Annotated in this window: 98 protein-coding genes and 1 pseudogene (2 of these 99 only partly in view); 45 read left to right on the forward strand and 54 right to left on the reverse strand. The window is 62.3% G+C overall.

The window, feature by feature from the left end:
- The 4 genes from V6767_RS03555 to V6767_RS03570 form a co-directional block, all read right to left on the reverse strand.
- Window positions 1–131, reverse strand: the 5' end (the start) of a protein-coding gene (locus V6767_RS03555; RefSeq protein ID WP_448472171.1) for a TRAP transporter large permease. The gene continues 1,159 nt to the left of window position 1, outside the view; 131 of the gene's 1,290 nt are visible here — the first part of the coding sequence; it begins with the start codon at window positions 129–131; its stop codon lies off the left edge, out of view.
- A complete protein-coding gene (locus V6767_RS03560) occupies window positions 131–619 on the reverse strand; it encodes a TRAP transporter small permease (RefSeq protein ID WP_448472172.1) in 489 nt (162 codons plus the stop codon). The genes V6767_RS03555 and V6767_RS03560 overlap by 1 nt, the downstream gene beginning before the upstream one ends.
- A 70-nt stretch (window positions 620–689) precedes the next feature.
- A complete protein-coding gene (locus V6767_RS03565; protein WP_448472173.1) occupies window positions 690–1,670 on the reverse strand; it encodes a C4-dicarboxylate TRAP transporter substrate-binding protein in 981 nt (326 codons plus the stop codon).
- 210 nt (window positions 1,671–1,880) lie between these two features.
- Window positions 1,881–2,537, reverse strand: a complete 657-nt coding sequence (locus tag V6767_RS03570; RefSeq protein WP_448472174.1) for a GntR family transcriptional regulator — start codon at window positions 2,535–2,537, stop codon at window positions 1,881–1,883.
- Window positions 2,538–2,658: 121 nt separating this feature from the next.
- Here V6767_RS03570 and V6767_RS03575 point away from each other — a divergent pair, with 121 nt between their 5' ends.
- From V6767_RS03575 to V6767_RS03610, 8 genes are read left to right on the forward strand one after another with little or no spacing between them, the layout of a single operon-like run.
- Window positions 2,659–3,999: an FAD-dependent oxidoreductase gene (locus V6767_RS03575; protein ID WP_448472175.1), complete on the forward strand. Its 1,341-nt coding sequence runs from the start codon at window positions 2,659–2,661 to the stop codon at window positions 3,997–3,999.
- A gap of 3 nt (window positions 4,000–4,002) precedes the next feature.
- Complete coding sequence (locus tag V6767_RS03580; protein WP_448472176.1) at window positions 4,003–4,752, forward strand: enoyl-CoA hydratase/isomerase family protein; 750 nt, start codon at window positions 4,003–4,005, stop codon at window positions 4,750–4,752.
- Between the two features lies 1 nt (window position 4,753).
- Window positions 4,754–6,349, forward strand: coding sequence for an acyl CoA:acetate/3-ketoacid CoA transferase (locus tag V6767_RS03585; protein ID WP_448472177.1), 1,596 nt, complete (start codon window positions 4,754–4,756; stop codon window positions 6,347–6,349).
- On the forward strand, window positions 6,346–7,437 hold the full coding sequence (locus V6767_RS03590) for a dihydrodipicolinate synthase family protein (protein WP_448472178.1): 1,092 nt from the start codon (window positions 6,346–6,348) through the stop codon (window positions 7,435–7,437). Before V6767_RS03585 ends, V6767_RS03590 begins: the two co-directional genes overlap by 4 nt.
- A 22-nt stretch (window positions 7,438–7,459) precedes the next feature.
- Entirely contained in the window at window positions 7,460–8,515 is a 1,056-nt protein-coding gene (locus tag V6767_RS03595) for an NAD-dependent epimerase/dehydratase family protein (RefSeq protein ID WP_448472179.1), read from the forward strand.
- Window positions 8,516–8,523: 8 nt separating this feature from the next.
- Window positions 8,524–9,276 (forward strand): ABC transporter permease, encoded by a 753-nt coding sequence (locus V6767_RS03600; RefSeq protein WP_448472180.1) that lies wholly within the window; start codon window positions 8,524–8,526, stop codon window positions 9,274–9,276.
- Between the two features lie 5 nt (window positions 9,277–9,281).
- Window positions 9,282–10,049, forward strand: coding sequence for an ABC transporter ATP-binding protein (locus V6767_RS03605; RefSeq protein WP_448472372.1), 768 nt, complete (start codon window positions 9,282–9,284; stop codon window positions 10,047–10,049).
- A 23-nt stretch (window positions 10,050–10,072) separates the two neighbouring features.
- Window positions 10,073–11,059 (forward strand): ABC transporter substrate-binding protein, encoded by a 987-nt coding sequence (locus V6767_RS03610; protein WP_448472181.1) that lies wholly within the window; start codon window positions 10,073–10,075, stop codon window positions 11,057–11,059.
- A gap of 188 nt (window positions 11,060–11,247) precedes the next feature.
- Here the strand turns inward: V6767_RS03610 and V6767_RS03615 are convergent.
- The 13 genes and pseudogenes from V6767_RS03615 to V6767_RS03675 all read right to left on the reverse strand — a co-directional run.
- Window positions 11,248–11,443: pseudogene (locus tag V6767_RS03615) on the reverse strand (transposase); the annotation flags it as partial.
- Window positions 11,443–12,480, reverse strand: a complete 1,038-nt coding sequence (locus V6767_RS03620; protein WP_448472182.1) for a zinc-dependent alcohol dehydrogenase family protein — start codon at window positions 12,478–12,480, stop codon at window positions 11,443–11,445. The pseudogene V6767_RS03615 and the gene V6767_RS03620, both read right to left, overlap by 1 nt.
- A gap of 179 nt (window positions 12,481–12,659) precedes the next feature.
- Complete coding sequence (locus V6767_RS03625; protein ID WP_448472183.1) at window positions 12,660–13,163, reverse strand: acetone carboxylase subunit gamma; 504 nt, start codon at window positions 13,161–13,163, stop codon at window positions 12,660–12,662.
- A 68-nt stretch (window positions 13,164–13,231) separates the two neighbouring features.
- Window positions 13,232–15,541 carry a hydantoinase B/oxoprolinase family protein gene (locus tag V6767_RS03630; RefSeq protein ID WP_448472184.1) on the reverse strand — a complete coding sequence of 770 codons (2,310 nt, stop codon included), beginning with the start codon at window positions 15,539–15,541 and terminating at the stop codon, window positions 13,232–13,234.
- Window positions 15,542–15,563: 22 nt separating this feature from the next.
- Window positions 15,564–17,717: a hydantoinase/oxoprolinase family protein gene (locus V6767_RS03635; RefSeq protein WP_448472185.1), complete on the reverse strand. Its 2,154-nt coding sequence runs from the start codon at window positions 17,715–17,717 to the stop codon at window positions 15,564–15,566.
- 127 nt (window positions 17,718–17,844) lie between these two features.
- Window positions 17,845–19,602 (reverse strand): sigma-54-dependent Fis family transcriptional regulator, encoded by a 1,758-nt coding sequence (locus V6767_RS03640; RefSeq protein ID WP_448472186.1) that lies wholly within the window; start codon window positions 19,600–19,602, stop codon window positions 17,845–17,847.
- A 214-nt stretch (window positions 19,603–19,816) separates the two neighbouring features.
- Window positions 19,817–19,939, reverse strand: coding sequence for a hypothetical protein (locus tag V6767_RS03645; RefSeq protein WP_448472373.1), 123 nt, complete (start codon window positions 19,937–19,939; stop codon window positions 19,817–19,819).
- Window positions 19,940–20,103: 164 nt separating this feature from the next.
- Window positions 20,104–21,882 carry a sulfatase gene (locus V6767_RS03650; protein WP_448472187.1) on the reverse strand — a complete coding sequence of 593 codons (1,779 nt, stop codon included), beginning with the start codon at window positions 21,880–21,882 and terminating at the stop codon, window positions 20,104–20,106.
- A 35-nt stretch (window positions 21,883–21,917) separates the two neighbouring features.
- On the reverse strand, window positions 21,918–22,538 hold the full coding sequence (locus V6767_RS03655) for a TetR/AcrR family transcriptional regulator (RefSeq protein WP_448472188.1): 621 nt from the start codon (window positions 22,536–22,538) through the stop codon (window positions 21,918–21,920).
- Window positions 22,535–24,619: a dipeptide ABC transporter ATP-binding protein gene (locus tag V6767_RS03660; protein ID WP_448472189.1), complete on the reverse strand. Its 2,085-nt coding sequence runs from the start codon at window positions 24,617–24,619 to the stop codon at window positions 22,535–22,537. The genes V6767_RS03655 and V6767_RS03660 overlap by 4 nt, the downstream gene beginning before the upstream one ends.
- Window positions 24,620–24,622: 3 nt before the next feature.
- A complete protein-coding gene (locus V6767_RS03665) occupies window positions 24,623–25,510 on the reverse strand; it encodes an ABC transporter permease (RefSeq protein ID WP_448472190.1) in 888 nt (295 codons plus the stop codon).
- Window positions 25,511–25,514: 4 nt separating this feature from the next.
- Window positions 25,515–26,462 (reverse strand): ABC transporter permease, encoded by a 948-nt coding sequence (locus tag V6767_RS03670; protein WP_448472191.1) that lies wholly within the window; start codon window positions 26,460–26,462, stop codon window positions 25,515–25,517.
- A 5-nt stretch (window positions 26,463–26,467) separates the two neighbouring features.
- Window positions 26,468–27,997 carry an ABC transporter substrate-binding protein gene (locus tag V6767_RS03675; RefSeq protein ID WP_448472192.1) on the reverse strand — a complete coding sequence of 510 codons (1,530 nt, stop codon included), beginning with the start codon at window positions 27,995–27,997 and terminating at the stop codon, window positions 26,468–26,470.
- Between the two features lie 412 nt (window positions 27,998–28,409).
- Here V6767_RS03675 and V6767_RS03680 point away from each other — a divergent pair, with 412 nt between their 5' ends.
- Complete coding sequence (locus tag V6767_RS03680) at window positions 28,410–30,095, forward strand: glycoside hydrolase family 3 protein (RefSeq protein WP_448472193.1); 1,686 nt, start codon at window positions 28,410–28,412, stop codon at window positions 30,093–30,095.
- A 75-nt stretch (window positions 30,096–30,170) separates the two neighbouring features.
- Here V6767_RS03680 and V6767_RS03685 read toward each other — a convergent pair whose 3' ends face one another.
- The 4 genes from V6767_RS03685 to V6767_RS03700 all read right to left on the reverse strand — a co-directional run bounded on the left by V6767_RS03685 (window position 30,171) and on the right by V6767_RS03700 (window position 36,018).
- On the reverse strand, window positions 30,171–31,601 hold the full coding sequence (locus V6767_RS03685) for a sulfatase family protein (protein ID WP_448472194.1): 1,431 nt from the start codon (window positions 31,599–31,601) through the stop codon (window positions 30,171–30,173).
- Between the two features lie 10 nt (window positions 31,602–31,611).
- The gene (locus V6767_RS03690; RefSeq protein ID WP_448472195.1) at window positions 31,612–33,387 is read right to left on the reverse strand and encodes a sulfatase-like hydrolase/transferase; all 1,776 of its coding nucleotides are present in this window, start codon (window positions 33,385–33,387) and stop codon (window positions 31,612–31,614) included.
- Window positions 33,388–33,456: 69 nt separating this feature from the next.
- Window positions 33,457–34,944 (reverse strand): ABC transporter substrate-binding protein, encoded by a 1,488-nt coding sequence (locus tag V6767_RS03695; protein ID WP_448472196.1) that lies wholly within the window; start codon window positions 34,942–34,944, stop codon window positions 33,457–33,459.
- Window positions 34,945–35,085: 141 nt separating this feature from the next.
- On the reverse strand, window positions 35,086–36,018 hold the full coding sequence (locus V6767_RS03700) for a LysR family transcriptional regulator (protein ID WP_448472197.1): 933 nt from the start codon (window positions 36,016–36,018) through the stop codon (window positions 35,086–35,088).
- A gap of 391 nt (window positions 36,019–36,409) precedes the next feature.
- On the opposite strand from V6767_RS03700, the gene V6767_RS03705 reads away from it, so the two are divergent.
- The 5 genes from V6767_RS03705 to V6767_RS03725 are packed head-to-tail and all read left to right on the forward strand — an operon-like array spanning window position 36,410 to window position 41,746.
- A complete protein-coding gene (locus tag V6767_RS03705) occupies window positions 36,410–37,558 on the forward strand; it encodes an ROK family transcriptional regulator (protein WP_448472198.1) in 1,149 nt (382 codons plus the stop codon).
- 21 nt (window positions 37,559–37,579) lie between these two features.
- Window positions 37,580–38,386: an ABC transporter permease gene (locus V6767_RS03710; protein WP_448472199.1), complete on the forward strand. Its 807-nt coding sequence runs from the start codon at window positions 37,580–37,582 to the stop codon at window positions 38,384–38,386.
- The gene (locus V6767_RS03715) at window positions 38,379–39,161 is read left to right on the forward strand and encodes an ABC transporter ATP-binding protein (RefSeq protein ID WP_448472200.1); all 783 of its coding nucleotides are present in this window, start codon (window positions 38,379–38,381) and stop codon (window positions 39,159–39,161) included. Before V6767_RS03710 ends, V6767_RS03715 begins: the two co-directional genes overlap by 8 nt.
- Before the next feature lie 19 nt (window positions 39,162–39,180).
- A complete protein-coding gene (locus V6767_RS03720) occupies window positions 39,181–40,137 on the forward strand; it encodes an aliphatic sulfonate ABC transporter substrate-binding protein (protein ID WP_448472201.1) in 957 nt (318 codons plus the stop codon).
- Window positions 40,138–40,195: 58 nt separating this feature from the next.
- A complete protein-coding gene (locus V6767_RS03725) occupies window positions 40,196–41,746 on the forward strand; it encodes a sulfatase family protein (protein ID WP_448472202.1) in 1,551 nt (516 codons plus the stop codon).
- A 101-nt stretch (window positions 41,747–41,847) separates the two neighbouring features.
- On the opposite strand, the gene V6767_RS03730 is transcribed toward V6767_RS03725, so the two are convergent.
- Entirely contained in the window at window positions 41,848–42,060 is a 213-nt protein-coding gene (locus V6767_RS03730) for a hypothetical protein (protein WP_448472203.1), read from the reverse strand.
- A 204-nt stretch (window positions 42,061–42,264) separates the two neighbouring features.
- Window positions 42,265–42,510: a hypothetical protein gene (locus tag V6767_RS03735; protein ID WP_448472379.1), complete on the reverse strand. Its 246-nt coding sequence runs from the start codon at window positions 42,508–42,510 to the stop codon at window positions 42,265–42,267.
- Between V6767_RS03735 and V6767_RS03740 the strand changes: the two genes are divergently transcribed.
- From V6767_RS03740 to choX, 3 genes are read left to right on the forward strand one after another with little or no spacing between them, the layout of a single operon-like run.
- A complete protein-coding gene (locus V6767_RS03740) occupies window positions 42,494–43,081 on the forward strand; it encodes a TetR/AcrR family transcriptional regulator (RefSeq protein ID WP_448472204.1) in 588 nt (195 codons plus the stop codon). The genes V6767_RS03735 and V6767_RS03740 overlap by 17 nt on opposite strands.
- Complete coding sequence (locus tag V6767_RS03745) at window positions 43,059–43,817, forward strand: acetoacetate decarboxylase family protein (RefSeq protein ID WP_448472205.1); 759 nt, start codon at window positions 43,059–43,061, stop codon at window positions 43,815–43,817. The genes V6767_RS03740 and V6767_RS03745 overlap by 23 nt, the downstream gene beginning before the upstream one ends.
- Before the next feature lie 11 nt (window positions 43,818–43,828).
- Window positions 43,829–44,767 carry a choline ABC transporter substrate-binding protein gene (choX, locus tag V6767_RS03750; protein WP_448472206.1) on the forward strand — a complete coding sequence of 313 codons (939 nt, stop codon included), beginning with the start codon at window positions 43,829–43,831 and terminating at the stop codon, window positions 44,765–44,767.
- 382 nt (window positions 44,768–45,149) lie between these two features.
- Here the strand turns inward: choX and V6767_RS03755 are convergent, their stop codons facing one another.
- Both V6767_RS03755 and V6767_RS03760 read right to left on the reverse strand, forming a co-directional pair.
- Entirely contained in the window at window positions 45,150–46,208 is a 1,059-nt protein-coding gene (locus V6767_RS03755; RefSeq protein ID WP_448472207.1) for a LacI family DNA-binding transcriptional regulator, read from the reverse strand.
- A gap of 51 nt (window positions 46,209–46,259) precedes the next feature.
- Window positions 46,260–46,529: a hypothetical protein gene (locus V6767_RS03760; protein ID WP_448472208.1), complete on the reverse strand. Its 270-nt coding sequence runs from the start codon at window positions 46,527–46,529 to the stop codon at window positions 46,260–46,262.
- 38 nt (window positions 46,530–46,567) lie between these two features.
- Between V6767_RS03760 and V6767_RS03765 the strand changes: the two genes are divergently transcribed.
- Genes V6767_RS03765 through V6767_RS03790 form a run of 6 tightly spaced genes read left to right on the forward strand, consistent with a single transcriptional unit; the run spans window position 46,568 to window position 52,633 of the window.
- Window positions 46,568–47,380 (forward strand): sugar phosphate isomerase/epimerase family protein, encoded by an 813-nt coding sequence (locus V6767_RS03765; protein WP_448472209.1) that lies wholly within the window; start codon window positions 46,568–46,570, stop codon window positions 47,378–47,380.
- 29 nt (window positions 47,381–47,409) lie between these two features.
- Window positions 47,410–48,480 carry a Gfo/Idh/MocA family oxidoreductase gene (locus tag V6767_RS03770; RefSeq protein WP_448472210.1) on the forward strand — a complete coding sequence of 357 codons (1,071 nt, stop codon included), beginning with the start codon at window positions 47,410–47,412 and terminating at the stop codon, window positions 48,478–48,480.
- Window positions 48,481–48,530: 50 nt separating this feature from the next.
- A complete protein-coding gene (locus tag V6767_RS03775; RefSeq protein WP_448472211.1) occupies window positions 48,531–49,814 on the forward strand; it encodes an ABC transporter substrate-binding protein in 1,284 nt (427 codons plus the stop codon).
- Window positions 49,815–49,839: 25 nt separating this feature from the next.
- Window positions 49,840–50,733, forward strand: coding sequence for a carbohydrate ABC transporter permease (locus V6767_RS03780; protein ID WP_448472212.1), 894 nt, complete (start codon window positions 49,840–49,842; stop codon window positions 50,731–50,733).
- Window positions 50,730–51,572, forward strand: a complete 843-nt coding sequence (locus tag V6767_RS03785) for a carbohydrate ABC transporter permease (RefSeq protein ID WP_448472213.1) — start codon at window positions 50,730–50,732, stop codon at window positions 51,570–51,572. Before V6767_RS03780 ends, V6767_RS03785 begins: the two co-directional genes overlap by 4 nt.
- 23 nt (window positions 51,573–51,595) lie before the next feature.
- Complete coding sequence (locus tag V6767_RS03790) at window positions 51,596–52,633, forward strand: ABC transporter ATP-binding protein (protein ID WP_448472214.1); 1,038 nt, start codon at window positions 51,596–51,598, stop codon at window positions 52,631–52,633.
- A 414-nt stretch (window positions 52,634–53,047) separates the two neighbouring features.
- Here V6767_RS03790 and V6767_RS03795 read toward each other — a convergent pair whose 3' ends face one another.
- Complete coding sequence (locus V6767_RS03795) at window positions 53,048–54,223, reverse strand: TIGR03032 family protein (protein WP_448472215.1); 1,176 nt, start codon at window positions 54,221–54,223, stop codon at window positions 53,048–53,050.
- Between the two features lie 1,265 nt (window positions 54,224–55,488).
- Here V6767_RS03795 and V6767_RS03800 point away from each other — a divergent pair.
- Window positions 55,489–61,269, forward strand: a complete 5,781-nt coding sequence (locus V6767_RS03800; RefSeq protein ID WP_448472216.1) for an autotransporter outer membrane beta-barrel domain-containing protein — start codon at window positions 55,489–55,491, stop codon at window positions 61,267–61,269.
- 214 nt (window positions 61,270–61,483) lie between these two features.
- On the opposite strand, the gene V6767_RS03805 is transcribed toward V6767_RS03800, so the two are convergent.
- The 11 genes from V6767_RS03805 to V6767_RS03855 form a co-directional block, all read right to left on the reverse strand.
- Window positions 61,484–62,962 carry an inorganic phosphate transporter gene (locus V6767_RS03805; protein ID WP_448472217.1) on the reverse strand — a complete coding sequence of 493 codons (1,479 nt, stop codon included), beginning with the start codon at window positions 62,960–62,962 and terminating at the stop codon, window positions 61,484–61,486.
- 54 nt (window positions 62,963–63,016) lie between these two features.
- Window positions 63,017–63,487, reverse strand: coding sequence for an NUDIX hydrolase (locus V6767_RS03810; RefSeq protein ID WP_448472218.1), 471 nt, complete (start codon window positions 63,485–63,487; stop codon window positions 63,017–63,019).
- Between the two features lie 198 nt (window positions 63,488–63,685).
- Window positions 63,686–64,705 carry an oligopeptide/dipeptide ABC transporter ATP-binding protein gene (locus tag V6767_RS03815; RefSeq protein WP_448472219.1) on the reverse strand — a complete coding sequence of 340 codons (1,020 nt, stop codon included), beginning with the start codon at window positions 64,703–64,705 and terminating at the stop codon, window positions 63,686–63,688.
- Complete coding sequence (locus V6767_RS03820; RefSeq protein ID WP_448472220.1) at window positions 64,702–65,703, reverse strand: oligopeptide/dipeptide ABC transporter ATP-binding protein; 1,002 nt, start codon at window positions 65,701–65,703, stop codon at window positions 64,702–64,704. The genes V6767_RS03815 and V6767_RS03820 overlap by 4 nt, the downstream gene beginning before the upstream one ends.
- A 1-nt stretch (window position 65,704) precedes the next feature.
- Window positions 65,705–66,631, reverse strand: coding sequence for an ABC transporter permease subunit (locus tag V6767_RS03825; RefSeq protein WP_200337496.1), 927 nt, complete (start codon window positions 66,629–66,631; stop codon window positions 65,705–65,707).
- Window positions 66,632–66,634: 3 nt separating this feature from the next.
- Window positions 66,635–67,561, reverse strand: coding sequence for an oligopeptide ABC transporter permease OppB (gene oppB, locus V6767_RS03830; RefSeq protein ID WP_200337497.1), 927 nt, complete (start codon window positions 67,559–67,561; stop codon window positions 66,635–66,637).
- A 137-nt stretch (window positions 67,562–67,698) separates the two neighbouring features.
- Entirely contained in the window at window positions 67,699–69,306 is a 1,608-nt protein-coding gene (locus V6767_RS03835; RefSeq protein WP_448472221.1) for a peptide ABC transporter substrate-binding protein, read from the reverse strand.
- Window positions 69,307–69,624: 318 nt separating this feature from the next.
- Window positions 69,625–70,389: an SDR family NAD(P)-dependent oxidoreductase gene (locus V6767_RS03840; protein ID WP_448472222.1), complete on the reverse strand. Its 765-nt coding sequence runs from the start codon at window positions 70,387–70,389 to the stop codon at window positions 69,625–69,627.
- 10 nt (window positions 70,390–70,399) lie between these two features.
- Entirely contained in the window at window positions 70,400–71,710 is a 1,311-nt protein-coding gene (gene hisD, locus V6767_RS03845) for a histidinol dehydrogenase (protein ID WP_448472223.1), read from the reverse strand.
- A gap of 39 nt (window positions 71,711–71,749) precedes the next feature.
- Window positions 71,750–73,120: an amidase gene (locus V6767_RS03850; RefSeq protein WP_448472224.1), complete on the reverse strand. Its 1,371-nt coding sequence runs from the start codon at window positions 73,118–73,120 to the stop codon at window positions 71,750–71,752.
- Window positions 73,110–73,253, reverse strand: a complete 144-nt coding sequence (locus V6767_RS03855) for a hypothetical protein (protein WP_448472225.1) — start codon at window positions 73,251–73,253, stop codon at window positions 73,110–73,112. Before V6767_RS03855 ends, V6767_RS03850 begins: the two co-directional genes overlap by 11 nt.
- A gap of 197 nt (window positions 73,254–73,450) precedes the next feature.
- Between V6767_RS03855 and V6767_RS03860 the strand changes: the two genes are divergently transcribed.
- The 10 genes from V6767_RS03860 (at window position 73,451) to hisD (V6767_RS03905) (ending at window position 83,818) form a co-directional block, all read left to right on the forward strand.
- Window positions 73,451–74,629 (forward strand): ester cyclase, encoded by a 1,179-nt coding sequence (locus tag V6767_RS03860; protein ID WP_448472226.1) that lies wholly within the window; start codon window positions 73,451–73,453, stop codon window positions 74,627–74,629.
- Window positions 74,630–74,689: 60 nt separating this feature from the next.
- Window positions 74,690–75,925: an ABC transporter substrate-binding protein gene (locus tag V6767_RS03865; protein ID WP_448472227.1), complete on the forward strand. Its 1,236-nt coding sequence runs from the start codon at window positions 74,690–74,692 to the stop codon at window positions 75,923–75,925.
- A 62-nt stretch (window positions 75,926–75,987) separates the two neighbouring features.
- Window positions 75,988–77,022 carry a carbohydrate ABC transporter permease gene (locus tag V6767_RS03870; protein WP_448472228.1) on the forward strand — a complete coding sequence of 345 codons (1,035 nt, stop codon included), beginning with the start codon at window positions 75,988–75,990 and terminating at the stop codon, window positions 77,020–77,022.
- A complete protein-coding gene (locus V6767_RS03875; protein ID WP_448472229.1) occupies window positions 77,019–77,897 on the forward strand; it encodes a carbohydrate ABC transporter permease in 879 nt (292 codons plus the stop codon). Before V6767_RS03870 ends, V6767_RS03875 begins: the two co-directional genes overlap by 4 nt.
- 3 nt (window positions 77,898–77,900) lie before the next feature.
- Window positions 77,901–78,959, forward strand: a complete 1,059-nt coding sequence (locus tag V6767_RS03880) for an ABC transporter ATP-binding protein (protein ID WP_448472230.1) — start codon at window positions 77,901–77,903, stop codon at window positions 78,957–78,959.
- Between the two features lie 52 nt (window positions 78,960–79,011).
- Window positions 79,012–80,010 (forward strand): LacI family DNA-binding transcriptional regulator, encoded by a 999-nt coding sequence (locus V6767_RS03885; protein WP_448472231.1) that lies wholly within the window; start codon window positions 79,012–79,014, stop codon window positions 80,008–80,010.
- A gap of 173 nt (window positions 80,011–80,183) precedes the next feature.
- Window positions 80,184–81,143: a cupin domain-containing protein gene (locus tag V6767_RS03890; RefSeq protein WP_448472232.1), complete on the forward strand. Its 960-nt coding sequence runs from the start codon at window positions 80,184–80,186 to the stop codon at window positions 81,141–81,143.
- Between the two features lie 2 nt (window positions 81,144–81,145).
- Window positions 81,146–81,832, forward strand: coding sequence for an alpha/beta fold hydrolase (locus V6767_RS03895; protein ID WP_448472233.1), 687 nt, complete (start codon window positions 81,146–81,148; stop codon window positions 81,830–81,832).
- A complete protein-coding gene (locus V6767_RS03900; protein ID WP_448472234.1) occupies window positions 81,820–82,521 on the forward strand; it encodes an RraA family protein in 702 nt (233 codons plus the stop codon). The genes V6767_RS03895 and V6767_RS03900 overlap by 13 nt, the downstream gene beginning before the upstream one ends.
- 10 nt (window positions 82,522–82,531) lie before the next feature.
- Window positions 82,532–83,818, forward strand: a complete 1,287-nt coding sequence (gene hisD / locus V6767_RS03905; protein WP_448472235.1) for a histidinol dehydrogenase — start codon at window positions 82,532–82,534, stop codon at window positions 83,816–83,818.
- A 457-nt stretch (window positions 83,819–84,275) separates the two neighbouring features.
- Here the strand turns inward: hisD (V6767_RS03905) and V6767_RS03910 are convergent, their stop codons facing one another.
- From V6767_RS03910 to V6767_RS03950, 9 genes are all read right to left on the reverse strand, one after another.
- Complete coding sequence (locus V6767_RS03910) at window positions 84,276–85,160, reverse strand: MurR/RpiR family transcriptional regulator (protein WP_448472236.1); 885 nt, start codon at window positions 85,158–85,160, stop codon at window positions 84,276–84,278.
- Window positions 85,161–85,173: 13 nt separating this feature from the next.
- Window positions 85,174–86,214, reverse strand: a complete 1,041-nt coding sequence (locus V6767_RS03915; protein ID WP_448472237.1) for an ABC transporter ATP-binding protein — start codon at window positions 86,212–86,214, stop codon at window positions 85,174–85,176.
- Window positions 86,211–86,987 (reverse strand): glycerophosphodiester phosphodiesterase family protein, encoded by a 777-nt coding sequence (locus V6767_RS03920; protein WP_448472238.1) that lies wholly within the window; start codon window positions 86,985–86,987, stop codon window positions 86,211–86,213. Before V6767_RS03920 ends, V6767_RS03915 begins: the two co-directional genes overlap by 4 nt.
- A 2-nt stretch (window positions 86,988–86,989) precedes the next feature.
- Window positions 86,990–87,799, reverse strand: a complete 810-nt coding sequence (locus tag V6767_RS03925) for a carbohydrate ABC transporter permease (RefSeq protein ID WP_448472239.1) — start codon at window positions 87,797–87,799, stop codon at window positions 86,990–86,992.
- Window positions 87,789–88,658: a carbohydrate ABC transporter permease gene (locus V6767_RS03930; protein ID WP_448472240.1), complete on the reverse strand. Its 870-nt coding sequence runs from the start codon at window positions 88,656–88,658 to the stop codon at window positions 87,789–87,791. The genes V6767_RS03925 and V6767_RS03930 overlap by 11 nt, the downstream gene beginning before the upstream one ends.
- A 103-nt stretch (window positions 88,659–88,761) precedes the next feature.
- On the reverse strand, window positions 88,762–90,018 hold the full coding sequence (locus tag V6767_RS03935) for an ABC transporter substrate-binding protein (protein WP_448472241.1): 1,257 nt from the start codon (window positions 90,016–90,018) through the stop codon (window positions 88,762–88,764).
- Window positions 90,019–90,540: 522 nt separating this feature from the next.
- Window positions 90,541–91,296 carry an ABC transporter ATP-binding protein gene (locus V6767_RS03940; protein WP_448472242.1) on the reverse strand — a complete coding sequence of 252 codons (756 nt, stop codon included), beginning with the start codon at window positions 91,294–91,296 and terminating at the stop codon, window positions 90,541–90,543.
- The gene (locus V6767_RS03945) at window positions 91,290–92,357 is read right to left on the reverse strand and encodes a FecCD family ABC transporter permease (RefSeq protein WP_448472243.1); all 1,068 of its coding nucleotides are present in this window, start codon (window positions 92,355–92,357) and stop codon (window positions 91,290–91,292) included. Before V6767_RS03945 ends, V6767_RS03940 begins: the two co-directional genes overlap by 7 nt.
- 9 nt (window positions 92,358–92,366) lie before the next feature.
- Window positions 92,367–93,503 (reverse strand): ABC transporter substrate-binding protein, encoded by a 1,137-nt coding sequence (locus V6767_RS03950; protein WP_448472244.1) that lies wholly within the window; start codon window positions 93,501–93,503, stop codon window positions 92,367–92,369.
- Window positions 93,504–93,617: 114 nt separating this feature from the next.
- Here V6767_RS03950 and V6767_RS03955 point away from each other — a divergent pair, with 114 nt between their 5' ends.
- Entirely contained in the window at window positions 93,618–94,406 is a 789-nt protein-coding gene (locus tag V6767_RS03955; protein WP_448472245.1) for a class I SAM-dependent methyltransferase, read from the forward strand.
- Window positions 94,407–94,643: 237 nt separating this feature from the next.
- On the opposite strand, the gene fabD is transcribed toward V6767_RS03955, so the two are convergent.
- Window positions 94,644–95,510 (reverse strand): ACP S-malonyltransferase, encoded by an 867-nt coding sequence (fabD, locus tag V6767_RS03960; RefSeq protein ID WP_448472246.1) that lies wholly within the window; start codon window positions 95,508–95,510, stop codon window positions 94,644–94,646.
- A 29-nt stretch (window positions 95,511–95,539) separates the two neighbouring features.
- Between fabD and V6767_RS03965 the strand changes: the two genes are divergently transcribed.
- Window positions 95,540–96,310, forward strand: coding sequence for a 4'-phosphopantetheinyl transferase family protein (locus tag V6767_RS03965; RefSeq protein ID WP_448472247.1), 771 nt, complete (start codon window positions 95,540–95,542; stop codon window positions 96,308–96,310).
- 53 nt (window positions 96,311–96,363) lie between these two features.
- Here the strand turns inward: V6767_RS03965 and V6767_RS03970 are convergent, their stop codons facing one another.
- Together V6767_RS03970 and V6767_RS03975 are read right to left on the reverse strand one after the other, a co-directional pair.
- The gene (locus tag V6767_RS03970; protein WP_448472248.1) at window positions 96,364–98,106 is read right to left on the reverse strand and encodes an alpha/beta fold hydrolase; all 1,743 of its coding nucleotides are present in this window, start codon (window positions 98,104–98,106) and stop codon (window positions 96,364–96,366) included.
- A gap of 3 nt (window positions 98,107–98,109) precedes the next feature.
- On the reverse strand, window positions 98,110–100,398 hold the full coding sequence (locus V6767_RS03975) for an AMP-binding protein (RefSeq protein WP_448472249.1): 2,289 nt from the start codon (window positions 100,396–100,398) through the stop codon (window positions 98,110–98,112).
- A gap of 125 nt (window positions 100,399–100,523) precedes the next feature.
- Between V6767_RS03975 and V6767_RS03980 the strand changes: the two genes are divergently transcribed.
- The gene (locus tag V6767_RS03980; RefSeq protein WP_448472250.1) at window positions 100,524–102,038 is read left to right on the forward strand and encodes an FAD/NAD(P)-binding protein; all 1,515 of its coding nucleotides are present in this window, start codon (window positions 100,524–100,526) and stop codon (window positions 102,036–102,038) included.
- 84 nt (window positions 102,039–102,122) lie between these two features.
- On the forward strand, window positions 102,123–102,386 hold the full coding sequence (locus tag V6767_RS03985; protein WP_448472251.1) for a phosphopantetheine-binding protein: 264 nt from the start codon (window positions 102,123–102,125) through the stop codon (window positions 102,384–102,386).
- 145 nt (window positions 102,387–102,531) lie between these two features.
- On the opposite strand, the gene V6767_RS03990 is transcribed toward V6767_RS03985, so the two are convergent.
- Together V6767_RS03990 and V6767_RS03995 are read right to left on the reverse strand one after the other, a co-directional pair.
- Entirely contained in the window at window positions 102,532–103,371 is an 840-nt protein-coding gene (locus tag V6767_RS03990; RefSeq protein WP_448472252.1) for a fumarylacetoacetate hydrolase family protein, read from the reverse strand.
- Window positions 103,372–103,388: 17 nt separating this feature from the next.
- Window positions 103,389–104,135 carry an SDR family NAD(P)-dependent oxidoreductase gene (locus V6767_RS03995; RefSeq protein ID WP_448472253.1) on the reverse strand — a complete coding sequence of 249 codons (747 nt, stop codon included), beginning with the start codon at window positions 104,133–104,135 and terminating at the stop codon, window positions 103,389–103,391.
- A gap of 228 nt (window positions 104,136–104,363) precedes the next feature.
- Here V6767_RS03995 and V6767_RS04000 point away from each other — a divergent pair, with 228 nt between their 5' ends.
- Window positions 104,364–105,329 (forward strand): aldo/keto reductase, encoded by a 966-nt coding sequence (locus V6767_RS04000; protein ID WP_448472374.1) that lies wholly within the window; start codon window positions 104,364–104,366, stop codon window positions 105,327–105,329.
- 17 nt (window positions 105,330–105,346) lie between these two features.
- Here the strand turns inward: V6767_RS04000 and V6767_RS04005 are convergent, their stop codons facing one another.
- The 3 genes from V6767_RS04005 to V6767_RS04015 form a co-directional block, all read right to left on the reverse strand.
- Window positions 105,347–106,858: a UxaA family hydrolase gene (locus tag V6767_RS04005; RefSeq protein WP_448472254.1), complete on the reverse strand. Its 1,512-nt coding sequence runs from the start codon at window positions 106,856–106,858 to the stop codon at window positions 105,347–105,349.
- A gap of 279 nt (window positions 106,859–107,137) precedes the next feature.
- Entirely contained in the window at window positions 107,138–107,467 is a 330-nt protein-coding gene (locus tag V6767_RS04010) for an L-rhamnose mutarotase (RefSeq protein WP_448472255.1), read from the reverse strand.
- A gap of 26 nt (window positions 107,468–107,493) precedes the next feature.
- The gene (locus V6767_RS04015) at window positions 107,494–108,168 is read right to left on the reverse strand and encodes a GntR family transcriptional regulator (protein ID WP_448472256.1); all 675 of its coding nucleotides are present in this window, start codon (window positions 108,166–108,168) and stop codon (window positions 107,494–107,496) included.
- 340 nt (window positions 108,169–108,508) lie between these two features.
- Between V6767_RS04015 and V6767_RS04020 the strand changes: the two genes are divergently transcribed.
- The 6 genes from V6767_RS04020 to V6767_RS04045 all read left to right on the forward strand — a co-directional run.
- Window positions 108,509–110,008 carry a sugar ABC transporter ATP-binding protein gene (locus V6767_RS04020; RefSeq protein WP_448472257.1) on the forward strand — a complete coding sequence of 500 codons (1,500 nt, stop codon included), beginning with the start codon at window positions 108,509–108,511 and terminating at the stop codon, window positions 110,006–110,008.
- The gene (locus V6767_RS04025) at window positions 110,005–110,997 is read left to right on the forward strand and encodes an ABC transporter permease (protein WP_448472258.1); all 993 of its coding nucleotides are present in this window, start codon (window positions 110,005–110,007) and stop codon (window positions 110,995–110,997) included. The genes V6767_RS04020 and V6767_RS04025 overlap by 4 nt, the downstream gene beginning before the upstream one ends.
- Entirely contained in the window at window positions 110,997–111,980 is a 984-nt protein-coding gene (locus V6767_RS04030; RefSeq protein ID WP_448472259.1) for an ABC transporter permease, read from the forward strand. Before V6767_RS04025 ends, V6767_RS04030 begins: the two co-directional genes overlap by 1 nt.
- Window positions 111,977–112,912, forward strand: coding sequence for a sugar ABC transporter substrate-binding protein (locus tag V6767_RS04035; protein ID WP_448472260.1), 936 nt, complete (start codon window positions 111,977–111,979; stop codon window positions 112,910–112,912). The genes V6767_RS04030 and V6767_RS04035 overlap by 4 nt, the downstream gene beginning before the upstream one ends.
- 111 nt (window positions 112,913–113,023) lie before the next feature.
- Window positions 113,024–114,076 carry a MupA/Atu3671 family FMN-dependent luciferase-like monooxygenase gene (locus tag V6767_RS04040; protein ID WP_448472261.1) on the forward strand — a complete coding sequence of 351 codons (1,053 nt, stop codon included), beginning with the start codon at window positions 113,024–113,026 and terminating at the stop codon, window positions 114,074–114,076.
- Between the two features lie 31 nt (window positions 114,077–114,107).
- On the forward strand, window positions 114,108–115,343 hold the 5' portion of the coding sequence (locus tag V6767_RS04045; RefSeq protein ID WP_448472262.1) for a beta-ketoacyl synthase N-terminal-like domain-containing protein. 444 nt of this gene lie beyond the right edge of the window; the window shows 1,236 of its 1,680 coding nt (coding positions 1–1,236); the start codon lies at window positions 114,108–114,110; its stop codon lies off the right edge, out of view.

Below are 115,343 nucleotides of genomic sequence, written 5' to 3' on the forward strand. Positions count from 1 at the left end.
TGGACCGCGATCGACGTCGGAAGATAGTCTCCGGTCAAAAAGGTCGGCGCGCTGGCCATCAGCAGAGCGAAGCTGATCGGCAGGCCGAGCAGTACCGCGACGAGAAAGAGAATGACACCGAGCAGCAGCATCACGATTCGGCCTTGTTTTCGGGGCGGCGGCGCCAGTTTGCGAGTTCGGTCACGATATTGTGGATCGAGGTGATCGCCATCAAAGCACAGGCAACGGGGATGGTTGCCGCGACCCAGGAGAAGCGGATGCCGGTGAGCGGCAGCGGGCGGCGGTTCGCAACCGCGACATAGTCGAGCGAGACCCAGCCGAGCGCCACGAGCAGCGCCAGAAGAACGACCTGTTGCAAGACCTTGAACAGCGGCCGCATAGCCTCGGGCAGGAACCCTTCGAGCACCGAGACGCTGAAATGCCCCGCATTGCGATAGGCGATCGAGGCGGCCAGCAGGCAGGTCCAGGCAAACAGGATCTGCGTCACCTCGAGCACCCAGATATTGGGAATGCCGAGATAGCGCGTCACCGTCGCCCATGCCACCAGCCCCACGACGCCCGTCAGGGCAAGCGCCGCGGCGACAGCTTCGATGCGCGCGAGAAGTTTATAGGGGGACATTGAGCCTCCGCAGACAAGGATGACCGGCCGAGGGCAATCCCGGCCGGTTCGATCCGGCGATGTGCCGGGTTTATTGCGCCTGGACCACAGATTGCACCGTGGCGAGCGCATCGGAAAGGCCGAGCGTCTCGATTTCCGCAGCGGCGGCTTCCTTGAACTCGCTCGTATCGATCTCGGAGATGGTCATGCCTCCGGCTTCCATGGCGGCGTAATCGTCGCCGCTCTGGGCGATGACGATATCGGACATATAGCGTCCCGCTTCGACTGCCGCATCGCGTATGATGTCCTGATACTCTTCGGGAAGCTCATCCCACCAGCTCTCGCCGACGACGATGCCGGTGATGAGCTGGATGTGTTCGGTAAGGGTGAGGTAGTCGGCCACCTCGTAAAGACGCGACCCGATGACGCCGGCGGGCTGGGCTTCGACCGCGTCGATGGCGCCGAGCTGCATCGCCGAATAGATTTCGGCCCAGTCGAGCGGCGTCGGCGTGCCGCCAAGGGCGCGGCCGGCGGCAACCCAGACCGGTGCGCCGGGGGTGCGGATGCGCAGCCCCTCGACATCGGCGCGGCTTTCGATCGGCTTGTTGGTGAGAAGGTTGCGTGGTCCCTGATACCAGTTGAAAGCCAGGGTGACGAAACCGCTTGCGTCCTGCAAATCGTCGGCCCATTGCCAGAATGTATCCGAGGATGTGAAGGCATCGGCCTGCGCATAGTCATCGAACACATAGGGCGCGCCGATGATGCCGAATTTCGGCAGGAAGGCGGCGAGACGGTTGGCGTCGGTAAAGGCGGCCACATTGGCGCCGGCAAGCGCCTGATCCATGAGGTCCTGGGTATTGCCGAGCTGGCCGTTCGGGTAGACCAGAACCTCGACGGCGCCATCGGTCTTGTCCTCGACGATCTCCTTGAGCTTGTTGAAGCCCATGATGATCGGGTCGGTTTCGGCCTGCACCGATCCGATCCGCATGGTGTAGTCCTGCGCGATTGCGGGGCCCGCGGCGGGCGTTAGAGCCAGGGCGACGGCCGCGGCGGCGAAAAATACCTTGTTCATGATTGTCCTCCCTAAGCCGGATATTGCCGGCACTGTTCCAGTCCCAACAACCTAGCCGAGCTTTCGGGGGAGGGCCACGCGGCGCCCTTCGGTGTTATCATATAATGAGACCGCCGCGAAAATGGCTCTCATACCAAGGACAACCAACGCCGAGCGCGGGCGACGCCGCGACTGGAGCATCGGGTGACCCAATTGGCATCGCCCGATGCTTTACCGTTGGTCGATGGCCTGCCGGGTCACGGCTTCCAGCAGGTCGAGAAGGCCGGAATTGTGCTTTGCAGCCATTTCCTGATCGCCATCTGCGATCGCCCGTAGCGTGTCGGCATGGCAGACCGCCGCCCTGGAAAAGGAAGCCGTATCGGAAATGAAGGAATACCAGAACCGGCGCGACAGGTTGTGAATGACGTTGATCTGGCTTTGCAGGAAACGGTTATTGGCCGCTTCGGCCTGCAGCAGGTGAATGGCCTTGTTGATCGCCAGGTAATGCGACCGATCTGCCTCGGTGACGGCGCTTTCCAGACGATCGGCAAGCGAGCGCATCTCCTCGCGCTGGACATCGCTGGCGCGCTTGCAGGCAAGGGTGACGACAAGATTTTCCAGCGGTCGCCGCGTCTCCAGAAGTTCCAGTTGTTTCGATACATCAACTGCGGAAACCAGAATGCCGCGCCGCGGCAGGATCTCGACGAAACCCTCGAATTTCAGCCTTTGCAGCGCTTCGCGCACGGGCGTGCGGCCGCAGTTCAGCTCGCGGGCGATTTCGCTTTCGGACAGAAGCTCGTGCGATTTGAGCGCGCCCGTCACGATCTGATTCTGGATCGTGTCATAAGCGACATCCGTCATGGAGCCGTTTGCCGACGCTTTTTTCACTCTTGTATCCTTTGCAAAGGGCGTTTCGAATTTCAGCGAACATAGCGGTTGACTTCGTTATACGCAACAGATACTCATCAAATCGACATCTGATATATTAGTCGGCAATTGAGGAGGAGCCATGCCCGTTGCGATGGATACGAGGGATCGACAGAGACTTGATTGCGACCTGGTCGTCATCGGCGGCGGCGCTGCCGGCGTGACGGCCGCGACGATTGCCGCCCGCAACAGTCTTTCGGTGATCATCGTCGAGCGCCATGGCTTTTGCGGCGGCGGCGCGGTAGCCGGCCATTCCGGCACGATCTGCGGCCTGTACGAGGCCAGCGACAATCCTGAAAACGGCCCGGTGCAGGCGGTGTTCGGCTTTGCCGGCGAATTCGTTTCGCGCATGGAGAATCGCGGCGGGCTTGGCGCACCCGTGCGCTACGGCAAGACCTTCACCCGCGTCCACGATCCGATCGTCTGGCGCGAGGTTTCGGACGATCTTCTGAGCGAGGCCGGCGTGACGGTCATCTATCACGCCGTTGCGACCGAGGTCCTGATGGAGGGCGATCATATCGAGGGAGTCCATGTCTGGACCAAGGAGGGCCCGCTCGACATCCGCGCGCGGCTCACGATCGACGCCTCGGGCGATGCCGATCTCGTCGCCATGGCGGGCCTTCCCAGTTTCATCGGCGACAATGGCCGCGTCCAGAACCCGACCATGATCTTCCGTCTGCTGGGCGTTGATGTGGATGCGTTCCGCGCCGCCTATGGCGAGGACACGATCATGCCGCCGGAAGTTTCCGAGATGATCATCGCGGCAAACCGCGCCGGGGACTACAATCTCCCGCGCGCCAAAATCTGGCTGTTCCCGACCACGCGGCCCGGCGAGTTGCTGTGCAATTGCACCCGCATCGTCGGGGCCGACGGTCGTGAGCTTAATCCGCTGTTCTGGCGTGACTTTTCCGAGGCGGAGATCGAGGGTCGCAGACAGGCGCGCGATTATGCCCGCTTCTTCCGCGATCGCCTCGTCGGCTGCGAAAACGCCTTCGTCAACGATATGGCCGTTCAGGTCGGCGTGCGTCAGACGCGGCAGGTGGAAGGCGTTGCCAAGCTGATGAACACCGATGTGACCGGGGGCGCGAAATTTGCCGATGGCATTGCCCGCTCGCCATGGCCGATCGAGCTGCACGCCGGCGCGAAACCGAAGGTCGAGTGGCTTCTGAACGACGTTTACGAAATTCCTTTCGGCTGCTTCGTGCCGCGGCGGGGCGAAAACCTGCTTGTCGCGGGGCGCTGCCTTTCGGCAGAGCATGAAGCGGTCGCCTCGGCCCGGGTGACGGCGCAGTGTTTCAGCTACGGCCATGCCATCGGCCACGCGGCGGCGATCTCGGTGAAGGACAAGGTCGCACCGCGCGCCATTTCAGGCACCGATATCCGCGCCATTCTCAATCGCGAAAACGCACAATTGGATGGGTGAGGCATGAGCGCGGAGATCCTGATCGAAAAGCGCGATGGCTTCGCCATCCTGACAATGAACCGCCCGGCGCGTCGCAATGCGCTCGGGGCCGCGAGCATGGCGCAGCTTCTTGCGAGCCTGAAATCACTTGCCGGCGATCCGGAATGCGCCGCCGTGGTGCTCACGGGCGCGCCCCCGGCCTTTTGCGCCGGCTCGGACCTCAAGGAACTTGGTGGGCTTTCGGTGGAGCAGATGTGCGCTCACGAGGCCGAGACGGCACGGATTGCCCGCGCGATCGGACATTTGCCTATCCCGGTGATCGCGGCGGTGGAAGGCTATGCGCTCGGCGGCGGCTTCATCCTGGCGGTGTCCTGCGACATCGTCGTCTCGGCGGCGGGCGCGAAATGGAACATGCCGGAAGTGCGCAATGGCTGGCTTCCGCCCTGGGGGCTGCAGGCGCTTCTTGCCCGTACAAGCGCGGCCAATGCGCGCCTCATCACCTGGGGGATCATGGAGATTGACGGCAATGAAGCCCTCAGGCTCGGCATCGCCGATGCGGTTTGTCCCGATGGCGCCGCGCTTGAGAGGGCCTGCGCCATTGCCGGCGGACTGGCAGCGCTTCCCGACAATGCCGTCGCCACCACCAAACGGTTCTTCGAGCGCGCGGCGAGCGCCGATGCCGAACGCCAGGATGCGGAGGCAAGCCGGCTCTTCGCCCGGGATTGCGAAAGCGCGGCGGCGAAAGCCGTCCTCTCCAGATTTACGGTGAAATGACATGGACAAGATCGTAACGGCCGCAGAAGCCGTCGCAGAAATCGAGAGCGGAGCGACCGTGGCAAGCGCAGGCGTCATCGGCTGGGTCACGCCTGACGCCATCCTGAAGGCGCTCGGTGCGCGCTTCGAAAAATCCGCTGCGCCTGAAAATCTCACCTTCTATTTTCCCTGCGGCACGGGGGATGCCATGGGGATCAAGGGCATGGATCACGTGGCCCGTGAAGGATTGATGAAGCGCATCGTCTCGGGCAGCTTTATCAACCCCGTCGACCCCGCGACCGGAAAACGCCCCGAACTGATGCGTCTGATCCGCGAAAACAGGGTGGAAGCCTATAGCTGGCCTATCGGCGCCTCCATGCACTGGCTGCGCGAGGTCGCGCGCAAATCGCCCGGCTACATCACTCGCGTCGGTCTCGGCACCTATGCCGACCCGCGGCTGGGCGGCGGCAAATTTACAGAAAAGGCGAAAGACGATCTGATCCGGGTGATCGAGATCGACGGCGAGGAACTGCTCTATTATCCCACATGGCCGGTCGATGTTGCGATCCTGAGGGCGTCAAGCGCCGACCGCTTCGGCAATCTGAGCTGGGAAGACGAGCCGTTGACGACCGCCAATATCGCGCTGGCGCTCGCCGCCAAGGCAAGCGGCGGCACGGTTATCGTCCAGGTCCGGCGCATCGTCGACGCCGATAGCCGACCGGCGACCGCAAATCGTCTTCCAGGCGTCTTCGTCGACCGGATCGTGGTCGATCCCGATATGATGATGACAACGGATGTGGCCTATGAGCCGGCCTATTTCGGCGGTCAGCGCCGCGATCTCGCCACGCTTCGGCCGCCGCCCTTTTCGGCCGACAGGATCATCGCCAACCGGATCGCCGCCGAAGTCCGCAAGCACGAACTTGCTATTTACGGTTTCGGCGCGGCGACTGATGTGCCGCTGGTGATGGCCGAGCAGGGCCTTTTTGCCGGCGAGGCGATCCACGACTTCCCTGCGACGACGGAACACGGTGCCTATGGCGGCATTGTCATGCCGGGCTGGCAGTTTTCCGCCAATATCAACCCGGATGCCCTGATCGACGGGCCGACCCAGTTCGATGTCATCGATGGCGGACTGTGCACCTTCACCGCGCTCTCCTTCGCCGAATATGACAGCCATGGCGTCGTCAATGTCTCGAAATTCGGCAAGGCCAATCCCGGCGCCGGCGGCTTCATCGATATTGCGCAGAATGCGCAGCGGCTGATTTTCGCCGGCACTTTCACGACCGGTGGCCTGAAGGCCGATGTCCGCGACGGCAAGCTGGTCATCGTCCAGGAGGGCAAGGTGCGCAAGTTCGTCACCGAGGCGGCCTCCGTCACCTATCGGGTTGCGGATGGCGTAAGAAAGCGCGGCCAGGAGGCACTGATTGTCACCGAGCGCGCCGTCTTCCGCTGTGCCGCGGACGGTCTTGAACTGATCGAGATCGCTCCGGGGATCGATCTTCAAAGCCAGGTGCTCGACCTGATGGATTTCGCGCCCGTCAGAATCCGCGACCCCCTGCCGCTGATGGACGAAAGGCACTTTGCCCGCACATTGAAAGAGGAGCGTGCTGACGCATGAAGTTCACCGACATCCCCGAAGGGTCTCTCGCCCTCCTGAGAAAGGGCACGGTCCTGCCCGCCCATCCGCTTCTGCTCACCGCAGACCGCAAGCTTGACGAGAGGCGCCAGCGCGCGGTCACCCGCTATTACGTCGATGCCGGCGCGGGCGGCATGGCGGTCGGCGTCCACACCACGCAGTTCGCCATCCGTGAAGTCGGACTTTACGAACCGGTTCTTCGCCTTGCAGCCGAGACGGCCTTTGAATGGGCCGAACGGCCGCTTCTGATGATCGCGGGCGTAACCGGAAAGACGGAGCAGGCGCTCAATGAAACCCGCATCGCACGCGGGCTCGGCTATCACGCGGTTCTCCTGAACCTTGCGCGTCTCAAGGGCGAGCCGGAAGCGGAAATCCTCGACCATTGCCGCGCGATCGCCGCCGAAATGCCGGTGATCGGCTTCGCCCTTCTGCCCGAGGTCGGCGGCTTTCATCTCTCCTACGATTTCTGGCGCGCCTTCGCCGAGATCGACAATGTCGTGGCGATCAAGATGGCGCCGTTTGATCGCTATCGCACCATCGAGATCATCCGCGCGGTCTGCGATGCCGGCGCCGAGGAGCGCGTCACGCTTTACACCGGCAATGACGACCACATCATCCTCGATCTGCTTCAGCCCTTCGTCGTGCGATCGGCCGATGGCGGAAGCGAAAACCGGTTGCGCATTCGCGGCGGTCTTCTGGGGCACTGGAGCGTGTGGGCGGAAAAGGCGGTAAAGCAGCTTGCGCGCATCCATGCCATTCCCGATGGCAGCGCCATTCCCGAAGACATGCTGGCGCTCGACAGCATGGTGACCGACTGTAATCTCGCCATTTACGACGCGCTGAACAATCTGGCCGGGTGCATTCCGGGCTGCCTGGAAGTGCTGCGCCGCCAGGGACTGGCTGCCGGAACATGGTGTCTCGACGAGAACGAAGTTTTAAGCCCCGGGCAGAGCGAACAGATCGACCGGGTCTACGCGATGTATCCCGAAATGCATGATGACGCCTTTGTTAAGATGAATTTGACGCGGTGGATGAGCGGCGATGCCGTCGCGCACCCGCTTGAGCGATGAGACTGGTTTGGGAGAAACGGAAATGAACAAGACGATCGAGACCCTTCACCCCGGCATGTTCCCGGATACCTTTCGCGACGTCGAGCATCTCGAGGATTTCATGTCGGTGCCAACGGCCGAAGTCGTCGAGGATCTGAACGCGCTCGACGGCGACATCATGATTCTGGGCGTCGGCGGCAAGATCGGCGTCACCATGGCGCGCATGGCCAAAAAGGCCTGCCCCGACAAGCGGGTCATCGGCGTATCGCGGTTTTCCGAAGCGGGCGTTGAGGAGCGTCTCAATGCCTGGGGCATCGAGACCATTGCCTGCGACCTGCTCGATCGGGAAGCGGTCAACGCGCTGCCGAAGGTCGCCAATGTGATCTACATGGCGGGACTCAAATTTGATTATCGCGGGCGCGAGGACTTTCTCTGGGCGATGAACACGATCGCGCCGCAGATCACGGCGGAAGCCTTTCGCGACAGCCGGCTGGTGACATTTTCAACGATCCATGTCTATCCCTGGTCGAACCCGCTTCATGGCGGCGTGACGGAGCGTGACCTGCCGATGGCGCGCCCCGGCGAATACGCCAATTCGGTCGTCGGGCGTGAGCGCACCTTCGAGCATTTCTCCAAGAAATACGATACGCCCGGCCGCGCCATGCGTTTCGTCTACGCGATCGACCCGCGCTATGGCGTGATGCAGGAAATCGCCAACTGGGTCTTTACCGGCAAGGAGGTTCCGCTCGACACCGGTCACGTCAACATCATGTGGCAGGGCGATGCCAACGCCCAGTTCCTGCGCATGCTCGGCCAGTGCACCGTGCCGGCGAGCCCGATCAATGTCGGTGGCCCGGAAACCATGTCCGTGCGCTATCTCGCGAACCGTTTCGGCGAGGCGTTCGGCATCGAACCGCGCTTTACCGGCTCTGAACAGGACAATTGTCTGCTGGTGAACTGCGACAAGGCCAACGGGATTTTCGGCAATCCGGTCGTGTCGGTCGATCCGATGGTGCGCTGGGTGGCCGACTGGGTAAAAACCGGAAAGCCCGTCCATGGCAAGCCGTCGAAATTCGAAGTCCGCTCCGGTGAGTTTTGAGCAACGCCATGACCCTACGCCACTATACCTATGCCATCGCTTCGCATATCGGCTTCATCCTGCTGTGGCAGGCTGTCGTCGTGCTTGCCGATGTGCCGACCTATATTCTTCCCACGCCCTTGCAGACCATCGCCGAACTTTCGGAAGGGTCCTATCACTGGGGCATGCAGATCTGGGTGACGACGCTCGAAATCTTCGGCGGTTATGCGCTGGCGGTTGTCGTCGGCGTGGCGCTGTCGGTCCTGTTCGTGTGGCTTCCCGCGCTCAACAATTCGCTGATGCCCTTGCTCGTCACGCTCAACATGGTGCCGAAAGTGGCGATGGCGCCGCTGTTCATCATCTGGTTCAGCTACGGCATCGTGCCCAACATGATCATTGCCTTCACGATCTGCTTCTTTCCGATCGTGCTGACGACCTATCGCGGGTTGATCGAGGTCGAGCCCGACCTCATCAATCTGGTCAAGGCGCTGAAGGCCAGCCGCTGGCAGATCTTTGTGAAGATCCAGCTTCCCGGCTCGCTGCCCTATCTGTTCTCCGGCATGAAGGTTGCCGCAATTCTGGCGGTCGCCGGCGCCGTGGTCGGCGAATTCATCGCCTCCGACAAGGGGCTCGGCAACTTTCTGCTGATCCAGCAAAACGCGCTGAACACGCCGGCGATGATGATGGCGCTGCTGCTGATCACGGCGATCGGCATGGCGCTCTACGGCTTCGTGCTGGTGCTTGAATACATCTTCATCACGCGCAAGGAGATTGCGGCATGAGCCGGATGGACCAGAAGCCCTTCATCAAGCTTGACGGCGTCAAGAAGGTGTTCAATGTCGGCGGCAGCGACTTCCTCGCCGTGCAGGACGTCTCGCTCGAAATTCGCGAGGGCGAACTTGTCTCCATCGTCGGCCCGTCCGGCTGCGGCAAGTCGACGGTCCTGTCGATCCTTTCCGATCTTAACAAAGCGACGGAAGGCACGGTCGAGATCGGCAATGAACACTCTCCGTTTACCCCCGGCCGGGATGTCGGCATGGTGTTCCAGAAGGCGCTGCTTTTGAAGTGGCGCACCATTATCGACAATGTGCTGCTGCCTGCCGAAATCCTTGGCCTGCCTCAAAAGGAAAGCCGAGAACGTGCGGCCGACCTTCTGGAGATGGTTGGCCTTGCCAAGTTCAGCGAGGCCTATCCCCAGCAGCTTTCCGGCGGCATGCAGCAACGCGCCTCGATTGCCCGCGCCCTGGTTCACGATCCGCGCCTCATCCTGATGGACGAACCCTTCGGCGCGCTCGATGCCCTCACGCGCGAGCGCATGAATCTCGAACTGCTGCGCATCTGGAAGGAAAGCCGGAAAACGATCCTGTTCGTCACCCACGGCATTCAGGAGGCGGTTTTCCTCGGCTCGCAGGTCGCCGTGATGACCGCAGGGCCGGCCCGCATGGCGGCGCATTTCGATATCGAACTGCCGGAGCCACGCACGCTCGACGTCAAGACGACCGAGAAATTCGGGGCCTATACCCGTGAAATCTACCATCTGCTCGGACTGAACTGAAACTGGTTTTAAGGGAGGAAACCATGCGTAACTACATGACATTAGCAATCGCAGCCGCGCTTTGCGGAGCCGCCGCGGACGGCGCGTTGGCCGAGGATTTGAGCCTGCAGCTGAACTGGAAGGCAGGCGGCGACCACGCCCCGATCTATTACGCGCTTGAGAAGGGCTGGTACGAGGAGGCGGGCGTCGATCTCGATGTACGCCAGGGTTCCGGCTCCGGCGCGTCCGCGAAGGCGTTGGCCGTTGGCCAGGCGGATCTCGCCATCATCGACACGCCGACCGCGCTTCAGTTCATCGGCAATGACACCCCGATCAAGGGCGTGTTCGTCGCCTATAATGACAGCCCCTACGGCATCTACTGGAAGAAGAGTTCCGGGATCGAGACGGTCGCCGATCTCAAGGGCCGCAAGATCGGCGCTCCGGCCTTCGATGCCGCGCGCCAGATGTGGGTCCCGATTGCCAATGCGCTCGACCTCGATCCCGATTCCGTCGAGTGGGTGAACCTTCAGCCGACGGCCAAGGTTGCCGCGCTGCAGTCAGGCGCAATCGACGCGACCACCCATTTCTATTCGGTGCACTTCATCTATGAGGACGTGCTCGGAGACGATCTGGGCTATGCGCTGCTGCGCGACGAGGGGCTGAACCCTTACGGCCTTGCCTATTTCGCCAGCGATGACTCGATTGCCGAAAAGCATGACGCCATCGAGGCCATGGTGCATGTCACCCAGCGCGCCTTCGCCGCCTGTCTTGAAGACCCCGCTCCATGCGCCAAGGCGCTGTCGGAAGCCGTCAGCATGAAGGAAAGCGACGCCGCCCGCGAGCTCGAATATGCCGCGCGCGTCATGCCCGGCCTCGACAATCCGCTGGCGATCGGCGAATGGGATGTCGAGCGTCTCGCCGCTGACTATGACCTCGTGGAAGCGTCCTTCGAGATCACGTCGTTTGACCCGAAGACCGCCGTCACCAATGAGTTCATCGACACTTCGATCAAATATCCGGCGGTGAACTGATCTTTTCTCACACCATGTTTGTCAAAGCCCCCGCGCACCGCACGGGGGCTTTCGCGTGCCGAAAACCGACGGAAACTGCGATTGCAACCCCATTTAGAAGAGGTTCTCCAGGCCCATGTCTGTCTTGCACGCCAAAGCTGGGCGAACGGAAGAGGGAGTGGAGTAAGAAGCGTAGACGACCCGCACTCCGCTCTTCCTGCATCGGCAAGCGTATCGCGCATGAAGTGAACCTTGCGACGCTGCCGGGCGGCGCAAAGCACCTTCGACAAGGCGGCCTTGATGCCCTCATGGCGCAGGAAACAACGCGTTTGACGCCGCGCAGCCCCGCCTTGTCAGCTTGCACAGAAACGCCGTCCAGATCGGCTCGGCTTCTGATGTTCCGATCACGCGTTGAGGATGACCTTCATTGCCTTTTCGCGGGCGGCATTGCCGAAGACCTCATAGGCGTCGATGATCTTGTCGAGCGCGAAGCGGTGGGTCACCAGCCTGCCCGGATCGACCTTGCCGGCGCCCAGCGTCTTGAGCAGCATCGGCGTGGTGTTGGTGCTGACCAAGCCCATCGAGATATTGATGTTCTTGATCCAAAGCTCCTCGATATGCAGCTCCACCGGCGTGCCATGGACGCCGACATTGGCGACATTGCCGCCCGCCGAAACGATCTTCTGGCAGATATCGAAGGTTGCGGGCACGCCCACCGCCTCGATTGCGACATCGACGCCATTTCCGTCAGTCATCGCCATGATCTTCTCGACCGCATCCTCGGAGCCGACCTGAACAGTATCCGTTGCGCCGAACTGTTTCGCCAGTTCGAGGCGGGCCGGATCCATGTCGACCATGATGATCCGCCCCGGCGAATAGAACTGCGCTGTCAGCAGCACCGACATGCCGACGGGACCGGCGCCGACGATGGCGATCGTATCGCCCGGCTTCACGCGGCCATACTGGACGCCGATCTCGAGCCCGGTCGGCATGATGTCGGAGAGCATCACCAGCGCTTCCTCGTCCGCGCCTTTTGGGATCGGGTAGAGCGAGTTGTCACCATGGGGAATGCGCACATATTCGGCCTGGGTGCCATCGATCAGGTGCCCCAGAATCCAGCCGCCATCGGAGCAGTGGGCGTAAAGCTGGCGTTTGCAGTTGGCGCATTTGCCGCAGGAGGTCACGCAGGAAATCAGCACCGGATCGCCGGGCTTGAAATTGACCACGGCATTGCCGACTTCCTCGACAACGCCGACGCCCTCGTGCCCGAGCGTGCGGCCCGGCGTCACCGCCGGCACATCGCCCTTGAGGATGTGAAGATCGGTGCCGCAAATGGTCGTCTTGGTAATCTTGACGATAACATCGGTGGGCTTCTGGATGCCGGGTTTTTCCTTTTCGACCCAGTCCTTCTGTCCAGGTCCGTTATAAACGAGTGCTTTCATCGAAATGCCTCCCTTGTTTTTCTTAAACGGTTGCGAAGCAACCTTCGAACGGGAGTCTACTCTCCGAAAGCGGGCAGGACATGTCTGAATTTCGGACAGTTCCGGATAGTTCAAGCGACAAAACGCCGCGCGGAGACTGGCGCGCGGCGTGCTTGTTTATTGGTTCGCAACCTCGTCGGTCAGGCGGCGCGCTCCGGCACCTCAAGCCCCAGCCACTCGGTGTAGAAGGCATCGATATCCGGCTCGAAGTCATGGATCACCGGATACCAGGGCGTCGGCGCCTCGACATCCAGCAGGTCGCCGGATTTCGGGCAGTAATATTCCCGGATGACCTGCCAGTCGGATGTGGGGGCCATCAGCCGGGGATAGATTTCCTCCATATCCGCCGCTGTCTCGCGCACGCGCATCACGGCATGCAGCTTCCAGTTCTCGCGCCAGTCGCAGAACTCGTGGCCGGCCTGGGATTTGACCACCCATTTCTTGTCTGCGGGGCGCTGCACGATATAGAGCTTCGGGCCCAGCGGCAGGATGATCCTGTCATCCCACGGCACCTGCTCCTGCAGGATTTCGATATATTTGACGAAGCGGTCGGCATCCTTGGGCGTCGAAAGCATCGTCTGCAGCGTATCGCGGTCGATCTTGCCATCGACCAGATCTTTGATCTTTGCCTTGGTGTAAGCCATTGTCTTTCTCCTGAATAAAAAGGGGGCGCCGCGTCGAATGACGGGGTGTTTCGCGGCGCCCGGCGGGATCATTCCTCGACGAACTGAACGGTCTTCACATCCGGCAGATCGGAAAGATCCATCGAATATTCGCGACCATAGGACGGGATCGGCAGATCCGCCTCCTTCAGCTGCCAGTCGTCGGGCAGATCCCAGAACTTGCGGAAACCTTCCTCCCATTTCGGCCCGAGCTTGAAGCTCGCCGCGAACATCTGCTGGACATGAACGCCGGCATCCTTGGCGAGAATGCGCTTGCGCTCCTTCGCCATCCATTCGCGGGTCGGCTCAGCCTTGGCGAGACGATCCTTGCGAATCTTGGCCCGCAAGGCCTCCGAACCCGCCTCATCGGCGGTAAACAGTCCGTCAGCGCCTTTCTTCAGGACGACGCCATAGACCGTTTCGGCGAAGCGTTCGAGCAGGTAGCCGCCATTGACATCGCCTGCCACGGCCTGCGGCTCGCGATCCAGCGGATCGCCGAAGCCGGGCCCGCCGCGCATGTAGTTGAGGTAGAGGTCGTAATCCTTGAACATCTCCTCGGTGGTGATCGCTTGCTTGTCGCGCTTGATGCCGTCGGGATTGACGAGCGCGTCATAGGTCGGATGTTCCGGGTCGGTGTCGCCGCCGAACGGGATCGGGTCGCCATTGGCGATCTTTTCCTTCAGCCCGGTATCATGGGCGGCGAAGCGATAGCCGGACGCCGCCGGATAGCCGCCCATCAGGCCCCAGTCGGAGCTGATATGGCCATTGCCCATGAAGAACATCGTCCAGTCCTTGGCGTTCCAGACCATGCGCAGCGATTCAAAACCGCAGCCGCCGCGATATTTGCCGGCGCCACCCGACGACGCCTTGATCTGGCGGCCGAGATAGACCAGCGGTTCCGCCAGTTCCCAGATCTCCATGTCGCCCATGTCGCCTTCCGGGTTCCAGATGGCGGCGGCATGGCTGATGCCGTCGGCAATGGCCGAGGCGCCGACGCCGTTGGCCGCGCATTCGAACGAGTTCACCGCATGAATTTCGTCATACTGATTGAACCCGCCGCCCTGCAGCCAGTTCGAGGTGTTGGCGTTGCCGGCATTGACCTCTTCCAGATAGCCACGACCGAAATAGGACCGCGACAGGCCGCGCCACAGCGCCGTCCACGAACTGACGAGGAAGTGCCAGCTATAGGCAAAGGCCACGCGCCGGTCGTCCGGGTTCATCCAGGTGCCCTTCGGCAGGCGGAATTCCGTGCCGTAGGCCGCGCCGTCATTGATCATCTCGGTCGGGATCAGCGTCTGGGTCATCATCACCCAGATGCCGGAGGTGAACGACACTGAATGGGCGTTGTAGGTATGCCAGCCCCATCGGCTCGATCCCTCGAAGTCGAGACGCCATGTGCCGTTCGGCCGGATCGTCATTTCCGATGGCGTATGCATGATCGTGTCGACCTTGGCGAAGTCCGACGGCACCCGCACATCCTCATGCGCATAGGGCACGTCGACGAAGCCGACCTGACGGTAGACGCCCGGAATGGTCATCGCCTTGATGCGGTTCTGAAGGCCGACCCGGCCATGTTCGACCGCCTCATAGGCGAATTTCCAATAGGCATCGATGCCTTCCTCGGCGATCACTTCCTCAACCAGCTTGCGGATCATGTGGCAACCGGCGACGCGGGTGCGCTCATCCAGCATCCAGTAGCGCGTGGTGCGCACCGCGCGCTGGCTCTCATGCAGCCAGTCGCGTTTCAGCTCGTCGTTCTCGCCGATCTTGCGGCAGGTGACGGAATAGCCGTCGCCGAAGCGCTGCACCTGACCGGTGGTCATCGAACCAGGGCCGACCGCGCCGGTATCGATCACGTGGGTAACCCCGCCGACCCAGCCGATCAGTTCGCCCTCATGAAAGATCGGGACGATGGTATGGATATCGCAGGGATGCACGTTGCCGATCAGGGAATCATTGTTGCAGAAGATATCCTTGTCCTTGATGCCCGGATTACCTTCCCAGTCGTTCTCGATCATGTATTTGATCGCCGCACCCATGGTGCCGACATGGATGATGATGCCGGTCGAAGTCAGGATGCTGTCGCCGGCGGCATTGTAGAGCGTGAAGCACAGCTCGCCCTCCTGTTCCACAATCGGCGAGGCGGCGATTTTCTTCGCGGTTTCGCGGGCATCGACAACGCCGGCCCGCAGACGCGAGAACAGCTTGTTGTAAAGGATCGGGCTTTCCTTGTGGAGCGCCCGTTCCGTGAGCCCGGCGTAATGGCCGCTCGCCTTGGTCCTGGCCATGATCTCGTCGCGGTGCTGTTTCAGCGTCTGTCCGCCGCGGACGATGCCCTTGACTTTGCTTTGCATATTCATCGTATTTCTCCTCCCTTGGCGGTTACACTTCTTTCAGGTGGAACAGCCTGTGACCGTCGAGCCAGGTCTCGAAGCCGCCCGGCACGACGAAGGTCGTGGCGTCGGATTCGATGATGGCTGGACCGGTGATGCGGTTGCCGGGCGACAGACGCTCCATCTGATAGAGCTGGGCGTCGACCCACTTGCCCTTGCGGTAGAATTTGCGGGTCCCGAGCCTGGCCTCCTCTGCCGGCGTCGGACTGCCTTCTTCCTCTTTGGGAATCCTGGGTTTAGGGATTGGCACGGTGCCCCGCATGATCGCCCCGGTTACGGAATAGCCGAGCTCCGGCGAACGCGCCGAGGCGGCATAAACGCGGCCATAGGTGTCATTGAAGGCGTCGACCAGCCGGTCCCAGTCTTCGGCGGTTTTGGCCGAGCCGATCGGGCTGTCGATCTCCAGATCGTTGAGCTGACCGCGATACTGCATCCGGTAGCCGGGTTGCAGGCGCACCTGGTCACGCGAATAGCCGTTCAGCTCGAATTCCTCGAGCACCCGCTCGGCCAGTTCGCGCCAGGCATCGTTCAGGGTTTTCGCCTCGATCACCTTGGCATCGTCCGATGCCGTCTCCCCGATATTGACGTCGAGCGACTTGTCGTAGCGATATTCGAAATCCGCCGCCGCGCAGCCGAAGGCGGAGAAACCCGCGGCCCAGGCCGGCACGATCACATCTTCGAAGCCCAGCCCCTCGGTGTAGCCGTAGGTGTGGACCGGACCCGCGCCGCCATAGCTGAAGCAGGTGAAAGAGGATGGCGAATAACCCTTGCCGGAAATCATCGAGCGCAGATAGTCGCGCAGGTCGCTGTCCAGCAGTTCGATCACGCCCGCCGCAGCCTCTTCCACGGTCAGACCGAGCGGATCGGCGATCTGTTCCTTCATCGCGTCATAGGCGCGCTGCCGGTCGAGCTTCACCTGACCGCCGAGGAAGTTGTCGGGGTTCAGATAGCCGAGAATGACGTGGCAGTCGGAAATCGTCACCGTGTCGATGCCGGATTCCGCCCAGCAGACGCCGACGCGGTAGCCTGCCGAATCCGGCCCCAGCTTGATCGCCTTGGTATAGGGGTCGAGACGAATGAAGGAGCCAGCGCCGGCGCCAACGGAATCGAGCCCGACCAGCGGCAGCGACAGCACAAGACGCGCCATGTCCGGGTCGTTCTGGATCGTCAGCTCGCCCTGGGTGATCAGAGCCACGTCGAACGACGTTCCGCCGATATCGGAGCAGGCGATGTTCTTGTAGCCCAGCACCTCGCCGAGATATTTGGCGCCGATCACGCCGCCGATCGGGCCGGAAACGATGGTGCGCGCCAGTTCCTTGGCCTTCCAGGAAATCGTGCCGCCATGGGTGGCCATGACGCGGAAATCGAATCTGGAGCCATTATCCTTGAACTCCGTCGAGATTTTCCGAAGCGTCTGGCGCGACGGTTCGGCGGCGAAGGCCTCGAGGATGGTGGTATTGGTGCGGTGGGTTTCCTTGCGCACCGGATAATAGTCGGTCGAGGCGAAGACGGGGATGGTCTTGCCGGCCTTTTCGATCTCCTCGGCCACGATGTCGCGGACTCGGCGCTCATGTGCGGGGTTCTTGTAGCTGTGCAGAAGCGAAATCACGATGCCTTCGACATCCTGCGCAATGAGATCCTGCGCCGCCTGGCGTGCGGTTTCCTCGCGCAGCGGAATGACAACCGTGCCGAACATGTCGACCCGCTCCATCACGCCGCGCGTCAGGTGGCGGGGCACCAGCGGCTCGTCGTAATAGTGGGTGTTGAGATGGATGCGGTCTTCATAGGCCATGCCCAGATAGGCCTGGCAGGCGCGGCCCATGCGGTGGAAATCCTCCATCCCCGCATTGACGATCAGCCCTGTCCTCAGACCTTTGCGCTGGACCACGCGATTGAGCATGGCCGTGCCGGAATAAACCCCGGTCTGGATCGAACCGAGCGCCTCCTCAAGCGACAGGCCCCAGTGCTCCAGCCCCTCACGGCTTGATTCGAGCAGGCCGCGCGCCTCATTGTCCGGCGTCGACTGCGCCTTGCCGACCACAAAATCCCCGTCGGAATCGACGAAGAACGTATCGGTCATCGTTCCGCCCGCATCGATGCCAAGCACCTGCACGGAACGGCTGTTTTTCTCGATGATTGTCACGAAAAACTCCTCCCATTGTTCCGACCATCCCGAGAGGGGACGGCCGCGATAGAGAGGATGCACCTTTTATGAATGCCGGAAATGTCCGGTTTTCATCCGTCCGGACGGACATGTTGCGGACGCGAAATCAGTCCTTTCGCTCGCGCGAAATGCCGTAGCTGTCGAGCTTGAGATAGAGCGTCGAGCGGGCAATGCCGAGGCGTTTTGCCGCGCGGGAGAGATTGCCGTCCTCCGCCTTTACCGCGCCGAGGATTTCGGCGCGTTCGACATCGCGGAGCGTTTCCGTGCGATTGGCGTGGGCGCGCTGATGAAACTCGCGGGGGAGGGTGCGCTCGGAAATCAGCCCGCTTGGCGAGAGTGCATCGAGCGCGGCGATCAGATTGCGCATTTCGATCAGGTTGCCCGGCCAGGCATAGTTTTGCACGGCGGTCATGGCGCCGGATGTAAAACGCAGTTCGCGTCTGCCGGTCTCCGTCGCATGGCACTGGATGAGCCATCGTAGCAGCGGCCCGATTTCTTCCGAGCGTTCGCGAAGCGGGGGGATGTGGAGACGCGCGCCGGCGATTCGGTAGTAGAGGTCGCTGCGGAAATTGTTGGCGCGCATCTCGTCATAAAGCGAGCGGGCCGACAGCGCGATGATCCTGCCACCGCCTTCGGACACCAGTTCCACAAGCGTAAACAGCAGCTTTTGCAGCGATGGCGAAACCGCGCCCGGACTGGAAAGGCACAGAATGCCGCCGCCCTCGGCGTCGCGGGCGGCGGCGATCAATGCGCGCAAGCTTTCCTCGGTCAACTGGGCGCAGTCGATCACCTCGAAGGGGTCTTGCGATTGCCTGCTGGCATTATGGATTGCCTTGGCCAGAGAACTCTTTCCCGTGCCGGTTTCGCCTTCGATCAGGATCGGGATCTGCGTCTCTGCCAATCTCTCGGCCTGCGCGCAGAGCTCGGCGGAAACCTGTCCGGCACGCGCGATCTGCCGTAACTCCATCCCGGTCCAGCTTCGGGCCTGCGGTCGCGAACGGCGCAGAGAGACCATGACGCCGATCGCCTCGCCCTGATTTTCAATCACCTCGAAATCGGCGCCGTTAAGGCATTCGCCCAGAACCTCGCCAATCTGCTTGGCAGGTTGGTCTATCAGCGCGGGCAGGAGCTTCGGCAATTGTCGAAGGGCGTCGTCATCCTCGCAGAACCGGGCGAAGTCCTCGGTGGAGAACACGCTCGCGCCATTGCGATCCATGACCAGCGTTTGATCATTGCCGCGCCTGAGACGGCGAATATGAGAATATTCCAGCAGCCGTTCGCGCTCGCGGCCAAGCATCTGGGTCAGTTCGGTTTCAACCTGCAAGGCGAGCGCGGATGAAAGGGCGACGGCATTAGGCTGCATAATGCCACCGGGCCAGGAAATGTCGAGCACGCCCATGACCCGCCCGGTTCCCGGTTCGATGATCGGCGTCGCCGCGCAGTTCCAGCGCTGGATCGCCTCGCAGAAATGCTCGGCATCGCGAATGAGCGTCGGCACGCCGAGATAAAGCGCGGTGCCGATGGCGTTGGTGCCGATCGCTTCCTCGACCCACTGGCCGCCCGTATAGAGATGATTTTCCTGCGCCTCGGCAAGCGTATGCGGGTCGCCGGCCGCTTCGATAACGACGCCGGAATCATCGCTGAGCAGAAGAATGTCGCGCGTGCCGATCAGCAGGCTTCCGGCTCGGTCTATCGCTTTTTGCGAGGCAAGCTCAAGCCTGCGCGCCCGGGCGCGGCGGCCCTCAAGGCGTTCCTCATCGAGCACCGGCGCGCGCGTGCGCCCGCCAACCGCATGGCGCAGAGAGCGCCGCCAGCTTTCCAGAACATCATGGCGCATGGCCGCGGGCGCTTGTCCCGTGGACATGAAATCTTCCCATTCCTTTTTCCGTGCAATGCGCTCCATCTTCTCCTCCCGAAAAGACAGCCCGCCAGAGAGCTGTAACCATTGAGGCTTACACTCTGATCGCGACCTCCATGAAACCATTAGAGCGAATTCCCGATAATACCAATTGCGCGCGTTCTGTAGTGTATGAATTTCGGACAATCCAAGAGGAGGCCTTCCAGCCTTCTTCCGGCACCTACTGCTCGCTGTTGAGGAACCAGGCCAGAAGCTCGGCGCTGTTGGCGAGGCCGAGCGTGCGGGTGAGCCGCAGCCGGTGGGCCTCGACGGTGCGCGGCGAAAGGCCGATCTCGGCGGCGATCGCGGCATGGGTCGGGCCGGCGGACGATGGCGACTAGCTCGAAGCGTTTAAAGAATGCTTCGTCAAAGATGTCATGGCATGGGCGTCGACCGGCAAGCCGTCGAAACGCGCCACGAATGTATTCTCCAAGCCGAGGAAATCCGGTCTAAAACAGGTTGCCGTTTTCAATTTGACAGTTGTCTTGCGCCTTGGCTGCGTGTCCGTTCAAAGGCCTTCAGTCGTTCCGGAGAGACGCTCGGCAGCATGACCGAGATCTGCCAGAGGGAAAGATAGCCGAAGCGTTCGATAAACGGCCCGGAAGAGGGGAGGCCGAGGGCTGTGGCGGCCTGCTCCAGAAGGGCTTTGTCGAGCGTGTTTAGCGGTTGCCGCAGTTCCGGTGAAAAATCGGTTTCCGGCGCGGACTTCCAGTCCTGTTCGAGAGTTTCGAGCGAGAGCGCCCGCTGTTTTCGGACAAGCAGGTGTTCGGGCCCGACATTGCCGGTCTGCGGCAGGCCGAGGCGTTCATATTGTTCGGGCGGCGCTTCGGCCTCGCGCATCGCCTCCACAAGCCATTGCGCCATCATCCGTTCACGGTCGTCATCGATGAGCGGGTTGCGCTGTTCGGGATCGGTCTCAAGATCGTAGAGCAGGCTGCCGAAGGCATAGGGATTGCCCATTGCCATGCCCCGAACCTTGAGCAGCGGAACCCCCTTGGAAAACCCGAACGGGGCGGAGAGAGAAGCCTCCTTGAGGTCCGTGACGGCAAAGCGATGGTCGATGCGCGTCGGCATCAGCGTGTATTCATGGAGCGGGCTGTTTGACAGGCTCTTCGGCGCGCGCATGTAGACGTAACGGCCGTCGGTGATGCTGACATGGCCGCCGAAAACGCCGAATAGCGCATGCGGTCGTGGCGGCGCGCTGCCGGAAAGAACAGGCGCGATCGGTCGCCCCTGCATGTCGGGCGTGCGCTCAACGCCGAAATATTCGAGCAGGGTCGGGCCGAAATCGACCGTCTGCACCAGCGCATCCGAGCGCGTCCCCGCCGTTTTGGTGCGCGGGTCCCAGATGAACAGCGGCGTGTGGATGTTTTCCTCGAACCAGGGCTGGATGTTCTTGCCGAGCCAGCCGTGTTCGCCGAGCAGGAAACCGTGGTCGGTACATACGATCAACATCGTATCCTTCCACATGTCCTGCGCGTCCATGAGGTCCATTACCCGGCCGAGATTGTCGTCGCACATGGTCAGCAGCGCCGCATAGGACTTGCGCAGGCGGGCTTGCGTTTCCGCGTCCTCGAGGACGGGACGATAGTCCGGCCAGTCGTAATGAAGCCCGGCCTCTTCCGCGCCGACGCGGGCCTTGTGGGCGTCGTCGGCGAAAAACGGCTCATGCGGGTCGAAGCATTCGATCTGCAGGAACCAGTTGTCGTCACCGGCATTGGTGCGCATGAAACCGAGGCCGGCATCGAAGGTCTGCGTCTGCGGAAAGTTGGCGGCGGTCTTCAGGTATTTGCGGTTGATCCAGTCCTGCCGCCAGAGCCGGCCCTTGCGCCAGGTCACGGTTTCCGGGATCACGGGATCCGCCACTTCGCCCTTCCAGGCATCGCCCTCCTGGCCGCGGAAGAATTCGTAGCTGGAATAGCGGTTGTGATAGGTCGCGCCGCCGTCCTCCCAGTAGTGCTGGTGGTCGGTGACGAGATGGGTGTAGATGCCGGCCTGTTTCAGCATTTCCGGCACGCTGTCGTCGAAGGGTTCGATTGGCCCCCAGCCGCGATGCAGGAAATTGTAGCGGCCCGTATGCATCTCGCGCCGCGCCGGCATGCAGGGCATGGAGCCGGCATAGCAGCGGTCGAAGGTCACGCTCCGCTCGGCCAGCCGGCGAAAATTGGGAAGGTCCACGTCGGTGGCGCCATAGGCCGGCAGGAACAGGCGGTTGAGGCTGTCGAACATCACCATGACGGCGCGCATGAATGTCTCCTTGAGAGGATAGGTCGTGAGGGCCGTCAGCCCGGTCTCTTGATGTAGGGGGCGAGGAGGGCGAAGAACTCGTTCATCACCTTCGGCCGTTCGAGCGCTTTCGGGTCGAGCAGCCATTGCAGTCTCAGCCCGTCGGCGGCGGCGATCATCAGCCGGGCGATGCTTTCCACGCTCGTGCCGGGCGGCAGCCTGGTTTCGTCGATCGTCGCCGCAAGCTGGTCGGTCGCCTTGGCGACCACGGCGGCATAACGCTCCTTGAACCAGGGATGGGCCGGATGGTCGGTAAAGATCGCCTCATGCGACAGAATGGCGAAGAGCTGAACCATCACCGGGTTTTTCTCGTTCCGCCGCAACGTCTCGACGAAGGCCTCGGCATAGGCGATGTTCTTGTTGGCGGCATCGGCGTTCTCGTCGATCAGAACGCGTTCCTCGCGCTGGCGCAGCACGGCAAGCAGCAATTCCGCCTTGGAGGGGAAATAATGCAGCAGGCCGGCCTGCGTCAGACCCACGGCCTCGGCGATATCGGCAAGGCTCGCGGTATGGAAGCCGCCATGGGAAAACAGCCTGGTCGCGGCATCGAGAATTTCCTGACGCCTGCTCTCGCCCTTGAGGCTGCGGCGGCGGCGTGGTTCGGCGTTTTGCTTCATCCTTGCTCTGCACCCTCCGGTTCTTGCGCTTGCGCGAGCATAAGGGCATCACGCTCGGCGGCAAAATGGCAGGCAACCTTTGAGCGCCCGTCCCGTTCGGCAAGTGCGGGATCGCGGTCCTTGCAGATCTGACGGTCGGAACGATAAAGCGGCCCGATCGGACAGCGGGTGCGGAAGCGGCAGCCGGAGGGCGGGTTGGCGGACGAGGGCAGCTCGCCGCCGAGATAGATGCGTTCGCGGTCGCGGCGGGCGACATCGGCCTCGGGCGTCGCCGAGAGCAGCGCCTGGGTATAGGGGTGACGGGGATGGTGGTAGACGTCGTCGGTGGTGCCGGTTTCCACCAGCCGGCCCAGATACATCACCGCCACCATGTCCGAAATATGCTTCACCACCGCAAGGTCGTGGGCAATGAACAGGTAGCCAAGTCCGAGTTCGCTCTTCAGGTCATCGAGAAGATTGATGATCTGTGCCTGGATCGAGACATCGAGGGCGGAGACCGGCTCATCGCAGATCAGGAGCTTCGGCTCGACGGCGAGCGCGCGGGCGATGCCGACGCGCTGGCGCTGGCCGCCCGAGATCTCGAACGGATAGCGGCTTAGGAAATGCGGGGCGAGCCCGACAGTGTTCATCAGGTCGGCGGCGCGCGTCCTGGCCGCGCGACCCTTCAGCCCGACCACCGCCAGCGCCTCTTCCAGCGATTGCGAGATCGTGCGACGCGGATTGAGCGAGGCGGAGGGGTCCTGGTAGACATACTGGACGCGGCGGTTGATGAAGTGCCGGTCCTCGGCGGACATGGCGGTCACGTCGCGGCCATCGAGTTCGATCGTGCCGGAGGTCGGCTGGTTGATGCCGACCAGCGAGCGCGACAGGCTCGATTTGCCGCAGCCCGATTCACCGACGAGGCCGAAGGTCTGGCCGAGATAGACATCGAAGGAGATGCCGTCGACGGCATAGACCGGGGTATGCTTGCGAAACATGCCCCCGGAGCCCGCGGCGACATCGGTTTTGAGGTCGGTGACCTTCAGGAAGGGCTTCGCGTTATCGGGCACCGCCGCCCGCGCGGGGAGGGCTGCGGACGGCGGCGGGGCGAGGTCGGTTTTACCCGCCTGCGCCACGTGACAGGCTGAACGATGGCCGGGCTGCAATTGCGCAAGCGGCGGAACCTGTTCCCGACAGGCCTCGATTGCATGCGAACAGCGCGGATGAAATGCGCATCCCGTCGGCAGAAAGGCCGGGATCGGCGGCTGGCCGGGAATGGCCGGCAGCTCGTGGGTGTCGTCCGCGTCAAGCCGGGGCACGGAGCGCAGCAGCGCGGCCGTATAAGGGTGGCGCGGCGCCGTCAGCACATCGCTGACGAGCCCGGTTTCGACCACCCGGCCGCCATACATTACCACGAGATCGTCGCAGAGCTCGGCGACCACGCCCATGTCGTGGGTGATCATGACGATGGAGACGCCGAGTTCGTCACGCAGTTTCACGAGGAGCCGAAGGATCTGCGCCTGGATGGTGACGTCGAGCGCCGTCGTCGGCTCATCGGCGAGCAGCACGCTCGGGTGGTTGGCGAGCGCGATCGAGATGACCACGCGCTGACGCATGCCGCCGGAGAATTCGTGCGGATAATTGTCTATATTGCGCTCGACGTCGGGGATGCCGACCTGGCGCAAGAGTTCCTTGGCCCGCTCGCGGGCGGCCGGGCCCTTGACCCCATGGACCTCCAGCGCCTCGACGATCTGGTCCCCGACTCGCATCACAGGATTGAGCGCGGACTGGGGATCCTGGAACACCATGGCGATGTCCTTGCCCCGGATCTTGCGCATTTCCTCTTCGGGTAGCGTCAGCAGTTCGCGGCCGGCGAGCGTCACCGAGCCTTCGCGGACATGGCCGGGTCGGCGAAGAAGGCGCAGGATTGAGCGTGCGGTGACGGACTTGCCGGACCCGCTCTCGCCGACGATGCCGAGCACGCGACCGCGCCCGACCTCGAACGACACGTTGCGCACGGCGGTGATGCCGGCTTCGCGGCTGCCAAAGGCGGTAGTGAGGTTATCGACCCGGAGCAGGGGATCGGTTGAAATATCGGTCATGATCTATTCCGAGCGGTTGACGGCGGCGTTCAGCGCATCGGCGAGGAGGCTGAAACCGAGCGCGAGCAGGATCAGGATGGCGGTCGGCCCGATCACATAGGTTGGCGCGCGCGAGATGTAGCGCATGCCGACATTAAGCAGCGTGCCGAGCGAAGGCTCGGGCGGCTGCAGGCCAAGGCCGACGATCGAGAGCGCCGCTTCGATGAACACGGCGGCGACGACGAACATCGCGCCCTGGACGATGATCGGCTCGACCGCGTTGGGCAGTACGTGGCGGACCATGATCTGCCATTTGGTGGCGCCGAGCGTGCGCGCGGCGGTGACGTATTCGCGCTGCATCTGCGATAGCATGGTCGCGCGCGCCAGACGGCCGAATGCCGGCAGGCCGAGAATCGTGATGGCGATGACCAGCGCCTGCCAGCCGGCGCTGAAGATGATCACGACGGAAATGCCGAGGATGAGGCCCGGAAAGCCGGCGATCACATCCAGACCGCGCTGGACGAAACTGCCGAGCCGGGCGGAGATCACGCCAAGCAGGCCAAGCAGCGTTCCAATCACCATGGAAAGCGGCACGGCAGTGTAGACTAGGCTGAGGTCGGTCCTGAGCCCGTAGATGCTGCGCACGAAGATATCGCGCCCGAGTTCATCGGTGCCGAAGGGATGGGCCAGGCTGACGCCGAGCAGCGAATCGCGCGATTGCTGGTCGTAGCCGCCCGGAAACAGCACCGGCGCAAGCAGCGCGCCGCCCGTCAGGAGAACGATGATGGCGACGGCGATGATGCCCTTCGGCGTCGTCAGTGCTTCCGCGTAGCGGCGAAGCGCCGGGTGCAGCGTCCATCTGTGTTTGTCGTGACGATCGGTCGCGGTTTCATCGAGGGACGTTTCGGACATGGTTTCAGCCCTCCAGCCGGATGCGCGGGTCAAGCGCGGCGATAAGGATTTCGGACAGGAGCTGGATCAGGACCGCGACGATAACGGCGCCCAGGATCAGCGCTTGCAGAACATAGTAGTCTCGGCTCTGCACGGCATAGATGGCGAGCGCGCCAAGACCGTTTCGGGCGAAGATCGCCTCGATGATGATGGCCCCGGCGAGCAGGTCGCCGATCCTGAGCCCGATGGCGACAATCGCCGGGCCGAGGCTGTTGCGCAGCACATGCTTGCGCACGATCCGGCCGCGCGGCACGCCCTTGGCCTTGGCCAGATCGACGAAATCCTCGCCGCGGGTCGAATTCATCGTGGTCTGCAGCAAACGGGCGATCATGGCCGATTGCGGCAGCGCCAGCGCGATTGCGGGGAGGAGCAGGAACTTGAAGCCCATTACCGGATCCTTGGACAGGTTGACTTCGCCCGATACCGGCAGCAGCTGGAAGGCGATCCCGAAAATGAGGATGAGGATGAGACCCGTCAGGAATGGCGGCGTTGCCAGCAGCACTGTCGTGGCCACGTCGAGCACGGCTCTGGCCCAGCGCGTTCGCTCGGTTCCGGCGAGCACGCCAAGCCCCAAGCCGATGACGATCATGATGATGGTCGCCAGTCCCGCAAGCTCGAGCGTGCTTTCCAGCCGATCGGCGATGACGGTGGAGACCGGCCGGCGCATGACGTAGGACTGGCCGAAATCGCCCTGCAGCGCACCCGTGAGCCAGTGGACATATTGCACGGGCATCGGCTCGTTGAGGCCGAGCTCCTCGCGCACGGCGGCGAGCTGCTCCGGCGTCGCGTCCGAGCCGGCGACCGTGATTGCGGGGTCGCCGGGCGCAAGACGCGGCAGGGTGAAGGCGATGATCGACGACACGAAGGCGACGAGGATCACCGCGGGGAGCTTGCGGAGGAGAAAGCCGAACATCGGATTTACCTGTAGGTGGCGTTCTTGAACAGGATGTAGCCCCGCCGCGAGAACGATACGCCCTCAAGGTCGGCGGAAACGACGCTGGGGGACGGCGCCTGAAGAAGGGCGAGCGTAAAGGCCTCGTCCAGCATGTAGTCGGAGAGCGCCTCGACCGCCTTCGCCTGGTCGTCGGTCGTCGATGCCGCCGAGACGGCGTTGCGCAGCGTCTCATATTCATCGCTCCAGAAATGCGACGGATTGCCCTTGCGCAGCGAGGGCAGCGAGGAGAGCAGCGTCGCGGTCTGGAAGCCGACCTGGCCATGGATCAGGATGAAGGCCTCGCCGAGGTCGCCGGCCACCTGCCGCTGGTCGTATTCGGCGACATCGAGAACCCTGGCCTCCGGCTCGAACCCGACTTCGCGCAGATTGTTCTGCACGATCTCGAAGATCGAGCGGTTGGCGGGGATCGCGGGAATGGTGATCGTGACTTTCGCGCCCTTCGCGCCCGCCTCCTCCAGCATCTTGCTGGCCTTGTCGGGGTCGTAGGAATAGCGGTTCGCCTGTTCCTCGGTATAGCCGGGAGAGGACGGGGACCAGAACAGGTCGGTCGGCGTGCCGGCGCCGTCGAATACCTGGTCGACGATGCGCTGGCGGTCGATGGCATAGCCGACGGCCTGACGGACGGTCTTCTGGTCGAACGGACCTTCCTCGACATTGACGCCGAACGGATAGATCGTGCCGGCGGTGCTGACGATCGTGTACATCGGGTTGCGGTCGAACTCGATGACATCGCGCGGCGTCATGCCGTAGCCGATCTGGGCGCGGCCCGAGCGGACGGCGGCGATCGTCGCTGTCGGGTCGGCGATGATGGCGTAGTCGAGATCGCGGATCTGGGCTGCGTCCTTGTCGCGATAGTCGTCGTAGCGGCTGAGCTGCAGTTCGGCGCCCGGCGTCCAGCTCACGAATTTGTAGGGACCGGTGCCGATCACCTTCGAGCCGCCCTCGCGCTCGGCATAGGTTTCCCTGTCGATGATCGGGGTTTCCTCGAACAGATCCCAGACATTCGATGTCGGCTGCGAGAAGGTGATCACCACCTGCGTGTCGCTCGGCGTGTCGATCGCCTTGAAGCTGCGGGCGATGAAGCCGATCTGCGAGGCCGTCTCCGGCAGCGCTGCGGTCTCGAGGCTGTATTTCACATCCGCCGATGTCATCTTACGGCCGGTATGGAAGGTGACGTCGTCGCGCAGGTTGAGCGTCAGCGTCATGCCGTCGTCGGACAGCGTCCAGTCGGTGGCAAGTTCGGGCTGGGGTTCGAAAGTCTCGGGATCGGTAAAGGTCAGCGTCTCGAAGACGTTCTTGATCCAGGGGAAATTGCCGCCGCGAAAGGCGAGCAGATTGCGCGGCTGGGCATCATAGGCCTGGGCGATGACGGCGCGCGACGTGTCCTGGGCAAGGGCCGGACCAAAATGAAGTGCGGCGATCATCGCCGCAGCCTGCACCGAACCGGTCAGCAAACGACGACGGGTGACCGAAAACAGTTTCGGGATGGGCATTGTAATCCTCCTCCACGGCGCCGCTCCACTCCCGGCGCCTTCTTAAAACAACCTAGCACTTACTAGGTTTAACACAAGTCAATTTCCGCGCTCCGTCGCGTGGGGTAGTAGCCGCAATGCAGGATGCCGAGCCGAGGCGTCGTATCGAGGCATGCCGCTGACAACGGTTTTGGACTCGGCGGAAAGCCAGGTTTCGATCGTGCTCCGGACGTTGAGCCGCAGGCGCTCGAGAACTTGAAGCGGCCGGCAAAAGGGCGGAACTTCAGATGCCGGGGAACCAGCCTGCCTGCCGCTTTCGAACCCGTGGCGGCATAACCGTCGTTTATGGCCGGCCCCAATAAAAACATTGTCGACCATCTTCCCCGAAGGCTATCCAGAGACAGGTGAAAGCGTCTTGCAGGGAGGAACATGCATGACACCGGACGATCTGCCGCTCCATCTTCTGCGGAAGCCGCCCTTCAATCTCTCGGACGAGGACATCGCCTGGGTGGCGCAATCCGCCGGCGCGTTCGACGGCGACGTCGAGAGCATGATCGCCCAACTTTTCGTCATCGGTCTGCACGGTCCGGCCGAGCCATGGGCGGCGGAAATCGAAAGGCTCAGGCCGGGCGGGATCACCCGCTTCTTCTCGCCGGACGGGGCGGCCGAAGTGAGCCTCCTTCAAACCCTGCAGCAACGTTCGAAGGTTCCGCTTCTTGTCTCGGCGGATCTCGAAGGCTCGCGCATGTCCTTCCCCTTCGGCACTCAGGTGCCCAATCCGCTGGCGCTCGCGGCGGCCGATGACGCGGCGCTGACCCGCGACATCTACACGCTGATGGCTGACGAGGCGCGGGCGGTCGGCACCAACTGGTCGTTCACGCCGGTCGTCGACATCAATGCCGCGTTCCGCTCGGCGATCGTGGCCACCCGTGGCTTCGGTTCCGATCCGGCGCTGATCGAGCGTCACGCGATGGTCCAGATCGAGGCGCTGCAGCGCCACGGCATCGCCGCCTGCCTGAAACACTGGCCGGGCGAGGGCTATGACGACCGCGACCAGCATCTGGTAACCACAGTCAATCCGCTGTTCATGGACGAATGGGAGGAAACCTTCGGCCGGCTCTACCGCGCCGGCATCGAAAACAATGTGCTGTCGGTGATGTCCGCCCATATCGCGCTGCCCGCCTTCGTGCGCGCGCTTGATCCCGAGGCCGGGCCGGACGAGCTCTTTCGGCCGGCGTCGCTTTCGCGGCTTCTCAATCAGGAACTGCTTCGCAACCGGCTGGGGTTCAACGGCCTGATCGTCTCGGATGCCTCCGAGATGGCGGGCGCGACATCCTATATGGCGGCCGGCCCGGCGAAGGTCGAAATGCTCCGCGCCGGCTGCGACATGGTGCTGTTCACCGGCGATCTTCCGGGCGATATCGCCCTTGTCCGTGCAGCGCTCGACGATGGCAGCCTACCGGAGGCGCGCGTCACCGAAGCGCTGACGCGGGTTCTGGGCCTGAAGGCAGCGCTCGGCCTTCATCGCCGCGCGGTGGAAGCCGAACCCCTTGCCCGGCTGGCAACGCCTGAGGCGAAGGCGACCGCCGCGGAGGCTTTTGCCCGCGCGCCGACGCTGGTGAAGGACGTGGCCAACCTGTTTCCGCTGTCACCGGAAACCCATCGCCGAGTGCTGGTCATATCCGGCGGCATCGTCTCGCCGATCCATGGCGAACCGATGCCGCTTGCCCTGCCGGAGATGATGCGCGCCCGCGGTTTCGAGGTGACGGTGTTCGCCCCCGGCGATCCGTGGCAGCCGGGGGATTATGACCTCGTGCTCTATCTTCTGGCGGAGGAGACGCTGCTGACACGCAGCCACATCTTCCTCGACTGGGCGGGGCTGATGGGCGATTTCCGGATGGCGATGAAGCGGCCCTGGCACGAGGTGCCGACCGCGCTCGTTTCCTTCGGCTATCCCTATTACCTCTACGACGCCCCGCGCATGCCCGCCGTCATCAATGCCTATGCGACCTCCGACGAGATGCAGGAGGCGGTGCTCGACTGCATGACCGGCGAGAAGCCCTTCACCGGCAAAAGCCCGGTCGACCCCTTCTGCGGGCAGGATCAGGCCCGGTTCTAGGACGCGAACATTCGTCGCCGCCGGCCGCGCCATGGGCGGAACCTTCCGCATTTGCCGGCGGGTCGCCCGCCGGGCTCATGCCCGCGCCATGTCGTCTCGGATCGCGCCGAGCAGACGATCGCGGATCTCGGGATGCGCGGCGGCAATATCGTGGCGTTCCTCCGGGTCCTCATCGAGGTCGAACAGCGCCACCGTATCGAGGCCCGCCGGATCGAACGCGGTGAACTGCATCTTGCCCGGCCGGACCGCCCGCCAGTCGCCCGCAACCAGCTTGAAACGGCCGTCGGTCACTGTCCGCCATGGGCCGAGGCCGGAGAAGACCAGCTTCTCCCCGGGCTCGTCACCGCCTTCGAGCAGGCCCCGCAGGCTGTCGCCTTCCATGCCCGCGCCGGGAGCGCCCGAGAGATCGAGGAAGGTCTTTGCCATGTCGAGGAGGGAGACCGGCGTCCGGACGACGCGGTCTTCCGCCGAAACCCCGGCGCCGGCGACAATCAGCGGAACCCGCACGGAATTCTCGTCGGGCACGGATTTCGCCCAGAGCCTGTGATCGCCGAGCATCTCGCCGTGGTCGGAGGCAAACACCACCAGTGTGTTGTCGCGCTGCCCCGTCTCATCGAGAAAGGCAAGGAACCGGCCGAGCCAGTCGTCGATCACCTCGATCATCGCCGCATAATTCTGCCGGATCATCCGGTGTCGCGGGTCGGGCGAACCGTCGACTGGTTCCGGGAAGGCGACGTCCTTCCAGCGGTCGCGCATGCGCGCGGTCACGTCGAGCGGCTCATGGGGGCCGGCGAAGTTGACGGTCAGGAACCACGGTTTTCCCGTCTCCTTCAGGCCTTCCAGTTCCTTCATCGCCTGGCGGCCGATCCAGTTGTCGCAATAGGCCTCGTCCGGAAGTGGCGACAGGTCGGGATTGGTATAGGCGTCGGGCAGCGGCAAGTCACCGGCGGCGATCTCGTTGACGGTCGCCGGAATATTGGCGCGGTCGCGGCGGCGGAAATCGGCGTCATGGGTGTCGGCGAGCCCGATTTCGGCGAGATAGGTCATATAGGGTTCGCGGGCGCCGCGCTCGCGGCCATAGATCGCGTCATGCTTTCCGGCATTGTCGATGCCGCGGGTGAAGCCGAGATCGGCGAGGCGGCTTTCGCCAGTCTCCGTCATGTGCTTTCCGTCCGCGCCCCAGTCCATGAAGCCCTTCAACAGGTCGAGCTTGCCGACCGTGGATGTTTCGTAGCCGTTGTCCGCCATGCGGCGGTAGATCGTGTCGGCGCCCGCCGGCACATTCTGGTTGTTGTGCTGCACCGGGCTACGGTCGTAGCGGCGGCCGGTCGCGATGCAGGCGCGGGCCGGCGCGCAAATTGGAGACGGCGTCCATGCCTGTTCGAAATTGACGCCGCGCTCGGCAAGCGCCTTGGCGTTGGGCGTCCGGACGGGAACCGTCGCGCGCGGCTCCACCCAGTCGGAGCGCAGTTGGTCCGGGAAAACCAGAAGAATGTTCGGTTGCATGATGAGCTTCCTATGCGGGTAGATGCCGGCCGAGCCGGCCGTCGAGAGCGTGCAGATCCTCGGGCGTGACGCCGGGCGACATGACCGCGAGCGCCCAGAGGCTGTTGCGACCGAAACGCTCGACCATCGCCGGGCCGAGCGCGAAGCCAAACGCCTCGTCGACGAGCGCCTTCAGGGCCGGATCGGCAAAGGCTTCGGCAATGGTGAGGCGGGCGGCTGGGCCGTAGCTTTTCGCCGGAGCCCGTTTCCAGTCGCGCTGGCGGCTGCGCTCGATCTGGGGCCACTGATTTTCGATCAGGAGATGCCGCGCCTCGACCGGACCCGTTTGCGGCAGGCCGAGGCGTTCATACTGCGAGGCCGGCGCGTCGTTCTCGCGCATGGCCTCGACCAGCATGGTTGCCATCCGGGTCTCGAGCGCGGGATCGTTCAACGGGGTCGTTTCGTCCGGATCGGTTTCAAGGTCGAACAGCAGCGTTCCGAAATGATAGGGGTTGCCGAAGGCGCCGCCGCGCGTGACGATGGTCTGCACCCCCTTGGTGAAGGAGAAGGGCGGAGCGACCCGGAAGTCGCTGAGCTCGCCCGGCGAAAACCGCGCCTTCATCCGCGTCGGCATCAGTGTGAATTCCTCGAGCGGCCGGTTCTGCGGGGTGCCGCAGGCGCGCATATAGACATAGCGACCGTCGGTGATGCTGGCGTGGCCGCCGAAAATGCCGAAGAGCGCGGTTTCCCGCACCAGCGCGCCTGTGCGCAGATGCTGAAGGATCGAGCGCGACTGCATGTCGGGTGTCGGCTCAAGCCCGAAGGCATCGAGAAAGGTTGCGGCGAAATCGACGGTCTGGATCAGGCTGTCGTTCCGGCTTCCCGCGCCGCCGGAGACCGGGTCCCAGACGAACAGTGGCGTATGGATGGTTTCCTCGTACCACGGCTGGACGTTCTTGCCGTACCAGTCGCGTTCGCCGATCAGCAGGCCGTGGTCGGTGCACACGATCAGGATCGTGTCCTTCCACATGTCGCCTTCGTCCATGCGGTCGAGAAGCCGGCTAAGGCTGTCGTCGCACATCCTCAAGAGCGCGCCGTAACGCGCCTGAACCTGGTCGACGGTATCTGCGTCCTCCAGCACCGGCCGGTAATCCGGCCAGTCGTAATGGGGCATGTCGTCGCGCACACCCGCAAGGCCGTGATATTCCTCCGGCGTGAAGAAGGGCTCGTGCGGGTCGAAACACTCGATCTGCAGCAGCCAGTTGTCCGCGCCTACATTGGCGTCAATGAATTCCAGTCCGGCATCAAGGGTTTTCGTCTGGAAATGGGTGTCGCGGGTGGCGGTATAGGCCCGGTTGATCCAGTCCTGCCGCCAGCCCTTGCCGCCGCGCCAGTTGAGCGATGGCGGGATCACTGGATCGGCGACATGTCCCTTCCAGGGGTCGCCCTCCTGCCCGCGAATGAACTCGAAGGAGGAGAAGCGCGGATGATAGGTCGCGCCGCCATCCTCCCAGTAGTGGACATGATCGGTCACGAGGTGGGTGTAGACGCCGTGCCTGCCCAGGATTTCATAGCTGCTGTCGTCGAACGGCTCGAGCGGACCCCAGCCGCGATGGAGGAAATTGGGCCGGCCGGTATGCATCTCCCGGCGCGCGGGCATGCAGGGCATGGAGCCCGCATAGCACCGGTCGAAGGTCACGGTCCGGCTTTCAAGCCGTCTGAAATTGGGTAGATCGAACCGGGTTCCGCCATAGGCCGGAAGATAGAGCCGGTTGAGGCTGTCGAACATCAGGACAATGGTACGCACGGTGGCAGGCTCTTGTCATGGAGGGATTAAGGGCAGACCGCCTGGTGACGGTCCGCCCGATGCCGAAACTCAGCCGCCGGAGGCGTGATTGAGAACGAGGTAGCCGGTCGTGGTGTATTCGGCGCCCTGAAGGCTGGTTGCCGAAACCGAAAGCGTCGGCGCCGTCAGGATATTGAGATTGAACGCCTCATCGAGGATATAGTCACCGAGCGCCTTGACCGCTTCGTCAGATGCCTGCTTGGTTGAGGCACTCTGCACGGCATCGCGCAGCTTCACATAGTCATCGTTCCAGAAATGCGATGGATTGCCCTCGCGCAAGGCTGGCGCGGCGCTGAGCAGCGTTGCCGGGCTCAAGCCGTCCATGCCGTGGAGCTGGATGAACACCGGGCCGAGATCGCCGGCGATCTGCTGCTGGCCGTAGGTCGCGGTGTCGAGAATATTGGCCTCGACCTTGAAGCCGACATCGGTGAGGTTGTTCTGCACGATCTCGAAGATCGCCCGCTGCGACGGCAGGGCGTGGAGCGCGACGGTGGCGGTCGCCCCTTCGGCGCCGGCCTCCTTCAGCAGTTCGCGAGCCTTTTCGGGGTTATAGGCATAGTGCTGCGCCTGTTCGTCAGACGTCGGCCAGAAGAGATCGGTCGGATTGCCAAGGCCGTCGAAGACCTGCTGGTTGATGCGGTCCCGGTCGATTGCGTAGCCGATCGCCTGGCGCACGCGTTTGTCGTCGAACGGCGCGTCGGTGACATTGACGCCGAGCGGATAGAGCGAACCTGCCGTGGGGGTGGTCTGGTACATCGGGTTGCCGGAAAGCTCGATCACGTCGCGCGGCTGCATCTGCATGGCGAGTTGGGCGCGGTTCGAGCGCAGGGCCGCGATCATCGCGGTCGGATCGGTGATGATGGCGATATCGATATCGTCAAAGGCATGAGCGTCGGGATCACGATAGCCGTCATAGGGTTCCAGGCGGATCGAGGCGCCAGGCACCCACTCGACGAATTTGTAGGGTCCGGTGCCAACGAGCTCCTTGCCGTCGGCGCGCTTGTCGTAGCTATCCTTGTCGACGATGACCGTCTGCGACAGGAACTCGAACAGGTTCGGCATCGGCTTTTCGAGTGTCAGGACGACCTCGGTGTCGCTTGGCGTCGCAATCTCGGAAATCGCGCGGGCGATGAAGTCGAACTGGGACGCGGAGGCCTTGTCGGCGGCCGTTTCCAGTGTGAATTTCACGTCGGCCGACGTGAAGGGGCGGCCCGAATGGAAGGTGACGCCGTCCTGAAGTTCGAAGGACACGGTCCTGCCGTCCCCGGAGACGGTCCAGCTCCTGGCGAGCACCGGCTGCGGGTCATCCGTGCCGGGCATGATCCGCACCAGCGGCTCGAACACCGCCTGCAGCCACGAAGTGTTGCCGGCGCGGATCGGAAGAATGTTCTTCGGCTGGGCATCGCTCGGTGTGGCGATCGTCAGCGTTTCGGCGAACGCCGCTCCGGGCACGGCCAGAGCAGCGGCAAGTGCGGCGGCGGAAACGCGTTTCCGCCATCCGTTGAATTGAAAGGTCATGGGCTCTCCTCCTTGTCATTCGCTCTGCCGTGCGGCGCTCGAATGAAGGCCGTGGGCAGCGAAATCTCCTCGTGCGGCGGAGAATGGTTCGCTCACCCATGCAGCACAAGCACAATAACCGGCGTCGGCCATTAACGATGCTTATGGCTTTTGATTTTCCAGCGGACCGAAGCGTTGCAGACAAAGCCGCCGGATGGCCTGCACGATCTCCCAGTCATCCATTTCCGATCGGTAGAAGACGGCGGCGGTGTTGCGGCGCGGGGTGAGCCCCGCGGGGACGACCGTCAGATTGGGCGTCAGGTCGCGGTTGATCACCGAATGCGGCATCACGGCCAGGAAATCGCCGAGTTCCAGCAGCCTCAGTGTCGGCATCAGCCCGTCGCAGACCACGCGGACCTCTGGTTCGACGCCGAGATGCTCATAGATCGCATGGCGCATCATGTCGCGATAGTTCGGCATCGCGCTGTAGACGACCCAGGGAAAATCGAGCAGCCGGATCGGCGCGATCGTGCCGTCCGGGCCGCGATGCCGGAAGATCGGGTGGTTCTTGCGGCCGACCACATTGGCGAGGATCCGGGCAAAGGGCATGACCGATATGCCGGGCTCCCCGCCCGGCGTGAGGTCGACGCCGGTGAAGATGAAATCGAGGCGACCCTCCTTCAGGTCCCGCAGGCTGCCGCGCGGCTCGATGCTGAGCAGTTCGAATACGACCTTGGGAAAATCCTTCTGAAGCTGGTTGACGAACTCGGGCAGGATCGCGCCGCGCCAGATCGGCCCGGCGCCGATCCTGATCGAGGTCTTGCCCTCGGCCGGATCGGTCTGCAGCAGCTTTTCGGCAAGGTGCCAGTGGCGTTCGATGCCGAGCGCCGAGGAAAGCACCCGTTCGCCGAATGGCGTTGGTTCGACCCCGCGGGAATGGCGGATGAGGATCGGCTGGCCGAAATGCTTCTCGAGCTGGGAGACCGAGCGCGATAGCGCCGGCTGGGTGACATTGAGCCGCCTAGCCGCCCGTCCGAGGCTGCCTTCCTCGATAATGGCCTTCAGCCGGAACAGATGGGTTACGTAATCAAGCATGGCCTTCGTCCCGGTCCTCAGTGCGCATGGGCAGCTTCTACTGTGTACGAAGCGTGGATTGCAAATGTTGCGATGCGTCGATGTCCGCCGGCGCGATGCCGCAGCGCTCGCCTGTTCAGCGGGATTGAGCGGGTGCGTGACTTCCCGGCCCGCCAGCAGGTCCTGCTGGCCTTCAAGCAACGGGCGGGGCTTCCGGCTCGAGGCGCAAGGCGTTTCTTCACGCCATGTGTTGCTCAATACTTCAAACGGTTCTTCCTCAAAGTATGCGATCTGGTCGGCTGAAAAGCTTCATCGCCCGGATTTAGGGGATTGCTCTCGCTTCAACGGATTCAGAGTTGACAGTCCCGCTCTCTTATTTCACTAAGTAAGGAAATTAAATACGGGAGGCACCGTGAGGAGCGGAAGCGGGGAGATACTGACAAGGTTGCGTGACCAAGGCGCGATGTCGCGGGCCGAGCTGTCGCGCGTGACCGGCATTTCGTCCGCGGGCGTCACGAAAATCATGACGCAGATGATCCGCGAAGGTTTGGTGCGCGAGTGCGATCCCTCTGGCGCGTTCAGCATCGGGCGGCCCGCGACAACCGTGGAAATCTGTCCCGCGGCTCGTCATGTTCTCGGCATTCATCTGGGAGCAGGGCGGGTCCATATCGCGCTGTCGGATGCGGCGCTCAATCTTTCCCACACGCGAAGCATCAACTACGATCTGACGGAACCCGTCGACGATTTGATCGCGCGCGTTTCGGATCTCGCCCGCAACGTTCTTCGCGACGGTGCCCTTCCTTTCAACCAAATCCTCGGTGTCGGCGTCGGCGTTCCCGGTGGCGTCGACCCGGCCCGACGCGTCAATACGCATTCCGTGCTGACGGGATGGAAAGGGATTGCCTTTGCGGAGGCGTTCGAGCAATCGCTCGGTCTTCCGGTCGTGCTGGAGCACAACGCCACAGCGATGGCGATGGCCGAGGCATGCTACGGAGCCGGCCGCGCGGCGGAAAGCATTCTCTATCTTCTGCTTGGCAAAGGCATTGGCGGCGGTTTCGTGCAGACCGGAGCCGCCGAGCGGCGCAGCGTCGTCGAGATTGGCCACATCGTCGTGGAGCCTGGCGGACGGCCCTGCCGATGCGGCGGGCGCGGCTGTCTTGAACGTTTCTTCTCGGAAGAGCCGCTGAGCGCGCTTCTCGGTCGTCCCGATCTTCGCCGGTCAGCATTGGTTGCGGCCGCCATGGAGCGGCCGGAATGGTCGCTGCTTTACGAGTATCTGCTTCAGGCCATGTCCACGACCGTCACCCTTTTCGGTCCGGAGCGGGTCGTGCTGGGCGGCGATTTCAACGGTGCGCCCGAGCGGTTCTTCGCGGATCTGCGACGGGATCTGCCGCCACGCGTGATGCCGCAGCAGCGGCTGAAGCTTGCGATCGAACGCACAAGTCTCGACGAGCCGGTCGGCGTGCAGGGCGCGGCCGGCGTCGCGCTTGAACAATTTCTTTATTCAAACGGCCCCTTGGCCGCCGCGCGGATGTCTCACCGGCAATCTGCGCGCGTTTAAGGTCGGCCACGGGAGGAACGCATGAGCGTCGCAAAAGACCTCGATATTGCCGAACCGCGACGGGACTTCGTGTTCCGCTCGCCGAAACTTCTCTGGGGAATCCTGTCCTTTGCCTGCGGCATCGGGCTGTGGTGGCTTGCCACGGCCTCCGGCGTATCCGTGCTGCCGACGCCCCTGACGGTTTTTCAGCGCATGATCGAGCTCGCCATTTCCGGCCAGCTGTGGATGGATATGTTCGCTTCCCTTCGCCGCGTGCTGATCGGCTTTCTCATCGGTTCGCTGATCGCTGTCCCCGTGGGCTTTCTCATGGGATGGTACAAGATCGCCCGGGCGATCATCGATCCGTGGATCCAGTTTTTCCGCGTCATCCCGCCGCTCGCCATCATTCCGCTGGCGATCGTCACGCTCGGCATCGACGAGAAGCCGAAGATCTTCGTGATCTTTCTCGCCGCCTTCCTGTCCTCCGTCGTGTCGACCTATCAGGGCGTGATCAGCGTGGACCGGACCTATATCAATGCCGCGCGGGTACTTGGCGCCGGCGACCGGGTAATCTTCACCCAGGTCATCATTCCCGCGTCGACGCCGTTCATTCTGGTGGGCTTTCGCATCGGTCTCGGTTCGGCCTGGGCGACCGTGGTTGCCGCGGAACTGATCGCCGCGCAATCCGGCCTTGGCTTCCGCATGCAACAGGCACAGCTCTACTACGATCTGCCGACGATCTTCGTCAGCCTAATCGCCATCGGCATTCTAGGCCTGATCATGGACCGCATTGTCGTGCGTGCCGAAGAGCGCCTGACCCACTGGCAGGAGAGAATCCATCATGACTGATCCAGATCCCAAGATCGCATTTCGCAACGTGAGCAAGTCGTTCGGCGAAGGCGACAAGTCGTTTGTGGCGCTCAGGGACCTGACGCTGGATATCGCCGATGGCGAGATCGTCACCGTGGTTGGGCCGTCGGGCTGCGGCAAGTCGACGGCGATGAACATCGTGGCGGGGCTCACAGGCGTCACCTCCGGCGAATGCCTGGTCAATGGCAAGGCGGTCAACGGCCCCGGTCCTGATCGCGGCGTCATCTTCCAGCAATATGCGCTGTTTCCCTGGCTGACCGTGATCAAGAATGTCGAGTTCGGCCTGAAGCTGCAGGGCATGGGTCGGGAACAGCGCCGCGAGCGGGCGCTGCATTACCTCGATCTCGTCGGGCTCAAGGATTTCGCCGAGGCCTATCCCAAGACGCTGTCCGGCGGCATGAAGCAGCGTTGCGCCATTGCCAGGGCCTATGCCGTCAATCCCAGCGTGTTGCTGATGGATGAACCTTTCGGCGCGCTCGATGCGCTGACGCGGGTCAAGCTGCAGGACCAGTTGCTCGACACCTGGTCCAAGGACAGGCGGACCGTCATGTTCATCACCCATGATGTCGACGAGGCCGTCTACATCGCCCACCGCGTTGTCGTTCTTGCGGCCCGCCCCGGGCGCCTGCAGGAAATCATCAATGTCGATCTGCCGTTTCCGCGCAACGAGGAAATCCGGCTGTCGCCTGAATTCACCGAGATCAGAAACAATGTCTGGCGGGCGGTCTATGACCGGTCCCAACAGGCGGCATGAGCAAAACGGAGGAAAAATCATGCTGAAGAAACTGGTACTCATGGCCGCGGTTGCCGCGGCTGCCCTGTCCGGCCCGGCCAGCGCCGAGGAACTCGACAAGATCCGGATGGGCTATATCGCCGACTATTTCGGAACGAGCGTTGCGGCCATCGCCACCGAAGAGGATCTCTGGGCCAAGCACGGCCTTGAGGCAGACCTCAAGGTCTTCACCAATGGCCCGATCCAGGTGCAGGCGCTCAATGCCGGCTCGCTCGATTTCGCCTATATCGGTCCCGGCGCGCTCTGGCTGCCGGCCAGCGGCCAGGCCAAGGTCATCGCTGTCAACGCGCTCGGTTATACCGACCGCGTGATCGCCCAGCCGGGCATCGACAGCATTGCCGATCTGAAGGGCAAGAAGGTCGGCGTGCCGGAAGGAACATCCGGCGACATGCTGCTGCGTCTGGCACTCGAAAAGGCGGGCATGACGCTCGACGATATCGACGTGATCCCGATGGATCCCTCGACCGTCGTGACGGCCTTTGCGTCGGGGCAGGTGGATGCGGCCGGTATCTGGTACCCCTTCGTCGACGTCATCAAGAAGCGCGTTCCGGACCTCAAGGAGCTGAGCTCCAACGAGGACTTCTTCCCCGATATCGCGTTCCCGTCGAGCTTCATCGTCAGCGATGCCAAGGCCGGCGATGCCGAGGTTATCAAGAAGGTGGATGCGGTTATCAAGGAAGCGATCGACTTCCGCCGCGAGAACCCGGAAAGGTCGGTTGAAATCACCGCCTCGTTCCTGAACGTGCCGGCCGAGCCGCTGCTGGCGGAATCCAAGCTCGCAAAGCTGCCGTCGAGCGAGGAACTGGAGCAGCTGACCCGCGACGGCAAGGTTGACAACTGGTTCGATACGCTTGCCGGGCTCTATGCCGATTTCGGCAAGATCGAGAACCCGCTGCCGGCATCGGAATTCTATCTGGGCAAGCTTTACGCCGAATAAGACTTACCACGGGGCGGCCAGTGCCGCCGCCCCGTGACTTCATGCATCAGGAGCCGAAATGACCCGCCCCAACATCATCTTCATCATGTCCGACGACCATGCCTCGCGGGCCATTTCGGCCTATGGCGCCGGCATCAACAACACGCCGAACCTCGACCGGCTGGCCAATGAAGGCGTACGGAGCGATGCGACCTATGTGACCAACTCGATCTGCACCCCGTCGCGCGCGGCGATCCTGACGGGAACGCATAACCATGTGAACGGCGTGACGACGCTTTCGACCCATATCGACAACCGTCTGCCCAATGTTGCCAAGGCCTTGAAGGCCGGCGGATACGCGACCGCGATCTTCGGCAAATGGCATCTCGGTGAAGGCCCGGCCCACGAGCCGACCGGTTTTGACGAGTGGGCGGTCGTGCCGGGGCAGGGCGATTACTGGGATCCGGGCTTTCATTTCGCCGATGGCTACCGGCGGGTGCCGGGCTATGCAACCGACATCATCACCGACATGTCCGTCGATTTCATCGAGCGCCACAAGGACGAGCCCTTCTTCCTGATGTGCCACCACAAGGCGCCGCACCGCAACTGGCAGTATCATCCGCGCTACAGGGATATCCACGAACCGGGCAGCATTCCGCTGCCGCCGACCTTCGAGGACACCTATGAGAACCGCGCCGCAGCGGCCGCGGCCGCGAAAATGCGCATCAAGTCCGACATGCTTTATGAGGATCTCGGCCTCGTCCAGCCGGAGGGCGGCGCCGAAATCGCCGGCGAGCTGATGGTCGAGGGCTGGCCGGCGCGCAAGATCCCCGAACTGAAGAACGGCGAGACCATCTCCGTGATCTGCGCGGAGACCGGCAAGACCTTCACCTTCGACGACCCCAAGGCCTTCGCCGAATTCAAATACCAGCGCTATATGTCGCGCTATCTGCGCACCGTCCAGGCGATCGACGACGGCGTCGGGCGGATGCTGGATAAGCTCGATGCGCTGGGCCTCGCCGAGAACACGGTGGTGATCTACACCTCCGACCAAGGCTTCTTCCTCGGCGAGCATGGCTGGTTTGACAAGCGCTTCATGTATGAGGAAAGCTACCAGATGCCGTTCCTGTGCCGCTATCCGGCGGAGATCGCGGCCGGCCGCACCTCACGCGATATCGCCTGCAATGTCGACTTCGCCCCGACCTTCCTCGACTGGGCGGGTGTGGAAGTGCCAAGCTACATGCAGGGCACCTCGATGCGCGCGATGCTGCGCGGCGAGACGCCCGAAGGCTGGGATCAACTCGCCTATCACCGCTACTGGATGCATAATGACGAGATTCACGAAGCCTGGGCGCATTACGGCGTGCGCGATCAGCGCTACAAGCTGATCTACTGGTACAACAAGGCGCTGGGCCAGGATGGCGCGCGCGAAAACGATGCGCCGCCGGAATGGGAACTGTTCGACTGCGACAACGACCCGATGGAGCTCTTCAACGTCGCAAACGACCCCGCCTATGGCGACGTCTTCAAGACGATGCTTGCCAAACTCGACGCCAGGCAGGCCGATATCGGCGACCTGCCGGAGCATGACAGCGCGGAGGTCCTGAAAAGCCTCGATAGCGCCGTCTAACGGCGAAAACCACGGCGCTGTTGCTGTTCCTATATAAAACCAGGCAGGCCTACGAGATCGCTATCAGGCTTCCGGCATCTGATCTTTATCGTGCGCGTCCATCACGAAGCGCTTTCATCGCGGCGGCGCAATAGCGGCGCCGCGATCTGCCACAGAATCAGAACTGCGACGATGGCGAATATCACCATCGCAATCCAGTTGCTGGCGATCATCGCGATAAAATTGTTGTCATAGATCAGCAGTCCGCGATTGAGGTTTTGTTCTAGCTCCGGGCCAAACACCAATCCGATGGCCCGTGGGGCGAGGGATACCATCCTGATCACCACTGATCTGCTCTTTGACGAACGGTCGGAAATCCTGGGTTCGGAGCGACTGACCAGCGTTCTGCTCAACAGCGTCAACATTCTCGAAGGGAACGGTTGCAGCTACCGTCTCACCAAAAGCCGTGCTCGAGTGGCTGGCTGAAACCCTTCAAAAAATGTGGCGAAGCAGGCCAAAGTGGCTGATTTTGGCTCCGCCTAGTGGCTGGTTTTTGCGCCGCCGTTGGCAGGTCCGTGATCCGCCTCTGCTTCACGCGCGGTGACGCCGATTTCTTTCGCGATAGTCGCCAAGAGCGGATAGGGTACGTTCTCCTCGAGCCGCCAATCAAATCTTTCCAAGAGTATTTCAGACTGACGGCAAAGCGCCATTAGAACATTGACTGTACCGTCCAGACGGTTTAGTAAAACCCACAAAAGGAAACGACCATTGGCACGAAACACCAAGAGAGAACTTCTGCAGGCCGCGGCCCGAGTGGCCACGAACAAGGGGATCCAGTCCCTGACTTTGGAGGCGGTCGCCAAGGAGGCCGGCGTCAGCAAGGGCGGACTTCTCTACCACTTCAAGTCGAAAGAGGATCTGCTCTCGGCGATGGTCGAAGCGTTCGTCGAGGTGACCGAAAACAGGCTTCCCCGGCCCGACGATCCAGATACCGCTCCGGGCGCCTGGCCGCGCGGCTTCCTCGAGGCCTGCCTCACCAAGGAAGATGCCGCTGTCGGCTCCTATAGCCGCTTGTCGGTCGCGGTGATGGCAGCCGTTGCCAATGACAAGGCGCTCCTCAAGCCGCTCAGCGACCGCCAGCCGGACTGGCGCGCCGCACTCAACAATAGCGGCATCCCGCCCGTCATCGCCCACATCGTCCGTCTTGCCGCCGACGGTCTCTGGATCAACGAGATCCTCTCGATCCCCATCCTCAGCGATGAGGAGCGGGAGGATGTGGTCGCGGAGCTTCGGCGCATGACCCATTCAAACAAGAAAAGAGAGGACAATTCTCATGAAGGACCGAACGACCGGTAGTTCCCGCAGCCTGGAGGTGAACGAAGGCGATGTCCTGCCTTCCCACCGTCAAACCTATCCCGCGATCCCCACCTTCTACCGCGGCATCGAGACCCAGTTCGTCGAGATGACAGTCGATCCTGAAGTGGCCGCCGCCCACCTTCCCAAGCCGCTTGTCGCCGATCCCAGCGGCGCCGCGATCGGTATCGCGCTGAAGATCCCAATGTCGTCATACGGGCCATTCAACGAAGCGGGCATCCATCTCAAGTGCACGCTCGACGGTGAGCCCGTCTGGTACAATTCGCACCTCTTCCTGAACAACGTGACCGCCATCTGCGCCGGCCGCGAGCGCTGGGGCGTCGCGAAGGAGTTCGCCGAGATCAGCTTTTCCGATCATGAAAACGTTCGTGTTTGTGAGGTCGTCAAGGAGGGCGCGATCCTGATGCGATTGTCCACGACCTGGGATGCTCTGGCCACTCCGGGTGAGCTTCCCGACATCACGCCGAACTTGAACCTGAAGATTATTCCGCGCGCCGACGGCCCGGGCCCTGCGATCAAGCAACTCGTCGAGTATTGCTCGGAGGAGGTTGGAGAGTCGACCCAGATGTCCGGGCTCGGTCACGTGGAATTTCGCAGCACCGCCAAAACAGACCTCGCTCCACTGAACCCCGTCGCTCTTGGGCGAGGCTTCTATCACCGCGGCGACCTCGCGGAGCTGCACGGCAAGATCCGTCTCGACTATCTCGCCAACCGATGAAGGAGTACACCATGAAGATCAAACTATTAGGTATGTCCGCAGCAGCCTTCCTGCTGCCTCAGATCGCCGCCGCGCAGGTCCCCGATGTCTGCACGAACATCACGATCGCCGACGGCGGATGGACCGACAACGCGGCCCAGAATGGGTTTGTCACGAATGTTCTGAAGGGCCTTGGCTATGAGCCAGAAATCGACTTTCTGTCGCTCGGTGTGCTTTTGGAGGGCATGCAAGCCGGTAATGTCGACGTCTTTCTTGCAAGCTGGACGCCGAACTCCGACGCAACCCTGAATCCGTACATCGAGTCCGGTGCAATCCTGAATGTCGGGTACAATCTCGTCGGAGCCCAGTACGCGCTCGCCGTTCCGCAATACACCTATGAAGCCGGCTTGCAGAACTTCGCCGACATCGAGAATTTCCACGACGAACTTGACGGAAACATTTACGGGCTGGAACCCGGCAACGATAGCAACAACGTCATCGTCCAGATGCAGGAAGAGGGCGCATTCGGTTTCGACAGGTTCAATCTGGTGGAATCAAGCGAGAGCGCGATGCTGTCCGCCGTGGAGCGTGCAGTAAGGAGAAACGAGCCCATCGTATTTGTCGGATGGTCACCGCATCCGATGAATACACGCTTCGACATGGAATATCTGGGCGGTGGAGACGATTATTTCGGTCCAAATTACGGTAGCGCGAAGGTCTGGACGGGGCTGCGCCCCGGCTATGTCGAACAATGCCCGAACGCCACCCGCTTCTTTAAGCAGTTGCGCTTCACCATAGAGGGCCTCAGCGTTGTCATGAGCGAAATTCTCGACAATGACGCCAATCCTGAAGATGCCGCACGGACTTGGCTGCAGGAGCACCCGGAAACTCTCGAAAGCTGGCTTGATGGCGTCCAAACCGTCGATGGCAAGCCCGGCCTTGAAGCCGTTCGGGCCAGCCTTGCCGAATAATCAGTATAAGAAACAAAGGGTGAGGGCGGAGAAAACTGCCCTTTTACCCATCTCTCCGCTCTGGCTTTGCGGCCTCGAACGAATACACCGGGTATCGCTCCTTGCGGTCGTTGGCTGCGGATGACAAGAAGGTCCACTGTGGGCCGTGAGTGCCGCCGCACGCAATGTAGGTCAATGTCCGCTTTGCCAATCTGGTCATTCGGAAACCGCCTGACAGTTTGTGGCCCCTGACCTGTACCCCTTTCGTCCCTCGTCCAATTCGAGAGCCTGAAGGGCTCTAGTGCGGCGCTACTTTCAAGCATGAAGCGACAAGCCCATTTTCTCAAGAGAGTATCAGACCACGCCAAGGCCGTTCCCGGTCAACAGTTAAGCTTCTCGTGTTTCATTTTCGGTCTCCGGAGCTTTTGCGGATGATGAGCTGATGCGGAATATAGTCCGGCGACGGCGTTGCCTTTCCGTCGATCAGGTCAACGAGGTATCGCACGGAAGCTTCCGCCATTTCGCGTCTGGGCAGGCGGACCGTGGTCAGGGGCGGCGAAAACAGACTGGAAAAGCTGAGGTCGTCGAAACCCGCCACTGCAATGTCTTGCGGAATTTTGACCCCGTTGGCCTGAAGCTCGGACATCAGCCCGTAGGCAGACAGGTCGTTCGCGCAGAATACGGCATCGGGATAATCGTCTCCGGCTAACAGGGCTTTGGCTGCGCGCCGCCCGTCATCCACGGAAAATCCTTCTCCGATGATCTCATCGGATAGCGGCAAACCCGCTTCCGCAAGGGCGCGTCGCCAGCCGTCGATACGTAAGCGGGAAACCAGAACTCCGGGAGAACCCGCAAGATGGGCGATCCGGCGGTAACCGCGTTTAACGAGATGGCTCACCGCGTCGAAGGCTGCTGCCTCCTCATCGATCTGAACGCCCACAATGCGCTCGTCCGGCCCCGTCGGGCTGAGCGTTCGAACCACCGGAAGCACTTCGCCAGCGGCCAGACGCTGGGAAATGCTGGTCGGGCAGTAGTCGGATGTTAGCACGATGCCGTCGATGCCGCCCGTAAAGAGCTCCTCGGCCTGCCGATCCACCCTGCCGGCGTCCACGCTGGTGTGACCGATCCGAATGTCGTAACCGCGCTCATGGGCGATTCTGTCTATCTGCATCAAAAGGTCTGAGCTGTTGAGATTGGCAATCTCCGGAATGAGGACCAGAAGAATGCCGCTTCGTTGCATCCTTAGCGAGCGTGCGTGCCGGTTAACCGAGTAACCCAGATCTCGCGCCACGTCGGCGATGCGCCTTCTCGTTTCCTTGCCGATCCGTTCATTGCCGGCGAGCGAGCGGCTGACGGTCGAAGGTGAGACACCGGCCAGTTTAGCGATGTCGGCAATCGTGGGCGAGCGGCGCGGTTGATGCTTCTGCAAGCTGTTACGCGATGTGTCGTGCTGACGGGCCAATGCTCTTCCTGTCGTGGGGCCGGAGCTGATCCGAAACCGTCCGTTTTCCCCTCAAAACAAGGGGGTATTTCCTTCTACTGCCTTATCGAATTCCCGTTGGCAACAAAAATACCTGTCGATTTTTGTGATTTTCGACTTGCGCGCAATCGATTGCGCATTTACAACAGCGCAATCGATTGCGCAAACCCTCGAAACAGGGGATTGGTGATCCGGCGACGAGGAGGTCGCCGTTTGGAAGGAGGAAATCCACAAGATTTCCATATAGGCGCGGCTTTGCGCACAAGGTTTGATTTTCTCGCCGTTTTTGTTGAGACGGCGCATGCGGAGGTGTGTCCGCATGGCAACCAGGGGTTGTATTTATGGCCAGCGTTGATGCCATGGGTTCCGGCCAGGAAGCCGATTTCGAAACAATTCTTTCACTCCAGCTGTGGAGTTTGCGTCATCTCGGCGACCTGGAAGCGCAGCTTGCAGCGGCTGCCCGCGCCGGATATCGGCTCGTGGAGCCGATCGGCGCTCATCTTCATGATATCGAGCGCCTGAAAGCGGGCCTTGCCGAAAACAATCTGTCGGCCCCGAGCGGGCATATCGGCATGGCCGATCTGCGCACCCGGCTCAGCGAAACAGTGGACGCCTGCGGCCAGGTCGGCATGACACGGCTTTATATGCCCGCCTTTTCGGAGGCCGAGCGCGTTGGCAATGCGGATCATTGGCGTTCGCTCGGTCGCGAACTCGGCGAGGTGGCGACGCGTTTGGCCGCAAACGGCATCACGCTCGGCTACCACAACCATTTCTGGGAATTCGAGGTACTGGACAACGGAGAAACGGCGTTGGCGAACCTCTTCGCCGGCGCCAAGGGAACGCCGCTCTCGTGGCAGGCCGATATTGCCTGGATCTTCCGCGGAGGAGCTGATCCGGTCGCCTTCATGGAACGCTACGCCTCCATCCTCAATGCCGCCCATGTCAAGGATCAGGCGCCCGAAGGGGAAAAAGCCGACGAGGACGGGTGGTGCGATGTCGGGACGGGAATCCTCGGCTGGCCGAAACTGTGGAAGCAGGCGCGTCGCTTCGGAGCCGATTACATGGTCGTCGAGCATGACAACCCCGCCGATCCTTTCGCATTCGCCGCAAACAGCCATGCCTATCTGGCCCGCATGCTGCGCTCCGGCGCCTAGTACAAATCAGCAGATAATGGAATGCTAGCGTGACAAAGCAGAAAGTTGGAATTATCGGCCTCGGAATGGTCGCCCAGGTGGTTCATCTCCCGGTCCTCAAGGAACTGGGCGACCATTTCGAAATCACTGCACTTTGCGATATTTCGCCGAACCTGGTCGAGATTGTCGGCGCGCGGTTCCCCGGAGCGCGTCGTTATACCGATCATCAGACCATGCTCGGCAATGAAAATCTCGATGTCGTTGCTGTGGTCAACAGTGATGAATATCACGCCGATTGCGCTGTCGATGCGCTCACCGCCGGTTGCCATGTGCTGATCGAAAAGCCCGTCTGCCTGACGCTTTCCGACCTGGATCGCATCAAAGCTGCCCGGGACGCCTCTGGTCGCATCGCGATGGTGGGCTACATGCGCCGCTACGCCGGAGCCTACCGCTCACTGCTGACGAATATGCCGGCCCGCGATGACATACGCCATATCGCAGTGCGGGATATCATCGGTCCAAACAGCTACTTCCTCGATCAGACCGAAAAGGTTGTTTCGGCAAACGATCTCACGCAGGTCCAACTGGATGAACGCAAGGCGAGGGCGGCAGCACAAGTGGCTGAAGCGCTGGGTTCCGTCGGCAGCGCCCATGTCTCGGCCTACCGGATGCTTTGCGGGCTGGGCTCCCATGACCTGTCGGCGCTGCGCGGTCTGGTGGGCAGCCCGAAAAGAGTGGCGGGGGCCACCCAGAAAAGCGGAGGCGTTTTCGTCAGTGCGCTTCTCGATTACGGTAACTTCGCCGCGACATTCGAGATGGGAGTGGACAAGGTCGGTGATTTCGACGCCTACATCGAAATCTTCGCTGGCGACAAGCGGCACAGGCTCGATTATGACACGCCCTTCATCCGCCATCTCCCGACGACGCTGACGACAAAGAGCACTGTCGGAGAGACACTCGATACCGTGATCGGTCGTCCGACCTATCGCGATCCTTATACCAGTCAATGGCAGGCATTCCATCAGGCGATCGAAAGCGGTTCGGCCGTGGAGACCTCGCTTGAGGATGCTGCCGAGGATCTTCGGCTGTTTGCCGAGATTATCGCTGCGTTCCCGGATTGATCCCGGCGGCGCAGCATTGTTGAGAGCGCTCGTTCAATGAGGAGGAGAACATGAACGACTTTATGCGAATGAAACGCCGTACCTTTCTGGCTGGCAGCGCGGCCGCGATCGGCGCCGCCGGACTGCCATCCCTGGCCTTCGGCGCGGAGGAAATCACATTCTGGGACATGGTCTGGGGCGCGTCCGGCTACACCGATGCTGCTCGGAAAGTCGCGCTTGCCTATGAGCCCGCAGCCGGACTTGGCGAAGTCAGCTATCAATCGATTCCCTGGGCAAACTGGTATCAGACCTTCACCTCGGCCGCCGCCTCGCGCACGACTCCGGCCGTGAGTTCCGGCGCGGCCTTTCTGCCGTTCTATTTCATGGAACAGGGGGTCATGATCCCCGCCGACAATCTGGTCTCGAAGCTGGATGCCGCGGGCAAGAACGATTTTCTCCCCGGGGTGCTTGATGCAATGACGACGCATGACGGCATTGCCGCCATGCCCTGGACGATGGATCTGAGAGTGCTGTGGTATCGCCGGTCGTTGCTCGAAAAGGCCGGAGCCGACGTGCCGACGGATTGGGACAGCTACATTGCCGCCGGCGAGAAGCTGGCGAAGATCGGTGCTGTGGGGCTTGGCCTTGCGGCCAGTTCGACGACCACCGACGCAAAGCACACGATTTCCGCTTTGATGATCAACAATGGCGGCGGTTTTTTCGCTGAGGACGGTTCGCTTGACTGCGTCAACGACCGCAATATCGAGACCCTTGATTTTCTGAAGGAGTGCGTTGCCAAGAAAATCATCGATCCCTACGCGATCAGCTACAGCAGCGACAATGTTGAAACCGACTGGATTAACGGACATATCGCCATGGGCTTCGGGCAGACTGGCATGGACCGGATCGTTCCGGAAAACGAGCGGGATGATCTCCAGCTCGCAAATCCGATTCTCGGGCCGCATGGGGAGAAGGGAACGGTCTACTACCTCAATCCCCTGATGATGTTCGATACGACCCCCTCGCAGGATTCCTCGGAAGCCTTCCTCGAGTACTACCTCGACAATATCAAGGCCTATTGGGAAACCGGCGTGATCACCGATCTCCCGGTCAAGAGAAGTATCGCCGACCTCCCTGTCATTCAGAACAATCCGAAGCTTGTCCTTGCAATCAACGAGTGGCAGCCACACGGCAAGACCATCGCGGCCCAATCCAATGAAGCGTTCGGCGCGCTCAATGCCGTCGACGGCGGAAACGCGACGGCAACTTTTGCCCAGCGCATCGTTGAGGGTAAGTCGGATTCCCGCAAGCTGCTTGAGGATCTGCAGGGGCAGCTAGAGAAAATCATGAACTGACAAGACAGGATATGGCGACAGCGCAATGTCAATGTTGTTTCAAGACACGTCCACCGCACGCCGCCGCCGGCTGACGATGGCAGGGCTCGCCCTGCCATCGATCCTGCTGATGGCGCTGGTCAACGGTTATCCGGTTGTCGTCGCGGCGGTGCAGTCCGTTCACGACGGGGGCCTTCTGAAGCTCGGCGATTTCGTTGGCGCCGAAAACTACATTCGTGTTTTCCGGGACCCGCTTTTCTGGAAGTCACTGCGCTTCACCGTTCTGTTCGCCATATGCGGCGTGTTCGGCAGTTGGGTCGTCGGTTTTGGGCTAGCTCTGTTTTTGAAAACCCGTTTTCCAGGAAGCGCCATTTTCCGGGTGTTGCTGTTGCTGCCATGGATCGTGCCGATCGTCGTGACAGCGATGGGCTGGAACTGGCTGGTTGCCACCCGGAACAGCATCATGCCGCAACTGGCAGAGGCTCTCGGCTTCGGGCCGGTTATGTTCCTGGCCGATCCGACCATGGCAGTGATCACAGTCTGCGTGTTCAAAATATGGATCAGCTATCCCTTCATGATGATGATGGCCGCAGGCGCGCTTGAAACGGTTGACCAGAGCGCGATCGAGGCAGCTCGGGTTGACGGCGCCGGTTCGTGGAACCTGCTGGTCCACATGATCCTGCCCATGACGGCGCGGTCCACCTATATCAGCTGGATCCTTATGACGATGTTCTCCGTGAATGACTTTCCGACGATCTTCCTGTTGACGGGCGGCGGGCCGGTCAACGCCACGAGCTCGTTGGTGGTGATGGCCTATCGCACCGTCTTCCAGGATTTCCAGCCGGGTTATGGCATCGCCATTACTTTTGTCATCACCACGGTGCTGGCTGTTCTCTCGCTCTGCCTGTTCAATCTCATCAGAAAGTCGAGCGTTTCATGAGTGTTGTCCCTCCTGTTTCCAAAAAGGCGCGGCAGCGCGCCATGATGGGGCTGATCCGGCTTCTGTTCGCCATGGTGATCACGGCCATCCTTCTTACGCCGATCCTGGCGGTGTTCTGGTTGTCGCTGCGCCCGCGGCTCTATTCGGACATCGTTGGTCCGACGCTCGACAATTTCCGGTATATTCTCGTCAATACCAACGTATTGACCTGGACGGTCAACAGTCTTTCGGTCGCCCTGTTCGCCACGGTGGCGTCGCTGCTTGTCGCTGCGCCTGCAGGCTATGTTCTTTCCCGGGCCAAGGGGGGGATCGTCTCGATCTACGCGATGAGTATCTTCGTCATCCAGTCTTTCCCGGTTGTGGTTTTCGTCATTCCGCTTTTCGTCATGTTCGCCGCTGTTCATCTCGTGGACACGCTTGCCGGCGTGGCGATCATCTACGTGGCGACGTCGGTTTCGGTCGCCTGCTGGATGATGTCGGCCTATTTCGACACGATACCGAAGGAGCTTGAGGAGGCAGCCTGGATCGACGGCTGCTCGGTGTTGAGCGCCTTCGTGCGCATCGTGCTGCGCAATTCGCTGCCTGGAATCCTGTCCACGGCGATCTACAGCTTCCTTCTGGCCTGGAATGACTACCTGATCGCGCTGGTCTTTCTCCGGTCTGATTCCAACTTCACTCTGCCGATCGGACTTCAGACCTTCTTCCAGCAGAACCAGACCGACTGGGGCCCGGTGATGGCCTGTGCCGTCATCATGCTGCTGCCGCCGGTTCTGGTTTTCGCATTTCTCAATCGTTTCTTCAGCATCGGCGGCGTCGGCGGCGCGCTTGCAGGCAAATAGCCGGACAGCCCGGGGAGATTTAAATGGCTGAAATGAACATCGACACAGTTGGTAAATTTTACGGCGCCTACGAGGCGCTGAAACAGGTTTCCGTCGAGATCGAGGACGGGGAGTTCGTCATCCTCGTCGGACCGTCCGGTTGCGGAAAGTCGACACTTCTGCGCATGATCGCGGGACTGGAAGACATATCCTCTGGCGAGATCCGGATCGCCGATCGGGTTGTGAACGATCTCGCGCCTAAGGATCGCGATATCGCCATGGTGTTCCAGAACTATGCCCTCTATCCGCACATGACGGTTGCGGAAAACATGTCCTTCGCGCTGAAGATGAAGCGCGTTCCCAAGGCGGAAATCGATGCAAAGGTCCGTCAGGCCGCAGATATTCTCGGCCTTGGCGCGCTTCTTGAACGCCGTCCGCGCGAATTGTCCGGCGGACAGCGGCAGCGCGTCGCGATGGGTCGCGCGATCGTGCGCGATCCGCAGGTCTTTCTCTTCGATGAACCGCTTTCCAATCTCGACGCCAAGCTGCGCGTGCAGGTGCGCGCCGAGATCAAGGAGCTTCATCAGCGGATGAAAACGACGATCATCTATGTCACCCACGATCAGATCGAGGCGATGACCATGGCCGACAAGATCGTCGTGATGAAGGATGGCCAAATTGAACAGGTGGGCGCGCCGCTGGAGCTCTATGACCATCCGGCCAACATGTTCGTTGCCGGCTTCCTCGGTTCGCCATCGATGAACTTCATCCGCGGCACGGTCACCGACAGCGGCTTCCGCATCTCGGGCGATCACGAGCTTCCCCTTGCGGATAAACGCGAAGCTGCTGTCTACGGGATACGGCCTGAAAACATCGCCCTTGATCCGAACGGCTTGCCTGCCGAAGTCGTCGTTGTCGAGCCCACCGGATCCGAAACGCAGGTCATCTTTCGCCTTGGCGATGAGCAGATTGTCGGCATTTTCCGTGAGCGGATCGAAGCCCGACCGGGCGATGTGCTGAAGTTGTTGCCCGATGTCACCAAGGTCCACTTATTCGACCGCGAAGGTATGAGAGCTAGCTGAAGCGAACCATGATGACGGGTGTTAAGTCACCAGAAGAGGATCGTCCAACGTCCGGTGAGACCTGTTTCATCTATGGACGCAATCCGATGCGTGGAAGTCTCCCATCACAACAAAGTACATCGCGAAGTCAATTCCGAGCTAACGGCATCCGGCCTCAGATTGGGGGCTTTGCTGATGCGACGGAGCTGTAAGCCGTTGTAAAAGTGGAGTTTTAGTGAATGTGAACTCATCACGATTTGGGCCCTCGGTTCATATCCCTTCAAGACCTTGTTGATGTGCATTCCCGCGGGCTGCGTCATCCCAACAGCAAGGCGGAGGCTCCTTGCTATGCGTTCCAAAAATGAAATCAGAGACCATGTCGCTTTCAGCCTGTCCTCAGGCCGCTTTCCTGGCCCATGTTTGCAGAGAGCCATCTCAATGCCACCCGCGCTCGCTGAGCGGCCGGTCGGGTTCTTCGATGGTGATGAAGCTGGCGAGTTCAGGGCCGAAGGTCGGCAGTGCCATCGGGCATTTCACGCCGGGCAGGACCCTGACGTCGAACAGTTCCTTGATCCCGCCCTCAAGCCGAAGCCATTCCACGATATCGCCATTGGCGGTGTTGATGATCTGGAGCCCGCACCACGCTTCGGCCTTTCTGCCGTCGAGCTCGTTCTGAAGGTTGAGGCCGGAAAAGACGCCATCGCGGCGCGGCAGCGAGAGGCCGACAAAGGCATGACCGTCATGGAAGGACAGCCCGCGCAGAAAACCGGGGCAGAATGCGACGCGTTCGCGCGTCCCGGCTTGTAGGTCCATGCGCGTCAGATAGCCGTTGCCGGAATCGAGGAACCACAGTGCGCCATTGTGAAGCCGCGGCGAGTGCGGCATGGAAAGCCCTTCCGCGACGACCTCGTCGGTCTGGACATCGACGACAACGCCGCCATCGCGACGATGGTCGCGCCAGCCGTCAACGATGTCCGTGGTCGAGACCGAGGTGACAAAGCGCGGCACGCCGTTTTCCATCGCAAGTCCGTTCAGGTGACAGCGATCTTCCGGCGCCAGCCGGGAGATATAGGGCGGCCGCCAGACCGGCTTAAACGAATGCGCCACGCTGTCGGTCGCCAGGCACGAATATTTCGTGTTGACGAAGATCAGACGCCCTGCAGCGTCGATGCCGAGTTCGTGCACGTCGAGGTCCGACACGGTCTGACCGCGGCGCGGCACATAGAGTTTGTCGAAATGGTCATTGGCCCGCTCGTGCGGCGCAAGCACATTCTCGAACCGCCAGATCTGGGCAAGTCCCGCAAGAAGCAGACGCTGGCTGTCGCCGATGAGCCCCATGGCGCGGACGAAGTTGCGCTGGTGCAGGGACAATGAGCCGTTCGGCAGGGTACCGACCAGGAAGAGCTGCCCCGTCTGGTAGGAGGTAAATGCCAGCGAGCAGTTGTGCATGGCAAGCCACTGGGGAAAGCCGCGGGAACAGGTAACGCTCGTCTGAAGCGGTTCAGAGGGGCCGACCGGCGCGTCGGCGCGCGGCGGCTGTGCCGGATTGGCGTCCGCACCTTCGCTGGTATTGTTTAAAGAAGGATCGGCTTCGTTGGCATCGGCGGTCATTGAGCTGTCTCGGCGCACTTGTTTTCGTTATCGGGCTTCTGCCGCACTCCGGCTTTTGGCAGCAATAGACAGCAGAAGCGCAGACCAGGCAAGAACCACACGCATAAGGGATTCTGTCTCCGGAAATGCAATCAAGTTTCTGATCTTTTTGACGAAAGTTCAAAAAAAGACCGCCGGATCGGAACTTGGAAGCTGGATTACTGGCTCAACTTCCGCCATCGCTAATAGAGATGAAAAAAATAACGGGCCGGTTTGCTTGTAGGCCGGAGAGGGGATCAGCGATGGCAGGTAGAGCGGGCAGAAAAGAGACCGGGTCGGTTTCTGGCGATATCCATCAGGCGCGGAAACTGAAGCGGAAGCGCGCAAAATGGATTGCCTCGTCCTTCCTGTTTCAATCAACGGCGCTCGCCGGCACGTTGGCGGGCGTGCCGATGCCGTTTTATGCGGGCCGCACCTATTCGCGCGCCTATGCCCAATCGTCCTGTGATCCTGCGTCGACGAACAATTACATTAACGATCGAAGCACCATTAGCACGACGACCTTTGACTGCACGATCTCATCATCTTCGGAAGTCACGAGGCCGCAATATGCTTACGGCGGTTCCCTGACCTTTTATCAAGCGCAGTACACCTACTATAACAAGCAAGGCTACTCTAGTCCCCCGAAGTACGCGCAGCCTGGATTGAACATTACGGTTAACAACAACGCGACGCTGAATGTTTCCGAAGAAGGGGCATCCAACGGACTGATTTCATTTCCGAAAAGCCTCTATTCGACGAACTTTTACCGTAAGAATCAGTCTGATGCGTTGCGTGTTGTTTCAGTGGGAAGCGGCTCCTTCAGCTCGGAGGTGGAGCCCAAATACTACCAAAAGTATTTTGGCGGAGACGGAGGCACCGTCATTATACAAAATGGCGGAGAGATTGAATATGCCGCGAGGCATGGCATCTATGCGGTTAGCGCCGGCGGTACGGCATATGGAACCTTTGGAGGCAATGCCGGAACCGTCGCTGTCACCTCGACGGCCGATGTTACCGCACAAGGTTTTGGTGTCGTCGCCATCAGTCGCGGCGGGGCTACCTGGGCACTGACCGGCGGTTCGGGGAATAGCGCGACCGTCACAATCACTGGCGATGTCAGCACCATCGCTTCCCTGGACGCCGGCGGCGGCGTTTTTGTTGCGTCATATGGCGGCAATAGCCCGAACAATATTTCGTGGGGCGACGCAGAAGGCGGCACAGGCGGGCAGGCGGGTACCGCCACCTTGAGCCTCGGTTCGAGTGGCAGTGCGTTCTCGGGCTCGATTTCCACAGTCGCTGCCGGGGAGATCGGCGACGACTGGACGTTTACCAAGCGCAGCACCGGCGCGGCGCTTTCAGCCGTCAGTTACGGGGGGCAGGGGCCGGTAAACACCAATGGTTCGGGCGGCGGGTACAATGGCGGCGACGGCGGCAAGGTATATGTGAATGTCTATGGTGCCTCAGCCACCAGTATCAGCACCTCCGGCGACGAGTCCGCCGGATTTTTTGCTGCCAGCTACGGCGGTTCCAGTCTGAACTATTACAACGCTTCCAAGCAGGGAGGCGCGGCAGATTCCGTAACTGTCAGCCTCCAGGGTGGCGGACGCATTTCGACTGCGGGGAGCAACTCCAGCGGTATTATAGCGACCTCGTTGGGTGGGCTTGGTCAGATTGCATCCCAGGCATCGAGCGCAAACGGTGTCGGCGGCTCCGGTGGTAATATTTCGGTCACGACTGATTTTTCGATCACGACCAAAGGCGACCATTCCCAGGGCATTGCCGCTATCTCGTCAGGCGCAGGCGGTGGCTTATACGTCTGGGATGGCAATGGTGGCTTCCAGTGGGGCGATAGCAATATCGCGTCCAATTCCAGCGGGGCGGTAACGGTCACAAACACCGGCGAGATCGATGTTCACGGTATCGATTCTCACGGTATCGTTGCCCAGTCGATCGGCGGCGGCGGCGGGATGTTGCAGTCAACCGCCACCTTGGCCACAACCAGCTATAGCTCCGGCTATGCGATTTCGACATCGCAAAGCCAGCAGACTGTTGGCGGGCAGAGCGCGGCATCCCATTCTAGCGCTGTAACGGTTACCAACCGTGGCGATATCTGGACCCATGGCGGCTATGCTACGTCCACGACATCAGCGAGCAGTTCCGACAGTACCGAACTTGGCGGTGGCATTGCGATCCTTGCCCAGTCGATCGGCGGCGGTGGCGGCGCCAATGGCGGAAAGGGGGCGATCGGAAATATTGGAGGCGCTGGTTCCAACACTGGCGGAGGCAGCAACGGCAGTACAGTTTCCGTCTATAATTCCGGCAATTTGACGACGGTAGGCTCTGAAGCGCATGGCATCGTTGCCCAGTCGATTGGCGGCGGCGGCGGGCAGGGACGCAACAAAAAAGGGCTTTTCGGTGCTGTTGGCGGTTCTGGTGGCCCTGGCGGCGGTGGCGGATATGCCGTTGTCAAGCATGAGGACAGCAGCAACATCACCGTCAGCGGCGACTATGCTTCCGGCATCATCGTGCAATCGGTTGGCGGCGGTGGCGGTGTGGGCGGCCAGGCCACAGCCTGGGGCATCGGCATCAGCAGCGCCACGGGCGGCAGCGGCGGAAGCGGCGGCGGTGGCGGAACGGCTAAGGTTGTCCAGTTCGGCGACGCAGGGACCATCGCGACGGCAGGCTATCACGGCACGGCGCTGCTCGTGCAGTCGATCGGCGGCGGCGGCGGGGTTGGCGGCAATGCCAAATCCACCAGCGCCAGCGCCGGTCTCGGCATTTCCATTGCCCATGGCGGCAGCGGCGGCCTCGGCGGAAGCGGTGGCAGCGCGCTCGCCTATACCAACGGCAAGGTGGTGACGACCGGAACCGATGCGGCAGCGCTGGTGGTGCAATCGATCGGAGGCGGCGGCGGCAATGGCGGCGTGGCGAGCGCCAAGGCGCTGACAGAGGGCGTTCCGTTTGATGAGGTCGGCAATACCGTGTCCCTCAGCATTTCGATCTCCCATGGCGGATCGGGGGGAAGCGGCGGCAATGGTGGAACGGCCGAAGCCCATGTCTATGCGGGATCGCATATCTCGACATCCGGTGATGGAGCGGTGGGTGTTCTTGTGCAGTCGATCGGCGGCGGCGGCGGCAGTGGCGGCGACTCCACCGCAACTGCCGCAAGCAAGGCTCTGCCCAAGATTCTTAGCGGCGGAAACGATGATGACGAGCCCGCCGGCAAGGTCTTTAATATCGACATTGATGTTCCCCTGGGCGGCGCAGGCGGGAATGGCGGCTACGGCGGCCATGCCTACGGGCACATTGTTGGCTCAGTCTCCACATCTGGCGCGCTCGCCGATGGCATGCTGGTCCAGTCGATCGGCGGCGGCGGCGGTGCTGCGGGTGCGGGCAAGGGCACCGCGACGGCTGTTAACGGTTCCGTGTCAGGCACACTCACCATCGCCGTCGGCGGCGCGAACGGCGGCGGTGGCAACGGCGGAGGAAAAAACGCTCAAGATCCTCTCCTGGTACAGGCCGGGCTCGCCGACGGCGCCTCGGTCGCAACGACCGGGCTCGGCTCACGCGGTATCGTCGCCCAGTCGATCGGCGGCGGCGGCGGCTCGGGTGGCGGCGGGACCGGCGATGACAGTGCATCCTGGGCGCTGACGATTGGGCTTGGCAGCACGGGCGGCAGCGGCGGCGATGGCGGCAATGTCTATGCGTGGAATGCCGGCACCATCACGACCGCCGGCGACGATGCGACCGGGATTGTGGCCCAGTCCATCGCCGGCGGCGGCGGAACGGCGGGCCTCGGCACCTCTTCGCTCACCCATACCAAGGCCAAGCAGGATGCAAACAGCGACAGTTCCGATACGAGCGACGACACGAGTGACTCTTCCAGCAGCAAGACCACGACAACCAACTATCTGAGCGTGGGAACCGGAGCGGGCGGCGGCGGGGGCACCGCCGGCTTCGTGTCCGTCGGCGTTGCCTCGAAGGGCGGCGCCGTCAAATCGGGCAGGATTGTCACCACCGGTGACATCTCCCACGGCATTCTCGCCCAGTCGATCGGCGGCGGCGGCGGCGCGGGCGCGACCTCCAACTCCTCTTCATCCTCAAAGCCGGATGTGAAAATGTCCCTCGGCATGGCCGGCGGCAATGGTGGCAGCGCCGAGGATGTGCTTGTCTACGCGAGCGACATCTCGACCTCGGGCTTTGCCTCCAGTGCTGTCGTGGCACAGTCGCTCGGCGGCGGCGGCGGTGTCGGAACCTCATCGGGCTTTGCTGTTTCCAGCGTCGACTTGCGGCTGGGCTCGACCCCAAATCAGAACAGCGGCGGTGGAACGGGGGCAGAGGTCACCGTTCACGTTCTCGACGGCGCAACCCTGAAGACGGAGGGCGACAGTGCGCACGGCGTCATCGCCCAGTCTGTCGGCGGGGGCGGAGGGCTCGGCATCACCGCGCTCGGAACGGCAACCACGGCCAACGACGATACCGTGTCGGGTGTCATTTCCGTTACCCTCGGGACGGATACCAGTACGGGCAACTCAGCAACGACGCAATTCGGCAATAGCGTGACGATTGACCACAATGGCACGATCACGACTGCCGGGACGCGCGCATTGGGCATCGTCGCGCAGTCGATCGGCGGCAGCGGCGGATTCCTGTCGGCCTCGACCCAGAACATCGCTTCGGTGAACTGGGTTGAAAGCCAGACGCCCGCTCCGGGCAATGATGTATCGGCGACACTGACCGGCGGGACCATTGTCACATCCGGTGACGGCGCGATTGGTATTCTCGCGCAGTCGATCAGCGGCGGCGGCGGCGGCGTGGGCGACTTTGCCGCCCCGATGAAACTCCTCTCTGGCAATTCTTCCGGCAGTTACGGTGGCGGCTCCGCCCAAAGCTCCGGATATGTGTCTGTGTCGCTGGATGCCGAATCGTCGATCAGGACAACCGGTGCGAATGCCCATGGCATCCTCGCTCAATCGCTCGCCGGCAGCGGCGGCCTTTTCATGAACAATGGCAGCCTCTACGCCGGCTCGCGCGGACTGAATGGCGGGGCGCAGAATAGCGGGCACGTCACGGTCAGCGTGGATGGCAGCGTGTCTTCGGCAAAGGGCTGGGGCGTGTTTGCGCAGACCCAGGACGGGACCGTCAATGTCACCGTCGGCTCCGGCGGTACGATTGCCGGCACTGGCGCTTCCGGCGTTTCCGCAGGCGCGGTTTACGGCGTCGTCACGGCCAGCGGCAACACCGTGCTTGATAACGCGGGCACAGTGTCGGGCAATGTCGTCTCGTCGCGCGGCGGCAACGTCACCGCGTCAAACCCGGCGGACGGGACGGTTACCCTCGGCGTCGCGCCCGGCCTCAGTCTTTTCCTGAACCAGGGCACCGGCACCTTCGTCACCGGCGCGATCGCCGATGTCGACGGGATCGTTAATGCCGGGACGATGGATATCGGCGGCGAATGGAACACGATCGAAACCACGGTCACCGGCGACCTCGTCGGTGTCGGCACAGCGGATGCGGGCAGCCCCTATGACGCGGCAGACCTCGGCCTTTCGAGCGGGTTCTCGCCATTCAGCTATTATCATCGCAGCGAGAAACTGGACTGGCGGACATCGACGGCCAGCAGGGGTGGTCTCATCGCGGGCCTGGACGTCGATATGGAACGCGGGCTCGCGGACAAGCTGTTGATCCAGGGCGACTTTGCAGGTCGCTGGGGCGTTGATGTCAACGGCAACGCGCTTTTGCCGAATACGCGGACGGAGTTCCTGAAGGTCGAAGGCGCCGACAGTTCGGATCTATCGATCCTGCCGTCGCTGGTCTTTGACTTCACCGATGTCACGACCTCGTCTGCCGGCTGGACCGGGTTCTCGGTGGCAGACGCTCATTTCACGGACAACGGCGTTTCGCTTGGCCGCAATGGAAGCCAGGCCTCGTCGGCCATGCAGCAGGCCTGGAACAGGATTGAGGACGGCTCGGCGACGGAGGTGAAGTTCGGCGCCGACGAAATCTCGCTCGGTCAGGTGTTCGGCGCGTTCCATCAGTCGACGCCCGAGACCTTCTCCGACATGTTGCTGGAAACGGTGTCGCAAACGGCCGCCGCGCCGCTTTCGTCGTCTCCTTCCGCGGCGATCAGCGCCGCCAACAGCGTGCTGTCATGCCCGGCCTTCGAGACATCCGGCGTGATGATGGATGAAGGCTCCTGTGTCTGGGCGCGTGCCCTGGGCGGAGAATCAACGCAGGACAGCCAGGGTGACGCAAGCGGCTATACCCAATCGACCGGCGGTCTGCAGATCGGCGGTCAGAAGGAGCTCGGCGACGGCTGGTTCCTCGGTTCTGGCCTAACCTATCAAAGCAGCTGGTTCCGCAATGACAGCGGCTCCCAAAAACTGGATCAGGATTCCTTCGTCGGCGCCGTCGCGTTGAAGAAGGAAGTCGGTCCATGGCTGTTCGGCCTTGTCGGCGGCGGCGGTTACAATTGGGGCGATTCCAAGCGCTATATCAACCTCGACACGCTTTCGGCGACAGCAACCGGAAATCCGGATTCGGCGATGGTCTTCGGCCGTTTCCGGGCATCCTACGAAATCGCGCTCGGCGATGAATACTACATGCGCCCGCGCGTCGATCTCGACGTCATCAACATGCATCAGTATGGCTATACCGAAAGCGGCGCGGGCGCGCTCAATCTCATGGTCGACGGCAATTCCGATACGGCTTTCGGCATAACGCCGGGGATCGAGTTCGGCGCCCGGATACCCTTCCTCGAAGACTGGCCGGCCCGGTTTTACGGCGATCTCGGCGTGTCCTTCATCTCGGCGGATGAATGGGAGACGACGTCGCGGTTTGCCGGCCTGTCATCGATGGACAGCTTCTCGACCTTCACCCCGATCGCGGACACGGTGGGCCATGTGACGCTCGGCCTCGAACTTGCCAAACGGCAGGGCATGGAGCTGAAGCTGCAATATGACGGCTCATTTGCCGAAGACTATCGCTCCCATACGGGATCGCTCCGCCTCGGCTACAGGTTCTGAGACTTTCTGCGCGCAGGACGGGATGGCAGGGTTATGCAGACAGGGCGTTGGAACGGCATGCCAATCGGTGTGGCTTCAGTGATTGAGAGCGAACGCCTTTGCGCGGAAAGGGTTTCTGGCCAAGTTGGCTGTGCTGGGAATGCGCGCAGAGCCGTTCCGCCGGCACTCAGCCGTTGACACTCTCCGCGTTCTTCTACCAAGTCAGATGCAGGCTCTAGAACCCGATTGCGCGCAGTAGCAGGAAACATGCGGCGGATAGGAGCGCTGCTGCGGGCACAGTGATCACCCAGGCTGCGATGATCGTCATGAAGTGGGAGCGGCGGACGAGTTTGCGGCGGGCGCGTTCCTGCCCGGGCAGCCTGCGATCGGCCGGGCGTTCCCGCGTCAGGCGACGCGCGCGCCGTTCGGTGTACCACTCCCGGAAGAAACCGACACCGAAGACCCCGCCGACCGCAATGTGGGTGGAGCTCACCGGCAGTCCCAGCCAGGATGCCGCAATGACGGTAACCGCTGCCGACAGCGCCACGCAATAGGCCCGCATCGGATTGAGCTTGGTGATCTGGCTGCCGACCATGCCGATCAGCTTGGGCCCGAACAGCACAAGGCCGAAGGAAATGCCGAGCGCGCCGATCAGCATCACCCAGAGCGGTATCGAGACCTCGCCCGCCACGCTTGAGGACTGATGCACATAGGCGATCGCGGCAAGCGGCCCGACAGCGTTGGCGACGTCATTGGCGCCGTGGGCGAAGGAGAGCAGCGCCGCAGAGACGACGAGCGGCGCGCTGAACAGGGATTTCAGCGACCGGTTCCGGTTTTCAAGCCCTTCCGACTGCCGCCGGATCAGCGGCACGGACAATAGGCCCATTGCCACGCCAACGACCACACCGATCAGCAGCGCGGTGGAGAGGTCAATGGCCAGCACATGTTTCAGGCCCTTGAGCGCAAGATAGGTGGCGAAGGCCGCGCTCATCACGCCGATCAGCACCGGGACCCAGGTCCGGGCCGCGGCGATCTTGTCGTCGACATAGATGACCCGCCATTTGATGAAGGCGAGCATCGCCGCGGCGAAAATGCCGCCGAGCAGCGGCGAAATCACCCAGCTTGCGGCAATCTTGCCCATCGTCGCCCAGTCGACGGTTCCAAGCCCCGCGGCAACGATGCCCGCGCCCATGACGCCGCCGACGACGGAATGCGTGGTCGAGACTGGCGCGCCGATCCAGGTGGCGATATTGACCCAGATCGATGCCGCCAGCAGCGCCGCCATCATCGCCCGCACGAACACTGCCGTGTTGGAAAGCGCCGAGGGGTCGATGATGCCCTTGGAAATCGTGGACACCACATCACCGCCTGCCAGCAGCGCGCCGGCGCTTTCGAAAACGGCGGCGATGGCGATGGCGCCCAGCAGCGACAAGGCTTTCGCCCCGACCGCCGGCCCCATATTGTTCGCCACGTCATTCGCGCCGATATTGAGCGCCATATAGGCCCCGAAGGCGGCGGCGACGATCAGCGCCAGGCTCTGCGGTTCGCCGCCGGCGAAAATCGCGGCGGCCACGGCTGCAAACGAAACGAAGACAAGGCTGACGCCAACCCCCACCAGGGGGCGCGAGGCGTACATGGAGGCTTCCTCAAGCCGCGAAAGACGGTTCAGGTCCTTGTCGAGCGTCTTCCATTGCCGGGTGGCGTCATCGGTCAATATGATTTTCCTTGAAGTCCTGAAAACCGCCGGCTTGTGGCACGGCTCTCAACGTCACCGTGCCTGTTCGAGAAGGGCCGGCAGATCCTTCAGGATCGCCTTCAGCTGAGGCTCTTCCACGATCCGTGCCGCATCGTCGTGGTGCATCCATCTGCGCTCGCGCTCTCCCATTTCCGGAAATGTGTCGGCAAGCTCGATCACCCTGATCGCATAGACATAGACATCCGTGGTCACCGGCAATCCGCCATCGACGATCTTGTTGTAGCGATAGCGTCCGATGCGCCTTGCTTCGCCGCCGCGATGAACCCCGGCCTCTTCCCATGCCTCTTCCAGCGCCGTGCCGGTTCCATCCGTGCCGGCGACAGGCCATCCCTTCGGGATGATCCAGCGCCTGGTCGTGCGCGAGGTGATGAGCAGGACCTCCGGTCCGGCATTTCCCTGTCGATAGCAGAGCGCGGCGATCTGCACATGTGCAGGCCGGCCGAGCAGAGGGGCGAGATAGCTATTCCAGATCCTTGAAAACATCGGGACACCGTTCAGGAGCGGTCAATATCCCCGCTGCTTATTAAAATGCCAGCCCGATCACAAGGTTAGTGGGGCAAAAGTCCCATCTTATCGCTGGATTGTGATCGGGGCGGTTTCCGGTGCCAAGCAAAAGTGGAGGGCAAGGCCTCTGACCGCCTCTCGATGCTCAACGACAAACAGCGGCTCCGGTGAACTTGATCAGGCGCCCGCGTTCTCCGTCGCCGGCCCCGGATGGTGGCAGGCGAAACTGTGCTGAGGGTCCCCGCTCGGATCCGTGCGCAGCGCCGGGACCTCGCTCGCGCATATCGCGGTCGCGCGGGGGCAACGGGTGCGGAAAACGCAGCCTGACGGCGGATTGAGCGGGCTCGGCAGATCACCTTCCAGCGGCACGGCCTTCTTGTTGCGTTCGATCTCGGGATCGGGGATGGGCACGGCGGAAAGCAGGGCCTGCGTATAGGGATGCTGCGGTGATGCGTACAACACGTCGCTCGGCGCCACTTCCATCACCCGCCCGAGATAGAGCACCATGATCCGCGTCGAAATATGTTTCACCACAGACAGGTCATGGGCGATGAACATCAGCGCAAGACCCAGCTCGCGCTGCAACTCCATCAACAGGTTGATGACCTGCGCCTGGATCGACACGTCAAGCGCGGAGACCGGTTCATCGCAGATGATCAGTTTCGGACGCACGATCAAAGCGCGGGCAATGCCGATACGCTGGCACTGGCCGCCGGAGAACTCATGCGGATACCGGTTGATCTGGTTCGGCAGAAGGCCCACGCGGCTCATCATCTCCTGCACCCGTTCGCGGACCTCTTCCTTTGCCATGCCCTTCTGGTGGGTGATGAGCGGTTCCGCGATGATATCGCCGACCTTCATGCGCGGGTTGAGGCTTGCCAGGGGATCCTGAAAGATCATCTGGATATCGCTGCGATATTTCAGCATTTCGCGGGCGGACAGGTCCAGCAGGTTCGTCCGGCCGTTCCACAGCGCCTGGCCTGTTGCCGGCACCATGCGGATGATGGCGCGCGCCAGCGTCGACTTGCCGCAGCCGGATTCGCCGACAATGCCCAATGTCTCGCCCGGACGAAGCTCGAAGCTGACGCCATTGACGGCATGCAGGGACAAAGGCTTGTGCCAGGGCATGCTGCCCCTGCGGTGAATATCGAAGGTGACGCGGACATCGTCCGCTTTCAGCAGAACATCACCCGTCATTGGACATCTCCCTTGGCTTCGATCTCACCGCCGGTCACCTCGGCGATCGGCCTGTTGCAGGCGCGCAATCTGCCAGGGGCGAATTCGGTCAGCGGGTCGAGATGGTCCAGACAGTCCTCTCCGGCAAAATCACAGCGCGGCGCGAACGGACAGCCTTGCTGAAGGCGCGCCATGTTGGGCGGGTTGCCCGGAATGGAACGGAGCACATCGTCATTGCGGTCGACGCGCGGGATGGAGCCGATAAGCCCGCGCGTATAGGGGTGGGTCGCATTTTTGAACAACGCATCGACCGGCCCCTTTTCCATGACCTGCCCGCCATACATCACCATAGCCCGTTCGGCCGCGCCGGCAACCACGCCAAGATCATGGGTGATCAGGATCAGCGCCATGCCAAAATCGCGCTGAAGATCGGAAAGCAGCCGCATGATCTGGGCCTGAACGGTGACGTCGAGCGCGGTCGTCGGCTCGTCGGCAATCAGCACTTCGGGGCGACAAAGCAGCGCCATGGCGATCATCACGCGCTGACGCATGCCGCCGGAAAACTCGTGCGGAAAGAGATTAACGCGCGATTTCGCATCGGGAATGCGCACGGCATCCAGCATGCGCACGCTTTCGGCGATCGCGGCGCGTTTCGACATGCCCTTGTGGAGCTGCAGCACTTCCGCCATCTGCTCGGAAACCCGCATATAGGGGTTCAGCGAGGTCATCGGGTCCTGGAAGATGATCGCCATGCGGTTGGCGCGGATGGGGTTGATGACCTTCGGCGGGGCGTTGAGGATTTCGGTTCCGTCGAACTTGACCGAGCCGGTGGCCTCGCCGTTGGCGGCCAGAAGACCCATCATCGCGAACACCGTCTGGCTCTTGCCCGATCCGCTCTCGCCGACGATCGCCAGCGTCTCGCCGCGATCAAGGGTGAAGTCGACGCCGCGCACGGCGAAGACAGGGCCGGAATTGGTCGTGAACCGGATATCCAGATTGGAAACGTCGAGAAGCGCCATGTCAGCGATCCTTCGGGTCTAGCGCATCGCGCAGGCCGTCGCCCAGAAAGAAGAACGAAAACAGCGTGACGATGAAGAAGAAGAGCGGAAAGATGAGCTGCCAGAGCGTACCGTAATTCATCGTCGCAGCGCCTTGGGAAATCAGTGCGCCAAGACTGGTCAGCGGTTCCTGGACGCCGAGCCCGAGGAAGGAGATAAAGCTCTCCGACAGGATCATGCCCGGCACCAGCAATGTCGCATAGACGATGACGACGCCCAGAAGGTTGGGCACGACATGGCGGCGGATAATGGTGCTGGAGGCAACGCCCGTCGCCCGTGCGGCCTCGACATATTCGCGGCCCTTCAGAGACAATGTCTGGCCGCGGACGATGCGGCTCATGTCGAGCCAGGACAAAAGCCCGATGCCGACGAAAAGCAGCACGATCGACCGGCCGAACATGACCAGCAGCAGAATCAGGACGAACATGTAGGGAATGGCGAGCAGGATATCGACGGTGCGCATCATCACGTTGTCGATCCGGCCGCCGAGAAATCCCGAGGCCGCGCCATAGATCGTGCCGACGATCACCGCGATCGACGCGCCGATAAGGCCGACAGCCAGTGAGATCTGTGTGCCAAGCACCGTTCGGGCAAAAAGATCGCGGCCGAGATCGTCGGTGCCGAAATAGTGCCCGTTGGCGAATGAAGGCGCGCCTTCGCGCACGATGTCGCCCATCACCATGAAGTCGATCTCGTCGATCGACCAGCGGGCGATGAACGGACCGAAGACGGCAAAGGCTATCACGAAGATCAGCAGACAGAGCCCGATAACGGCCTGCCTGTTCTTGAAGAACCGCACGCGGGCGTCCGCCCAGGGAGAACGCCCTTTCTCCGCTTCATCGGCCATCGCCTCGGACAGGCTTTGAATCTTCTCTCTTTCAATCAGCATGGCTCAATACCTGATTTTCGGGTCGATCCAGGCGTAAAGGATATCGACAAAAAGATTGAAGGCGATGGTCAGCGCGCCAAGCAGAATGGTGATCCCCATCATCACGGCGTAATCGCGGTTAAGCGCGGATTCGACGAAGAACTTGCCGATGCCGCCGGTCGAGAAATACATGTCGATCACCACCGAACCGGTGATCATGCCGACAAAGGCAGGCCCGAGATAGGAAATGACCGGCAGCAGAGACGGTTTCAGCGCATGTTTCATGACCACCCGGCGCATCGGCAGCCCCTTGGCCTTCGCCGTGCGAATGTGGTTGGAATTCAAGACTTCCAGCATGGATGAACGGGTAATGCGGGCCAGCGACGCCATATAGGATGTCGAAAGGGCGATCACCGGCATCACCATATAGGCCGGGTGACCGAGGCCCTCCCAGCCGCCGCCCGGCAACCAGCGCAGCCACAGCGTGAAGATCAGCACGAGGATCGGCGCCATGACGAAATTCGGCAGGACCTGCGCGCCGACCGAGATGCCGACGGCCAGGCTGTCCAGCCAGCTATTGTGCCTGACGGCCGCAACCACGCCCAGCGTGACTCCGACAAGCACCGCCACGATTGCCGACAGCAACCCATAGGTCAGCGTTACGGGAAAGCCCTGCGCGATGATCGAGTTCACCGTCTGGTCCGGATAGACGAATGACGGGCCGAAATCGAACCGGGAAACGATGCCCCAGACATAATCGACTAGCTGCTGCCACAGCGGCTGGTCGAGTCCGTATTTGGCGTTGATATTCGCCAGCACCTGCGGCGGCAGGGCGCGCTCGGAGGAGAACGGTCCGCCCGGAGCGGCGTGCATCAGAAAGAAAGAGAAGACAATCAGCAGCAGGATTGTCGGGATCGCCACAAACAGGCGCTTGATGATGTAACCGGTCATGATCGGTCTGGCTCGGCCTTTTGGTCCGGTCTACCGCTGCGGACATCTTGTTATCAAAGCGCGCGCGGATCCGGACGAAACGGAGGATTCAGCCTCGCGGGCGGTCAATTCGCCGCCCGCGAAGCCGGTTTCAGACCTTAGTCGGCTACGCGATAGAGGTCTTTCGCGTACCAGTTCTGCAACACGTTCTCGACCGGAAGACCCTTCAGATCAGCCGGGACCATGACCGGCGTCGAATAGAAGTAGATCGGGGCCAGCGGCATTTCCTCGGCGAGAATCTGTTCGGCCTTGTCGTAGTCGGTGGACGGGTTTTCCGCCGTCAGCGATGCCTTCATCGCGGCATCGTAGTCGGGATCGGAGAACCCGCCATAATTCATGCCGCCGGTGCGGAAATAGTCGAGATAGGTGGAGGCTTCGTCATAGTCGCCGCACCATGCGTAGCGGCCGATATCGAAATTGTAATTCTTGAGATTGTCGAGATAGACCTTCCACTCGGTGTTGTTGAGCGTGACGTTGACGCCGATGGCCTTCCAGAACTGCTGGGCGGCGATCGCGATTTTCTTGTGGTCGTCAGAGGTATTGTAGGAAAGGGTCAGCTCCAGCGGATTGCTCTTGTCGTAGCCTGCTTCCTTGAGCAGCTCGACCGCCTTCGCATTGCGCTCTTCCTGCGACCATTGCGAATAATCAGTCACCGGCGGCTTGAAATCGGCGGTGGCGTAATAGGTCCAGCTATAGGCAGGCTTCTGGCCGCCGCGGGTGATATTGTTGACGATGATGTCGCGGTTCAGCGCATAGGACAGCGCCTTGCGCACGCGAACATCCTTCAAGGCTTCCGGCCCCTTGTCGGAAACATTGAACAGATAGGCATAGGTGCACGAGCGCGGCACGGCATGCGTCTGGTCCGGATATTCTTCCTTCAGGCGCGGAAACTGGCCGGACGGCAGTTCGATATAGTCCAGTTCACCGGCCAGATAGCGCGTCAAAGCCGCGTTCTTGTCGTTGATTGCCTGGAAGTGGATGCTGTCGATGACGGTATTGTCATTGTCCCAGTAGTTTTCGTTGCGCTCAAGCGTCAGGTCCTGACCGAGCTTGTCTTCAACAAGCTTGTAGGCGCCATTGCCAACCATATTGCCCGGCAGGGTCCACTGGTCGCCATATTCCTCGACAACGGCCTTGTTGACCGGGAAGGTCGACGTATGGGTCAGCATCTTCACGAAGAAGGGAATCGGGCTTTCAAGCGTGACTTCCAGAGTGTGGTCATCAACGGCCTTGACGCCCAGCTCGGACGGCTCCACCTCGCCTGCAATGATCTTCGAGGCGTTCTTCACGTTCATCAGTTCTTCGTACCAGGCATAGGTCGAACCGGTCGCCGGATCGGCGAGGCGCTGCCAGGCGTAGACAAAATCGTCAGCCGTCACCGGATCGCCGTTCGACCATTTTGCCTCGGGGCGAAGATGGAAGGTGTAGACGGTCTGATCCTCGGAAACCTCGTAATCGGTCGCAACGCCGGGCACCAGATTGCCGGCATTGTCCTGATTGTAGAGACCCTCGAAAAGCTGACGGGCCACATGCGAGCCTTCGACCGCGCTGTTGAGCTGCGGATCCTTGGTCTTGATCGCATCGAGCAGCCAATAATTGAGGTTCTGGTTATCAGCCAGTTTTTCGTCCGGCTGTGGATTTGCCGCCAAGGCAGGCGCGGCCATGACAAGCGCGAGGCAGGCGGAAAGCAGAAGTTTCTTTTTCATGTGGGTCGTCTCCCTGTTTGTGAAAAGTGCGTCGCACCAAGGGGGTCAGAGATCGTAACGGGTTCAGACATAAGCTAAACGCCGTTTCAGGAGACAATAGGCTGCCTGTACCGCTCCACGCAAGCAAAAGTGCGTTGCACAAGCTGTTATGATTTCTCAGCAATTATTAGAAATCCTTGAGAACGCGGGTATTTCGTCATGCTAGCGCTAGTTGGGTTCAGTCCGGCAGAGCGGCAGCTTTCTCTAATCATTGACCATAAAAAATACCCAATGCCTGCTCCCTCTTTGAACGTTGCATTCGGTTGGTTCCGATCAGCCTCACTCGGCCGTCCAGCCGCCGTCGATCATCAAGGCGCTGCCGGTGATCAGCGACGCGGCGTCGGAGGCGAGGAAGGTGACGGCGCCCATGACGTCCTCGACCTCGCCGATGCGCCCGAGCTTGATCTTGTCCTCGACCCATTTCAGCCGCTCGGGATTGGCGAAGGTCTGTTCGGCAAGCGGCGTTCGGATGAAGGTGGGGCAGATGGTGTTGACGCGAATGCCGTGGCTGCCCCACTCGATCGCCATCGATTTGGTGAAGCCTTCGACCGCGTGCTTGGTGGCGCTGTAGACTGCGCGGTCGATGCCGCCGACATGGGCCATCTGCGAGGAGATGTTGATGAGCGAGCCGGGCCGACCGACCGCGATCAATTTGGCGGCGACAGCGCGGGTCAGGAAATAGGCGCCGCGCAGATTGATGCCGGTGGTCAGGTCGAAATCCGCAAGCGAGGTCTGAAGCGCCGGCGAGTGGCGTGCAATGCCCGCGCTGTTGACGAGAATGTCGAAGGGTTCGCTCTCGCCGATCCGCTCCTCCGTCTCCTCGACATTCTGCACATCGAGCGCCATCGCCCGCGCCGCGTAACCCGCCTCCGCAAACGCGGAAACGACTTCGCCCAGCCGGTCCTCCGACCGCGCTGCGAGCGTGACGCGCGCGCCGGCCTCGGCAAGAGCGGAGGCGGCGGCAAGGCCGATGCCGGAGGAAGCGCCGACCACGAGGGCGGCGCGGCCGTCCAGCCGGAACGAGGGTGTGTGGGGAAGCTTCATGATCCAGACCTCACTCAGCCGCCGTGCCATAGGCAACATTGCGCCCGCCATATCGGCGCACGCGGATATTGGCCTGCTCGGCATGGCCGACAAAGCCCTCCAGCATGCAAAGCCGCGAGCAATAGGCGCCGATATTGGCCGCCGCCTCGTCGGTCAGAACCTTCTGGTAGGAATGGGTCTTGAGGAACTTGCCGACCCACAGCCCGCCGGTGTAGCGCCCCGCCCGCCGCGTCGGCAGCGTGTGGTTGGTGCCGATCACCTTGTCGCCATTGGCGACATTGGTGCGGGGGCCGAGAAACAGCGCGCCATAGGAGCGCATGTTTTCGAGGAACCAGTCGTCGCGGTCGGTCATCACCTGCACGTGCTCGGATGCGATCTCCTCGGAGACCTGCAGCATTTCCTCATAGGTGTCGCAGACGATCACCTCACCGTAATCCGCCCAGCTTTTTGCCGCGGTTTCGGCCGTGGGCAGGATCTTCAGCAAACGATCGATTTCTGCAAGCGTTGCCTCGGCGAGCTTCATCGAATTGGTCACCAGCACCGCCGGCGAATTATAGCCATGCTCGGCCTGGCCCAGAAGATCGGTCGCGCAGAGTTCGCCGTCGACGGTGTCATCGGCAATCACCATGGTCTCCGTAGGCCCGGCGAACAGGTCGATCCCCACCCGGCCGAAAAGCTGGCGCTTGGCCTCGGCCACATAGGCATTGCCGGGCCCGACCAGCATATGCACCGGATCGATCGTCTCGGTTCCGATCGCGAGCGCGCCCACCGCCTGAATGCCGCCCAGCACGTAGATCTCGTGCGCGCCGCCAAGATGCATCGCCGCGATCACCGCCGGATTGGGCTCGCCCCTGAAGGGCGGCGTTGCGGCCGCGATGCGCGGCACGCCCGCGACGGAGGCGGTCGCGACCGACATATGCGCGGACGCCACCATCGGGAACTTGCCGCCAGGCACATAGCAGCCCACCGACTGGACCGGTAGGTTGCGATGGCCGAGGATGACGCCCGGCATGGTCTCGATCTCGATGTCGAGCATCGAATCCCGCTGGGCCTTAGCAAACCCCCGCACCTGCGCCTGGGCAAACTTGATGTCCTCCATGTCGCGCGTCGAAACCCGGTTCATCAGCGCCTCGATCTCCGAGGACGTCAGACGGAAGGCGGAGGGCGTATAGTTGTCGAACTTCTCCGACAGTTCGCGCACGGCCGCATCGCCCCGCTGTTCGATGTCCTTGAGGATGCCCTCGACGGTGCTGCGCACCTTGAGGTCATCGTCGGAACGCTCGGTCTCGGGCTTGCCTCGCTTGATATGGGTGATCGTCATGGAACGTCTCTCTTTCGTCGGTAAAGTGCGCCGCGATTGTCAGATTTCTGCGTGTTCGCGACCGGAAAGGTCATTATTTTCGGCCGGCACGGGACACATCAGCGGCAGGCTGGCCAGTTCCAGCGCCCCGGCTATCCGGATGAGCATGCGCTCCTGCCCGAAGCCGCCCACAAGCTGGGCACCGAGCGGAAGACCGGTGTCGCCGAGGCCGCAGGGCAACGAAATTGCCGGGTGGCCGCTCATGTTGAAGGGCATGGTCCGCATCGGCGTCCAGACCGGACCATCGCGAAAATCGGTGAAAGCAGGCGCGGGTCCGAGCGTTGTCGGTGTCAGCAGCGCCGCAAATGTCTGCAATGCCTCATCGACCCGAAGACGGAACCCGGCCGCGACCGATTGCGCCGCTGCAACGTGCTCATCTGTCAGCAACGCGCCGGTGAGCAGGTTGCGCCGCGCATCGACGCCATAGGCCTCGTAATTGCGGCCAAGGCCCTCCTTGTGCACGGCAAGCGCCTCGGCCTGCAGGATCACGGTGGCCGCGTCCTCGAGCGGCTGATAATCCGGCAGATCGACCAAGTTGATCCGCGCGCCGAGCATCGAAAGCCTTCCGGCGGCATCGTCCAGCGCAGACAGCACGGCGGCATCGGTATGCGGATCATCGGCAAACCAGTCGCGGGCATAGCCGATGACGAGCCCGGCAATGTCCTGTCTCGGCGCCACCGGCGCAAAGCCGGGAATGAGCCGCTCGAGCACGAACGCCACGTCGTCGACAGAAGCCCCGATCGGGCCGACGACATCAAGGCTCCGCGACAGCGGAAAGCATCCGCGATCGGACACAAGGCCACGCGTCGGCTTCAGCCCGACAACGCCGCAATAGGCGGCCGGCGCGCGCACCGAGCCGCCGGTATCCGTGCCGAGCGCTACCCGCATCAGGCCGCCGGCCACCGCCGCCGCCGAGCCCGAGGAGGAGCCGCCGGTGATATGGTCGGTGTTCCATGGGTTGCGTGCCGGTGGGTTCGGCTGGTCATAGGCAGGGCCGGTCAGCGCGTATTCATAGGTCGCGAGCTTGGCCACGGGGATCATGCCCGCCCGGCGCAGCGTGGCCACTACGGCGGCATCCTCGGCGGGCATCTCGTTATGGGCATGGGAGCCGCAGCGGGTCGGCTGGCCGGCGACATCAATGATATCCTTGACGCCGAAGACGAGCCCGGCAAACGGCGGACGGTCCTCGGGCGCCATTGCGTCGAGATGCTCGGCCTCGGCATGAGCAGTCTCCGACAGGTGGACGATCGACTTGAGGGCGCCGTCCCGCCGCGCGATGCGCTCAAGGGCGGCCTCGACCAACGCCGACGCGGTCAGTTTGCCCGCCGCCAGCATCGCCGCCTGCTGCCTCAATGTCAGGTCAAGCGGCATCGACTTTACCTTTGGCGAGCTTTTTGCCGATCAGAGCCAGATGTTTGGCCTGGCCGAAGGCGGCCCTGGCGTCCTCTTCAGGCGCCTTTATGCCCAAAGCCTTGAGTCGGTCGAGAAAGCTTCCGAAGTCCATGCCTGGCATCCGTTTTGAATATGATTGCATAGGCTAAATATCAGATAAATAACCATTATGAAAAGATAATTGCGTCAAAATATGCAAAAATTTTGCATAAGTATGCATTATTTGGTTGATAGAAAGGGAAATTTCGATCACTATAACTGCAAGCGTATGCAAATGAAATACCGCCGATCGGCGTAAAGAGGACAGATATGGGTTCCGAAGACAAGACCACAGCGATCACCAAGAATGCCAAGCCGCAGCGTGGCGACGGGCCCCATGAGGGGCGCGTCATGCAGGTTGAGCGCTCGGACTTCACCGACCTGGTGCCCGAGGGCCGGGCCCCGGTGCAGGGCATGGATGGCTTCGATCCCTGCTATTCGGATATCGTCGACTACATCATCCGCTGCACCCACAAGATCTGGGACGAGCGCGATGTCGGTCTGATCTACACCCATTACACCCACAATATCGTGCTCTACACCCCGCTGGCCAACATCTACAACCGGGAAGCCGTGGTGCGGGACACGATCCAGCGCCTGGCCTCCCTGCCGGAACGCCACGGCATGGCGACCCATGTGGTCTGGAACGGCGATGACAAGGACGGCTTCTACACCTCGCACCTCGTCACCGGCTCGGGCCGCTACACCCAGAACGGGCAGTACGGCCCCGCCAATGGCCGCCCCTTCGTTTCGCGCACGATCGCCGATTGCATGATCCACCGCAACAAGATCTATCGCGAATGGGTGGTGTCCGACCAGATGGCGATCATCCGCCAGCTCGGGATCGACCCGCAGCCCTATGCGGAAAAGATCGCTGCAGCCAAGCTGGCGCAGGGTCTGACCCAGCTCGATATCGGCGAGGTCGGGCTGATGCTCGGCCAGTATCCGCCGGCGGAAGAGGCGAACCTCGACATCGCCAACAATGATATCGAGCGCACCACGCTTTCCTGGCTGCATGACGTCTTCAATCGCAAGATGTTCGGCCGGATCCGCGACGTCTACGCGCCGACCGTGATGTATCACGGACCGCTGATGAAGGAGCTTTACGGCACCGCCTCGGTCACGCACCAGACGCTAGGCCTCGTCGCCAGCATTCCCGATGCCGTGTTCGTCCCGCAGCATATCTGCTCCACGCCCTGCATCGAGGGCGGCACCAAGGTGGCCGTGCGCTGGGTGATGGAAGGCCATCATCTCGGCTACGGTGCGCTGGAAAGCCTCGGCGATCCGACCGGCAAACATATCCGGTTGATGGGCATGTCCCACTACCACTACAAGAACGGCCGGATCGTTGATGAGTGGACCGTTTACGACGAACTTTCCATGCTGGTGCAGATCAAGCTTGCCCAGATGGCCGACAAGGCTTCGGCAACCGCCGAGGCGGCCGAATAATCATCATCAACCCAGAAGATGATCTGCGATCAACGCAGGCGCGAACCAACGGAGTGTGGAATGAAAACCCTGACTTTGACCACGGCAGCCCTGGCACTCGTCCTCGGTGCGGGGGCGGCCCATGCGGGATGCGGGATTGAAGGCGGCAGCGTCCGCATCCTGGCGAATGACTTCGATGCCATCGGTACCGTTCTGGAAGGCGCCGAGGCCTGTGCCGGTGATGGCGTGACCGTCGAGGTCAACATGACCACCGAACACAAGTCGATCCAGGTGCCGGCGCTCACGGTCAATCCGGCGCAGTACACCGTGGCGGTGGTCGCCAACAACTCGATCGTGCCGCTGCTCAACGACGATCTGATCCGCCCGATGGATGATCTGGTCGAAAAATACGGCCAGCAGCTCCAGCCGTCCCAGCTCGTCAAGGTTGACGGCAAGGTCATGGGCATTGCCTTCATGGTGAACGGCCAGAACCTCTATATCCGGGGCGACATCCTGGAAGAGGCAGGCCTTGAGCAGCCGACCACCATGGAGGGCATCCTGGAGGCCGCGAAGGTGATCCGCGAGAAGGGGATCATGGACTATCCGCTGGCCGCCGCCGACCAGGCCGGATGGTATCTCGGCAATGAATTCGTCAACACCTATCTCGGCCTTGGCGGCGAATTCTTCGAGCCGGGCTCGGCCGAACCCGCGATCGATGGCGAGGCCGGGCTGAAGACGCTGGAAATCATGAAGGCGCTTACCGAATATATGGGCCCGGAATACATGACCTACACCTCCAACGAGTTGAAGGCGATGTATCTCGCTGGCGAGGTCGCGATCATGAACCAGTGGGCCTCCATGGTGAACGGCCATATCGACCCGAAGGGCCCTGCGCCGGAAATCGGCGAGGCCACCATCCTCGCCCCCGCGCCGACCGTCGGCGGCGGCGACATTCCGGCGGCGGCCCTCTGGTGGGACGGCTTCGCGATCGCCAAGAACATTTCGGATGAAGATGCCGAAGCCTCGTTCATTGCCATGATGAACGGCATCCGCCCGGAAGTCGCGGCGGAAAACCCCGCGGGCGCCGCCTGGCTGATGGCCGGCTTCAGCCCGCCGCCAACAGCCGAGGCGATCCTCGCCAACGCGGCGAACGGCGCCCAGGCCTATCCGATGTCGCCCTATATGGGGCTGATGCACACCGCGCTTGGCGCCGAACTGCCGGACTTCATGCAGGGCAAGGAATCCGCCGAGCAGGCACTGGCCGATGTCGAGGCCGCCTATCGCGCCGCCGCCCGGGAAGCCGGCTTCCTGAACTGATATTGCGTCGTCGCGGCCCCGTCCGATAATGGCGGGGCCGCATCACGTTCCGGGGTAACCTCATGCGCCATCGAGATTTCGCCGCCTTCATCCTGCCGTCGGCGTTTGCAATGCTGCTGTTCATCGCGCTGCCGATCGTCTCGGTCGCGGTCCAGTCGCTGTTCGTCGAACACGATCAGGTGCTGATTTCGGTTGAAAACTGCGGCCCCTTCGGCTGCAAGGAAGAGACCCGCGTCGACACCTCGGCGACCGCCGCGTTGCGGGATGCCGAGCCGCTCGGCAAGTTCAACGGGCTCGGCACCTATTTCAACCGCTCGCATCTGGCGGTCGACGAGGTCGGCGCGATCCTCGCCGACAATAGCGGGTTCGGCGATATTGTCGCGCGGATCTATAATCTTCCCTTCTACAAGGCGCTGAGCTTCACGCTGATCTACACCTTCCTGGTGACGCCGCTTGCGATCCTGTTCGGCTTCGCGGTCGCGCTCGGGGTCAACATGACGCCGCGCTTCTATCGCGGACCGGTGATCTTCCTGTCGCTGCTGCCCTATATCGTGACGCCGCTGCTCGGTTCGCTGATCCTGTTCTGGATGATCAATTCCGACGGCATCATCGGCGCCACGCTGCAATTCCTGTTCCAGGACCCCGAGCTCTCGTTGAAGGCGAGCCCGTTCCTCACCTGGGTCACGCTGATCGTCTACGGCACCTGGCACATGACGCCCTTCGCCTTCGTGGTGTTCTATGCCGGCCTGCAGACCCTGCCGCAGGATACGCTGGAATCGGCGATGATCGACGGCGCCAACCGGTTCGAACGCATCCGCTATGTGGTCGTCCCGCACCTCGTGCCGCTCGCGACCTTTGTCGGCCTCGTTCTGCTGATGGATAATTTCCGGGTGTTCGAGCCGATCATCGGGTTTTCGTCGGAGGCCAACGCCACCTCGCTCTCCTGGCTGATCTACAACGATCTCACCGGCCAGGTCGACCAGCTGTTCGGCTCGGCCGCCGCCACCTCGATCCTGACCATGATCGGCGTCGTCATTCTCCTCAGCCCCGTCCTGGTGCGGACCTGGCGCGAATTCAACAGAAAGGCCCGGGCATGAACGGCACGATCGGATATTCCCGCCCGCTTGCGATCTTCACCTCGGCGATCCTGCTCATCTGGCTCATCATGGCCGCCTTCCCGTTCATCTGGACGGTCTGGGGTTCTTTCAAGGTCGAAGCGGATTTCTTCAGCCGGGTCTCGTTCTGGAACGCGATCTTCGGCCCGGCGACCGAGCGCCAGACCGGCAGCACCTTCACGCTTGACGGCTATCGCGGCGCCTGGGTGGAACGCCAGTTCTACGTCTCGGTGCTCAACACCGCGATCGTGACGGTCTGCGTCACCTCGATCTCGCTCCTGTTCGGCACGCTCGGCGGCTATGCGCTGTCGCGCTCGACGCGAAAATACACGTTCTGGATCCTGATCGCGGCGCTGGTGTTCCGCGCCATGCCGCATATCACCCTGGTCTCGGGCTTCCTGCTGCCGTTCTTCGAGCTCAACATCTGGGGCTACCTGCCGACCGCGATCATCGTGCTGGTCGCCATCAACCAGCCCTTCACCATCTGGATGCTGCATTCCTTCTTCCTCTCGATCCCGAAAGACCTCGACGAAAGCGCGATGGTGGACGGCTGCACGCGGTTCCAGGCCTTCCGGCTGGCGATCATGCCGGTGATGTGGCCGGGCGTGATCACCACCGGCCTGTTCAGCTTCCTGCTCGCCTATAACGACTTCTCGGTCACGGCGCTGCTCTTGAACCAGCACAACCAGACCATGGTGCCCAAGATCAATTCCTTCCTCGGAACGGTGCAGACCGAGGGCACCATCATGTATGCGGTCGCCGCCACCGTTTCGGCCACCGTTCCGCTGTTCATTCTCGTGATGTTCTTCCAACGCCAGATCGTCAGCGGGCTCACCGCCGGCGCCGTCAAGGGTTAGACCATGGCCGAAATCCACCTGAAAAACGTTTCCAAGCGCTGGGGCCGCGTCGTCGGCGTCGACAATTTCGACCTGAAGATCGCCGACCGCGAATTCCTGGTCCTGCTCGGCCCCTCCGGCTGCGGCAAGACCACGACCATGCGGATGATCGCCGGGCTCGAGACCGTCACCGATGGCGAGGTGATCATCGGCGGACGCGTCGTCAACCGGCTGGAGCCGAAGGACCGCGACATCGCCATGGTGTTCCAGAGCTACGGTCTCTATCCCAACCTCTCGGTCTACGAGAACATCCGCTTTCCGCTGAAGGTGCGCAAGGCGCCCAAGGCCGAGCATCATGATCGGGTGATGCGGGCGGCCGAGATGGTCGACCTGACCCAGCTTCTCGACCGCCGCCCGGCCGAGCTTTCCGGCGGCCAGCGCCAGCGCGTGGCCCTTGCCCGCGCGATCGTGCGCAAGCCGACCGTGTTTCTGATGGACGAGCCGCTGTCGAACCTCGATGCCAAGCTGCGCGTTTCCACGCGCGCAGAGATCAAGAACCTGCAATATCAGCTGAAGACCACGACAATCTACGTGACCCACGACCAGATCGAGGCAATGACCCTTGCCGACCGGGTGGTGGTGATGAACAAGGGCGTGATCCAGCAGGTCGGCTCGCCGACCGAGATCTACGATTTTCCCGCCAACACCTTCGTCGCCTCCTTCATCGGGTCGCCGGCCATGAACCTTGTTGACGGCGCGATTGAAAACGGCGTGTTTTCGGCGCAAAACATCAAGGTCGCGGGGTTTCCGGAGCGCCTTTCCGGCCCGATCACCCTCGGCTTCCGCGCCGAGGACGCCGAGATGACCGACGGCCCGGCCGAGCTTCAGGCAGAGATCTTCGCGCTCGAGCTTCTGGGCGATGCCTCGATGGTGGCCGTGGAGGTCGGCGGCGACCTCGTCAACCTCAAGGCCGCCAAGGATTTCCGCGCCGAGATCGGCACGCCGCTTTCCGCCCGCATCCCGCGCGCCGCCTGCCATCTCTTCGATGCGACCACAGGCGAACGGCTGCAGCTTGAGGGGTGACAGAAACTGCACCTCACTGTAGGGAGAATGAGGAGCAAGCCCGGAGAACAGCGTGAACAGCAAACAGGTCACATCCGTTGACGTCGCCCGACGCGCCGGCGTCAGCCAGTCAGCCGTGTCACGCTTTTTCACGCCCGGCGCCTCGGTCTCAAAGAAGACCGCCGAGAAGATCCGGATCGCAGCCGAGGAGCTTGGCTACCGCCCGAATGTGCTGGCCCGCGCGATGATTACCGGCAAGAGCCGGATCATCGGCGTCGTGGTCTATTATTTCGAAAACCAGTTCTATCCCGAAGCCGTCGAGAAACTGTCGATCGCGCTGCAGGAAAACGGTTACCACGTGCTCCTGTTCATGGCCTCCAGCACGATCGGCGATGTCGAGCCGGTGATCCAGGAAATCCTGTCCTATCAGGTAGATGGCCTGATCATGGTGTCGGTTTCTCTGTCCTCCACACTTGCCGAGCGCTGCCGCGACCACGGCATTCCGGTTCTGTTGTTCAACCGCGAACAGCCCGCCGACCGGCTGCGCGCCGTCACCAGCGACAATTACCAGGGCGGGCGCATGGCCGCGCAACTGCTGCTGAAGGGAGAGCCGAAGCGAATTGCCCACCTGGCAGGTTTCGGAGGCGCCTCCACCCAGATCGATCGCGAGGCCGGCTTTCTGGCGGCGCTGAAGGATGCCGGCCGAGATCTCCATTCCCGCGCGGACGGCAATTTCCACTATGTCGAGGCGAGCGACGCCGCGCGCGAGCTCTTCGATGTCGCCGAACCGCCGGATGCCCTCTTCGTCAGCGACGATCATATGGCGATCGCGGCGCTCGACGTCATCCGGCTGGAATTCAATTTGAGGGTGCCGGAAGACGTCGCCGTCGTCGGCTTCGACGATATACCGCAGGCGGCCTGGCCCTCATTCAACCTGTCCACCATCCGTCAGCCGATCAACCAGATGGTGTCGACCGCCGTTGCCGAACTGATCGACGCGATCGACGGCAACCAGGATGTCCGCAAGATCCGCATCCCGCCCGTCCCGATCGTGCGCGGCACCACGCGGTAACGGCCCTCAGCGGCGCAGGACGAGCCGTCCCGAGAGCCGCGACCCCGCACCCTCCGAATTTTTTGCATTCCTATGCAAAATTCCTTGCCTCTCTTGACGATTCCTAGTATTGCAATCGTATGCAATTTTATGCCTGAAAGGCTGGCAGCCCTGGCTGCCGGGAAAGGAATACCATGATCGACATGCAAGCCCGGATCGTCCGCTATGGCGAGCTCGTCCCCTGCAAGACCGCCTTCATCGACGCCCACACGCCCGGCTCGAACCAGAAGGAGAACTTCACGATCATCGGCGGCGGCGTATCGGAATCGCCGGACCAGCACGTCCATATTAAGGATACGCCCGGCTTCAACATCGGTGCCGCCGGCCAGCCGCCGAAATGCCGCAACTCGCTTCATTCGCACCGCACGGCGGAGGTGTTCTTCGTGCTGAAGGGCCGCTGGCGGTTTTTCTGGGGCCGCTGGGGCAATGCCGGCGAGGTGGTGCTGGAGGAAGGCGATATCTTCAACATTCCGACCGGCATCTTCCGCGGATTTGAAAACATCGGCACCGATTACGGGATGATCATGGCGATCCTCGGCGGCAATGATGCCGGCGGCGGCGTCATCTGGGCGCCGCAGGTGATCGAGGACGCCCGAGACCACGGGCTGGTTCTCGGCAGAAACGGCAAGCTCTATGACAGCAAGAAAGGGCAGAAGCTGCCCGATGGCGTCACGCCCATGCCGCTCCTGACCGATGAAGAACTCAGGGCCTTCCCCGAGCCGACAACTTCCGAGGTGATCCCCGGCTATGTCGCGCGCTACTGGGACCTGATGGCGCTTGCCGACCGGCATCCGGCGAAGGTGATTGGCGAACATGGCGCGCTGCGCGACCGGCCCGGCTTCGAGGTCGATTTCCTCAACCACAACTCCGCCCGCGACGAGGTGATCGGCTCCGATCGCAACGACGTGCTGATGATCATGCGCGGCCACTGGCGGCTGACATGGGATGGCGGCGAGGCCATTCTCGCGCCGGGCGACACCTGCGCCGTGCCGCCGAACCTCGACTACCGGCTGGTGCCATCGATGACCGGCGAGGCGAGCCTCTACCGGGTGCGCGACACCGACGATCCGGCCGGCGCAACCTGGAGAGACTGAAGGTGACGCTGCCGCTGGTTTTCCTGCCCGGAATGATGTGCGACGCGCGCCTGTTTTCGCCGCAGATCGCGTCGCTTTCGGCGCGGCGCACGATCATCTGCGCGGCGCTTTCCGGCGAGCGGTCGATGGCTGAGATGGCGGATCGCGTGCTCGGCGAACTGCCGCCCCGGTTTGCGCTGGCGGGCCTTTCCATGGGCGGCATTCTGGCGATGGAAATGATCCGGCAGCAACCGGCCCGCATCGAGCGGCTGGCGCTGATGGCCACCAATCCGCTTGCCGAACAACCGAAGGTGAAAGCCGGACGGGAGCCGCAAATCGAGCGGGCGAAAACGGGCGCGCTTGCGGCGATGATGGAGGACACCTTCATCCCCCGCTATCTCGCGCGGCCAGACCCTGAACTTGCAGCACTCTGCCGCGACATGGCGATGGCGGCCGGGCCCGAGACCTTCATCAGCCAGTCGGAGGCGCTGCGCGACCGGCCGGACCAGTGCGAGACGCTGCGCGCCGTGAGTTGCCCGGTCCTCATCCTTTCCGGCGACGAGGATCGGCTCTGCCCACCAGAGCGACACGCGCTCATGAAGGACCTCATGCCGCATGCCGTGCGGATATCATTGCCCGGCATCGGCCATCTCCCAACCCTCGAAGCCCCCGAAGAAACAACGAAGGCACTGACCGCATGGCTGACCTGACCCCGGACCTCCTGACGCTGCTGAAAAGCGTCGATACCCCCACGGTCTGCAACGCGATCGAGGTGATCGAAGGCAAGCGCGGCTTCGACCGCTTCACCCGCGGCACGCTCATGGCAAGCGACCCGGCAGGCGTTCTGGTGGGCCAGGCCCGCACCGCGCGCATCTCCGCGCTCGCCCCTTCGCCCGAAGCGCCGGAAAAGGTGCGCGCCCGGCGCATGGATTACTACCGCCACATGGCAGACGGCGACGGTCCGCGCATTGCCGTGGTCGAGGATATCGATGGTGCTGCCGCAATCGGCGCGTTCTGGGGTGAGGTCAACACCACGGTCCACAAAGGGCTCGGCCTTTGCGGCGCGCTCACCAATGGTGTGATGCGCGATCTCGGCGATCTGGCGCCTGACTTTCCGGTGCTCGCAGGCTCTGTCGGCCCATCCCACGGCTTCGTGCACGTGACCGAGGTCGCGGTTCCGGTCACCGTTTTCGGCCTGACGGTTGCGCCCGGCGACTGGATCCATGCCGACCGCCACGGCGCGGTGGTGATCCCGGACGGTTATCTTGCCGGCCTTGCCGCGGCGATCGGCAAACTTCACGCAAGCGAGGCGATCATTCTTGAGGCCGCCCGCGCACCCGATTTCGATTTTGCCAAATTCGAGGCGGCATGGGCCGCTTTCGAGGCGGCACGCACCTGAAAGAAAGATCATGAGCAGATTACCGATCCCCGAGACCGTCACCTTTATCAAGGCTCCGGGCCGAGACGCCGCCGCCGACAATGCGCCGGTGGAAAAGCTGGTTGCCGAGGTCATTGCCCGCGTTGAAAGCGAGGGCGATGCGGCCGTCGCCGAGTACTCGGCCCGGTTCGACAAGGCCGAACTTTCCCGCTTCGAGGTGACCGCCGAGGAGCGCGAACGGGCGCTCTCCCGCCTCGATCCGCAAACCCGCGCCGACACCGAATTCGCGATTTCCAATGTGCGCGCCTTTGCCGAGGCGCAGCTCGGCTCGATGTCGGAAATCGAGATCGAGATCCGCCCCGGCGTCCATCTCGGTCATCGCAACATTCCGCTGGAACGGGTCGGCTGCTATGTGCCGGGCGGGCGCTATCCGCTGCTGTCGGCGCCGGTGATGTCTATCGTGCCGGCCAAGGTCGCGGGCGTCGGCGAGGTCATCGCCTGCCTGCCGCCGAATGCCCATGAGGCGATGATCGCCGGCTGCCACCTGTCCGGCGCCGACCGGATATTCCGGATCGGCGGCGCGCAGGCGATCGCGGCGATGGCGCTCGGCACCGAGAGCGTGCCGGCCGTCGACAAGATTGTCGGCCCCGGCAATGCCTTCGTCAACGAGGCCAAGCGCCAGATATTCGGCCCCGTCGGCATCGACCAGCTCGCCGGCCCCTCCGAAATCTTCATCCTCGCCGACCACACCGGCGAGGCCGAGATGATCGCGACCGATCTTTTGGCGCAGGCCGAGCACGACACCCGCACCCGCGTCGGCCTGATCACCACCGATGCTGCCCTCGCCGAGGCCGTGCTCGCCGAAGTCGACCGCCAGCTCGAAACTCTGTCGACGGCGGCAACCGCTGGCCAGGCCTGGCGCGACTACGGCGAGATCGCGCTCTGCCCGGACGAGGCGACCATGATCGCCTATTCCGATATCGTCGCCGCCGAGCATCTGCAGGTCCATACCGAGGACGCCAAGGCTTTCGCGAAACGCCTCAGCCATTACGGTTCGCTATTCATCGGCACCAATGCCAGCGTGGTCTATTCCGACAAATGCTGCGGCACCAACCATACCCTGCCGACCATGGGCGCGGGCCGCTATACCGGGGGACTGTGGGTCGGCACCTATATCAAGACGGTGACGCATCAATGGCTTGAAGAGGAAGGCATCCGCCAGGTCGCCCCGCCTGCGGTCCGCCAGTCCGCCTCCGAAGGCCTCGAAGGCCACCGCCGCGCCGCCGCGCTCCGGCTGGAACGGCTGCAGGCGCGCTAGGTGGCAATAAACGTAAACCGGCGCGCGCGTTGCCAACCGGTTCACGGAGCTGGCGGAAACATCGCTTCGCGGAGCCATGCCGCCTGACTATCCCATTGTCTACGACGCCGGAAAGGCCCTTCACGTCGCCGCCAAGGCCTGTGGCGAGGCCGGTTACGGCGGGCATTGGGCGGGGCAAGGTGCGCCGCTTGCGCGCGCCATGCCCGCGGCGGAACTGATGGCGACGCTCGCGCGTGAAATGCGGCTCTGTGAAGCGCCGAGCATCGACGATCGGTGCCATTGTCTATAGCCATTATATAGAGGTTGCCACTATGCACAGCGTGAAGATTGCGGCACGCATATAAATCGGCTGGGAATGTTGATCCCTTATTGGATCCCGGCCTCGCCCGTGCAAGCTGGCCGATCCACCGGATGGGATCGAAAGCCCGAGGCGTTCAGGGCTCTGTCCGCGCAATCTTCAGCCCCAACTGAATGGCGGACCTTCCTCGCGGAAGCGGTCGAACTGTTCGATGGCCTTGATCGACCGGCCATTGTCGATCGCGGCAAGGTCGAGGATCACGGTGTTGGCGATGGTCATCGGCACGACGAGCGATTGCGACTGGCCGAGCGCGCCGCGCGAGACCGTGATGTGATGATCCGGCGGCGGGTTGAACCGGCCGCCGGCGACATCGGTAATGGCGAGCGTCGTTGCGCCGCGGTCGGCCGCCACGGCGCGAATATCGTGCATCAGCGGCGGCGGGCTGCGGAAGGCGAAGAGCCAGAGCACGTCGTCCTCCGCCATGGTCATCAGCGTTTCGCGCATCAGGTTCGGCGTCGCCGTCAGGTCGGTGGCGTTGTAGCCGGAGCGGTTGAGGCGAAGGTTCACCAGGTGGGCGAGCGCGCCGAAGTGGCCAAGGCCGACCACAAAGATACGCCGGCAATCGCGAATGGCTTCCGAAAACCGCCGGATCTGGCCGTCATTGACCGCCTTTCGGGCGGTCTCGAGGGCGGCAATCTCGCTGTCGATGACGGAGGAGACCAGCGCACCCTCATCGGCGCGCAGCAGGCGGGCAGCGACGCGGGCGGCGCCATTGTCGAAATCCTCGCCTTCGTCGACGAGGCTGTTCTGCAGGAAGGTGCGGAACTCGGGATAGCCGTCGAAGCCGAGCCGGCGTGCCAGGCGGACGGCGGAGGAAGGGTGAAGCCCGGCGCGGTTTGAAATCTCGCGGCCGTTTTCAAGCGCCGCCCGCATAGGGTTCTGCATCAACACGTCGAGGAGGCGTGTATCGGCCGCCGTCAGCCGCCCGGCATTGAGCGCCACGAGTTCGCTCAGGTGTTGGGGTATATCGTCTGCTCTGTCCATGTCCTGCCCGGTGTCAGCCTTCCTGAACGGCGAATTCACGGCGCGCGCCGGTCTCACTGTCGAAGAAATGCGCGGCCCTCATGTCGCAGGCGATCCAGCAATCATCGAGATTGGCGGGAAGCGCGCTGCGGTGGGCGGTCAGCGTAACCCGGCCGGCCGGCGTCTCGCAATGGAGCACGACGTCCGAGCCCGTCATTTCGCTCAGGGTGACGCTGGCGGGAAGCGCGGTGCCTGCGGGTTTCGCGCCGACCAGCGTCAGCGCGTCTGAACGCAGGCCGATGGTCAGGTCTGGCGGAATGCCGGCGCTCTTCAGCTCGGCGGCTTCGAGGAAGTTCATTTCCGGTGCGCCGATGAAGGAGGCGACGAAGCGGTTCGCCGGCCGGTCATAGATCGCCTCGGGCGTGTCGAACTGCTGCAGGTGGCCGTCCTTCATCACGGCGATCCGGTCGGCAAGCGACAGCGCCTCGGTCTGGTCGTGGGTAACGTAGATGATCGTGGCCTTCAGCGCCTTGTGCAGTTCCTTGATCTCGCGGCGCATGACGACGCGCAGCGCGTTGTCGAGGTTGGAGAGCGGTTCGTCCATCAGGAAGGTCGATGTCTCGCGGGCGATTGCCCGGCCCATGGCGACGCGCTGGCGCTGGCCGCCGGAAAGGGCCGCGGGCTTGCGGTCGAGATAGGGCTCGAGCTGCAGCGTGCGAGCCACCTCCTCGGCCCTGGCATTGCGCGCCTTCTTCGGCATGCCGCGCAGTTCCAGCCCGAAGGCGATGTTCTCGCGCACCGTCATGTGCGGGTAGAGCGCGTAGTTCTGGAAAATCATCGCGATGTCGCGATCCTGCGGGGCGATGTCGTTGGAACGCTTGCCGCCGAGGATGATGTCGCCCTCGCGGCAGGTCTCAAGCCCCGCGATCAGGCGCAGCAAGGTCGACTTGCCGCAGCCGGAGGGGCCGACGATGACGATGAATTCGCCGGGGGCGATATCCATCGACACGCCGTGCAACACGGTCGGGCCCCGGTCATAGGATTTGCGGATGTTCTTCAGTGTAATGCGGCTCATGGTCTCGTCTCCTGGCGGGCATTACGGATGGAAAGGGCAAGGGTCGGACGGTCGGTGGTGAACACCTTGACGCCGAGATCGAAGGCTTTTTCGATCTGCGGACGGGTGTGTGCGGCCCAGCAGCCGAAGCCGAGGCCGGCCTCTTCCACCATTGCCTTCAGCGCGTTGCTGGCGGTATCGATGTTGACGCCGATTTCGGCGATGCCGCGCAGCCGGGCGATTTCGATCACGCCGCGCGCACCGAGCTGGGTGAGGATCGCGGGCGAGACCAGCCACAGGGCCGGCCGCTCGGTGGTGGCCGCAAGTTCGGTCAGAGTGTCGATTAGGAACGATGAGAAGGTCGCTGTGGCAAGCTTTCCGCCGGCCTCGAGCGCGGCAACGGCCTTTGGCACGAAACCGGGATAGGGGCGTCCGTCATGGCCGGGCTTGATCTCGCAGCGGAAGGCAACCGGGCTTTCGGCGAAGATGGCGCAGAGCTCCTCGACGTAGAGTGGATGGCGGAAGCCAGCGCCGGCGTGGTCGACGACCGCGGCGCGCACCTCGGCGGCCGTCATCGCCGCAATCACGCCGCAGGTGTCGGTGGTGCGGTCGAGCGTTGCATCGTGATGGACGATGATGCGGCCGTCGGCGGTCGGGTGCAGGTCGAACTCGACCTCGTCGACGGCCATGGCCGCCGTCGCGGTGAAACCCGCCCAGGTGCTGTCGCCGAATTCGAGCGTACCGCCGCGATGGGATGCGATGCGTGTCACTGTGGTCTTTCCAGTCATGGTCATGATTATTTCACGGCGCCCATGGTGATGCCGCGGATCAGGTGGCGTTCGACGAGCACGAATCCGAGGATCACCGGCAGGAGCGAGATGGTGGAGGCGGCCATCACCAGCGGCCAGTCGATCAGTCCTTCGCCGGGGTTGAGGCGGTAAAGATGCGCGAGGCCGACCTGCAGGGTGTAGAGGTTCTCGCGGCTGGTGGCGACCAGCGGCCAGATGTAGTTGTTCCACTCGCCGATGAAGATGTAGAGCCCCATCGAAAGGATGGCGGGCTTGGCGATCGGCACGATTACGCGCCAGAGCACCTTCATGGGCGTCGCGCCATCCATATAGGCGGCCTCATCGAGCGCCTTCGGAATGCCGCGGATATATTGCCTAAGGAAGAAGGCGGCGAAGCCGTTCGAAATCGCCGGCAAGATCAGTCCGGCATAGGTGTCCAGCAGGCCGGCATCGGCAAGCGTCAGATAGTTCGGGATCAGGCTGATATGGCTCGGGATCATCAGCGTCGCCACCGTTGCGGCAAACAGGAGGTTGTTGCCGGGAAAGGTGAAGCGGGCAAAGGCGAAGGCTGCCATGGTGGCGAAGGCCGTGCCGATGACGGTGACCGCGCCGGAAACGATGATGCTGTTGAACAGATAGCGGGCGAAATTGTACTGGCCGACGGCGACCTCGTAGTTGACGAGGGTGAAATGCACCGTGCCGGTATAATAGGCCGTCGAGGTCTGGAACGACATCCAGATCGAATAGAGCACCGGCGACAGGAACAATAGGCCGGCGACAAGGGCGAGGCCGGAGAGGATGGGGTTATCAGGCTTCATAGTGAACCCTCCGTCCGAGGACGCGCGATTTGAACACGGCAAGTCCCACCAGGAGAACGAACAGCAGCACGGCGAGCGCCGAGCCCTGGCCGATATCGAAGAGCGTGAAGCCGATCTGGTAGAGCCGGTTGACGAGGAGATCGGTCGCACCGGCGGGGCCGCCCTTGGTCATGACGTCGACCAGCGTGAACACCTGGAACGCCTCGATCACGGAAATGACCAGCAGGAAATAGGTGGTCGGCATGACGAGCGGGAAGGTGACACGGCGGAACACATGGCGCCTCTTTCCGCCGTCGACGGCAGCGGCATCGTAGAGCTCCTGCGGGATCGCCTGCAGGCCGGCAATATAGATGACCACGTCATAGCCGAGCTGCTTCCAGGTGTTGATGAAGATCAGCACGCCAAGCGCCAGGTCCGGGTTCTGCATCCACCGCACCTTGTCGATGCCGACAATGCCGAGCAGACCGTTCATCATCCCGAAATCGGTGGAGAACACCCAGGAGAACACCACCGCGATGGAGACCGTCGAGGTCACCGACGGCAGGAACAGGGCGCCGCGCAGAATGCGCCGGGCAAACGTCTCGCGGGTCAGCGCGCTCGCAAACCAGAGCGCCAGGCCGAGACGGATCGGCACGGAGATGACGGCGAAGACGGTCGTCACCCACAGCGAATTCCAGAACGCATCCGAGCGGAACAGGACCCGGTAATTGTCGAAGCCGACAAAGGGCTTGTCTGCCGACATGAAGTCCCACTGGCGGAAACTGAGATCGACGCTGGTGACGATCGGGATATAGGTGAACACCGCGATGAACAGCATCAGCGGCAGAACGAAGAGATAGGGCGTCAGCTTGCGCAGCATGGGCGGCTTCCTGTGCTGCCGGGTTTGCCGGCAGGCGGTTGGCGGCTTGGCCCGCGCGCCGGAGCGGGCGCGCGGGCCTTTGCGACTGTCCTGATTTCAGCGCTTACTTGGCGAGGCGGTCGGCCTCTTCGCGGGTGCGGGCGGCAAAGTCATCGAGCGCCGACTGCACATCCTTGGTGCCGAGCGCCATGGCCTGCCAGACGTCGTATTCGTTGGCGCGCATCCAGGTGACGATCGGCGGGCGCGGGCGGCCGCGGGCGAAGTCGAGCTGGTCGATGGCAACCGTGATGCCCTCTTCGTTGGCGATCGCTTCGGCCGCGCGCGGCTGGTCAGCGGTCTTCTTGTTGATCGGCATATAGCCGGTCGCGGCAAACCAGATCGCGTTCGATTCGGGGTTGGCCGCAAACGAGATGAACTTGTAGGCCGCATTCTTCACATCCTCATCGGCGGAGGACAGGATACCAATGCCGGCGCCGCCGATCGGAACCGAGCAGACCTTGTTGCATGGCATGGGCAGCACGACGACGCTGTCGCCAAGCGCTTTCTTGACGTCGCCGTAGTCGCCGGTCGAGTTCATCATCATGCCGGCATGGCCGGACAGGAACACCTGCTTGTCGGTGGATTCGTCGGTCACGCCATCGGGCGACGCGACGCCATCCTTCACCAGCGAGGCCATCCATTCATAGGCTTCGACCGTGTTGGGGCTGTCGATCAGAATGTCGCCGGACCTGGAGTCGATCAGGTCGCTGTCGTTCGACATGATCAGGCCCCAGCGGGCGAACTGGCCCGGAGACGTCATGCCCATGACATCTTCACCGCCCAGAGTATCGGTGATCTTCGAAGCGGCGGACTTGATGTCGTCATAGGTGACGAGCGGCGGCAGCTCGGCGTAGCCGGCCTTCCCGAAAATGTCCTTGTTGACGTAGAGAACCGGCGTCGAGGAGTTGAACGGGATGATGTAGTTCTTGTCCTGATAGACGCCGACCTCGCGGGCGAAATTGAACAGGTCGCCAGAAAGCGGATCGTTGGCGAGCTGTTCGGAGAGATCGTCAAGAACGCCGCGATCGGCGAACAGGCCGTAGCGGGTGACCTCCATGATCACCGCGTCGGGCGCGCGGCGGGCCGGAATAGCCGCCTGGAGCTTGGCGACGATGTCGTTGTAATTGCCGATGAACTGGGCATCGATGGTGATATCGGGGTTCGCCGCTTCGAAATTGTCGATGATCTCGGCAAGCGCTTTGCCGTTTTCGCGATCGTCGGCGAAGCTGTGCCAGAATTCGACGGTGGTTTCGGCGGCGAAAGCAACGGATGCCGTCAGGGTGAGGGCGCCGGCAAGAAGGCATGCGGAAAGTCTGTTCATGGAGATGATCCTTTGCAATCATAATTGCAGTGTGATGGCTTCTTGCAATTATTCTGCTATGACGACAGTCCGATGAATGGAAGATGAAGCTTTGACAACAAAGCAAGCCTGGGTCTGGCTTCGCATCGTCGGCGTTCAAGGGGGCGAGGCATTCCCCGGGTTGGGCCTCCGGTTATGTGCGGAGAATCCTTCCGCCAGGCCAGAGGCAGGTGCGGTCCCCTAGGTCCGTAGGCTCGTGGCCGCCCGCGTTGCTCAACTTGCTCTTCTGCGACAAGATCATGCATGCGGACCGACAGCCAGTCCTGAGGCAAGAATGTCAAGAAGCGGTTGTGTTCAATCAGCCCTGCTTTGAGCCGAACAGGAAGCAGAGCGTCGGCGTATTGGTCCCCTTGACCTTTGTGAGGTCGAAGGTTGAGGTTCCTTCATGGCAGCGTTGCCATGCCGAGTGCACGAAGCTCTTCCAAAGCAACGCCGTTGACAGGTTCCTTAGCTTTGCAGACCGGTCAGGCCCTTTCTTGTCGTTCAGGCAATCGACGTTCCATCGACAATCACATGGTCATAGTCCATGGAGCATTTCTCGATGCGGGCTTGGATCCGGTAGACATCCCTCAGCATGTCGACAGTGACGACGTCGCGCGGCGTTCCGCAGGCCCTCATCCGGCCATTCTCGATCACGATGACCTTGTCGGCGAAGCGCAGCGCCTGGTTGAGGTCGTGGATCGCAATCAGGACGATCATGCCCCGGGTCTGAGCCTGCCTACGCATGAAGTCCAGCACCTCGACCTGCCGATGAAGGTCGAGGGCGCTTGTCGGCTCGTCCATCAGCATGATTTCCGGCTCGCGCGACAGCGCCTGCGCGATCGACACGAGCTGCCGCTGGCCGCCCGAAAGCGCGCCGAGGTCGCGAAAGGCAATCGACACGATATTGAGCGCTCGCATTATCTCATCGATCAGCCTTGTGTCCTCGTCGCTCACCGACCAGGACTTTCCCTGCTTGCGGGCAAGAAGGATCGATTCGTAGACCGTCAGCACCGCATTCGCCGATGTATCCTGCGGCATATAGCTCATGGCGTTCTTTGCCCTGGAACCCTCGACGCGCACTTCGCCCGGGCCCTTCAGGATGCCGGTGATGCGTTTGAACAGCGTCGACTTGCCGGCGGCGTTCGGTCCGATGACAGCAACCAGTTCGCCAGCCCTCATCGGCGGCGTGGTCACATCTTCAACGAAGAGTTTTCGGCCGTGATAGGCGCCGACCGATTGAAGCTGCAGGGCTACCATGAGCGGCTCCTGTTGGAGATGATGAGCGAGAAGAAGAAGGGAACGCCGACCAGGGCGGTGATGATCCCGATCGGAAAAACAACGCCGGGAACGATGGATTTCGAAACGATCGAGGTCACGGACAGAAGCAGAGCGCCCGAGAGGAGGGAGCCCGGCAGAAAGAACCGCTGATCCTCGCCGAGGATCATGCGGGCGATGTGCGGACCAACCAGGCCGACAAAGCCGATCGTGCCGACGAAGCTGACCGGTACGGCCGCCAGCAGCGAGATGATCAGCATGGTTTCGAGCCGGATGCGACGGACATTGATGCCGAAGCTTGCGGCCTTGTCCTCGCCCAGCCGGATTGCGGTGAGCGCCCAGGCGTTGCGGGCGAAAAGCGGCACGGCCATCACCAGAACCGCAAGCGTTACCCAGATCTTCGGCCATGTTGCCTTGGTGAGGCTGCCCATGGTCCAGAACACGACGGCAGAAAGCGCCTGCTCGGACGCGAGATATTGCAGGAATGCCAGAAGCGCATTGAACGAAAACACCAGAGCGATGCCGAGCAGCACCACGGTTTGCACCGACACGCCGCGCAATTGCGAGACGAAGTGGATGAAAAGCGTCGCGGCCAGCGCCACGATGAAGGCGTTGACGGGAACAAGCATGCCGGCGGCGACGGGGACGAGCGAAATACTGGTAACGATGCCAAGCGCTGCGCCAAAGCTTGCGGCGGCGGAAATGCCCAGCGTGAACGGGCTCGCCAGCGGATTGGCGAGGATGGTCTGCATCTGCGCACCCGCCAGCGAAAGGGCGGCTCCCACCACAATCGCCATCACTGCGACGGGCATGCGGATATCCCAGACCACGGTGCGCACTTGCACGGAGACGGATGACGGGTTGAAGATCGCGGTCAGTACCTCGCCAAGCCCGTACCGCGCCGGCCCCCAAGCGAGGTCGATCGCAAAAGACAGGAAAAGAAGCGCCGAAAGTCCGAAGAGGATCAGCAGCTTGCGCCGGGCAAGGGCGCGATATCGCGCGCCCCCGGCTTCAGCCTCGATCATGTCTATCGAAGCATCCATGATTTCGGCCTACTGCGCCGGCTTGATGTCAGCCCAGTAGCCCGGCTGGTAATCGATCGGCAGGAATTTCTCGTGGAACTCCGCAAACGTCGCGTCCGGGTCGAGATCGGCAAAAAGCTCGGGGTGGAACCACTTGGCAAGTTGCTGGACGGCTACGAACTGGTATGGGCTGGTATAGAACTGATGCCAGATCGCATGAACGTCGTCGTTCGCCACCGCCTTGGACCCGGTAAAGGCCGGGTGCTCCATCAGCGTCTGCAGCACCGCGCTGTTTTCCTCCGCGGCGGACGCGGAGCCCGGGCCGACATTGACGAAGCCGCTGGCATCTTCCGTATTGGACCAGTTGGCGCCGGTGATGACGATCACATCGGGATTGGACGCCAGAACCTGCTCGGCATTTATGGATCCGGTATAGCCCGGCAGGAAATCAGAGCCGATATTGTGGCCGCCGGCCCAGTCGACCATGAGGCCGAAATTGTCCGGGCCGAAGGTTCCGCAGCACTCCACCAGACCGGCGGCACGGTACATGAAGACGTCAGGCTCCTCCGGTTGCGCCGCTTCCAGCGTGTCCGTGACCCGCGCCATCTGTGCGTTCCAGTAATCGGCGACGGCCTCGGCGCGCTCCTCATGTCCAAAGAGCTTGCCGAGCACTTCAAGGCTCGGTTCGGTATTTTCCAGAATGTGCTCGCGGAAATCGATATAGACGATCTTCGTGCCGGTCTCGGCCAGCGTCGCCTCAAGCCCGATTTCGTCGGCTGCTTCCTTGTCGCCGATCGGCAGAAGCAGCACGTCGGCATCAAGATCGACCACGGTCTCGATCGAAAGCGTGCCATTGGAAAGACGGCCAAGGAAGGGAATGTCGGCGGCTTCAGGGAACTTCGCGACATAGGCGGTGTAGCCGCCCTTGTCGTTCATGTACATGTCATTGCGCCATCCGACGACCTTCTCGAAAGGATTTTCCTTCTCGATCGGCGCCAGCCCGTAGATCATCCGGCCCTCGCCGAGGATCACGCGCTCGACCGGTGCATCGAAGCTGACCGCGCGACCTGCCACATCCTCAACCGTGAAGGACTGGGCGAAGGCGGAAAGCGGCAGCAGGGACGCGACGGCGGCTGTGGAGCCGGCAAACAATCTCACCAAATTCATTCTGGAAAACTCCCTTATCTCATCGGATGAAGTGAGGCTTATAAAACATGACTTGCTGAATCAAGTTTTATGTTTTAGAGCCTTTCCAAAGTGTTAGAGCGACATGAGTGTCTGATGAACGAGCCGAAGAGCAATTATTCCATCCGCGATGAAATCCGCGACTACTGGTCGGAAAGAGCCAGAACGTTCGATCAGAGCGTCGGCCACGAGATTTTTTCGGATGCCGAACGACGAGGCTGGCAGCGACTTATTCGAAAGCATCTCGGCGAAGGCCAGGGACGTCGCGCCCTGGACCTTGCCTGCGGAACGGCGGTGATCTCGCATCTGTTGCATGACCTCGGCTTCTCGGTCACCGGCCTGGACTGGTCCGATACCATGCTGGCTCTGGCGCGCGCCAAGGCGGAAAGCCGCAATGCCGATATCCGGTTCATCACGGGGGACGCGGAAAACACGCTGGAGCAACCCGAAACCTATGACGTGATCACCAACCGGCACCTGGTCTGGACGCTGGTCGATCCGCCGGTAGCGTTTCGCGAGTGGTTCTCGCTGCTCAAGCCCGGCGGGAAGATTTTGATCGTCGATGGGAACATGGGCAAGACGACCTGGGTGAAGGGCCTGCAGGCGTACTGGACCCGCATGACCGGCAAGGACCTTTCCGGGCCGATCAGCACAGATATGGCAGAGCGGCTTCGTGATATCAGGACGCGGGTCTATTTCTCTGACCAAATGCCGGCCAGCGCGGTTGCCGCGCTGCTGGAGGAAGCAGGCTTCGAAAACATCGTCATCGACCGCAAGCTCACCGATATCCACTGGGCACAGGCCCGCAAGATGCCCTTCCTGCGCGGTCTCGACCGAATGTTCCAGGAACGCTTCGCCATCTGTGCCGAGAAGCCAAACCGATAGGAACGAGCCGCAGCCGGAGCGGCCTTTAACTGGCGTTTGCGCCAACGGCGCATTATGCATTGGACTGACGAGAGATGCGCGAGGATTTTTTTTGGCCTCGCCGCGCGGGTTGTCGGCGATGTCGAACACGCGCTCAGGCTTGCGGCTTTCAGGCCTCGCCCTAGGGAGGGAGCTTGCCGCAAGATCAAGAGCCGCGATCGGGCCGGGGCGACGTCTCCGGTGGAGCCGGCCGGGTCCTCACTCTCTGGCCGGTGGTATTCTGGCGACCAGACGCGTCAGGACATCGCCGGGTCCAGCCTCAATGAATTCCTTGGCGCCATCCGCCTTCAGATGGGCGATGCCTGGCGCCCACAGCACTCTGGACGACAACTGATCCACCAGCAGGCTGCGGACCGAAGGTCCCGGATCGGTCGTGGCGGGATAGGCTCGGGCGGTCACGTTCGCCACCACCGGCAGGCGTGCCTGCCGGAACGCGATGGTTTTGAGATACGCCTGGAAACCGGCCGCCGCCGGCCTCATGAAGCGAGAGTGAAAGGCCGCTCCCACGGAAAGGGGAATGAAGGCGCGCGCGCCCGCCTTCATCATTTCCGCTTCCGCAGCGCCGATGGCCTGGAGCGAACCGGAGATCACCAGCTGATCGGGCGCGTTCACATTCGCGATGTCCACGTCCCCGATGGCCGCGAGGCATTGCGTAACCGCCGCTTCATCGAGGCCGATCACGGCGGCCATGCCGCCCTCGCGCTGGCGCGCCATCAACTGGCCGCGATGCGTCACCATGGAGAGCCCGGTGAGGAGGTCGAAGGCGCCGGCGGCCTGCAGCGCATTGTATTCGCCGAGGCTGTGGCCGATGAACCGGCTCGGCCGCTTTCCCGTCGCCAGAAGCTGTTCGCAGGTGAGAGCGTTGACGATATAGAGGCACGGCTGGGTGATGTCGGTCCGCCGCAGGGTTTCCTCATCGCCATTGAGGCAGGTTTCCCGGACGCTGAAACCGGCGATCCGGTCTATCCGGCTTTCGAGCGGGCCGAACATCCGGCTTGTGTCGAACAGGTCCTTGCCCATGCCGGGAAATTGTGATCCTTGTCCTGGAAACATGAATACGAGCATGGATTGGCTCTTTCTTGGATGGAATTGTTATGTCCGACTCCGTAGAGAGGGAAGCGGGCCACCTGCCGCCAGCGGCTTCCGGCACGGGGCCCGCAGCGGATACCGTCGATGTCTGGTGGATGGACCTCGGCCAATTCGGCCCTGAGAGGCAAGTGACGGCGCTCAGCCTTCTCGACCCTGCGGAACGTGTCCGTCACGCCGCCTTCATATCCGAGCCGGCGCGCCAGCAGTTTCTCGCCGGCCGGGCGCTGGTGCGCACTTGCCTTTCCCGCTACGGCGGCCTGTCTCCACACGAGTGGCGCTTTCGCGCGAACCGCTACGGGCGGCCCTTTGTCGATGAGCGCTGCGGGCCAAGCGGGCTCTATTTCAATCTTTCGCATACCGAGGGCATGGCGGTCTGCGCCATTGCGGGATTTGGCGAAGTCGGCGTCGACGTCGAAGGTTGCGACCGCCATGCGGCGATCGAGGAACTTGGCGAAACCGTGCTCGCGCCCGCGGAACTGGCACAGCTGTCGGGTCTGACGGGGGCCGAGCGGCAAAAGCGGTTTTATCGGTTCTGGACCCTCAAGGAAGCCTATCTGAAGGCCCGCGGCGTCGGCCTGTCGCTGCCGATGCCCGACATAAGGTTCGATCTGTCCGCGATGCTGCCTTCGGTCGCCTTTGCGGGCGTCGTTGACGATGCTGCGGAGCGCTGGAGCTTTCGGATGATCGCTCCCGGCGCCGGACACATAGTGGCCGTGGCCGCGGCAGTGCCGGACGCGGCCCTGACGCTGCGCGTGTTCGAGGCCGCCTCGCCTTGAGGGATCGCCCTTCGAGCGCGCTCCGGTAAGGAGAAGCCGCCGTCCTGCGCGCATCAGCGGCCATCCACGGTCGGCGTCGCGCCGGCAATAGGACCGGGCGAGCGGTCGCGCCGGTGGCCGGCCGCCTCGATTGCATCCGCCTGATCCTGTTGCTCCATGACCTGTGCAATGCGGCGGGCGATCGCTTCGATGCAGGGCTGGCGCATGATCGAATAGTGATCGCCGTCGAGGCCGACGATTTCCGCCTGCGGCATCAGTTCGCGCCATTCCCGACAGATGCGGTCGAAACCCTCCTGAAGGCGGGCGGCAAACAGCAGGGCGGGAGCGCTGGAATGCGAGGGTCGGTGGCGCTCCAGGGCTGTGCTCCCGGCCTCGAAAACGCGGTAAACGTTCTCGAGTCGGGCCGCCTCGGAGGCGACTCCGGCCTCCTCCAGACGGTTCGCGAGAATTGCGATGCGGTCGCCCAGAGGTAAAGCGATCTCGTTTTCGCTCCATCGGTGCGGGCTCAGGCCGGCGATCGCCTCGATATCGGCGGCGAAATGGAGAAATCGCTTCTGATCGGAAACCGGCGCGGTGTCGGGGACGACGCTGTCGATCATGGCCAAAAGGCCGCGTGAACCGTCGAGGCGACGTGCCATCTCCTGCACGACCAGTCCGCCGAGCGACCAGCCAACCATATGAAAGCGACCATCGGGCCGGATCGCTCTGATCTCGTCGAGATAGCGTTCGGCCATGGCGGGGATCGAGGAAAGTGGCGTTTCTTCTCTGGAAGTGAGCCCCGGCGCGCGCAGGCCGTAGATTGCTCGCTCGCCCGGCAGAAGTTGCGCGAGCAGGGCATAGCACATCACATTGCCGCCGATCGGGTGGATGCAGAACAGCGGCGCGATAGCATCGTTTCCCCTGCGGATCGGAACGATCAGCGCGTCATCCGCCGTAGCGCCGTCGCCGTTCGCGATCGCGTCGGCGAGCGCTGCGATAGTCGGGTGGCTCATGAGCATCGCGAACGAAACGGGCGTGCCGCATCGCTTCTCCAGCCGCGCCATCAGGCGCATCCCTGCAAACGAGGAGCCGCCAAGCGCAAAGAAATTGTCGTCCCGGCCGATCGGTCCGGCAATCGCCAGAACGTCCTGCCACAGGGCGGCGATTTCGGTCTCGAGCCCCGCCTGCGGGGCCGCGTATGGGCGCGTCTTGCGGCCGGTCGCGGCGAAATCGGGCGCGGGCAGGGCGGAGCGGATGACCTTGCCGTTGTCGTTCAGCGGCAGCCTGTCCAGACTCATGAAAAATGCGGGGACCATATAGGCCGGCAAGGTCGCGCGCAGTCTTTCCCTCAAGGCTTTGATGTCGGGCGTTGCGTTGCGAGCAACGATATAGGCCACGAGGTGGCGGGTTCCGGTACTGTCGCTGGCAGCCGACACGATCGCGCCGGCAACCTCCGGCATGGCAAGCAGAGCGGCCTCGACCTCTGCGCATTCTACGCGATAGCCTTGGATCTTGACCTGGAAATCCGTCCTGCCGAGAAATTCGATTTCGCCATCGGTGAGATAGCGGCCCATGTCGCCAGTGCGATAAAGGCGTTCCCCGGTTCTTGGATGGATAATGAAATTCGCTGCGGTTTTTTCCGGATCCTTCCAGTAGCCGAGCGCCACGCCGATGCCGCCGATGTGGAGATCGCCGGGAACCCAGGGCGGGCAGAGCCGCAGTTCCTTGTCCAGCACATGGATCGACTGGTGGTCCATGGCATGGCCATAGGGGATCGACCGCCATTCCGGGTCCATGTTTGCGATCGGGTAGAGCACCGACTAGATCGACGCTTCCGTCGCCCCGCCAAGGCTGCAGATGTCCGCGTCGGGTGCGGCGATCCGGATCTGCGGAGGCAGTGATAGCGGAATCCAGTCGCCGCTCAGCATGACGAGCCGCAACGAGGAAAGGACCGGTTCGCGGGCCTCCTCGGCGGCCAGCTGCATCAGGGCGGGAACAGAGTTCCAGATCGTTACGGCGTGGTCTCGCACGAGCTTTTGCCAGTGCGCCGGGTCGCGGGTGCCGTCCCGATCGGGCATGACGATCGTCGCACCGGCCGCAAGCGTGCCGAAGATGTCGTAGACCGAAAGATCGAAGCTGAGCGAGGAGAGCGCCAGCACTCGGTCGCTTTTCTTCAGCTCGAAGCGTTTGTTGAGATCGACGATCGTGTTCCAGGCGCCGCGATGGTCAATCATAACGCCCTTCGGTGTGCCGGTGGAGCCGGATGTGAAGATGACATAGGCGAGGTCCGTCGCCTTGAAGGCGGTGGTTGTCCGGACCGGGGCTGGGCCGGCAGGCTCATCGAGCCCGTCGACCGGGATCGTCTGAAGGGTCTCCGGCCAGGACAGGCGGCTCTCCAGTTCCCTGCGGGTGAGGGCGATCCGGGCGCCGCTGCTCTTCATGAGAAGCGCGCGCCTTTCATCGGGCAGGTCGGGATCGACCGGCACATAGGCGGCGCCGGCATAGAGGATGCCCAGCACGGCCGCGACCTGTTCCCACCCTTTGTCGAGCACCACGGCAACGAGCGTTCCAGGCGCGGTTCGGCTGTCCCTCAGTGCACGGGCGACCGCCAGCGCGCGGTCGCGTAGCCTCGCGTAGCTGATGCTGCCTGTCGACGAGATGATCGCGGTCTTGTCGGGGTGAGAAGCGGCCTGATGCTCGAACATCTCTTCCAGACGCTGAGGCTCCAGGGCGGGTTGCGCCGCCGGCGTCGGGTCGGGGCGGGTCCTGGCCAGGGGATCGTCCTGGTCCCAGAGCGCCTCATCTTCAGCAAGAGCCGTCATCAGTGCGAGATGGGCTTCGCTCATTTTGTCGACAAAGCCGGTGGGGACGATTTCCGCCGCATAGTCCCAATTGAAGATCGCCGAACCGTCGGGGCCGAAATGGAGCTGATGGTCCAGGTGGACCTGCGGCACCTGCAGGCGCGACGCCTGGTGGCGGATTGCGGCGGGTGCCGGTTCGGCTGCGGAAGGGCGGGGGGCGTTGACCGCCGTGAACGTGACGGGAATGCCAATGGTCGCGCCCGCACCGGATCGCTGCTGCAGCGCCCGGGTCATGTCGATGCCGCTGACTTCCATATGTTCGACATCGCGCAGGAATTGCGACTGGAGCGCTCGCGCCCGGCCGACGAAGCCCGCGTTGGCGGATCGATCCACTTCAAGCAGGATCGTCGTGCCAAAATTGCCGATCGTGCGCTCGGCATCGGGAAGACATTGGAACCGGCCGGAATGCAGCAGGGTGATCGCGAACTCCTCGCTCCCCGAGGCGCGCGCAAGCACTTCGGTGTAGGCCGCGCAGGCAAGCAGGCTTGGCGTGAGCCGGCGGGTCGCGCAGATGCGCATGAGCTTTTGCCACTGAGCCTTCGGAAGGGTGCGGGCGATATGGCGGAATGTCGGTCGTGCCCCCGGCTGACGCCGAGGGCTCAGTGGCAAAGCGGGCGGGCCAGGGAAGGTTTGAAGGCGCGGTTGCCAGTAGGACCACGCGCGTTTCCGGCTTGCGCCGGCGCGCCGTTGGCACTGATCTTCGACATAGGCGGGAAAGCGCAGCGCGATCTCCGGCAGGTCCGTCTCGGGCTCTAGGATCAGTGCGGTCAGTTCCTGCAGCAGGATGTGAAAGCTCCACCCGTCCATCATCCATAGCGCGAATGAAATATGCAGTCGCAGCCCGGCATCGTCGCGGGTGGCGCGGATATCGAATTGCGGCCAGCGGTCCGGCGGCAGGTTGCGTGCCTGCATCGCCGCGCCAAGTTCGCCGCGTCGCGCTTCCGCCTGTTCGGCGCTAAGGCCGCGCAGATCAATGCATTCGGGCTGATAGAAGGGTACGCTCGCCAGGATGCGCTGTTCGCCATTGTCGCAGACGACCGCGCGCAGCATTTCATGGCGTTCGATCAGGGTGTTGAGTGCAGTTTTGAGGGCCTGCGGGTCTCCGCCGGGCAGGTCTGCCTCGCCGTAGTAGCGTGCCGGTACGCTCAGTTCTAGCGCCCCGGATTGCCCGACCCAGTAGGCCTGCTGAATGCCCGCAAGCAGGAACTGCGCATCGACCTGTTCCGTCATGTTTTCGCCCTGGCCCATGCGTCCTCCCCGTCAGCCCCGCCTTGGCTTGCCGGTTCAGTGCCAAGGCTTGCCTTGTATTAATATACTAGTGTAATTATGAGTTCAAGTTTGAGGACCGTACCGTTCAACGGGAGGATAGGCGAATGAGCGACGATATCGGCGGTGACGGCTGGAATGCCGGGCCAGCTTCCTTGCGACAAAGTGCGGAGGCCCACAATGCCGCGGTATCGGCGGCGCTGGCGCTTCGGGGCGGGTTTCCGGAGGACTGGGTCGTACCCCGGAAGGGCATTGATCACGACGTCGTCATCGTCGGTGGCGGCCAATCGGGCGTAGCGATCGCCCTTGCGCTCAAGCGGGCGGGGATCACACGCATTAGCCTCATCGACGCCGCGCGCAGCGGCGAGGAGGGGATTTGGCGCACGACGGCGCGGATGAAATCTCTCCGCTCTCCCAAACAGCTCCCGGGGCCGGAACTGGATGTGCCTGAAATGAGTTTTCGTGCCTGGTACGCCGCCCGCAATGGCGATGAGGCCTATGACGCGCTGCAATCCATACCGCGGCTGGTGTGGGCGCAGTATCTCGATTGGTTCAGGACTATCGCCGGCGTGTCTGTGCGTTATCAAACGCGGCTCGACAGGATTGAAAGCGACGAAAACGGCCTGCGGCTCGCTTTGTCGGTTGACGGCGAAAAACGCATCGAGACGTGCCGGAAAGTGGTTCTCGCCACAGGCTTTCTGGGCGGCGGTTTCGCGCGCATTCCCGACTGGATCAAGAATGAGCTTCCGCCCGAACGGTATGCCCATGCCGATACCATGGTCGATTTCACGGCCCTGAAGGGGCGCAGGCTGGCCGTTTTCGGCGCCGCCTCGTCGGCCTTCGACGCCGCTGCGGTAGCCCTTGAGGCCGGCGTACATTCTGTGCACATGTTCTGCCGGCAGGATGATCTGGAGCGCTATTCGCGCATGCGGGTTCTCTATTATCCCGGATCGGTCGAGCACTTTCCGCGCCTGCCTGACCGACACCGGTGGCACATCATGAATGCGCTCTGCTGCCGTGCCCAAGGCCCGGTCACGGAAACGGTGCGCCGCGCTGCGCAGTTTCAGAATTTTCATCTTCATCTGGGCGTACGCGATGCCGTGCCGGTGTTTGACGGTCGTTCGATCGTGATCGGGGACCTCGCATTCGACTATGTCATCGCGGGCACGGGCTATGGCGTTGACCTCGCCGCGCGACCGGAACTCGCCAGCGTTTCTGACGGGATCGCCTTGTGGGGAGACCGCTATCAGCCGCCGAAGGAGGAGCGGAACGAGGAGCTCGCGCGGTATCCTTACCTCTCACCGGGGTTTGGCCTGACGGCGAAAGGGCCGGACCGGCGCGTCGAGGACATTCATCTTTTCAACGCGGCAGCGATGCTGAGCAACGGCCGCAATCCCGCGGAGGTCAGCGGGTTCCGGCACGGGATACCGCAATTGGTGTCGGCGATCGGCGCTGATCTTTACACGGCCGACGCCGACATGCACGTGAAAAGGGCGTTGACGCCGGTCGAGCCTATCCTGAGCGCAGACGAATACAGGCACAGTATCTGGACTGAGCGCGCGCCGACGTTCTCGCGGAAAGACCGAGCCATGCAGCCGGCCCGGCAAGATGACGCCTATTGATATCAGAAGCCCGGCCAGGACGCGCGCTGGTTGCTCTCGGCTGGGCGGGCCAAGGCCGGATTGGTTCAAGAAAGGGAGACTATGATGAGCGGACACACCGTGATCGACGAAGCCGGCCTTCAGGCTCGGTTATGCGATATAGCCGGCGTTCTTCTGCGGGCCGACACGCCTGCCGCCGAAGACCATTTTCTGGCGCTCGGGGGCGATTCCCTGCTCGCGACGGTCTTTGCCCGCAAGGTCGAGGGCGAGTGCGGACTGCGCCCGTCGCTCGAGGAAATCTTCACGCTGTCCTTTGCCGAAATGGCCGTGGCGCTTGCGGGGCGCCAGAACCGCGCCGCGCGGCCTTAGAGCGCCGTGCATCCATTCGGATGCACAAAGGACGCTCTAACCTATTGAAACTACGCATCGTGCTTTCCGAAAATCGATTCCGATTTTCGGGCCGATACTGTAGCGGGCCCGGCAAGCAGCCGGGCCGCGATGTCCGGCGGGCGTGTCAGGTGTCCGCCCGCACCTGCTGGCGCTGACCGCCGAGGCCTTCGATTCCGAGTTCGACCGTATCGCCGGCTTTCAGATAGCGCGGCGGCTTCAGTCCCTGACCCACGCCGGGCGGGGTGCCGGTCGAAATGATGTCGCCCGGGTGCAGCGTCATGAAGTCGGACAGGTAGCTCACCACATGGGCGACGCCGTAGACCATCGTGGCCGACGAACCATCCTGCATCGTCTCGCCATTGACCTTCAGCCACATCTTCAGGTTCTGCGGGTCGGCAATCTCGTCGCGCGTGACCAGCCAGGGGCCGACTGGGCCGAACGTGTCGCAGGACTTGCCCTTGGTCCACTGGCCGGACCGCCGGGTCTGGAAGTCGCGCTCGGAGACGTCGTTGATCACGCAGTAGCCTGCAACGTGTTCGAGCGCCTCATCGCGGGAGACGTGCTTGGCGCGCTTGCCGATGACGACGCCGAGCTCGACCTCCCAGTCCGTCGCGGTGGCGTTGCGCGGGATGACGATGTCATCATCGGGCCCGACGATCGCCGATGTGGCCTTCATGAAGATCACCGGCTCGGGCGGCACTTCCATGCCGGATTCGGCGGCGTGGTCGGCGAAGTTCAGCCCGATGCAGATGAATTTTCCGGTGCCCGAAACGCAGGGGCCGAGGCGTGATGCGGCCTCCGCCATGGGCAGCGCCTCGGGATCGAGGTCTTTCGTCCATGAAAGGTCTTCAAGCCATTTGCCGGCAATGTCATCGACAATCCCCGAAAGGTCGCGAATGTTGCCGTCCTTGTCGATCAGCCCGGGGCGTTCCTCGCCAACGGGTCCATAACGCAGAAGTTTCAACAGGGTATCTCCGCAAATCAGTAAGTGGTTCGACCGCCGGAAAGATCGAAGGCGGCGGCGGTGGTGAAGCTGTTTTCGCGCGAAACCAGCCATGCGACCATCGCTGCTGCCTCGTCGACCTCCAACAGGCGGCCACGGGGGATGCGCGAGCGCATATATTCGATGTGCTCTTCGGTGAGCTGTTCGAGAATGCGGGTCTGGGCGGTCGCCGGCGTGATGCAGTTGACCGCAATATCGTATTGCGCCAGTTCCTTGCCCAGCGACTTCGTCATCCCCATCACGGCGGCCTTGGACGCTGAATAGGCTGCGGCGTTGGGGTTGCCTTCCTTGCCAGCGACGGAGGCGATATTGACGATCCGCCCGTAATTGCGCGCCTTCATGCCCGGTACCACCGCGCGGTTGACGTAGAAGGTGCCGTTGACATTGATGTCTATGACTTTCTTCCACATCTCGATGTCATAGTTGTCGAGGGGCGCAGCCGCGCCCGCGATGCCCGCGGAATTGACGAGGATCGAAATCTTGCCGCTTACCTTCGCGGTGGCGGCAGCCGCGGCTTCAACCGATGACCAGTCCGAAACGTCCGCGATCTGGACGGTTGCCGCCTCGCCTATTTCGGCGCGAGCCTGTTCCAGCTTGTCTTCATCGATATCCCACAGGGTGACCGTCGCGCCGGATGCGACGATGCGTCGGGCCATGGCGAAGCCCAATCCCTGGGCGCCTCCGGTGACGACGGCGTGTTCGCCGGCAAGGTCAATCTTGTTCATAGATTTGCTTCCTCCTCATGATGTGTGCGCCCGCCCTGAGACGCCATGTCCCGGCATCTTTCCGCATGGCGGATAGTCTGATATATCCCTTGAACAGTTTAATTATATTAGTGTAACAGTTTGGGCAAGGCCTGGTTTCACCGGGCGAATTTTGCAAGGGAGGCGGTATTGAAGGCGTTTGACGAACGGAAAGTGGGGCGGACGGATCTCAACGTGACCAGGCTCGGCATGGGGTGCGCCTCGCTCGGCGGGCTGTTCGCCCCGGTGGATGCGCCGACATGTCTCGCGACGCTGCAGGCTGCCTGGGACTGCGGCATTCGATATTTCGATGCCGCTCCGATGTACGGGCTCGGCCGGGCGGAACATATGCTCGGCTATTTCCTGCGCGAGCAGATCGGCGCGCGGCCGAACGTGGTCAGCACCAAGGTCGGGCGCCTGATGGCGCGGGACCGGCCCGGCCGGGAACTGCCGCCCGAGGCCGACAAGAACCCCCTCGATCCGGGCTGGCAGAACGGGCTGCCCCTTCGGGAAGTGTTCGACTATTCCTATGATGGCCTGATGCGGAGTTTCGACGACAGCCTCCAGCGCATGGGTCGGGCGGACATTGATATCCTTTACGTGCACGATATCGGCAAGCTGACCCATGCCGAGCTTGCCGAGCATCACTGGAACGCCTTGACCAAGGGCGGCGGTTTCCGTGCGTTGTCCGGTCTGCGCGACGCCGGCATCATCAAGGGCTTCGGTCTTGGCGTCAATGAGGCAGAGGTCGTGATGGCGGCTATGGATGAGGCGGAGCTGGATTGCACCCTGCTTGCAGGTCGCCATACCCTGCTCGACCAGAGCGCCGACGCTCTGCTCGAACGTGCCGCCCGCGAGAACATGGCAATCGTCATCGGCGGCGTATTCAACTCGGGCATTCTCGCCTCGGCAGCCGGCGGCAATCTCAAATTCGATTATCAGGATGCGCCCGAAGCGATCGTCAGGAGGGTTGGCGCGTTGCGGGCGGTGTGCGACGAATTCGACGTGCCGCTTGCCGCCGCTGCCATCCAGTATCCGTTCCGCCATGAAGCCGTCACCTCGGTGCTGATCGGCGCCAAGCACCCCGACAGGGTGAAGCAAAATGTCGACTGGTTCGAGATGACATTGCCGCAGGAGCTGTGGCAGACGCTCGCCGCACGCGGACTGGCAGGCTAGGGGCGGCTCAGGCGCCCCTACATGGTGGCGCCCAGGCTCCACGGCACGAATTCGTTGTCGCCATAGCCGAGCGTTTCCGATTTCGTCCTGCCGCCTGAGGCCACTCTGAGAATCTCGTTGAAGATTTCCTCGCCCTTGGCGGCGAGCGAGACGCCTTCCAGCACGTCGCCGCAATTGACGTCCATATCGTCGTTCATCTGTTCGTAGATGAAGGAGTTGGAGGCGAGCTTGATCGATGGGGTCGGCTTGCAGCCGAAGGCGGAGCCCCGGCCGGTGGTGAAGCAGAGTACATTGGCGCCGCCGGCCACCTGGCCGGTCGCCGAAACAGGATCGTATCCGGGGGTGTCCATGAACACCAGCCCGCGCGCGCGGATCGGCTCGGCATATTCGAGAACCGCGCGCAGATTGGTGCTGCCCCCCTTGGCCGCCGCGCCGAGCGATTTCTCAAGGATCGTCGTCAGGCCGCCGAGCTTGTTGCCGGGCGAGGGATTGTTGTTCATTTCCATATCGTGGCGGGCTGTATAGTCTTCCCACCAGCGGATCCGCTCAATCAGCTTTTCCCCGATCTCGCGGTTTTCCGCGCGCCGCGTCAGAAGGTGTTCCGCACCGTAAATTTCAGGCGTTTCCGACAGAACGGCCGTGCCGCCATGGGCAACCAGCATATCGACCGCCGCGCCCAGTGCCGGATTTGCGCTGATGCCGGAATAGCCATCCGAGCCGCCGCATTGCAGCGCCAGCACGAGTTCGGAAACGGGTTGGGTGGTGCGTCGAGCGGCATTGACGGTCGGCAGCATGTCGATGATCGCCTTGACGCCGGCATCGACGGTTTTGCGCGTGCCCCCTGTTTCCTGGATGGTCATGGTGCGGAAGGTCTCGCTCTCCGCGATATCGTAGGATTTCATCCAGCGCGGAATCTGGAACGCCTCGCAGCCCAGCCCAACCATCAGCACGCCGCCGACATTCGGGTTGGTTGCAAAGCCCCATTGGGTGCGCTTGAGCACATCGTAGGCCGGCCCCTTCACATCGATGCCACAGCCCGTGCCGTGGACGAGCGAGATCACGCCGTCGACATTGGGATACTCATCGAGCACGCCGGACCGGTTGATTTCGTCGGCTATGAAACGGGCAACGCTCGCCGAGCAGTTTACCGAGGTCAGCGTCGCGATGTAGTTGCGAGTGCCGACCCTGCCGTTGGCCCTCCGAAATCCCTCGAAGGTCGCGCGCGCGCTGTCATCGACGAAGCGTGTGGGATGGGTATTGGTGCCGAACTCATAATTGCGCTCGAAGGAATGAAGGTAAACATTGTGTTCGTGAACCCAGGCGCCGGGGACGATATCCTCGCGTGCAAAGCCGATAGTCTGACCGTATTTCACGATCGGCTCATCCTTGCCGATCTTGCGTAGGGCCATCTTGTGGCCACGGGGAATATTGGTGAGCGCCGTAACGGCGTCGGCCTCCTCCCCCTTCTTGAGCGGGTCCACGACCAGCAGGATATTGTCTGTGTCGGATAGTTTTATGAAACGTGTCATTTGCCAACTCTGAAAGACCGCGGATTCGTCATCCGGTAAAATCGAATTTGTATACTAATATAATAATGGCATCCTAAGCAAGTGTGAGGGTTGTCGCACTGGTGAATCACGCCGAGATAAACGGAGAGGAGCGGATGCGGAACCCGTTGCTCCGGCGGGCGGAATGGCGCGCCGGAGCATTCTCCGCTGATGTGAGGTGACCTATCTGTTTGTTTTTGCGCCTTTAGCGGCGGGTGACGTTTCAGTCCGGCCGCCGAAAGCCTGCGTGGCTGGATCGGTTCAGGGGAGGTGGAAGACTTCTTCCATGGACGCCCACCACTCGCCGGAGGCGCGGGTAGCAAGCGGCGCCTGCATCGGGTCGCACAGTTCCCACCATTTCTTCATGGCGGGCGATTCGGCCATTCGGGCCGCATCCGCAGCGAAGTCGTTGCCATGATATTCCCAGTAGGCGAACAGAAGGTTCTCAGGCTCGCGCAGGAAGATCGAATAATTGCGGATATTGGCCTTGCCGAGCAGGTCGAGAATTTCCGGCCAGACGACGGCGTGAACGCGCTTGTATTCCGCGATCGCCTCGGGTTTCACGCCGATGCAGTGAGCCATTCTTTGCATGCGGTCGCACCTCTTCGCTACAGGAATCAGTCGGTAAGATCGCCCGCGACTTCCAGCGTGTTGAGGAGCGATGTGTTGAGGTGGCTTTCCATGGCGCGCGCCGCGCCCTCCCCATCGTTACGGGAGAGCGCCTCCAGAATGGCCTCGTGCTGCTCGATCGTCTGGGCGCCATATCCCGGTCTCGGGATCGCCAGATAGCGGCCCCGGTCCATCTGGGCCTTGGAAATATCAACCGCGCGCCAGATTGACGGGAAACCGCTGATTTCGGCTATGGTGCGGTGAAAAACATCGTCGAGCTGGATAGCGTTGGCATATCGGCCGCGGGAAATCGCCAGCCGGTGGGCGGCGATGTTGTCTTCCAGCAGTTCGGCGGTGGCGGGCGTGAAATTGGCCGCGGCGTGGCGCGCGCTTTCCATCTCGAGCGCGCGGCGGATCACATAGGCCTCTTCCAGGTCCTTGCGACTGATCGGCGCGACATAGGTGCCGGTCTGGGCGAGGATCTTCACCATCCCTTCATCGCTGATCCGCTTCACGGCCTCGCGCACCGGTGTGCGCGATACGCCGAGCGCTTCGGCAATCGCGATCTCGTTGATCGGCTCGCCCGGCTTCAGCTTTCCGCCCACGATCATGGTGCGGATCATCTGGTATATCTGGTCCCTCAAAGGCAGGGATCGGTTCAAAGTCGAGGGATCGAATTCCATAGGTTCGTTCCAGTTTGCGGCGCGCCTACGGCCATTATTATATTAGCATGTCAAACACTTACCGGCATGTCAAATATTATCTGGACTGTCAAACACGCGGTCTCGGCGGGGCTTCGGCTTTTCGGCAGAATGTCTTTCAAGTCTGCTTGTCAGCGCTATTATATTAGTGTAATAGGGTACAGGGTTAGCTTCTCGTAATTGCTTGACCGCCATCGTTTTAAGGCGAAACCGGGCTTCGGGTGAGAGAGATCACGCTTGAATAAGCTGTTATACTAACATAACGTGGAGACGGGCATTGTTTGGAGGCGATGTCCCTTTCCGGAGGAGGAAGCAGGCCGATATGACCGAAGCTCATTTCGCGCTGGACATGAGGGGCATCACTAAGACGTTTCCTGGCGTCAAGGCGCTCTCCAATGTCAATTTCAGGGTTAAGTTCGGCACTGTGCACGCTGTCGTCGGAGAGAACGGCGCGGGCAAGTCCACGCTGATGAAGGTCCTGAACGGATCCTACGCGCCCACCAGCGGCACGATCCGCGTCGCCGACAAGGAGGTGCGGATGCGCCGTCCGGCCGATGCGCAGGCGCTCGGCATTCGCATGGTCCACCAGGAGATCAATCTGGTGCCGGATCTCAGCGTGGCGGAAAACGTGTTTCTTGGGCGCATGCCTGGCCGTTGGGGCTATTTGCGCCGCAGCGAGTTGGTCTCCCGCACAGAGGCGATCCTGGCCGAGCTTGGCGCCATCGTGAACCCGCGCGATCGCTTGGGCGATCTGTCGATCAGCCAGCAGCAGCTTGTCGAAATCGCCAAGGCCTATGCCGCAAACCCGCGCATCATCGTTCTGGACGAGCCGACGTCCAGTCTGAGCGAACACGAAACGGCGGCGCTGTTCAGGATCCTGCGCAAGATGCGCGACGACGGCATCGCGATCGTTTATATCAGCCACCGTGTCAAGGAAGTCCTGCAGATCGCCGACGAGGTGACCGTTCTGCGCGACGGCGCCATGATCGAGACGCGACCGATCTCTGGTATCACCGCCAGCGAAATGATCCGCCTGATGGTCGGTCGCGAGGTGGGCAATGTGTTTCCAAAAAGCCCGGCAACCATCGGCGCACCGGTTCTCAGCGTCGAGAAGATCGGCGACGGCGCCCATTTCCACGATGTCAGCTTCGAGGTGCGGGCCGGTGAAATTCTTGGCCTGACGGGGCTTGTCGGCGCCGGGCGGACGGAACTGGCTCAAGCGATCTTCGGTCTCTCTCGCCTTGTCGAGGGTACGGTGACGCTGAACGGCCGGCCGCTTTCGATCGAGACGCCGGCCGATGCGGTGCGCGCCGGCATTGCCTATGTGCCGGAAGACCGCAAGGGCGACGGCATCATTCCCGAAATGTGCATCCGGGAGAACATCAGCCTTCCGGTCTTGAGGAAGCTCAGCCGGATCGGTCGCATCAGCCGCAGCGCGGACCGTGCACTGGCCAGTGAGTATGTGAGGCAGTTTGCCATCTCGCCGCCTGACGGGGAACGACGCATCAACCTGCTTTCCGGCGGCAATCAGCAAAAGGCGGTTATCGCGAAATGGCTGGCGGCAAAGCCCAGCGTGCTGATTCTGGATGAGCCGACGCGCGGCGTTGATGTCGGCGCCAAGGCGGAAATTCACAACATCATCGGCAGGCTTGTCGCAGAAGGCATGGCGGTGGTGATGATCTCCTCAGAACTTCCTGAAGTCATGGGCGTGTGCGACCGCGTCGTGGTCATGCGGGGCGGGCGCGCATCGGCGCCGCTCCTCAGGGAAGAATTGAGCGAGGAGCGGATCATGACACTGGCGACGTACGAGGAGGCGGCATGAGCGATCTGACCGCCGGCAGCATGAAAAAGACAGAACGATTTACACGCGCCCACTGGCTTGTCGAGATTGCCTCGCGCGCCGGGCTGCTGTTCGCAATTCTGGCAGTGATCCTTTACGGCTCCTTCGCCAGCCCCGCATTCTTTTCCACGGGCAATTTCGTCAATGTCCTGACATCAATGTCGATCGTGGGCATTGTCGTGGTCGGCATGACATTTGTGCTCGTCGTCGGCGGGCTTGCCGATCTTTCGGTACCGGCGACGATTGCCTGCGGGGCCATCCTGTCGCTCGGGCTGCAGCCAATGATCGGGCCGGTTCCGGCCTTCGTCGTGGCGATCGCGCTTGCGGGCGTCATCGGCTCTCTCAACGGAGCGTTGGTCGGCTATGCCGGCATCAATCCCATCATAGCGACGCTCGGGGTTGGCACGGTGGGTCTCGGTATCGTCCAGGCGGCGGTCGGCGGCGTCATCGTCTATGGCACCAATCCGGCTTCAGCCGAACTGGTGAAGGGCCGTTTGTTCGGCATACCGGTCGTGGTCATCATCTTTGCAGTCATTGCAGTGGTTGGCCATCTCATCCTGTCCCGTTCCTATTGGGGGCGCTGGACCACGGCAACCGGCGGCAATTACTCGGCAGCCAGGGCAAGCGCGGTTCCCGTGCGCGCGGTCAAGGCGGGAGCCTTCGTCATCACCGGCATCGCTGCAGGCATCAGCGGCGGCCTTCTCGGCTTGACGCTGCAAAGCGCGCGGCCGCTGGTGGGCACCGGCTATGAGTTCAGCGCGATCACGGCCGTCGTGGTCGGCGGGGTTTCCATCATGGGCGGATTCGGTTCGGTTCCGCGCGCGATCGCCGGCCTCGTCTTCGTGCAATTGCTGACCAATGTCATGGTGCTTGAGGGCGTGCGCACGCCGGTTCAGGGCTTCGTTCTCGGCATTCTTATCGCGGGCGCCGTCGGCATGGATGCCGCGTTGCGCAGAAGAGGAGGCGTCTGATGCGCATGCTTGCACTGGCCCTTCAATACCGGGTCGCCATCATTCTTGGTCTGACGCTTCTGGTGTCCGCGCTCGTCGTTCCGGGGTTTCTCAACCTGACGACGCTCAGCCTCGGCTTCGACCGCGCCGCGACCGTCGGCCTGATCGCGCTCGGACTAACGGTGCTGCTGATCGCCGGCCAGATCGATCTTTCAGCCGGGTCCGTGTTCGCCCTGTCCGGCATCGTCTCGGTCATGCTGCAGCCGCAACTGGGCATTCTACCCGCCGCGGTGGTGGGGATCGTGGTCGGCATGCTCTGCGGCGCGATCAACGGGCTTCTGGTGGTCGGGCTGAAAGTCAACGCGCTTGTGCTGACGCTCGCAACCATGCTGATCTTCCGTTCGGTTGCGCACTGGCTCACCGACAGCCAGCCGGTCAGCGGCATCGACATCATGTTTTCGCTGAAGATGTCGCAGCTCTATTTCGACATCTTCACCATCCGCAGCGCATTGTTCCTGCTCGCCATTCTGGTTCTCCATTTCTGGCTGACCCGCACCATTCCCGGGCGCAATGTCTTTGCGGTCGGCTCCAATGCCGTGGCGGCGAAGGAGAGCGGCATCGCTTCCGGGCGCATCATCTTCATGAGTTTCGTCTTCGCCGGCGCCATGGCCGGGGTCGCGGGCGTGCTGCAAAGCCTTGTGACCAATACCGGCTCTCCGGTGTTCGGCTCGGAGCTCATTGTCGTGGTGATCGCGGCGGTCGTCGTTGGCGGCACGAGGCTCGAGGGCGGCAAGGGGTCGGCGCTCGGCACGCTTGGCGGGGTGCTGACCATCGGAGCACTGACGATCGCAATGGAGTTCCAGTCGGTGCCCGCCTACATCCAGCAGGTCGTTTCAGGTTGCATCCTGATCCTGCTGGTCGTGCTGGACCGTACCGTGAGCATAAGGCGCGCCGCTGCGCCGGTTATCGAAGGCAAGTTTATCACTGAAGGAGGAAACGCATGACTGGGAAGAAAACGATTTTGGGTTTGGCCGTTGCGGGATTGATGGTCTCGGCCGGCTTCGCACACGCCAAGACCGTCTGTTATGTAAACGCTGCGGATTCGCACGCTTATGCAACGCCGGCAAACGAGGCGCTGCTCGCAAGCGCCAAGGAACAGGGCCTGGAAATCCTGAGCCTGAGCCAGGACTTCGACGTTCAGAAGGGCACGGAGCAGCTGAACACCTGCGTGGCCCGCGGGGTCGACGCCATCATTCTGTGGCCGCTTGATCCACAGGCCTATATTCCGGGTCTCGCCCGCGCGCAGCAGGCCAAGATCCCGGCCATCATCATCAATTCGCCGATGAGCGACGAAGCAAAGCCGTTCCTCAAATCCTTCACCGGCCCCGACGTTTACGAGGAAGGTGAAATGGCTGCCGATGCGCTCAACGAGGCGCTGGGCGGAGAGGGCTCGGTTGTCGTGATCGCCGGCCAGGCCGGCAACGGCACGACGATTGGCCGTGTCGGCGGCTTCACCGATCGCCTTGCCGAGATCGGCTCCAATATCGAGGTACTCGATACTGTGAATGCTGACTTCGACCAGCAGAAGGCGCTGGTGATGAGCCGCGACCTGATCACCCGTTTCGGCGACAAGATCCAGGGCGTTTACGCCAATGACGATACCATGGCCCGCGGCTTCATCGATGCCTGGAAGGAAGCGAAACCGTCGCAGGACATGCCGCCGATCGTCGGCATCAACGGCCAGAAGGACGCCTTCGAATCCATCCGCGGCGGCGACATGTACGCAACAATCGTCCAGTCGCCGGCCGAAGATGGCCGTCTGGCGGCCGAAACCGTCGGCAAGATCCTCAACGGCGAGGATGTCGCGGATCGCCTGCCCATTCCCCTGACCGTGGTCACGATCGACAACGTCGATTCCGTCGAGCCGGCGTTCTGACAATGACTGCCGGCCCGGATCAATCCGGGTCGGTTTTCCCCTTTCCTGGGGCGACTCCCATGCGATTGGGAGACCTGACGATCGATTGCGCAACTCCGCTGGAGGGCAACGATGAAATTCAGCCTTATCTTCTTTTCCAATTCCTACCCGGATGATGCCGGCGGAGCCTATGGCGCAATCTCCGAATTCGCGCGATTTGGCGACGATCACGGTTTCGAGGCGGTCTGGGTTCCCGAACGACATTTCCACACCATGGGCGGAATCTACCCCGACCCGGCCGTGATGGCGGCCTATCTTGCCGCGATCACGAAGAAAATCCGCCTCAGGGCCGGCAGCATCGTCGTGCCTTTGCATCATCCGGCCAGCATCGTCGAGTCTTGGTCGATGGTCGACAACATGTCACACGGCCGAGTCGATCTCGCGCTTGCCAGCGGCTGGAACGTCAATGACTTCGTGCTCGCCCCGGAGGCCTATGGCGATCTGCGCGGCATATGGCTCGCGCGTGTCGCGGAAATTCGCGCCCTGTGGGCCGGTAGGCCGCAGACCTATCGCAACGGCGCTGGCAAGGATATTCAGATCACCACCCATCCGCGACCGGTGCAGCCGGAGCCCGATCTCTGGCTGACGGCGACGAAACAGCCCGAAACCTTTCGCATGGCCGGCGAAATGGGCATGAACGTGCTGACCATGCTCGCCGGGATTTCGCTGGAGCAACTGGCGGAAAAAACCAGACTTTACAGGGCGGGGCGGGCCTCTGCCGGCCTCGATCCGGACGGCGGCACGGTATCGCTGATGCTGCATACCTATGTGCATGAAGACCCGGAAAGCGTCCATAACGCCGTGCGCGAGCCGTTCCTGCAATACATCCGAACCAGCCTGCTCAGCCATCTCCAGGGTGGCGCGGTCGATGCCGGCCGCAGCCTTTCCGATGAAGAGATCGACGAGATGGCGGAGTACTCGTTCGAGCGCTATTTCGAAACGGCGGCATTGTTCGGCACTGTTGATCAGGCGCGCCGGTTCGCGCTGGAAGCGGAGCGGGCCGGCGTCCACGAGATCGCCTGTCTTCTGGATTACGGTCCCTCGTTGAGCGACATCCGCGCAAATCTTCCCTATCTCGCCCAACTCAAGCAGAGTTTTGAACCAGCCGATGCCGGATATCAGTAAAGCCGCATCCCCGTATGAAAACGCGGAAGGGATGGCGATCGTCGGCATGTCCTGCCGGTTTCCCGGCAGCAGAGGGTGCGAAGCCTATTATCAGTCGCTGCTGGGTGGGATAGACCTGTTCGCTCCGCCCCCGCGTGAGCGCTGGTCGTGGTGCGCCGATGACGCGGTTGCCGTGCGCCGGATGGGCGTGCTCGACGATGTTTTCGGTTTTGACAACGCGCTTTTCCGCCTGTCGCCGCGTGAGGCCGAAACCATGGATCCGCACCAGCGGCTGTTGCTGGAAGAGGTGTGGCTGGCGATCGAGGATGCCGGCTACCATCCGGAAATCTTTGCGCGACGGAGCACGGGCGTGTTCGCGGCGATGTACAATCAGGACTTTCAGTTCTACACGCGGGCGGGCGATTGGGATGAAATCTCGCGCATGTATCTCGCAATGGGTGGCGCGCATTCGATCGTGCCGAACCGGGTCTCCTACGTCTTTGATCTTCACGGGCCGAGCGAGGTGGTCGATACCGCCTGTTCGAGCGCGCTCGTCGCGCTCCACCGCGCCGTCGAGGCGATCCGCAACGGCGAGTGCGAACAGGCCGTGGTCGGCGGCGCCAGTCTGCTCCTGGAGCCGAGCCGGCTGGTGATGCTGCAGGATCTCGGTCTTCTGGCCATTGACGGCGATTGCATGCCTTTCGACAGGAACTCCGGCGGTCAGGTTCTGGGCGAAGGGGTCGCCGCGATCATCGTCAAGCCGCTGGCGCGTGCGCGGGAGGACCGGGATTTCGTCTATGCGGTCATCGGCGGGACGGGCGTCAATCATCAGGGCGCGCGTTCGGGTGGTCTGACGAGGCCGAGCGCCGCCGCTCAGGCCGATCTCATGCGCCGAACCTATGCCCGCCATCGGATCGATCCGGAAACGATCCGCTACGTCGAGGCGCATGGCAATGGCGGTGGTGGCGATGTCAGCGAGCTGCTCGCCTTCCAGGATGCGCTGCCGGCCGGCACGTGGGTCGGTTCCGTCAAGGGCAATATCGGCTTTCTGGAAGCTGCGGGCGGCCTTTCGCAGGTCATCAAGGTGGCGATGGCGATGCGCCATGGCGTGCTGCCCGGCACGCGCTCCCACCGGCACCTGCTGGAGGACGAGGCGCTCAGCGATGACGCCTGCCGGATCCTGCAAGCCGATACCGCGCTGGAGGCGCTTCGCGGGGAGGGGAAGCAGCCGTTCACGGCCGCCGTCCACGCCTATGGGCTGGGCGGATGCAACGCCCATGTGGTTCTG

This window comes from Martelella sp. FLE1502, from assembly GCF_053484255.1.

Bases quoted from the DNA above. Each gene is read 5' to 3' on its own strand.
- V6767_RS03560 (WP_448472172.1), bottom strand. From the start codon at position 619: ATGTCCCCCTATAAACTTCTCGCGCGCATCGAAGCTGTCGCCGCGGCG.
- V6767_RS03565 (WP_448472173.1), bottom strand. From the start codon at position 1,670: ATGAACAAGGTATTTTTCGCCGCCGCGGCCGTCGCCCTGGCTCTAACG.
- V6767_RS03575 (WP_448472175.1), top strand. From the start codon at position 2,659: ATGCCCGTTGCGATGGATACGAGGGATCGACAGAGACTTGATTGCGAC.
- V6767_RS03580 (WP_448472176.1), top strand. From the start codon at position 4,003: ATGAGCGCGGAGATCCTGATCGAAAAGCGCGATGGCTTCGCCATCCTG.
- V6767_RS03585 (WP_448472177.1), top strand. From the start codon at position 4,754: ATGGACAAGATCGTAACGGCCGCAGAAGCCGTCGCAGAAATCGAGAGC.
- V6767_RS03590 (WP_448472178.1), top strand. From the start codon at position 6,346: ATGAAGTTCACCGACATCCCCGAAGGGTCTCTCGCCCTCCTGAGAAAG.
- V6767_RS03595 (WP_448472179.1), top strand. From the start codon at position 7,460: ATGAACAAGACGATCGAGACCCTTCACCCCGGCATGTTCCCGGATACC.
- V6767_RS03600 (WP_448472180.1), top strand. From the start codon at position 8,524: ATGACCCTACGCCACTATACCTATGCCATCGCTTCGCATATCGGCTTC.
- V6767_RS03605 (WP_448472372.1), top strand. From the start codon at position 9,282: ATGGACCAGAAGCCCTTCATCAAGCTTGACGGCGTCAAGAAGGTGTTC.
- V6767_RS03610 (WP_448472181.1), top strand. From the start codon at position 10,073: ATGCGTAACTACATGACATTAGCAATCGCAGCCGCGCTTTGCGGAGCC.
- V6767_RS03620 (WP_448472182.1), bottom strand. From the start codon at position 12,480: ATGAAAGCACTCGTTTATAACGGACCTGGACAGAAGGACTGGGTCGAA.
- V6767_RS03625 (WP_448472183.1), bottom strand. From the start codon at position 13,163: ATGGCTTACACCAAGGCAAAGATCAAAGATCTGGTCGATGGCAAGATC.
- V6767_RS03630 (WP_448472184.1), bottom strand. From the start codon at position 15,541: ATGAATATGCAAAGCAAAGTCAAGGGCATCGTCCGCGGCGGACAGACG.
- V6767_RS03640 (WP_448472186.1), bottom strand. From the start codon at position 19,602: ATGTCCACGGGACAAGCGCCCGCGGCCATGCGCCATGATGTTCTGGAA.
- V6767_RS03650 (WP_448472187.1), bottom strand. From the start codon at position 21,882: ATGCGCGCCGTCATGGTGATGTTCGACAGCCTCAACCGCCTGTTCCTG.
- V6767_RS03655 (WP_448472188.1), bottom strand. From the start codon at position 22,538: ATGAAGCAAAACGCCGAACCACGCCGCCGCCGCAGCCTCAAGGGCGAG.
- V6767_RS03660 (WP_448472189.1), bottom strand. From the start codon at position 24,619: ATGACCGATATTTCAACCGATCCCCTGCTCCGGGTCGATAACCTCACT.
- V6767_RS03665 (WP_448472190.1), bottom strand. From the start codon at position 25,510: ATGTCCGAAACGTCCCTCGATGAAACCGCGACCGATCGTCACGACAAA.
- V6767_RS03670 (WP_448472191.1), bottom strand. From the start codon at position 26,462: ATGTTCGGCTTTCTCCTCCGCAAGCTCCCCGCGGTGATCCTCGTCGCC.
- V6767_RS03675 (WP_448472192.1), bottom strand. From the start codon at position 27,997: ATGCCCATCCCGAAACTGTTTTCGGTCACCCGTCGTCGTTTGCTGACC.
- V6767_RS03680 (WP_448472193.1), top strand. From the start codon at position 28,410: ATGACACCGGACGATCTGCCGCTCCATCTTCTGCGGAAGCCGCCCTTC.
- V6767_RS03685 (WP_448472194.1), bottom strand. From the start codon at position 31,601: ATGCAACCGAACATTCTTCTGGTTTTCCCGGACCAACTGCGCTCCGAC.
- V6767_RS03695 (WP_448472196.1), bottom strand. From the start codon at position 34,944: ATGACCTTTCAATTCAACGGATGGCGGAAACGCGTTTCCGCCGCCGCA.
- V6767_RS03700 (WP_448472197.1), bottom strand. From the start codon at position 36,018: ATGCTTGATTACGTAACCCATCTGTTCCGGCTGAAGGCCATTATCGAG.
- V6767_RS03710 (WP_448472199.1), top strand. From the start codon at position 37,580: ATGAGCGTCGCAAAAGACCTCGATATTGCCGAACCGCGACGGGACTTC.
- V6767_RS03715 (WP_448472200.1), top strand. From the start codon at position 38,379: ATGACTGATCCAGATCCCAAGATCGCATTTCGCAACGTGAGCAAGTCG.
- V6767_RS03720 (WP_448472201.1), top strand. From the start codon at position 39,181: ATGCTGAAGAAACTGGTACTCATGGCCGCGGTTGCCGCGGCTGCCCTG.
- V6767_RS03725 (WP_448472202.1), top strand. From the start codon at position 40,196: ATGACCCGCCCCAACATCATCTTCATCATGTCCGACGACCATGCCTCG.
- V6767_RS03730 (WP_448472203.1), bottom strand. From the start codon at position 42,060: ATGGTATCCCTCGCCCCACGGGCCATCGGATTGGTGTTTGGCCCGGAG.
- V6767_RS03745 (WP_448472205.1), top strand. From the start codon at position 43,059: ATGAAGGACCGAACGACCGGTAGTTCCCGCAGCCTGGAGGTGAACGAA.
- choX (WP_448472206.1), top strand. From the start codon at position 43,829: ATGAAGATCAAACTATTAGGTATGTCCGCAGCAGCCTTCCTGCTGCCT.
- V6767_RS03760 (WP_448472208.1), bottom strand. From the start codon at position 46,529: ATGCGCCGTCTCAACAAAAACGGCGAGAAAATCAAACCTTGTGCGCAA.
- V6767_RS03765 (WP_448472209.1), top strand. From the start codon at position 46,568: ATGGCCAGCGTTGATGCCATGGGTTCCGGCCAGGAAGCCGATTTCGAA.
- V6767_RS03775 (WP_448472211.1), top strand. From the start codon at position 48,531: ATGAACGACTTTATGCGAATGAAACGCCGTACCTTTCTGGCTGGCAGC.
- V6767_RS03780 (WP_448472212.1), top strand. From the start codon at position 49,840: ATGTCAATGTTGTTTCAAGACACGTCCACCGCACGCCGCCGCCGGCTG.
- V6767_RS03785 (WP_448472213.1), top strand. From the start codon at position 50,730: ATGAGTGTTGTCCCTCCTGTTTCCAAAAAGGCGCGGCAGCGCGCCATG.
- V6767_RS03790 (WP_448472214.1), top strand. From the start codon at position 51,596: ATGGCTGAAATGAACATCGACACAGTTGGTAAATTTTACGGCGCCTAC.
- V6767_RS03795 (WP_448472215.1), bottom strand. From the start codon at position 54,223: ATGACCGCCGATGCCAACGAAGCCGATCCTTCTTTAAACAATACCAGC.
- V6767_RS03810 (WP_448472218.1), bottom strand. From the start codon at position 63,487: ATGTTTTCAAGGATCTGGAATAGCTATCTCGCCCCTCTGCTCGGCCGG.
- V6767_RS03815 (WP_448472219.1), bottom strand. From the start codon at position 64,705: ATGACGGGTGATGTTCTGCTGAAAGCGGACGATGTCCGCGTCACCTTC.
- V6767_RS03820 (WP_448472220.1), bottom strand. From the start codon at position 65,703: ATGGCGCTTCTCGACGTTTCCAATCTGGATATCCGGTTCACGACCAAT.
- V6767_RS03825 (WP_200337496.1), bottom strand. From the start codon at position 66,631: ATGCTGATTGAAAGAGAGAAGATTCAAAGCCTGTCCGAGGCGATGGCC.
- oppB (WP_200337497.1), bottom strand. From the start codon at position 67,561: ATGACCGGTTACATCATCAAGCGCCTGTTTGTGGCGATCCCGACAATC.
- V6767_RS03835 (WP_448472221.1), bottom strand. From the start codon at position 69,306: ATGAAAAAGAAACTTCTGCTTTCCGCCTGCCTCGCGCTTGTCATGGCC.
- V6767_RS03840 (WP_448472222.1), bottom strand. From the start codon at position 70,389: ATGAAGCTTCCCCACACACCCTCGTTCCGGCTGGACGGCCGCGCCGCC.
- hisD (WP_448472223.1), bottom strand. From the start codon at position 71,710: ATGACGATCACCCATATCAAGCGAGGCAAGCCCGAGACCGAGCGTTCC.
- V6767_RS03850 (WP_448472224.1), bottom strand. From the start codon at position 73,120: ATGCCGCTTGACCTGACATTGAGGCAGCAGGCGGCGATGCTGGCGGCG.
- V6767_RS03855 (WP_448472225.1), bottom strand. From the start codon at position 73,253: ATGGACTTCGGAAGCTTTCTCGACCGACTCAAGGCTTTGGGCATAAAG.
- V6767_RS03860 (WP_448472226.1), top strand. From the start codon at position 73,451: ATGGGTTCCGAAGACAAGACCACAGCGATCACCAAGAATGCCAAGCCG.
- V6767_RS03865 (WP_448472227.1), top strand. From the start codon at position 74,690: ATGAAAACCCTGACTTTGACCACGGCAGCCCTGGCACTCGTCCTCGGT.
- V6767_RS03870 (WP_448472228.1), top strand. From the start codon at position 75,988: ATGCGCCATCGAGATTTCGCCGCCTTCATCCTGCCGTCGGCGTTTGCA.
- V6767_RS03875 (WP_448472229.1), top strand. From the start codon at position 77,019: ATGAACGGCACGATCGGATATTCCCGCCCGCTTGCGATCTTCACCTCG.
- V6767_RS03880 (WP_448472230.1), top strand. From the start codon at position 77,901: ATGGCCGAAATCCACCTGAAAAACGTTTCCAAGCGCTGGGGCCGCGTC.
- V6767_RS03890 (WP_448472232.1), top strand. From the start codon at position 80,184: ATGATCGACATGCAAGCCCGGATCGTCCGCTATGGCGAGCTCGTCCCC.
- V6767_RS03900 (WP_448472234.1), top strand. From the start codon at position 81,820: ATGGCTGACCTGACCCCGGACCTCCTGACGCTGCTGAAAAGCGTCGAT.
- hisD (WP_448472235.1), top strand. From the start codon at position 82,532: ATGAGCAGATTACCGATCCCCGAGACCGTCACCTTTATCAAGGCTCCG.
- V6767_RS03910 (WP_448472236.1), bottom strand. From the start codon at position 85,160: ATGGACAGAGCAGACGATATACCCCAACACCTGAGCGAACTCGTGGCG.
- V6767_RS03915 (WP_448472237.1), bottom strand. From the start codon at position 86,214: ATGAGCCGCATTACACTGAAGAACATCCGCAAATCCTATGACCGGGGC.
- V6767_RS03920 (WP_448472238.1), bottom strand. From the start codon at position 86,987: ATGACCATGACTGGAAAGACCACAGTGACACGCATCGCATCCCATCGC.
- V6767_RS03925 (WP_448472239.1), bottom strand. From the start codon at position 87,799: ATGAAGCCTGATAACCCCATCCTCTCCGGCCTCGCCCTTGTCGCCGGC.
- V6767_RS03930 (WP_448472240.1), bottom strand. From the start codon at position 88,658: ATGCTGCGCAAGCTGACGCCCTATCTCTTCGTTCTGCCGCTGATGCTG.
- V6767_RS03935 (WP_448472241.1), bottom strand. From the start codon at position 90,018: ATGAACAGACTTTCCGCATGCCTTCTTGCCGGCGCCCTCACCCTGACG.
- V6767_RS03940 (WP_448472242.1), bottom strand. From the start codon at position 91,296: ATGGTAGCCCTGCAGCTTCAATCGGTCGGCGCCTATCACGGCCGAAAA.
- V6767_RS03945 (WP_448472243.1), bottom strand. From the start codon at position 92,357: ATGGATGCTTCGATAGACATGATCGAGGCTGAAGCCGGGGGCGCGCGA.
- V6767_RS03950 (WP_448472244.1), bottom strand. From the start codon at position 93,503: ATGAATTTGGTGAGATTGTTTGCCGGCTCCACAGCCGCCGTCGCGTCC.
- V6767_RS03955 (WP_448472245.1), top strand. From the start codon at position 93,618: ATGAACGAGCCGAAGAGCAATTATTCCATCCGCGATGAAATCCGCGAC.
- fabD (WP_448472246.1), bottom strand. From the start codon at position 95,510: ATGCTCGTATTCATGTTTCCAGGACAAGGATCACAATTTCCCGGCATG.
- V6767_RS03965 (WP_448472247.1), top strand. From the start codon at position 95,540: ATGTCCGACTCCGTAGAGAGGGAAGCGGGCCACCTGCCGCCAGCGGCT.
- V6767_RS03975 (WP_448472249.1), bottom strand. From the start codon at position 100,398: ATGGGCCAGGGCGAAAACATGACGGAACAGGTCGATGCGCAGTTCCTG.
- V6767_RS03980 (WP_448472250.1), top strand. From the start codon at position 100,524: ATGAGCGACGATATCGGCGGTGACGGCTGGAATGCCGGGCCAGCTTCC.
- V6767_RS03985 (WP_448472251.1), top strand. From the start codon at position 102,123: ATGAGCGGACACACCGTGATCGACGAAGCCGGCCTTCAGGCTCGGTTA.
- V6767_RS03995 (WP_448472253.1), bottom strand. From the start codon at position 104,135: ATGAACAAGATTGACCTTGCCGGCGAACACGCCGTCGTCACCGGAGGC.
- V6767_RS04000 (WP_448472374.1), top strand. From the start codon at position 104,364: ATGGGGTGCGCCTCGCTCGGCGGGCTGTTCGCCCCGGTGGATGCGCCG.
- V6767_RS04005 (WP_448472254.1), bottom strand. From the start codon at position 106,858: ATGACACGTTTCATAAAACTATCCGACACAGACAATATCCTGCTGGTC.
- V6767_RS04010 (WP_448472255.1), bottom strand. From the start codon at position 107,467: ATGCAAAGAATGGCTCACTGCATCGGCGTGAAACCCGAGGCGATCGCG.
- V6767_RS04015 (WP_448472256.1), bottom strand. From the start codon at position 108,168: ATGGAATTCGATCCCTCGACTTTGAACCGATCCCTGCCTTTGAGGGAC.
- V6767_RS04020 (WP_448472257.1), top strand. From the start codon at position 108,509: ATGACCGAAGCTCATTTCGCGCTGGACATGAGGGGCATCACTAAGACG.
- V6767_RS04025 (WP_448472258.1), top strand. From the start codon at position 110,005: ATGAGCGATCTGACCGCCGGCAGCATGAAAAAGACAGAACGATTTACA.
- V6767_RS04030 (WP_448472259.1), top strand. From the start codon at position 110,997: ATGCGCATGCTTGCACTGGCCCTTCAATACCGGGTCGCCATCATTCTT.
- V6767_RS04035 (WP_448472260.1), top strand. From the start codon at position 111,977: ATGACTGGGAAGAAAACGATTTTGGGTTTGGCCGTTGCGGGATTGATG.
- V6767_RS04040 (WP_448472261.1), top strand. From the start codon at position 113,024: ATGAAATTCAGCCTTATCTTCTTTTCCAATTCCTACCCGGATGATGCC.